Source organism: Variovorax sp. GW531-E2, from assembly GCF_059423125.1.
This window is the reverse complement of record NZ_JBWKXQ010000001.1, coordinates 220,594-334,296: the sequence shown is the minus strand read 5'-3', so window position 1 is coordinate 334,296 and position 113,703 is coordinate 220,594. Positions and strand designations below refer to the sequence as shown.

Here is a 113,703-nt window from a genome sequence, read left to right as displayed (position 1 = left end):
AGCATCGCACGGGCTCCAGCCGCGGTTCGTCCTATTGGTGGAGCTTCCCGGAGGCCGTGGCCGCGCAGTACCCGATGCTCACCTGGCTGCTCGAACTCAGGAGCCATGTCGTTGTGTGGAGCTGCCTGGCTGGGATGGTGATCGGGCCGGTGGTTGCGTGGATCATGAGCAGCCGCCTGGACCGCATGCGTCGCGGCATCCGTCTGTGAATGGGGACCAGCGAGCTTCGATGAACCCAACCCTGCGCGCCGCCCTCGACTCGGATGTCGAATTTGCGTTCGATGCCAAGCGGCAGGCACTCGGCCCCTACGTTGCAGCGCGGTGGGGATGGGACGACGATTTCCAGAGAAACCTGCACCAGAGCCGATGGCAGGAGCGCCCGTGGTCGGTCATCCTCAAGGGCGGCACACCGGTCGGCACGATCGCCACATGGGAGGTCGACGGTCACCGCCGGGTCGGCGAGTTCTACGTCTTGCCGGCTTTTCAGCGCGCCGGCATTGGTTCAGTGGTGCTTCGCCAGCTGCTGGCCCAAGCGGACCACGACAAACAGGCGGTGCGGCTGGAGCATCTGAAGTGGAACCCGGTCGGCGCGCTGTACGGGCGCCACGGGTTCGTCCACGAGAGCGCCAACGACACGCACTGCTTTCTGGTTCGCCATCCGATTGCCCTGCATCGATGAAGCAGGCCGAAAGGCGACATTCGGCTCACACATGACCCCTAACCCGAAGGCGATGACTTGATCTCGGTGCAACCAGCGAAACCCGATGAATGGAAGACCTATCGAGACCTGCGCCTGCGGGCGTTGCTCGACTCGCCGGACGCCTTCGGAAGCACGTACGAGGCGGAGGCCACGAGAAGCGATGCGATGTGGGCCGCGCGCCTTGCCGCGGCAACCTCGTCAGGAAAAGATCGTGTGCTTTTCGCGTTCAACCGCAACGACGCCTGCGGCCTGATCTGGTGCAAGGTGTCCGGCGATGAACCGGCTGTCGCCCATCTTTTCCAGATGTGGGTCGACCCCGCATCACGAGGCATGGGAGCCGGTCGCGCTTTGCTCGAAGCGGCGGTTTCCTGGGCCGCGCGCGCGGGGATGAAGCGCGTGGGCCTGGGAGTCACAGTCGCAGACACGCCCGCGATGCGCCTGTACATGGGGTGCGGCTTCCGCCCCGATGGCGCGTTGGAGCCGCTGCGGGAACACTCACCCCTGATGGTGCAGCCGATGAGCCTGGCACTCGGACCCGCCGGACCGACAGCCTGACTATCGCGATGCCCGCACGCGGCCTCGTCGTGCGGCAACACGCGCCAGCCTCCCGTGCTCGCCATGCATCGGCGAGCACACCTTCGTATAAGCTCGACCGACTCAACTCTCTGAGGTTTCGCCATGCTCCAAATGCGCCCCGGGTGTGAATGCTGCGACCGAGACTTGCCGCCGGATTCGGCCGATGCCCGTATCTGTTCTTTCGAGTGCACGTTCTGCAGTGATTGCGCGAATCAACGCCTTGCGGGTACGTGCCCGAACTGCGGCGGAGAGCTGGTCCCGCGCCCGTCGCGGCCAGCGGCCAAACTTGAAAAGTTTCCGGCTTCGACCACGCGAGTGTTCAAGCCTGAGGGGTGCGCGGCGGCATCGTAAAGAGCCCGTCACCAGATCCGTTCCATCGACGACTTCTAGTGACCAAGAAGAGCGGAAGTTGATGGCTACGTCGCGAGGCCCTGCGAAACTGTTCGGCCGGAATCCCTCCCTCCAAGTTCGATCAGAGGAAACCATGAAATGGTCGCCGATTTCTGCCAGAGAGCTTGAGGCCTTGGTAGAACTCCAACTCTCAGAGTGCACGCTGACGGAGCGGGAGATTTTTGCGAAGTACCGCATTCCGTTTCGTCTCGCGACTATCGAGCGCTCAGGTGCATGCGAGAGCGTTTTCGTTGTTGCGATGTACCGCGCCGTCGCCATGTACTTCGAGGATGTCGAAGAAGGCTTCAACCTTTCTCCCCTGGGCCCGGATGGCTCGATTGCACAGCCTGGGTGGCGGCAATGGAGTCTTCAAGAGGCACTCAATAATCTTGTCCTCCCGCAGCCTGAATAGGATGGGCTGCGGCCAACGGCGGACTTTCATCGAAGCTTCAGAATTTGGGTAGAAGCGCTCTATATTGCGGCATGCCTTATCGGATTCGATTGCCTGAAACGTACCTGTTGGTTCACTCAGCCAACACGCACAGCGGCCGCTGGACGGCAGAGGTTCTTCGCGCGTGTCACCAGGTTGGAATCGACTTGGAATCCATAGAGATCGTCGATGAGGAACAGGCCACAGCAGCAGGCGACCTTGCCAGCGTCGTCTTGAAGATCTGCGATCGGGTGTCTCCTGAAACCGGCCAGCGCCTGCTAGGTGAGGTGCAAGCGGGCTGTCCGCAGGGCGTATCGGCTCGGCTGATAAGGGCCGTCTCACCGGAAGATTTTTCCCTTGAACCAGGAGGCATCTCCACCGCATATTTCAGACGTGAGTTCGCAGTGAACAGCAGCCTGATCTTTCACACAACAAGCTGCGCAAGGCTCACACACCGTGCTACCGGTCGCAGTGTGCGCAGCACGGCGCATCGCTCTAGGGCTCTCAACTCCGAAGAGGCGCTCTTCCTCTTGGAGTCCCTTATGAGGAGCGGCGCCGAGGTGGCATAGTCGTCCGCTTTCGGCTAGGAGAAGACGTTGAGACCATGAACCCTCAAAACATTCCGCTTCGCCTCGTCGTGGTAGTCGCGCTCACCATCTCACATGTTGGATTAACCATGTCGCAGGCCCTCATTTTGAAAGTCGGAGACACCGGGTCGCATGCCGAACTGGCAGCAAGGCCGAATCCAGAAGGCTTGGTGTTGCTGCACAACCCCGGCATCTCTGCTTTGCTCGCTCGGGCCGAGTCGCTCAAGGGTTCTACTCTCACGGGCAGCGAGAAGAAGCGTATCGCGGACAGTGCCCCCGTGATCGCTACACCGAAGTCAGTTGCAGAGGCAACCATTCAGAAGCGCGGGTATGAATAGCACCAACGCGTTGAGCTCAAGCGATTCGTTGGGAAGCCCGCACGGCTGAAGACGGCCAAGCAGACACTAAATATCTACATGACAAAGCTGCTGACCATCAATCTTCGGCGCGGCATCCCTGCACCGGAAGCGGTTCCTCATCAAGCGGATCTGACTAGGCTATTTGACGACTTGAACGTTGGACTCAATGAGGGGCAGCTTTGCGAACCGAATTGGGGGCGGATGAGGGTCACCCTTCGAGATGATCGGGAAAGCCCTGCGGGGCTGACCGACTTCATCATGACGGTCCCCTTTTGGATCGTCTCACGGCGGTTTGCGCTCCTCTTGGAAGCGCATCAGTGCCAATGCGAGTTTCTTCCCCTAGAGATTACCTATCGCAAGAAGATTCTGATGGGTGAGTTTTTTGCTCTCAATGTCTTGACGGTGGAGGACGCGGCGATCGATTTGGCTCATTCAGAATTTGATCCGCGACTACTTAAGCATGGCTTGATGAGGGAGGTGACGAAGCTCGTTCTCAAACCCGATGCATTGACCTCTACGTCGCTCGCATACCTGCCGCAAATTGGCCAGATTGCGGTGCAAGATGAACTGTCGCAAGAATTTGAACGAGAACTCGTTGGCGTGAAATTCGTAGATCCCGCAGCCTTCACAAGTTGATGAGGCGTATCAGTGACTAACACTGATTTCTGCGCAAGCATCTGCTTTGCACCGGTTCAGCCTCCGTCTCAAGCGACCGTTATGGAGAATGCCCGCCGGCCGTTTTGGGCTCCTTTTGCGCAGATACCGCGTGCAAGTGGACAAGGGTCCAGCATGAACGACTTCTCACCTTACCGCCCCTGATTTCTCCGACCACACCCCATGCACCAATCACTCGGCCTCGTCTCCTTGGTGGTCCCCGACTACGACAAGGCGCTCGAATTCTTCGTCGGCACGCTGGGCTTCGAACCCGTCGAAGACACCCCCGTGCCCGGGCAAGGAAAGCGCTGGGTCGTGGTCAAGCCTCAGGGCGGACAAGGGGCCTGCCTTCTCCTGGCGCAAGCATCGGCGCCAGAACAGCAACGCGCCATCGGCGACCAGGCCGGCGGCCGCGTGTTCCTGTTCCTGTACACGGACGACTTCTGGCGCGACTACGAAAAGTACAAGGCCGCAGGCGTCGAGTTCGTTCGCCCGCCGGAGGAGCAGCCGCACGGGGTCGTGGCTGTCTTCAAGGACCTGTGCGGGAACATGTGGGACCTGATCCAGCCCAATGCCAGCAACAGGAGCTGGCAGCTGTAAGAATGCCCTCCCGCCGTTGCACGAACCTCACTCTCCACCCGCGAAAGAACCGCCCATGACCGAGACCGCCAAGGTAAAAGGACCCGCCTCGTACTTCCCCTCCATCGAGAAGACCTACGGCCAGCCGATCGCGCATTGGATGGACATTCTTCAGGCTGCGGGCCCCCTCAAACACATGGAGCTCGTGAGCCAGCTCAAGACCCAGCACCAGATGGGTCACGGGCATGCGAATGCCTTGGTGGCCGCGTTTCTTGCGAAGAAGTAGCGCACGCCGTCGGCGCTAAGAATGCAGAGCTTCGGGCTCACGGCCGTGCGAACGACGACGCGTTTCCTTTTCGCCGCGACGACTCGAGTCGACCTTTGACGCCGCCGACATGCGCCTCTTTCACTTCAGCGAAGACGGTCAGATCGACCAGTTCACGCCACGCTCTGTACGCCAGCCGGCACTTCGCAAACCCGGTCAGGAATGGCTCAACAGCCCGCTCGTGTGGGCCATCGATGCCGATCACCAGCGGCTGTATCTCTTTCCGCGAGAGTGCCCGCGCATCGTTGTCTGGGCGCACTCGGCATCGAGCCACGATGATCGAATGGCGTGGATGGGCGATCTTCCGTGCGGCGTACAGGCCGTTGCCTTCATAGAGCGCGCCTGGGTGGACCGCCATCGATCTGGCTCGATCTTCCGCTACGAGTTTCCCGTCCACTCGTTCGAGTGCATTGAGGACGCAGGCATGTTCGTCAGTCGAAGCGTGGTGCGTCCGCTGGGCTGCGAAAGAATCGCGAATCTTCCCCACGCCTTGAACGACAGCCACACCGAGTTGCGGGTTGTCGATTCGTTGCTCCCTTTGCGTGGTGTCTGGAACAGCACGCTGCATGCGAGTGGCATACGCTTGCGCAATGCGTCGGGTTGGGCCTGACCTCAATGCCCAACCGAGGGCAAGTGGTCATCTCGATCTGTTGCCCTTCGACAGTACACACCTCGTCCTCACCCAGGAGACACCATGCAGCTTCACACCGCCCGCATCTTCGTCCAGGACCTCGCCCTCGCCTCCCGCTTCTATGAAGAGATCCTCGGCCTGCCCCTGAAGGCCGACGGCCGCGACCAGGGCTTTTGCGTGTTCGGCGCAGGACCCATGAGCCTGGTGGTCGAAAGTGTCGAAGCAGATGCCCCTGCAGAAGACCAAGCCCTGGTAGGCCGCTTCACAGGCCTGTCTTTCGACGTGGACAACATCCAGTCGAAGTACACCGAACTCTCGTCACTCGGCGTCGCCTTCAGCGGCCTCCCCGAGGCGCAATCCTGGGGCGGCATCCTCGCCACGTTGCGCGACCCCGCCGGCAACGAGCTTCAACTGGTGCAGCAGCCCCGAACGTAGCCATTGGTGCACAGTCGTCATACAATGAGAATAATTCTTATTTGGATGGCCTGGCCACCGCACTACGTCCGCCATGGCCGCCGATCCCGCTCTGCACCCGCACATCCACACCCTCTATAGCGAGCACCACGGGTGGTTGCAGAGCTGGCTGCGCAGGAAGCTCGGCAACGCCTTCGATGCGGCAGACCTGGCGCAAGACACCTTCCTGCGCATCCTCACCGCGCCCGATCACACGCCCGAGAAGCAGTGCGACTGGCAATTGCGGGAGCCGCGCGCCTACCTGACGGTGCTCGCCAAGCGGCTGCTGGCCAACCTGTACCGGCGGCGTTCGCTGGAGCAGGCCTACCTCGAGGCTTTGAGCGCATTGCCCGAGCCGCTCGCGCCCTCGCCCGAGCAGCAGGCGATCATTCTCGAGACCCTGCAGGAGATCGACGCCATGCTCGACGGCCTGGCGCCGCCGGTGCGCCAGGCCTTCCTGATGGCGCAGCTCGAAGGGCTGGGCTATGCCGAGATCGCCGCGAAGCTGGGCGTGAGCGAGCGCACCGTCAAGCGCTATATGGCCGAGGCCATGGCCCGCTGCATCCTGCTGGTCGCGTGACGGTGCGACGCACGATGGCGGTCGGGGTCGACAAGGCCGTCGCCCTGCAGGCAGCGCAATGGTTCGTCCTGTTGCAGTCGGGCGAGGCCACGGCGGCCGATCGCACGCAATGGGCGCGCTGGCGAGCGGCCAACCCCGCGCACGAAGCGGCCTGGCAGCGCGCCGAGCAGGTCAGCGGCAAGTTCGGCAGGCTGCCGGGTGCGCTGTCGATGCCAGTGCTGGGCCGCGCGGTGCGCAGCGACCGCCGCACAGCCGTCAAGGCACTCGCCGTGCTGCTGACCGCGGCGCCCACCGGCTGGCTGGCCTGGCGTGCGTCGCCGGCACGCGAATGGCTGGCCGACCACCGCACCGCCACTGGCGAACGCCGCGAACTGCGACTGGCCGACGGCACGCGCCTGCAGCTCAACACCGCGACGGCCATCGACGTGGCCTATGGCGCGACGCAGCGCCTCGTGCGGCTGCATGCGGGCGAAATACTCATCGACACGGCACCCGATGCCGTGCCCTCTTCCGATCCCGCCTACCGCCCCTTCATCGTCGAGACCGCGCAGGGGCGCCTGCGTGCGCTGGGCACGCGCTTCGTGGTCCGGCAGCACGAAGGCGATCGCAGCCAGCTGACGGTGCTCGACGGCGCAGTCGAGGTTCGCCCCGACCACGCGCGCAGCCTGGCAGCGGTGGTGCGTGCCGGCGAGCAGGCCATGTTTTCTTCGGCGGCCATCGGCGAGATCACGGCGGCAGATGCCGATGCCGACGATTGGTCGCGGGGTGTCCTGCGCGCCAGGAACATGCGGCTGCACGACTTCCTCGCCGAGCTGGGCCGCTACCGGCCCGGCGTGCTGCGCTGCGATCCGGCGGTGGCCGACCTGCGCGTGTCGGGCGTGTTCCAGCTGCGCGACACGGGCCCGGTGCTCGACAGCCTGCCGCAGGCCTTGCCGGTGGACGTGCTCTTTCGCACGCGCTATTGGGTCACGGTGGTCGCGCCAGGCGGTTGAGGCATCGGGTGCTGGCGGCGATTCCGGCCGTGACGATTTTTTCTGTCGCGGCCTGTCCCCTTTTCTTTCCTCGCGTGTGAAGCCTTGAGGAACAGCAACTTCACACCCCTTGCAGGAGAGAGAGAAATCCATGGCCCGTCGCCGACCGTCCCCCCTTGATTCCGACGCCGTCTCGTTGCGTGCGCTGTCGCTCGCCGTGCATGGCGCGTTGTTCGCCATGGCATGCGCCGCCGCCGGGACGGTCGCCGCGCAGACGCCTGGCACGCCCAGCGCACCGGCCGCACAAGCCGAAGCACGCAAGGCCTACAACATCGCACCCGGTCCGCTCGACGAGGCACTGTCGAGCTTCGCCGCCTCTGCCGGCGTGAGCATCACGATTCCGCCGGCCCTCGCGCAGGGCAAGCGGTCGCCCGGCCTGCAGGGCCAGCACGCCGTGGCCGAAGGCTTCGCGCGGCTGCTGGCCGGCTCGGGCCTCGAAGCGGCGGGTGGTTCGGGCGGCGCGTATGCGCTGCGCCGCTCGAGCATCGGCGGCCCTGCAGACACCGGCGCCGATGGGAGCACCACGCTCGCACCGGTCACCGTCACGGCCGAGGCCGAACGCAGCGCCACCACCGAAGGCACGCGCTCGTACACGGCGCGCGCGCTGACGCTCGGCAAGGGCGAGCAGGCGCTCAAGGACATTCCGCAATCGGTCAGCGTGATCACGCGCCAGCGCATGGACGACCAGGGCCTCGTCGACCTGCGCGACGCGGTCAACAACGTCACGGGCGTGGTGGGCGTCAAGGGCGTGGGGCCGGGCATGGTCCTCACGTCGCGCGGCTTCCAGATCGACGCCTGGCAGTACGACGGCGTGCCCGTGCCGCGCAACATGTATTCGCTGGGCAACTGGGCCACCGAAGACACGGTGTTCTTCGACCGCGTGGAGGTGCTGCGCGGCGCCTCGGGCCTGTTGCAAGGCACGGGCAGCCCGGGCGGCGCGATCAACCTCGTGCGCAAGCGCGGCCAGCCCGAGAAGACGCTCACGCTCACTGGCAAGGCGGGCTCGTGGGACCACTACGGCGCGCAGCTCGACGCCGGCGGCCCGCTCAATGCCGAAGGCACGTTGCGCGGCCGCGTGGTGGTCGACGAAGACCGCAGCCACTCGTTCACCGACTACGTGTGGCGCAAGACGCGCTCGCTCTATGGCGCCATCGACTACGACATCTCGCCCGACACCACCGTCGGCTTCGGCGTGAGCCACTCGCACGGCAAGGGGCGCCCGATGCTGCGCGGCTTTCCGCGCTACCCGGACGGCACCGACATCGGCCTGCCGCGCTCCGTGTTCACGGGCGCCCTGTGGAACCACAGCGACGTCGAGCAGACCACGGTGTATGTCGACGCCGAGCACCGCTTCAACGACCAGTGGAAGCTGAAGTTCTCCGCGCTCGGCATGAACGAGAAGAACAGCGCGCAGCACCAGCGCATGCACGGCGACGTGCAAGCCGACGGCAGCGGGCTGAACTTCGCCGACTGGGACACCCGCTTCGATTCGCGCAAGCTCGGCTTCGACGTCTACCTGCGCGGACGCTTCGACGCGCTGTCGATGCAGCACGACCTGACCATTGGCGCCAACTACTCGAAGTTCGAGTCGACCGACCGGTATGCGCGCCGGTTCAGCGGCGGCGGCAACATCTTCGCCATCGACCACAACCGCCCCGCGCAGAACTACGACACCATCATGGCCGCCGGTGGCGGAAAGAGCCACACGCACTACGACGTGCGGCAAAAGGGCATCTACGGCAGCTGGCGGGCCCAACTGGCCGAGCCGCTCACGGCCATCGTCGGCGCGCGCCTGAGCTGGTACGACTACCTCTACTCGAGCCAGTCCGCGGGCTTCACGAGCACCGTCAGCACGTCGGGCGAAGTGACGCCCTACGTCGGCCTCGTGTTCGCGCTCAACAAGCAATGGTCGGCCTACGCGAGCTACACCGACGTGTTCGAGCCGCAGACCGAGCGCACCGTCTCGGGCGACGGGCTCAAGCCCATCATCGGCAGCAACTACGAGGTGGGCCTGAAGGGCGAGCTGATGGACGGCCGCCTGAACACCTCGCTGGCCGTGTTCCGCTACAACCACACCAACCGCGCCGTGACCGACCGCGACGGCGGCTTTGCCTGCGATGGCTGGTACTGCTCCAAGTCGTCGGGCAAGGTGCGCAGCCAGGGCTTCGAAGCCGAAGTCAGCGGCGAGGTCGCGCCGCGGCTGCAGCTCACGGCGGGCTATACCTACAACACCACCAAGTTCCTCGAAGACCCGGACAACAAGGGCAAGATCTTCAGCCAGTGGACGCCCAAGCACATGCTGCGCGTGTGGACCAACTACCAGTTGCCCGGCGACTGGAGCCGGCTCAGCGTGGGCGGCGGCTTCAGCATCCAGAGCCACACGCTGGGCTACGACCGCACGTACAAGGTGCCCGGCTTCGCCGTGTGGAGCGCGCGTCTGGCCTACCAGCTGACGCCGGAGGTGGCGCTGGCCGTCAACATCAACAACATCTTCGACAAGCGCTACTACATCCCGGCCTACAGCGAGGCCAATGGGAACAACAACTACGGCGATCCGCGTAATGTGCTGTTCACGGTGAAGTACACGCCCAGGCTGTGAGCCGCGTGGTTCTTCGGGTCTACCAGTTTCTTGGGATTTCCAGCGCCCGCCTCGCTGCATAGCATCTCGTCACCAAACGAGACGAGGTGGGCGAGTGATTCAATCGAGGGGTCTGCAGCGCCTTGCTGCGAGGCATGCGGCATGGATGGCCGCACTGGTGCTGGCGGCATGCGGGGGCGGAGGCAACGGCGGGGGTGGCGGCATCGGATGGGTGCCTGTGGTGCCTGTGCAGCCCGATGTGCCGGCCGCGAGCTACCCCATCGGCGGCAGCGTCTCGGGATTGAACGGCACGCTGGTGCTGCGCAACAACGGCAAGGACGACCTCACCCTCGAGGCCGACGGCGCCTTCCGCTTCGCCGAGCCGGTGACGGCCGGCAACCCCTACGCAGTGAGCATCACCCGGCAACCGCAGGGCCAGACCTGCGCGGTGAGCGCGGGCCAGGGCACGGCCTCTGCCGCTGTCACGGACGTGCGCGTGATCTGCGCGGCCATCACGCACACGGTGGGCGGCACGCTCTCGGGCCTGGCGGGCGGAACACTGGTGCTGCGCAACAACGGCGCGGACCCGTTGAGCCTCACGGCCGATGGCCACTTCGCGTTCGCGCAGGCCGTGCCCGAAGGCGCGACGTACGACGTGACCGTGCACACGCAACCGGCCGGGCTGCTGTGCACGCTCACCGGTGCCAGCGGCACGGTCAACGCGGCCGTCACCTCGGTGGTGGCCCAGTGCGCCGCCGACCCGTCGTTGCAGCCGCCGCCGATTCCCGCCGCGCCCAGCGTGGGCTATGCGCCCAAGTCGTTCCTGTTCAGCTGGCCGGCCGTCGCCAACGCCACCTACTACCGGCTGGGTGAAGACCCGGGCGCGACAGGCAGCTTCACGGTGGTGGCGGACAACCTCGGCAGCACCACCTACGCGCGGCAGGAACTGGCGCTGACCCAGCCACCGGCCGCATGGCGCCATGCGCTGCAGGCCTGCAATGCCAATGGCTGCAGCCCCTGGTCGCTGCCGGTCACGCCGGATGGCAACCGGGCGATCGGCTATTTCAAGTCGACGTCCACCGGCGCCCACGCCTTCGGCCGAGGCCTTGCCCTGTCCCCGGACGGCAGTGCCATGGCCGTGGGCGATGGGGCCACCCTGGAGCTGTTCACGCGCAGCGCGGGCCAGTGGCAGTGGGTGCAAACGCTGGGCTTCCAGGTGGGGAGCGTTCCCAACCCGGTCGTCTCGGACGACGGCACCTTGCTCGTGGGCATGCCTGGCCACGATGGGGCGTTTGGCGACCAGGGCCTGGTGAAGGTGTTCTCGAGAACCCCCTCGGGCTGGACGCAGGCCGACGAGTGGAACCCGCCAGCGCCGCGTTTCATAGGCAACTTCGGCGCGTTCCTCGGCATCTCGCGGGACGGCACGGTGGTCGTGGTCTCGGAGTACTTCAGCGCCAGGGGTGGAAGCTTTCACGTGTACCGCAAGACGGGCGGCACCTGGGCCCGGGAAGCCACCATCGAACCCGAGCATGCGCAGCCGGGTTCGCTGTTCGGCGTGCAAGCAAAGATCTCGGCCGATGGCAGCACGATCGTGGTGGGCGCGCAGTACGAGCCCAGCGGCTCGCTCACCGATGAAACCGACACCAGCGTGTCCAATGCCGGCGCGGCATTCGTCTATGGCTACGACACCGGCACGGGCATATGGACCAAGCGGGCCTACCTCAAGGCACCGGTGCCCACCCTCCACGATCTGTTCGGCGCCAGCACCGCCATCTCGGGCGATGGCAACACGGTGATCATCGGCACGCGCAATGCGTCGGTTGCGGGCGTGTCTCGCGCTGGCGTCGCCCATGTGTTCCGGCGCAACGCGGGCACCTACGCCCTCGCCCAGACGATCCCGGCGCCCCAGCTCACGCCGGACGCCATGTTCGGCGGGTTCGGCCTGGCGCTCACGCAGGACGGCACCGCCCTGGCGATCGCCGCGCGCGGTGATTCGAGCAGTGGAACGGGAGTCGATGCCGACACGACGCAAGGCGCGGCCCCGGGGTCCGGCGCGGTCCACGTGTATCGCCTGGCCGGCGCGCAGTTCGCCCATGCGAAGTATCTGAAGGCCTCCAACACGGGAAGCGGCGATCTGTTCGGCGAGGCCATCGACATCACGGCAGACGGCCGGACGATCGCGGTGGGGGCGCGAGGAGAAAGCAGCGCCGCAACCGGCATCGGTGGCGATCAGGCGGACAACAGCGCTGTCAATCGCGGGGCGGTTTACCTCTACTAGCGATTGCTTCGGGACGACGTACCGGGAGCGATCAGAACCTGATCCGCACCGAAGCCGCACTGCGATCGGCCTCGCCATGAAACACGGCCTCGATGTTGTTGCCGTCCGGGTCCAGCACGAACGCCGCGTAGTACCCGGGGTGGTAGGCGCGTTCACCTGGCGGGCCGTTGTCCCGGCCTCCGTGCGCCAATGCGGCCTGGTAGAAGGCGTCCACCATGGCCCGGTCCTGCGCCTGGAATGCGATGTGGTGGCGCCCGGTCAGTTCGCCCTGCACTTCCTCGCTGCCAGGCGCGGAGACGAACAGCTCGTCGGCCCAGAAGTTGCGCGCGTCGGAGCCGCCCATCGGGATCTTCAGCGCCTCGAAGACGGCGCTGTAGAAGGCCTTGCTGGCCGCCAGATCGCGAACGACCAGTCCGATGTGGTCGATCAGGCGGCCGCGATGCAATTCCTTTTGTGTACTCATGAAGCGCTCCTGTCAGTGGAGATCGGAGTGGCGGAATCTACCAAAGCCAACCTCGGATATCGAGCGACAGGGTTTGCATCTCAGGGCCGACTCAGCTGCAGCAATTTCTTCCATGCGGTCAGCGACGCGCCATGCGATGGCGGGCGCGCCTGCAGCCATGCCTGCGCCGATGCATGCGGCGGGTAGTGGCTTCGCAGCGCCGGATCGGCACCTGCCGCCACCAGCAGCCGCGCGATCTCGAGGTGGTTGCGCGCCACCGCGCGCATCAGGGCGTTGTCCGTCCAGAACCCCGCTGGCGGCAAGGTGCTTTCAGTGCCGGGCGCGGGTGCGAACGGCAACCGGCCGACAGGTAGCGCGGCCAGCGGCAACGTCGATGCACCTGCCTGCGGTGCGAGCGAAGCGTTGTCGCAAGGAGGCGGCAGCACATGGACCAGGCGGGGCAGCCCCGACGAGGTCTGCGGCTGCGGCACCAGCTCGCTGCGCAGCGGCGCGGGGGTCTGGTGGTTCACGTCGACGCCCAGGGCCAGCAAGGCGCGCACAGCCTCCACATTGCCGGCATCGACCGCCGACGCCAACGGCGTCATGCGTCCGCAAGCGACCGTCTCGAAGGCGCGGTAGGCGGCCAACGCTTCTTGCGGCCTCTTCTGCAGGATCAGCAGATAGACGCGCGCCTCGGCCGGCGCCCCTGCTTCGAGGGACGGCCACTGCGGCGGGTCCATGGCCCGGTGCAGCAGGCGGGCTGCCTGCAGATGCCCCTGCGTCGCCGCTGCACGCACGGCGCGCTCGGTCGCCGGCAGGCCCTGCGCCAGCAGCAGGCGAACGATCCTCGCATCGCCACCGCTGGCCGCCGCATCGAGCACGTTGTGCCCATCGGCATCGGCGCCCCGCACCGCGTCCAGCGACATGACCGCCAGGAGCTGCCGGACGCTTGCCGGGCTGCCCTTCTCCGCCGCCACTGCCAGTGCCGACACGCCCTGCGCATCGCGCACATCCGGCCGCGCGCCGGCGGCCAGCAGCAGCCGCACGCGCGCCGGGTCGTGCGCATGTTCGATCAACGGCGGGCGCGAGCTCGCGGCGTTGGGGTCGGCGCCCGCTGCCAGCAGCGCCTGGATGACCCAGGTCGTGGGCGCGAAGAACAACGGAAGGCTGCCGTTGCGATCGGGCGTGTCGGGGTTCGCGCCCGCCTTCAGCAGCAGCGACAGGGTCTGGCGGAAGTCGATGGCGTGCGTGTCGCTGATGCCGCCGGAGCCCGCGAACTTGGCTGCGCGCAGCAGCGCCGTCTCGCCGTCGTTGGCGTTGCGGTAGTTCACATCGGCATGGCGACGCAGCAGCAACTTCACCATCTGCGCGTTGCCTTGCTGCGCGGCCTTCATCAGTGGCGAGTCGCCAATATTGAAACCGTAGCCCTGCACATCGTTGGCACCGAAGCCCTGTGCAAGAAATGCCTCGACCTCGCGCAAGCGACCGCGCTCCACGGCATCGAAGAACGGGATCTGCGCTTGCGCGGACGTCGTGCCCCGTGCGGGCTCGGCCTTCGCCGGATGTGCGGCCATGTGGAGCGCGAGACCTGCAGCGAAGGCCATGCACCAGTGAAGAAAGGGGCGTCGTGCGAACACAGCGATCAGGCCCCGGCGGCTTGCTGATCGATGCTCGCCACCAGGCCTTGCAGCCACAGGCGGTGATCGCTGAAAGTGTTCAGTCGCTCCTCGGCCTCTTCCCGCGCGGTCAGGTGCCGATCCAGGTACCGGAACCCGACCCGCCGTGCGGCCTCGTGCAGGACGCTCTCGGGCACATCGTTTTCGTACAGCGCGTCGAACCGGGTCACCCAGAAGCCTTGCTCGGTCAACGCGATCCGCTCGAACGCGCGAGGGTCTTCCACGCTGAACTCGACGAACTCCAGCCCATCCGGGTGCGCGCGCAGGCCCATGACCCGGCTGCTGCGATCCCACAGCGGAACCCATGGCGGCCCATCGGGTGCGCGGGCACCGTGGTACGCAAGGAACGGCGGCCCCAGGCAGACCGTGCGGAACACTTCGTGAAGACACTCGCCCACCGCCAACTGCACCAAGGGCGCGGACGCCCCGAGCTGCTGCAGCGTCGCCATCCGCAAAGTCTCTGCCACCACCGTCATCCTGGGCCCTCCCTGATCTGCTGTCGGCCGATGTTAGCCATGCCCGCCCCCCGGCCGAAGGCGACCTCATGAAAGGATCACGCATCACCAAACAGGTTACCCACCGCACTGGCATCGCACCCGCCTCAGGCGTAAGCTGACCACCACCCGGCCAGCCAAAGCCATGCCGCCAAGCGGCACCCGCTGCGCCGACCTGCTCGAAAGGACCCACCATGCTGTCCGATTCGTCTGTCACGACCATGCTTCCCGTGAAGGACATGGACCGCGCGCGTGCCTTCTACGAGGGCTGCCTGGGCCTGAAGGCCGGTGGCTTGCGGCCCGACGGCAAGTTCGTCTACACGGTGGGCGGCAGCACGCTCGCGCTGTTCCCCAAACCCGAGGGGACCAAGGCCGACCACACGGCGATCAGCTTCCAGGTGCCGGACATCGCCGCCAGCATCGACAAGCTGAAGCGCGCCGGCGTGGTGTTCGAGGACTACGACTTTCCCGACCTGAAGACGGTCGACCATGTCTGCGTACTCGGTTCGGAAAAGGCGGCCTGGTTCAAGGACACGGAAGGCAACTTCCTTTGCATCCACGAGGACCTTGCACCGGCGTAGCCGGCTCGCCGTGAGCAGCTACGGCGCCAGAGATTGGCCGTCCGGCAACTTCCGTCCCGCGGCGCGACGCGTCGAGGCGAACACGCTGGTGCCCAGCCACCGCCACAGGTCTTGCGCGTCGCACCTCGCCCCATCGACACGGATCTCGCGCGACTGAAGCGCCTGCGCAGGCGTGCGATCGCCCGTCCACACTTCGGTCAAGGCGCGCACGGAGGCATCGACCACGAGCGTCAGCTCGCGCCCCGGGTCGTCGCGGCACAGATCGGCCACGCCGTCCTCCACCACGAGCCACCACGTGCGCTCGCGCGTTCGTGCGTCGCGCAGCTGGAAGTGGATGATCACGGGCCGAGGCGGGAACTCCTGAATGCACGCGAACCGGCGCATGTCCCACATGAGCAGGCCCGCATCCAGTTCGTCGTCGCGCAGGCGGCTGCCGATCCACTGCGCACCCCAATGGCCCAGCGCCATGACGATGGGTCGAAGTTCCTCGCCGGCCTCCGTGAGGCTGTATTCCCACACCTTGCCGACGGTGTTGCGGCGCACGACACCGAATTCCTCGAGGCGGTGAAGCCGCTGTGCCAGCAGGCTGGTGGACATTCGCGGGACGCCGCGATGCAGGTCGTTGAAGCGCTTGCTGCCGCACAGCAACTCGCGCACGACCAGCGGCGTCCATCGCTCGCACAACACCTCGGCCCCCCTGGCGACGGTGCAGAACTGACCGTAGGTGTTTTCCATCGCCTCGTCTCCAGAGCGGCAACGCTTCAGATTCTGGACTTGTTCGCTCGCCTGGTCACGCGCAAGCTGCCCCCGACTTCCTCACTCTTTTCGGAGACGACTCATGACGATCCAACTCACACGCATGGACGGCGGGACCGTGGACCTTTCGCCGGAGATCCTGCAGTCGTTCAAGGCCACGTTCAAAGGCCAGGTGCTGACCGCGGAGGACCCGGCCTACGAGGAGTCGCGCAAGGTCTGGAACGCGATGATCGATCGCCGCCCGGGCCTGGTGGCGCGCTGCACCGGCACGGTCGATGTCGTGCAGGCCGTCCGGTTCGCACGCCAGCACGGGCTTCTGAGTTCCGTGCGCGGCGGCGGCCACAACATCGCCGGGCTTGCGGTCTGCGAGGGCGGCCTCATGATCGACATGTCGCTGCTCCGAGGTGTCTGGGTCGATCCAGCGCGTCGCACGGCGCGCGCGCAAGCGGGCTGCACGCTGGGCGACGTCGACCGCGAGACACAGCTGCACGGGCTCGCCGCCGTGCTCGGTTTTGTGTCTGCCACCGGGATCGCGGGCCTCACCGTCGGCGGCGGATTCGGCTACCTCACGCGTCGCCACGGCTGGACCTGCGACAACGTGGTCTCGATGGAGGTCGTGACGGCCGGCGGCGAGGTCCTGCGTGCGTCTGCGGACGAGAACGAGGACCTGTTCTGGGCGCTGCGTGGTGGCAGCGGCAACTTCGGCATCGTCACCTCCTTCGAGTACCGCCTCTTTCCCGTCGGCCCCGAAATCCTGGGCGGTGCGATCGCATGGAGCGGCGACGACGCCCGGCAGGTTCTCGACGCCTACCGTGCGTTCAGCGCAGAGGCCCCGCGCGAACTGACCAGCGTGGCGGTTCTGCGGATCGCGCCGCCGGCCCCCTGGCTCCCGAAGGAGGTGCACGGCAAGCCGATCGTGGCCATCTTCGTCTGCTACACCGGCAAGGTCGAAGAGGGAGAAGCATTGATCGCACCGCTGCGCAGGCTCGGTCAGCCGGTGGCCGACATCGTGACGCGCCGGCCCTACACGCAGATGCAGAGCCTGCTCGACGCCACGCAGCCCAAGGGACGGCGCTACTACTGGAAGTCGCACTACCTGCCAGGCATCGATCAGCGGACCATCGACCTCGCCGTGACGCATGCGGGCCGGATTCAGTCGCCCCATTCGGCCATCCTCCTGTTCCAGATACAGGGTGCACTGGGCGAGTTGCCTGCCGGGCATTCGCCGGCGGGCAATCGGGACGCGGCCTATGTGCTGAACATCGCGGGCTCCTGGGAGCAGCCGGGCGACGACCACATCCACATCCAGTGGGCGCGGGACTGCTTCGAAGCGACGCGCGCCTGCTCGACAGGCGGGGCCTACATCAACTTCCTGACGGAGGAAGAGGGCCAGGACCGCATCGAAGCCGCGTACGGCCGGGCCAACCTGGACAAACTCGCGGCGCTCAAGCGCAGGTACGACCCCGAGAACTTCTTCCGTCACACAAAGAGCGTCTCCGGCTGAACCGATCGTCGGCGACTTGTTGGCGGCCCTTCAAAGGTGCATTCAGCGCGGGCACCCGGTGACCCTAGTCCCACGCAGGAAGCTGCAGCAAGGCATCGGTGGGACGGTCCAGGATGTCGACGCCAGCGAAAGCGGTCCCGCCCGGCAAGAGCCGGGCGTCGCAAATGACTTCCCAGCCGTGGCTTTCAGTGCGCCGGGCGAGGCACACCTCCTCGCCGGCCGCAAGGAGCTTCACGCATTCGCCGACACTGACTCGCTGTGCCGTGCCAAGGGCGAATTCCGTCGAACCGAACTCCTTCTCCACGACCGGGTGAATGGCGACGAGGTCCACCTTTCCGTCCTTGAAGTGAACCGCGGTAATTGCGTGCTGGGCCATCTTCGACCTCCATTCGTGCAGAGAGAGCCCCGACAGGCCCACGCTTCGACTGTACGCCCGCAGCGGCAAGCTCTGCGTCGTCATGGCGAAAAGCCGATGCCGGCGAAGGGGGCGGCAGACGCTACAAGCTGCGGGCGATCTGCTCGCGCAGCCACCGATGTCCCGGGTCGCGATGCCGCCGCTCGTGCCACAGCATCGCCATCTCGTAGCCCGGCACCTCCAGCGGCGCCTCCACCACGCGCAGCCCCGGTGCGCCGCGCGCCAGGCGCTCGGGCAGCATGGCAACCATGTCGGTGCTGGCGAGCACGGACATCATGAAAAGAAAGTGCGGCACCGACAGCGCCACGCGCCTTATGAGGCCCTGCGCCGCCAGCGCCTCGTCGGTCGGCCCGGCAAAGCCGCCGCCGCTGAGCGACACCACCACATGCTCCAGCGCGCAGAACTGCGCGAGCGTGGGGCGGCGCTTCAGGCGCGGGTGCCCTGCCCGTCCGGCCAGCACGTAGCGCTCGTGGAACAGCACGCGCCGGTGCAGGCCGGGCGGCGCGCCCACGCTGGTGTGGAAGAACAGGTCGATCTCCGCCTGCTCGAGCTGGCGCGCCATGCGCGTCGGCACGGCCTCGACCACGGCCAGCCGCGTGCTCGGCGCGGCCGCGCGCAGGCCGGCCAGCGCGGGCAGCAGGATGGCCGACTCGGCGTAGTCGGCCGCGGCCACGCGCCAGGTGGTGGTCGCCCGGGCCGGGTCGAAGGGCTGGCTGGGCGCCACCGCGCGGCCCAGCGATGCGAGCGCTTCGCGCAGCGGCTCGCGCAGTTCGTCGGCACGCGCGGTGGGCCGCATGCCCCGCTGCGCGGGCACGAGCAGCGGGTCGTCGAAGAGCTCGCGCAGCTTGGCGAGCTGCACGCTCACCGAGGGCTGCGAAAGGTTCAGGCGCTCGGCCGCGCGGGTCACGTTGCGCTCGGCCAGCAGGGTGTCGAGCGTGACCAGCAGGTTGAGGTCGATGCGGCTGAAATTGTTCATGGCGATACCTGGCATTCAAACTATTCATTTCCAATATAGCGCGGCGATCCCTAACCTGAGGGCATCTTCACTCGAACCCTTTGACACCGTGAACATCCTGCTGGTCCTTGCCCACCCCGAAGCCGCCTCGCTGAACGGCTCGCTTCATCGCTTCATGATCGAACGCCTCACGAGCGCCGGCCATTCCGTGCGCGTGTCCGACCTGTACGCGATGCGCTGGAAGCCCGCGCTCGACACCGACGACTTTCCCGCGCGCGACACCGTCGCGCCCTTCGACCCCGTGCTCGACTCGCTGCGCGCCTTCGAAGGCGGCACGCAGACCGCCGACATCGCCGCCGAGCAGGAGAAGCTGCTGTGGGCCGACGCGGTGATCCTGCAATTCCCGCTGTGGTGGTACTCGATGCCCGCCATCCTCAAGGGCTGGATCGAGCGCATCTACGCCTACGGCTTTGCCTACGGCGTTGGCGAACATTCCGATACACACTGGGGCGACCGCTTCGGCGAAGGCACGCTGGCCGGCAAGCGCGCGATGCTGGTGGTGACGACCGGCGGCTGGGCCTCGCACTACGCCCCGCGCGGCATCAACGGGCCGATGGACGACCTGCTGTTCCCCATTCACCACGGCATCCTCTACTACCCCGGCTTCGACGTGCTGCCGCCCTTCGTGGTGCACCGCACGGGCAAGGTCGATGCCGCAGCCTATGCGCGCATCACCGGTGAGCTGGGCGAGCGGCTCGACACGCTGTGGACCACCGACCCGATCGCGTTCCGCCGGCAGAACGGCGGCGACTACGAAATTCCGGCGCTCACGCTGCGCGAACACATCGCGCCGGGCCGCTCGGGCTTCGGTGTGCACCGCAAAAACAGCGAATCTGAAACTTTGGTTTTCGAGCCCGGCCGCCTTTAACCACGCCGGGAACAGGTGGATTCGCGGGAGACTTCAAATCGTCGCGACAACGCAGCAAGATGCGCATCCGCCGATTCGTCCGAAGGAGCTTGTCCATGTTCGCTACGCCAGAACGCACCGTCAAGATTCCGGGCCCCGACCATGCGATCACCATCACGCCGAATCCGTTGCGCGTGGTGGTGTCGGTGGGAGGCCATGTCATTGCCAGCTCGCGCGAGGCGCTGACCTTGCGCGAATCGCATTTCGGCACGGTGCATTACCTTCCGCGCAAGGACGTGCGCATGTCGCTGCTGGAGCGCACCACGCATGCGACCTATTGCCCGTACAAGGGCGAGTGCGCCTACTACAGCATTCCAGCCGGCGGCGAGCGCTCGGTGAATGCCGTGTGGACCTACGAGTCACCCTATGAATCGGTCGCGCCGATCAAGGATTACGTGGCCTTCTATCCGGACCGCGTGGGCACGATCGAAGAACGCTGCTTCTGACAACCACCCCACTCCGTTCGTGAAAAAACCGGCCCTTGCTTTCGCAAGGCCGGTTTTTCTTTCCCTGGCCCGCCGACACCCGCCCCGTGGGGCCGAGTGCGCGTGCCTGCCTGTCAGACCGATCGATTACAGCGGCAGTGCCTCGCCGCGTGCGGCGGCACGGGCTTCGGCGCGCACGCTGGCACGGTCCAGGCCGCTGGCCAGCACCGGAGCCACGCGAGAGGTCACGGCTTCGCTGTAGGGGTTCTCGCTGCGGGCGGCCACCACGGCCTGGGCGCGGACGGCGTCGCGGCTCACGGTCGACACGAACACCTGGGCGGGGCCTGCTTCGGCCCCGGTGGCATAGGGGTCGGCGCTGTGCGCGGCCACGACGGCTTGTGCGGCGACGTCGGCGCGGCTGGCGGCCGAGGTCAGGCGATGCACGCCTTCGTAGGTTTCAGCGTGGGCGGCACCGGCGACGGCCATCAGGGCAACAGCAACGGCGGAGAGGATCTTCGAGGCGTTCATGGCGGTTTCCTTCTTCAATTCAGTTCAGTAGTACAAGTGTTTGCTTGGATGGTTTGAACCGGTCTTGGGTGGGTCACCGTCCCTCTTTTTTGAAGGGCGGCCAACTCGCTCGGGGCCTGTTCATCCGGATCGGTTTTGGGAGCCGGTCCGTGAGATGAATTGTGCGGCGGGATCTAGGTAAAAACCCGCAGCAAAAAGAACCACGGCGTTCCCGAAAAGGAAACAATGCGGCGCGCCGGCGCCGCCATCAGCCCCAGGTCAGCGGGTCGAGCCGAAGATAGAACTCGAGCCGGCCGCCGTCGGGCGCGTCGATGCCCAGCTGCGCGAACAGCAGGGCATGCGCGGCGCGCGCGTCGGCCGCATCGCGCCAGCTCTCGCGCGCATTGCCCAGCAGCAGCGACAGGTCGACATACCGGTCCGCCGTGCCGAGCCGCCCCACGTCGATGAGGCCCGTGCATTGCAGCGTCTGCGGATCGACAAGGAAGTTCGGCAGGCAGGCATCGCCGTGGCACACGACGCGGTCTTGCGCTTCCTGTGCCAGCCGGTGCGGCAGGTCGGCTTGCAACCGCGCCAGCAGCAGCGGCGGCGGCACGTCCTGCTGGTCGGGATCGAGGAACTCCGGGTTCACCGCACCGCGCGCGACGACATCGGCGGCGCGGTCGAACATGGCCGACAGCGGGCGCGCAAACGGGCACTCGCCCGCCGGAATCTCGTGCAGCGCGCGCAGGCGCCGCGCCATCGACGGCCAGGCGCGCAGCAGCTCCGTGGCCGAGAGGTCGCTGGCCGGCACGCCCAGCACCGCCGTCGTGACCAGGCAGGCGCCTTCGGGTGTCACGCGCCAGTCGAGCACGCGCGCGGAGCCGACGCCGTACGGCGCAAGCCATTCGGTGCGACGACGCTCTTCGTCGAGCTGCGCGGCGCCCGCACCGAGCGACACCTTCGCGAAGGCCGCGCCGTCGCTGCGACGGAACACCGCATCGCCCGACTCGCCCTCGCTGGCCGGGGTCCATGTCGTGCCGGCGGGCAACCGGGGCAGCAGCTGTTCGATCGTGCCCATGCCTCAGTGGCCCACCGACTTCGAGAACACGTTGACCACCACCACGCCCGCGATGATCAGCCCGAGCCCGACGATGGCCGGCGCATCGAGCGTCTGGCCGAACCAGAGCCAGCTCACGACCGAGATCAGCACGATGCCCACGCCCGACCAGATCGCATAGGCGATGCCGGTGGGCAACACGCGCAGCGCGAGCGAGAGAAAGTAGAACGACACCGCATAGCCCACCACCGTGGCCACGCTGGGCCAGAGCCTGGTGAAGCTGTCCGAGGCCTTGAGGAAGCTGGTCGCGAGCACTTCGACGACGATCGCGACAGCGAGGTATGCATAGGTCAGGGTCATCGCCGGACTCTAATCGCGCGCAGTCCGTGCGGCCTCGGTGGCCTTGCGCGATCCGGGGCCGAAGGCGCGTGCGTTTGACGCTCTCTCGAAGCTGTGCGCACAGCACCGGAAGCTTCAGGGCGGCAGCAACAACGGTCCGCAGTTGGTATCGGTGACGAACACCGCCATCAGCTTCGCGGGCTTCACCGGGTCGGGGTTCTCCGCGAACATGTGCAGCGTGTTCGGCGGCTCGAAGAAGGTCTCGCCGCTCTTGAAGGTGCCCACAGGGCCGCCGCCCAGCTGCGAGCGGATGGTGCCCTCGACAATGATCGCGGTCACCGAGCCCGGGTGCCGGTGCGCGGGCGAATAGGCCAGCGGCGGAAAGTCGACCAGCACCGTCGTCACCGATTTGCCGGGCACGTGCGGCAGCGCCTCGCACGACAGCACCTTGACCTGCGTCGCGGGCCGCGCGGTGGCCTCCGAGCCCGCAGGCACCGGCGCGGACGCGAACATCGGCCGCGCCACCGAGCTGCACACATCGGCGAACCACTGCACGGCCTCCTGCTGTCCGGTGCGCGGCATCAGCGCCCAGCCGGCGGCGAGCACCAGCGACAGCCCTGCGAGGCCCGCGCCGATCGACGGCGTGCGATGCCAGCGTGCGGCCTTCATGACGCGACCTCCTGTGACGACCGAAATGCCGCGTGCCACCCAAGCTCACGCTTTGCCTTCTCGCTGCTGACCTCGGCGCTGTGCTCCGCGATGTTGAAGATGCCGCCGCGTGCATGCCGCATCGCGAGCAGCGCCGCCCAGGCCGCGGCCTCGACATGCACCGGGCTCGATCCCTTCGGTGCCGCGTTCGAGGTGCCCGGCCCATGCAGTTGCCCATAGCGCAGCACCGTGCCCGTGAGGCCGACAGCACCCAGCACGCAGCGCTCCAGCGCCGCCACGCCGTCGATGCTGATGCGGCGACCACCTTCGGCCCCGAGGTCGAGCGGATCGTCCTCGGTGTGCGGCGTCGGCCCGGGTGCGTAGGCCCAGGCGATGCTCTGCGCAATCAGCTGCTTCGCACCGGCCGCCAGCGCCGCCGCCACGAGGTGCCGCGTGCCCTCGATGCGCACGCGTGCATTGCGCACCACCGCCTCGGCCATCAGCGCCGGGTCGAGGTCCCGGGGCAGATCGGTGAGCTGGTGGATGACGACCGTGGGCGCGATGCGCACCAGCGCGTCGCGCAAGGCCTGCGCGTCGAACACATCGACGACGACCGGCGTGGCGCCGCGTGCCTCCAGTTCTGCCGCACGCTCGGCGCGGCGGGTGCCGCCGTACACCGTGTGGCCGGCCTCGAGCAGCAGCGGGATCAGCGCCGAGCCCACGGCCCCGGTCGCGCCCGCCACGAATACCTTCTCGCCCATTGCGTGTCCTTCTTTCCTGCTGGCTGTTCGAAGCCGCGAGCTTAGGATCGCGATGCACCAGATGAAAGAACCAAGAATCGTCAAAATGACTGGGCCATGATCGAACCACCAGACAACGCCCTCCCCGGCATCGACCGCTCGACCGCGACCCCGCTGCATCGCCAGGTCTACGAGCGCTTTCGCACCGCGATCGAGCACGGCGTGCTTCGCCCCGGCGACCGCGTGGCCTCGGCGCGCAGCCTGGCCAGCGAGCTGGGCGTGGCGCGCGGCACGGTGGAAGCGGCCTACAGCCAGCTCGCGGGCGAAGGCTACTTCTCTGCGCAGGGACAGGCGGGCACGGTGGTGTCGCCGTCGCTGCCGATGCAGCGACCGGTGCGCGCCGGCTCGCGCCCCGTCGCGGATGCGCGTGCACTGACCGGCCCCACCGCCCCGCCGCCGCTGCAACTGGGCATCCCCGCGCTCGACGCCTTTCCGCGCAAGCTCTGGGCGCGGCTGACGGCCTGCCGTGCGCGCGCCATGGGTGCGGCCGACCTGTTCTACGGCGACCCCGCGGGCCATGCACCGCTGCGCGAGGCCATCGCGGCCTACCTGCGGGTGTCGCGTGGCGTGGCCTGCCAGCCGGCGCAGGTCTTCGTCACCGGCGGCTACCGCGCGTCGCTGGCGCTGGTGGCGCGCACGCTGCTCGCCCGGGACGACCGCGTGTGGATCGAAGACCCGGGGTACGCGCCCACGCGCGACGTGCTGCACAGCGCCGGCCACCGCGTGGTGCCCGTGCCGGTGGACGACGAAGGCCTGGTGGTCGCGCGCGGCGTGCGCCGCTCGCCGAAGGCGCGCATGGCGGTCGTCACGCCCTCGCACCAGGCGCCGCTGGGGGTGTCGATGTCGCTGGCGCGCCGACTGCAGCTGCTCGACTGGGCCTCGCGTGCGAAGGCCTGGATCGTCGAGGACGACTACGACGGCGAGTACCGCTACGCCGGCGCACCGCTGCCCGCGCTCAAGAGCCTCGACGGACACGACCGCGTGCTGTACGCGGGCAGCTTCTCCAAGGTGCTCTACCCGGGCCTCGCGCTGGGCTACCTGGTGGTGCCCGAATCGCTGCGTGAACGCTTCGAGGACGCGGCGCGCATCGCGTCCAACGGCTGCCCGCAGATCACGCAGGCCACGGTGGCCGACTTCATGCGCGACGGCCATTTCTCGCGCCACCTGAAGAAGATGCGCCTGCTCTACGCGCGCCGCCGCGCCCTGCTGGTCGAGGCCTTGCACAAGGCCTTCGGCGACGGCGTGCGCATCGATCTGCAGGCCGGCGGCATGCACCTGATCGCACGCTTCGAAGGGCACCGCGACAGCGACGTGGTGCTGGCCCGCCGCGCGCAGGCGGCCGGCCTGAACTGCCAGCCGCTGTCGGCCCGGGGCACCACGGCCGTTGAAAGCCAGGGGCTGCTGATGGGCTTCACCAACGTCGCCTCGCCCACCCACGCGCGACAGCTCGCGACCCGGCTGCGCGCGGCGCTGGGCTGAAGCTCAGGCGCGCAGATCGACTTCAGGCCGCATCGACGACGCGCCGTTCCAGCGCACCTCGAAGCCCGCGCCGCGGAACTGGCCGACCACCAGTTCGCCGACGCGCTGCATGTCCGCATCGCCGCCCTCGGGCGCGCCCCAGAACGCGAGCGAGAGCTGGCTGGTGCGCTTGGCGCGGTTCTGGTCCTGCCGCGTGTAGAAGCAGAAGCCGTGCACGCCGGCCTTCTTGCCGCCGCGTTCGCGGAACGCTTCGGAGCAATCGGAGAAGCCGTCGGACTGCGTGTCGCCCGCGTCCTGCAGCGCGACCAGGCCCGCCTGCGTCAGCGCGGCGAACACGTCGGCGATGCGTGCCTCGGCGGCGCGCCATTGCGCGGCGCTCATCTTCACCGGGTCGGGCTCGGGCGGCGGCGGTTCGGGCAGCGCGTGGCCGGTGATGCGCGAGAGCAACTCGGCAACCTCTTCCTCCATCGCGTTCTCCGTGATGTGGTTGCCGTGGCTGTCGCGCACGTCGGGGTTGGCGCCTGCGTCGATGAGCAGTTGCACCGGCTCTGTGGTCGGCGAGAACTCGGCCGCGAGGTACAGCGCGGTGCGGCCGCCGGTGCCGGTGTATTCGAGCGGACTGCCGGCGTCGAGCAGCAGTTGCAGCACGGCGAGGATCGGTTCGAGCTCGGCTTCGTTCGTACCCGCCGCGGCACATTGCAGCGCGGTGAAGCCCTGCTTGTTCACGGCGGCCATGTCGGCACCGGCCGCGATGCAGGCACGCACCGTGTCGACATCGGCTTCGCCCGCCGCGTCGAAGATCTTCTTCGGATTCATGGCATCTCCCTGTTGGTTTTTGGATTCTGCCGCAGGCGCCTTGCACTTCACAGACCGCGCGAACCTCGCTACATTCGACGCCTCGATCAACAAACCGGACTGGAGGTGCGCGATGGAAGACACTGCTATTCACTCTCCCTCCCACGTACGGTTCGTCGGGTCGCATCCGAACTGCTGCTGAAGCGCTCCCCGCGCACCCGGTGCCGCTGAAGGCACCACCAGCCAGCCCGTTCGACCCTCGCGGTGTCCTGCCGCGACACGCCGTCCGATTCAGACAACGCCACGCCGGCACACGAGTGCCGCGCGCGGTCCGTTCCCTTTTCGAATCAAGGCTCACCATGCTTGAAACCCGTGCCGCCGATGCGCGGCAGTTCACGACTTCTTCTTTCGATCCGCAGCGGGCGTCCGCTGACGAATGGGCGCAGGCGCTGGCCTACTGGCGCCAGCGCCACGACGAAGACTTTCCGGGCGAGCCACAGCCCGACGACGCCCACACCCAGCAGGACGTGCGCCAGCACACGCCGCTGCATGTGGTGCACCGCGCCTTCGCGCGGGACGCACAGGGGCGCATCGTCGGCAGCCTCAACATGGGCGTGCGCCGCGAAGGCTCGCCCGACTATGCGACCTTCGCGCCTTTCATCGACGTGTGGGGCGGCGTGCTGCGATCGCACCAACGCCAGGGCGTGGCCAGCACCTTGCTGCACCGGCTTCTGGCGCTGATGGAAACGCGCGCCCCCACCACCGCGACCTTCAAGGCCCACTTGCCGGAAGGCCGGGCGTTCCTCGCGGCCATCGGCGCGACCGAAAAGCACCGCAGCATCGAGAACCGCATGGCCTTCGCCGGCCTCGACTGGGCGGCGCTCGCACGCTGGCGCGCCGACGCCCTCGCGCCCACGCACGGGCTGCGCCTGGAGATCCACGCAGGCCGCGTGCCCTTCGATCGGCTGGCCACGCTGATGGCGCCGCTGTCCGCGCTGCTCGAAGACGCACCCACCAGCGCGCTGGAACGCGCGCCCCTGCGCTTCGAGCTGGAAGGCTTCCACGCCTGGTACGCCGAAATCGACCGGCGCGGTGGCGAGCACTTTCTCGTGCTGCTGCGCGATGCCAATGACGAGGTGGCCGCCGTGTGCGACGCCAGCTGGAACCAGCTGTACCCCGACCGCATGTTCCAGCGCCTCACAGGCGTGGCCCGCCATTGGCGCGGCAAGGGACTGGCCAAGGGCGTGAAGGCGATCATGTTGCAGCTCGTGCGCGAACGGCATCCCGAGGTGGTGATGGCCGTCACGCAGAACGCGGAAGTCAATGCGCCCATGCTCGCCATCAACCGCCAGCTGGGCTTTGCCGCGCACAGGCATGATGGCGCCTACCAGATCGGCACGGAAAGCCTGAGGGCCTTCCTCTCGACCCGCCCCCTGGCTGTGCCGGAGGCGCGCGCATGAAGACACCCCCCAGACTGCAATCCCTCGTCGACGAGGGCCTGATCGACAGCGTCGTGCGCCAGCTCATGAGCGGCAAGGAAGCCATGGTCTACGTCGTGCGCTGCGGCGACGAAACGCGCTGCGCCAAGATCTACAAGGAAGCCGACAAGCGCAGTTTTCGCCAGGCCGTCGACTACACCGAGAACCGGCGCGTGAAGAACACGCGCGAGGCGCGCGCCATGGCCAAGGGCACGCGCTTCGGCCGCAAGGTGACCGAGGCCATCTGGCAAAGCGCCGAGGTCGACGCGCTCTACCGCCTGGCCGCGGCCGGCGTGCGCGTGCCCACGCCGCACAACTTCCTCGAAGGCGTGCTGCTCATGGACCTGGTGACCGACGCCAACGGCGACGCCGCGCCGCGCCTGAACGACGTGGCCTTCTCGCCTGAAGACGCGCTGCAGCACCACGCCAGCCTGTTGAAAGAAGTGATGCGCATGCTCTGTGCGGGCATCGTGCACGGTGACCTGTCGGAGTTCAACGTGCTGCTGGCCGAGGACGGTCCGGTGATCATCGACCTGCCGCAAGCGGTCGATGCGGCGGGCAACAACCACGCCAAGCGCATGCTGCTGCGCGACGTGGAGAACCTGCGCAACTTCTTCGGGCAGTACGCGCCCGCGCTGCTGCAGACGCACTACGGCGACGAGATCTGGCAGCTCTACGAGCGCGGCCTGCTGCGGCCCGAGACCGAGCTCACGGGCACCTTCGTGCGCGAGACCGGCCCGGTCGATCTCAGCAACGTGCTGCGCGAAGTGGACGACGCGCGGGCGGAAGAAGCGGCGCGCCAGCTGCGGATGCAAGCGCCGCGACAATAGCGGGCTGACTCCGCCCGCCCCGATGACTTCCAACGCCCTGCCCCAGCGCCCACCCTTTTCGACCGCCTTCCGCCACATCGCCCGGGCTGCGGCCTTCGTGGCACTGGGAATCGGCCCGGCCGCACACGCGGGTGCCATCCGGCTGGAAGACGACCGTGGCCGGGTGCTCGAACTGCAGGCGCCCGCCAAACGCATCGTGTCGCTGATGCCCTCGCTCACCGAGACGGTCTGCGCGCTCGACGCCTGCGACCGGCTCGTGGGCATCGACCGCCACGCCAACTGGCCGGCGGCGGTGAAGGGCCTGCCGCAGGTGGGCGGCATGGACGACGCGAACATCGAGCGCATCGTCGCGCTCAAGCCCGACCTCGTGCTGCTGCGCCCGCGCAGCCGCGCCGCCGAGGCGCTGGAGCGCCTGGGCATCAAGGTGCTGGCGCTCGACGCCAAGACCCATGCCGACATGCGCCGCGTGATGGAAACCGTGGCCCGCGCCACCGGCAAGCCGGGCGCAGGCGAGGTTTTCTGGCGCAGCCTCGATGCCCGGCTGAACGCGGCGCGCGCCCGCGTGCCTCTGAACTGGCAGGGGCGGCGCGTGTACTTCGAGGTGCACGGCGGCGTGGCGGCGGCGAGCGAAAGCTCCTTCATCGGCGAGACCCTGGCGCGCCTGGGCCTGGCCAATGCGGTGCCGGGCTCGCTCGGCCCCTTCCCCAGGATGAACCCCGAGTTCGTGGTGCGCGCCAACCCCGACGTGCTGATGGTCTCGGCCCTCGGCGAAATCTCGGCCATGGCGGGGCGCCCCGGCTGGTCGGCCATGTCGGCCATCCAGCGTGGGCGCGTCTGCAGCTTTGCCTCGGCGCGCTTCGACCTGATGATGCGGCCCGGCCCCCGGCTCGACGAGGCGGCCGATGCCATCGTGAATTGCCTTGCGTCGCTGGATGCGCCGCGCAACTGATCTTCGGCACGCCATGAACTTCAACATCGTTCCCGCCGCGAACTTCGGCACCGACGAACTCACCGCCCTGTGGAACCGCTCGTACGAAGACTACTTCGTGCCGATCGCGTTCGACCGCGCGATGTTCGAGCGGCACGTGCGGCGCGCCGAAGCCGACCTTGCGCTCTCGCGCGTGATCATCGTCGACGGCAACGCCTGTGGCCTCTCGCTCGTCGGTCGGCGCGGTTCGCGTGCCTACCTCGCGGGCTTCGGCATCGCGAGCGCGCAACGCCGCCGGGGGCTGGCCAAGCAGCTCATCGACGCACAGCTGCGCGACCTGTCGGCGGCCGGCATCGCGCAGGTGCAGCTCGAAGTCATCGAACAGAACCCGGCGCGGCAGCTGTACCAGCAGGCGGGTTTCGTCGAAACCCGCACGCTCGAGGTGCTCGAAGGCAGCTTCGAACCTCGTGCCGATGCAGCTTCGACAGCGCCCGATACCGACGCACTCGCCGACCTGCACGCGGCCTGCACCGCTGTCTCGCGCCCCACCTGGCGCCGCGAGTGGCCGACCGTGCAAGGCGCGCTCGCGCACGATGGCGCCGCAGCCCTCGGCACGGCAACGGGCGGCTACGCCATCCTCCTGCCGCCGGCCTTGCCGCTGCACATGCTGCTGGACGCCGCCGCGCCCGACGAAGCCTCGGCCCACGCCTTGCTCGACGCGCTCGCGCAGACACGCCCCGGCGCGCGCTGGCGGCTGGTCGACGAGCCCGAGGGCAGCCCGCTGCACCGCGCCCTGACCGCACGCGGCGCCACCGTTGTCATACGCCAGATCGAGATGACCGCGACACTCCAGCCCCAGCCCACCTTTTCTTCCGATTCCTCGCGCCCCGTCCGTTCATGAAGTCCCCCAAGCGAACCTCGTCCACCCCCTTCATCCGCGTGGGCCCCAGCGGCGTGCATGGCCTGGGCGCCTTCGCCACGCGCGACCTGCCGGCCGAAGCCTTCCTCGGCCTGTACGAAGGCCGCCGCTACACCAAGCAGGAAGTCGCCTCCAAGCTCTGGGACGACCAGCTCACCTACCTGTTCACGCTGACGACCGGCGAGACCATTGACGGTGCCAAGGGCGGCAACGCCACGCGCCACCTGAACCATTCCTGCGAGCCGAACTGCGAGGCGGTCGAGGAGTACGACGAGGCGGGCGAGATGGTGCTGCGCTTCCAGACGATGGAGGCGGTGGAGGCCGGCGACGAGCTCTTCATCGACTACTCGCTCACGGCCGACGACGGCTCGCCGCCGTCGAAGTACCCCTGCCATTGCGGCTCGCCGGGCTGCCGCGGGACGATGCTGGCGCCGGTGGACGCGGTGGCGGAGAAAGACGGCCCGGCCACAGCGGTCGACGCGGCGCCGGCTGCGTCAGACCCGCGCAGGCAACTCAGCGACCTGCCCTGGTGAGGTAGCTGCGAGCCGCCAAGGCTCAGGGCGACTCGCTCTTCACGCTGCGCAGTTGCGCCTCCGCGCGTTCGAGCTCGGTGCGCAGCGTGCGGATCTCGCGTTCCAGTTTCTCGATGCGCGCTTCGCGGCTCATCGGCGCCAGCGCCTGGCAGCGCTGCTGCAGTGCGCTCAGGGTGTCGGCCAGCTCGCGCCGGCGCAGCATCTGGCCCCGGGAACGGGCCAGGGCCATGTCGCGCTCCAGCACGGCTTCCTGCGCCTTGCACTCTTCGGCATTCAACGGCTGCGCGGAAGGCTCGGTTTGGGCAAAGGCGGCGGGCATGGCCAGGGTCAACGCAAGGGCCAGGAGACGAGGTTTCGGACGCATGCCATACGGTACCCGAACTGCCTGGCGGAACAGGCCTTCAGCCCTTCAGGCTGCAGCTGTTCTGGCGATGCACTTGATCTCGATCAGCCAATCGGGGCTGCCGAGCCGCGCTACCTGCACCAGCGTCTGCGAGACCTGCGGCTCGCCGCCGAACATCTCGGCGCGCAAGGCGAAGAGCGCGTCGGCCTGGCCGAGGAAGCCGTCGATGTCGGTGACGAACAGGGTTTCGTCCACCACGTCGGCCATCGAGGCGCCGAAGGATGCGAGCACGCTGCGCACGTTGGCATAGGCCTGCCGCACCTGCGCCGCGATGTCGCCGGCGCCGAGGGTGCGGCCCTCGCCGTCCACGCTCACCTGGCCCGAGAGATAGATCGTGTCGCCGACCTGCACACCGTCGGCAATGATGTGCTTGAACGCGCCTTCGCGCACCACGCGGCGGGGAGTGACGGACATGGGCTTCCTTTCGTTGAGAGCGCGGCAGTATCGAAGGCGCCGCGTGTACAGGCAGGCCGTGCTGCGGATGTCCCTTCTCGCCTCAAGTCGATCCACGAGCGCCGAGGCGCGCCCCGCGATCCTGTGATTCAGGCGCTCAGGTAGCGCGCGTCCCACTGCGCCGCCAGCTGCCGCGCCCGGTGCAGCGGCGTGCGGGCGCGTTCGAAGTCCATCACGCAGGCGACGTCCGCCGCGGCGGGGCGCGCGGGGCTTTCGTTGCTGCGGCCGTCCGTCAGCAGCCAGAGCCAGCGTTGGCGAGTTTCGTGCTTCGCCAGCAACTGCTGCGCGCGCAGCACGCCGAGTGCCAGCGGCGTGCCGCCACCGGCCGCGATGGGCGCAACCCAGTCGTCGTTCCAGGCGCTCGCGCGGCGCGGCGGCAGGCGCAGCTCGAGCACGTCGCCGGCAAAGCACAGCAGCGCCACATGGTCGCGCCGCTGGTAGGCCTCCTGCATCAGCGCGAGCAGCTGGCCCTTGGCGCGCGCGAGCTGGCCGTCGTGGCGCATCGAAGCCGAGCAGTCGAGCAGGAAGCAATGCAACGCACCGCTGCGCGCCTCCTGCGGGCGGTGGCGCAGGTGCGCGGCCTGCAGGCGGTCCGCGCCGCGGGCGACGAGCGTGCGCGGCCAGTCGAAAGCCGTGCCGGGCGCGGCGGCGCCGTGCCAGGCGTCCCGTTGCGTGCCCTGCCTCCGGTCACCCTGGCGTGCGCCAGCGGGTGCGGCGTCCCGGAGGCTCAGGCTTTTTTTGGGGTGGCCTGCTGGGCGGAGATCAGCGGGCGCAGCGGCTTCACGCGCTCGATGCCGACGGGCTCGGGCGGCATCGCGCCCCAATCGCCATCGCCGGCATCGCGTGCAGGCGTGTCACCCGGGTTGCGATGAGGTGCGGGTGACGCCATCGGAGGCGCCACGGCCGCGTCGGCCGCCGGATGGCGCCGATGCAGCAGCACCGCCTCGGCCACGCGCTGCACATGGTCGTCGGTGATCGACGCCGCGCCCTCCCACGCCGCGAGCGCACGCGCCGAGCGCAGCATCACGAGGTCGGCGCGCAGGCCGTCCACGCCGGCCGCGATGCACAGCGCGCCGACGGCTTCGTGCACCGCATCGCCATACGGCAGGGCCGCAGCGTCCGCCACCAGCGCGCGCGCACGCACCAGCGCCGCCGCGAGCTCGGCCTCTTCCTTCGCATGCGCCGCGCGAAAGCCATGCGGATCGGCATCGAAGGCCAGCCGCGCACGCACGATGGCCTGGCGCTCGGCCGCGTCCTGCAGGTTGCGCAGCCGCACGCACAGGCCGAAGCGGTCGAGCAGCTGAGGGCGCAGCGTGCCCTCCTCCGGGTTCATGGTGCCCACGAGCACGAAGCGCGCGGCATGCCGGTGCGAGATGCCGTCGCGCTCCACCACGTTGACGCCGCTGGCCGCCGCGTCGAGCAGCGAGTCGATGAGCGCGTCGGGCAGCAGGTTGATCTCGTCGACGTACAGCACGCCGCCGTGCGCGCGCGCCAGCAGACCGGGCGCAAACTTCAGTTCGTGGCCGGCCAGCGCCTGCCCGAGGTCGAGCGTGCCCACGAGGCTTTCGAGGCTCGCGCCCAGCGGCAGCGTGACGAAGGGCGCGCCGGGCAGCAATTCGGCGAGCGCGCGCGCAGCCGTGGTCTTGGCGGTGCCGCGCGGGCCTTCGATGAGCACGCCGCCCAGCGCGGGATCGACCGCGGCCAGCAGCAGCGCCTGGCGCAGCTGCGGCTGGCCGGCGATCGCGGCAAAGGGAAACGGCACCGGCATCGGGGCGGCTGTGGTCATCGGGGGCTTCCTTCCATCTGCTGCTCGTGGTCGAGCAGCAGGTTTTCCAATTGGTTCTTGTAGTCGCCGGGCGACTGCCAGAGGCCGCGCTGCATGGCTTCGAGCAGGCGGTTGAGCATGTCCTGCAGCGCGCGCGGATTGTGCGCGTTCACGAAGTCGCGGGTGGCGTCGTCGAGCACGTAGGCGTCGGCCACCATCGCGTACTGGTGGTCGCCCACCACGCGCGCGGTGGCGTCGAAGCCGAAGAGGTAGTCGACCGTGGCGGCCATCTCGAACGCACCCTTGTAGCCGTGGCGCTTCACGCCGTCGATCCACTTGGGGTTGACCACGCGCGAACGGATCACGCGGCTGATTTCTTCCTTCAGCGTGCGCACACGCGGCGCCTGCGGGTTGCCGTGGTCGCCGTGGTACATCGCGGGCTGCTGCCCGCTCAGGTGGCGCACGGCGGCGGCCATGCCGCCCTGGAACTGGTAGTAGTCGTTGGAGTCGAGCAGGTCGTGCTCGCGGCTGTCCTGGTTCTGCAGCACGACGTTCATGGCGCGCAGCCGGCGCACCAGCGCATCGCCCGCCGGCACGCCGTCACTGCCTTGGCCGTAGGCGTGGGCGCTGCCGCCGACGTAGGCCTTCGACAGGTCGTCGTCGCTCTGCCAGTCACCGTGATCGAACAGCGGCTGCAGGCCCGAGCCGTAGCTGCCGGGCGCGGAGCCAAACACACGCCAGCCGGCCTGCGTGCGCGCCTCGCCGGGCGCCACGCCCTGTGTTTCGAGCGCCGCGGCCTCGCGCAGGATGCGCGCGCGGATCGGGTTGCGCTCGGCGTCTTCGTCTTCCTGCGCGGCCACGGCCTGCACGGCCGCGTCGAACATCTGCACGGCGTTGGGAAAGGCATCGCGGAAGAAGCCCGAGATGCGCAGCGTGACATCGATGCGTGGACGCCCAATGCCGACCGTGGGCAGCACTTCGAAATCGACCACGCGCTGGCTGCCTGGTGCCCACTTGGGCCGCACGCCGATGAGCGCGAAGGCCTGCGCCAGGTCGTCGCCGCCGGTGCGCATGGTGGCCGTGCCCCAGACCGACAGGCCCAGCGCCACCGGGTAGTCGCCGTGTTCCTGCAGGTGGCGTTCGACCAATTGCGCGGCGGACTTGAGCCCGAGCATCCAGGCCGTGGGCGTGGGGATGGCGCGCGTGTCGACCGCGTAGAAGTTGCGCCCGGTCGGCAGCACGTCGGGCCGGCCGCGCGAAGGCGAGCCGCTCGGACCCGGCGGCACGAAGCGGCCTTGCAGTGCGCGCGACAGCTGACGCAATTCTTCCCCGCCACATGCATCGAGCGCGGGTGCGAGACGGTGCGCGATGCGGCCCATCACGGCGGCGGTGTGCGGCAGTCCGGCCGGGCAGGCGTCCGCTTCGAGCAGTTGCTGCGCGAGCAGCTCCAGCCGCTCGCGCGTGTCGCCCTGGTGGCGCCAGGCCTCGTCGCTCACGGCCGCCAACAATGCGGGCCGCGCGCCCTGCCAGGGCTTCGCCGCGTCGATGTCGAGCGGGTCGAAGGCGTCGCCGGGCAACAGGTCGGCTGCCAACGCGCCGAGCAACCCTGCGTTCTCGCCCGCGCCGTCACCGGCCGGAAAGCGCGCGAGCGCGAGCAGCGTGTCGCGCCGCAGCCGATCGCGCGGCGAATCGCCGAACACATGCAGGCCGTCGCGGATCTGGGTCTCTTTCAGCTCGCACAGGTACGCGTCGACGCGCGCCAGCACGACATCGTCTTCCGCGCCCGGCATGCCCAGTTCTTCGACCAGATGCTGGGCGCGCACGGTCGCGAGGATCTGCGCGCGCAGCACCTTGGCGCGGCGCGCATCGACCAGCAGCGCGTCGTAGTACTCGTCGACCTGCCGCTCCAGGTCCTGCAGCGGGCCGTGGTTCTCGGCGCGCGTGAGCGGCGGCATCAGGTGGTCGACGATCACGGCCTGCGTGCGGCGCTTGGCCTGCGCGCCCTCGCCGGGGTCGTTGACGATGAAGGGGTACACGTTGGGTAGCGGCCCGAGGATGGCGTCGGGCCAGCAGGTGGCCGCGAGCGCCAGGCTCTTGCCCGGCAGCCACTCGAGGTTGCCGTGCTTGCCGACATGGACGACTGCGTCGATGGCGAACACATCGCGCAGCCAGAAATAGAACGCGAGGTAGCTGTGCGGCGGCACCAGCTCGGCGTCGTGGTAACTCGCGTAGTCGGCCAGGCCCAGCGGTCCCAGCGCACGCGCGGGCTGGATGCCCACGAACACGCGGCCCAGCCGCAGCCCGGCGATCATGAAACGGCCCTGGCGCAGCATCGGGTCGTGCTCGGGCGGGCCCCATTGCGCATCGATGGCGGCGGCCATGCCCTCGGGCAGCGCCGCGAGGCGGGCGCGGTAGTCGGCGAGCGCGTAGCTCTGCCACGCGGGCCGCGCGGCCCATTGCGCGGAATCGTTGGCGATGCCTTCCTGCAACGTGCGCATCAGCGCGTCGCCGTCCGCGGGCAGCGCATCGAGCGTGTAGCCCTCGGCCTGCATCGTGCGCAGGATGGCCATCACGGAGGCCGGCGTGTCCAGCCCCACGCCGCTGCCGATGCGGCCTTCGCTGCCGGGATAGTTCGCGAGGATGAGCGCCACGCGCTTCTCGTCCGCGCGCAGGCGGCGCAGGCTGCACCAGCGGCGCGCGAGTTCGGCCACGAAGGCGATGCGGTCGGGCTCGGGCCGGTAGCCGACCACCTCGGTCTGCGTGAGTTCGCAGCGGTGCGACAGGCCCTTGAAGCTCACGGCGCGCGTGACGATGCGCCCGTCCATCTCGGGCAGGGCAATCTGCATCGCGATGTCGCGTGGGCGCAGGCCCTGGCTGTCGGCCAGCCAGTCTTCGCGGTTGCCGCCGCTCACGATCACCTGCAGCACGGGGGCGTCGCCCGCGAGTGCCAGAGGCTCACCGCTTTCATCCGAAACGCCCTGCCCCAGCGCGGCGAAGGCGGTGGTGTTGAGCACCAGCTGCACGTCGTGCTCGGTGCACAGCGCGCGCAACGCGGACAGGCACAGCGGGTCTTTCAGCGAGTCGAGCGCCACGGGCAGCGGGTTCAGCCCTTGCGCATGCAGCGCGGCGGCCAGCGCATCGAAGGCCTCGGTGTTGCCCGACAGCAGGTGCGAGCGGTAGAACACCAGCGCGACCACGGGTGCATCTGCATGCCAGCCCGCACGCAGGTCGTCGATGCCCGCGACCGTGTGCGTCGCGTCCATGCCGCCCGGCACATGCAGCGCCACCTGCGGCAGGCTGCGCGGCGGCAACGGTGCCTCGCCGTGGCCCAGGCCGTGGAAGGCCACCGCGCGCAGGAACTGCGCCGCGTTGCCCGCGCCGCCCGAGCGCAGGTACTGCCACAGCTGACGGCTCACGCCGCGCGCCGCGGTGCCGCGCGCGAGCAGGTCTTCGTCTTCCTGCAGGTCGCCCGAGAACATCGCGAGCTGCTGGCCCTGGCGCTTGGCGAGCTTTTCGAGCTGCTGCAGCCCGTAGGCCCAGGCCGATTCGGCCCCCAGGTGATCGACCACCACCACGCGCGCATGCCGCAGCACCTCGTCGACGTACAGGTCGAGCGACGCAGGCTGGCGCAGGTGCATGAGGTTGGCCAGCCGCAACGAGGGGTAGCCGGGGTCGGTGACCGCCAGCGCCGTGCGCGCGGCGGCAAGCAGCGCGAGCGTGGTGTCGGCCGAGCTGAGCACCACGATGTCGCCGGGCGTCTGGTCGAGCCGGGTGACGACGCTCGGGTCGTCCTCGACGAAGCGGCCGGGCTGGGTGCTCAGCAGGTGCATGCGGTCAGGCGGGAACGGCCGCCACGCCTTCCAGTGCCTTGCGCAGCGCGCCTTCGTCCAGGTCTTCACCGATGAACACGAGCCGCGTGCGCTGCGCCTCGCCATCGCGCCAGCGGCGGTCGAAGTGGTGGTCGAAGCGGCGGCCCACGCCCTGCACCAGCAGGCGCATCGGCTTGTGCGGCACGGCGACGAAGCCCTTCACGCGGTAGATGGTGTGCTGTTCGACCAGCGCGGTCAGCACGGCGATGAGACCGTCGCGGTCCACGGGAGGCAGCTCGATCACGAGCGAGTCGAACTCGTCGTGGTCGTGGTCTTCCTCGTGGTCGTGGTGGCTCTCGCGCAGGTGGATGGTGCTTTCGGCGGCGCGGCCCTGGCCCAGCAGCAGCGCGAGCGGCAGCTTGCCTTCGATGGCGCCGACGATCTTCACCTCGGGCGGCAGCTCTTCGCGCACCAGTGCCTCGACCTGCGCGCGCGCGGCGGCGTCCATGAGGTCGGTCTTGTTGAGCACCACGAGGTCGGCGGCCGAGAGCTGGTCTTCGAACAGCTCGTGCAGCGGCGATTCATGGTCCAGGTTGGGGTCGGCGCGGCGCTGCACGTCGACCTGCGCGGGGTTCGCCGCGAACTGGCCCGAGGCAGCAGCGGGGCCGTCGACCACGGTGACCACCGAATCGACGGTGAAGATGTTCGCGATGTCGGGCCACTGGAAGGCCTGCACCAGCGGCTTGGGCAGCGCCAGGCCCGAGGTCTCGATGAGCACGGCGTCGATCTGGTCGCGGCGCTCGGCCAGCTGCAGCATCACGGGCAGGAACTCTTCCTGCACGGTGCAGCAGACGCAGCCGTTGGCCAGTTCGTACAGCGCGCCTTCGCGCTCGTTGCCTTCGTCGTCGCAGCCGATGCCGCAACCGCGCAGGATGTCGCCGTCGATGCCGAGTTCGCCGAACTCGTTGACCACCACCGCGATGCGGCGGCCCTCGGCATTGCCGAGGATGTGGCGCAGCAGCGTGGTCTTGCCGCTGCCGAGGAAGCCCGTGACGATGGTGACGGGGATCTTGGCGTTGCTTTGTGTCATGGAATGGATGCTTTCAGGCGCGCAAGGCGCACGGGGAATCGGGCGCGCGGCGCGTGCGTGGCGCACGCGCCGGCGAACGGCACGCCCTCTTCAACGAGGGGCAGCCGGCGCGAATCAGACGGCGCTGTACAGGCGGCGCTCGACCAGGGCCGTGCCCTGCAGGCGGCGCCAGGCCTTGGCCGCGGCCAGCACGCCCAGGTCGACCAGCGGCTCGACCAGCACGACGGTCATGTAGGCCGCGCCGAAGCTGGCGATCTGGCCGAGGTTTTCCAGACCCGTGCCGCGACCGTAGAGCGCCCAGAAGCCGACCCACACCACGATGCCGCCCTGGTAGGCCACCGACAGCTTGAAGGCCTGCTGGTAGCTGATGTCCACGTAGGCCATGTTCGCGGGAATGATGCGGCGCGCCAGCGCGGCGGTCGCGAACAGCGGCACCAGCAAGGTCGTGACGTTCATGCCGTACTGCGGCAGGTCAGGCGGTGCGAAGAACAGGCTCTGGATGAGCAAGCCGCCGGCCAGGCCGATGGCCGCGGGCGCAAGCCCGAAGAGCAGCATCAGCGTGGTGCCCAGGATCAGGTGCACCTCGGACACGCCCACGGGATGGTGCGGGAACACCTCGAAGAAACAGAACACGAGCATGATCGTGAAGGCGGAGCGCAGCAACAGGCCCACGGGGCCGTCCTTCAGCAAGGTGTCGAAGGCGACCTTGCCTGTGTAAGCCAGTGCAGCCGCCCCCGTGGCATAGCTGAGAAAGATCTTGGATCCGTCGACGAGTCCGGGTTCGATGTGCATCGCGCACCTCCTGAAATGCACCGAAGTGCGAAAGTTGATTGTTGGGGGATGGACTGGCTTGCGCAAGTCCCCGTCATGAAACCCGGGAGCCTTGCAGCCCCCGCTGAACAGGCGAAGGCTGTGGCTTGCGCCGCAGCCGCCGCCAGCCGATCACCACGCCGCTCGCCGAAGCGACAACGCCGATGACCGACAGGAACCACATCACCAGGTCCCAGGCCGGCCGGTACTGGATGAGCCAGGGAAAGTCGAGGCTGTGCGCGGCGTTGAAGAGCCAGCGGCGCAACCGCGCGTTGCGGTCGTTGCTGCCGGCCACCTGGCCGCTCGTCGGGTCGATGTAGAGCCAGCTGCGCGCGGCGTCGTCGAACTCGAGCCGCCACACGGGCAGCACGCGCGTGCGGTGGTGGCCGTACCAGTGGAAGTCTTCGTGCGTCTGCAGCGTAGCCTGTGTGATGGTGGCGCCGAGGCGCAGGCGTGCGGCGGCGCGTTCGATGTCGTCGCGGGCGATGGAAGCCGGTGCGCCACTGGCCGCATCCACCACGCGCACGCGGGCCTGCGCGTCGCGCAGCTGCAGCAGCGGCTTGCCGTCGAACCCCATCAGCAGCGCCTCACGCGGTGCGGCAGCGCCCTCGCCTGCCGGCACCACGGCCGGTGGCCAGGGGAACGGCGATGCGCCGGTGCCCGTGTAGCGCGCCATCGCGGCCGCATCGGCCGGCGCGCGCTGGAACCAGCCGTTGGGGTTCATCGAGAGCCAGCCGCTCACGATCCAGGTCAGCACGAAGAAGCCGCCGATGAGGCCGGCGATGTGGTGCCAGGCCATCCAGCCGGTGTACGGCGTGACCGCGCCGCTGCGAAAACGCCGCCGCAGCCGGATGCGCAGGATGCCGATGACGATGCCCGTCACGGCCGAGACGATGCAGGCGGCCGACAGCCACACGACCACGTCGTGCCACAGCGGCGGGTCGGCGCGCAGCGGCGTGAAGTAGATCCAATGCGGCACGGCGCCCAGCCAGTTCCAGAAGCGCTCGGCGCGCGTGGTGTCGCGCACCACCTCGCCGGTGCGCGAGGACACGTACAGCTCGGTGCCCGCCGCGTCGCCGACTTCGATGCGGTGCAGCGGGCGCAGCGGGTTCAGGCCCTGCGGCACGGTCCACTGGTCGCGCTCCAGCGTCTCGGCCCAGCGTGCGCCGGGCTGTGCGGCAAAGTCGCGGGCGATGGCCTCGGCCTGCGCCGCATCGACCGGTCCGAGCACACGGCCATCGCGCGCGGACACGGCATGCCGCCCGCCGCGCGCATCGACGATGCGCCACACGGGCTGCGCGTCGGCGCCAGCCTGCATCTCCAGCGCCATGCGCCGGGGCGGCTGCGTGCGCACCGCTTGCGGCAGCGCGTCGAGCGCGGCAGACGGCGCGACCACCGCCTGTTCGAAGCGCACCGGGGCGAGCCCCGCGAGCCGCTCTTCGTCCGTGAGGTTCGGGTACCCCACGTACATCATGACCACGCCCGAGACGAACCACATGACGAACAGCAGGCAGCCGCCGATGCCCAGCCATCGGTGCGTCCAGTACAGCGCCCGCCGCAGCGGGGGCCATGTACGTTGCCATGCGGTGCTCATGCGGCCATGCTCAGAAGGTCACGAACGCCGACAGCTCGAACGAGCGCGGACGGCCCAGCAGCCACTGGTTACCGCCGTTCGAGAACGAGACCGGGTACCTGCGGTCGGCCAGGTTGTAGGCGCGCAGCGCGAGCTTGAGCGACGGGTTCGCCTGCCAGCTCACGCCCGCGTCGGCCACGGTGTAGGAGCCGATGCGGCGCGTGTTGGCCGCATCGACCTGCCGCGCGCCGACGTGGCGCACGCCCAACTCGGCCTCCCACTGCGGCAGGAAGCGCCAGTGCAGCCACAGGTTGGCCGCCACCTGGGGCACGCCGGCCGGCGTGTTGCCCGCGCGCGAGACCAGCGACTTGCCGACCGCCTCGTTGAAGTCGTCGTAGCGCGCACGCAGCCGCGCGGCGTTGGCTTCGAGGCGCAGCGTGGAGGTCAGCGCGAGGTCGAGCGTGGCCTCGATGCCTTCGGACGACTGCTTGCCGATCTGCTGCACGACGGTCGGGTCGTTCGCGTCGCGCGACAGCAGCTTGGTCTTCTCGATGCGGTAGGCGGCCACGCTCCACGCGCCACGGCCCTCGGCCAGCTGGCGCTTGTAGCCCACCTCGACCTGCTTGCCGACGCTGAGCTCGAACGGCACCTGCGTGGTCGAGGTGCTGATGAGCCCGGTGAGCGGATCGGCTGCGCGCGCCACCTGCGCATAGAACGACTGCGCGGCGTCGGGCGCGTAGACCACGCCCAGGCGGCCCGTGGCGTACTCGAAGGTCTTGTCCAGGCGCGGGGCGCGGTTCTGCGGATCGGTGCGCACGATCTTCGCGTGGTCCCAGCGCAGGCTGCCGACCACCGACCAGTGCTCGTTGAAGGCCAGCTTATCTTCGGCGAAGAAGGCGTAGGTGCGGGTCTTGGTCTTGTAGCGCGGCAGGTAGGGAGTGGGCGAAGCGTAGGTGCCGGGGTTGAAGACGAAGGCATCGACCACCGAGCGCCCGCCGTAGGGCGTGTCGCTCGAATTCAGGAAGTCGATGCGGTTCACATCGAAGCCCACCAGCACCTGGTTCTTCAGGCCGAACAGCGCGTGCTTGAAGGTGGCGTCGGTGCGGTTGCCGATCTGTTCCTGGTCGTGGCCGATCTCCAGGTAGTCGCCGCGCGTCACGCGGTTCGTGGTGGCGCTGTAGGTGTAGGTTTCGCTGTCGCGCCAGTGGCGCTTGCTGTCCAGGCGATAGAGCTGGTTGCGCACGGTGACGGCGTCGTTGGGCGTCCACTGCGCATCGAGGCGGGTCCAGCGGTCGCGGTACTTGACCTCGGCGTCGTCGAGGTTGTAGTTCTGTTCGCGGTTCAGGCTGCTCACGCGGCCGTTGATGAGCGGCACGCCGAAGTAGCGCTGCGGCGTCTGGCGGCCCTCGTCGTGCGAGAGCGTGAACTGCAGCCGCGGCGACACATCGAGCCGCACCGCGCCGCCCACCGCCAGGCTCTCGGCCTCGCCGCGCCGCATGAAGCCGTCGGTCCTGCGGTGGCTGATGTCGAAGCGGTACGACAGCATGTCGTTGATCGCCCCGCCGCTGCCGAAGGCGACCTGGCGCGTGGCGTCGGAGCCCCCGCTCACGAGCGCCTCGTTGCGGATCGGGCCGCGCGTGGGCTTCTTGGGCACCACGTTGATCGCGCCGCCGATGGCGCCCTCGCCGAACATCACCGAGGCGGCGCCGCGCAGCACCTCGATGCGGTCGGTCGACCAGGTGTCGAACGGGAAGGTGACGGTGCCCGCGCCCACATACAGGCGCGTGCCGTCGTACAACTGCATCACCGAGCCGTGGCCGTTGAAGCCGCGCGCCGACAGCGACGAGCCGCCATTGCCCGGCGCGGGCGAGCCCGTGATGCCGGTGGCGCGGCTCGCGGCCTCGACCACCGACACGTCGCCGCGCGCGCGGATCGCGTCGCCGGTGAGCACCTCGATGCTGGCCGGCGTTTCGAGTGGCGTGAGGCCCAGGCGGCTGCCGGTCTGCGTGGGTTCGTCCAGGGCCAGCGGCGTGTGGCGGCTGGCTTCGACCTGCACGGGCGTGAGGCTGGGGCGACCGGTTGTGTCGCCCGATTGGGCCAGGGCGGGCCCGCAAGCGAGGCCAAGCCCCAGCGAAAGACCTGAAAGACCCGAAAGGCGCGCCCGTTGCAGGGGCGGGCCCGAGCGATCGCGCGGCGGCGATGCAATGCGATTCATCCGACTTCTCCTCCAGCCTGCGTCCCCGCAGGCTCCTGACCGATCGCGGACGCCAAGGGAGAAGAGACGAGGGGCGGTGCCGTTTCGCGCGAGGGAAAAGCGGCAGGCCCGGACACGCACTCCCGCAGCATCCGAAGGCGGTTGCGAAGGCCGGTATCCGGGCTCGCGGAGTGCGTCGGGGTGCAATGCATGCACCTCGGCGCCGAAGCCCTCGCCTTCCCACGCCGAAGCGCAGTGGCTGCCCCAGCGAAAGATCGCCGGGGCCTGAGGGTGTCGATGTCCGCTGACCGTTGCGGGGGCAGCGCAGGAATGGAAGGGTCGTTCGAAAAAACGACGCCTCGCACCTGCTTCCCGTTTAACCCCGCCGCCAATCCTGTGACTGGTCGTGCAGGGCACCTTCGAACCGTGGGGTGTTGGACGACACCGGTGTGAACCAATGTTTCCAACCGCCGGGATTATAGGGAGCGCCCTGCGGCGGCGCCCTTGCGGGCCCCGTCAGACGGGTTTGCCGTCGGGCCCGAACAGCCGCCGCAGCACCGCCACGCCGGCCACCAGCGCGTTCGAATACGTGGCGTAGGGCTCGTGGGCGGCTTCGAGCGGCACGTACACATGGGTGGAGTCGCCGGGCGAGCCGTCCACGGCCTCCATCAGCACCCAGTAGAACTCCCCTTCTTCCAGTTCGTGGACGGTGAGTGCGATGTCTCTCGGCGAAGGCATGACGGTCAGAAATGAAACAGGGAATGAACCCGCCTTTGAACGGGCAAGGGGCTGGCGCGGTTGTCAGTACTAGGGCTTCTCCTACAGTGCATGGACGCCGCGCGGCCTAATGTTAGGGGTGGGGAGTTGCATCAGAACAAGGAGTCAGCATGAAACATTTCACGCTTGAACCCAACATGCGCGCCGCCTTCGGTGGCGCGTTCTACCCGACCGGTTACTCCCTGGTGATGTTTCCGAGCGTCGAAGACGCCAGCCGCATCGGCCACGGGCTGATCGCGAAAGGCATCGTGAGCGGCGACGAGGTCTACCTGATACCGGCCGAAACCGTCCTGGCGGAAATCGCGCCGACCGTGCATGCCTCGCACAGCCCCCTGCCCTCCGCCGGCACCGACGGCGACACGGTGCGCGCCTTCATCCAGCTGGCCCACGAAGGCCACACGGGCCTGCTGATCCGCACCAAGGACGGCGCCATCGCCGAGCGCGTGATGGAACTGGTGCGTACCGTGCCCTACTCGATCGCCGAGCGTTATCGCACGCTGGTGATCGAGGACCTTTGAGCGCTGGCCGAAGCGTCGGTCAAGGCGTCGGTGTCAGCCCGGCGCTGTGCCTCCATACCTCGGCAGCCGAGGTGGCAGGTGCCTGCGCCCAGCAAGGCGGGCAGCAGTAGATTCACCACCGGCACGAGCGCCAGCAGCAGGATCAGAACGCCGAACGCCACCATCGCACCGCGCTGGCGACGCACGACCTGCATGCGCTCCTCGCCGTTCGCGATGCCGGCGAGCGCGGGCGCCAGCAGGAAGCGCACGTTGAGGTAGGCGAGCAGCAGGAACAGCAGCACGCCGTTGATCACCGGCACCAGCAGGCACAGCAGCATCCCCAGGCTCGCGCCCAGCCAGGGCCCCAGCCATCCGCGCACGCCGACCAGCAAGCCCGAGGACTCGGGCCGTGACTGCAGCAGCGCCGGGTAACGCGCCTGCACGCGCTCGCGCACCGGGCCCAACACCACCCAGCGCAACGCCAGCCGGATGGTGGCGACGATGACGCCGACGTACATCACCACCAGCACCACGACCGTGAGCAGCGCCGCATAGAGCAGCAACATCGCCAGCGCAGGGGCGATGCCCGCCATGCCCGCGATGCTCCCCCCACTGCCTCCCGTGCCGGGCAGCAGGCCGAGCACCGCCCCGCCCATCACGATGAAGACCGACACCACCCCGGCCGCCATGCCGATCGGCTGAAAGTGACGGTAGAGCACCCAGCTCCACACCGTGAAGACCAGCAGGCACAGGCCCGCGGAACGCAGCGCGATGCCGGGGCGCAGGCTGGAGCGGAAGGCCAGCGCGAGGCAGACCAGGGACTCGCGCACCGCGCCGAGCAACGAATGCCATCGGGCTTTCAGTGACATGGGATCAGAAAAAGGAGAAATCGATGAAATATGCGGGCGCACGCCTTGGCCGAGGAACGGGCTCCTCGGCCGACGCGCGCTGCAACAGGAGGAATCGACCGGCCCTCAGGCCGGCACTGCCATCGCGGCGGCGCGCTGCACCACATCGCGGGCCATCGCCTGGGCGAGTTCCTGTTCGCCCAGGAACACCTTCGCGTCGGTTTCGGCGGCCAGCAGGCGGGCTTCCTGCTCGTTGTGGCTGCGCACCACGGTCTGGATGGTGGGGTTCAGCGTGCGCGCGGTTTCGATCATCTGGCGCACGTTCATGGCGTCGGGCGTGGCCACCACGAGCACGCGGGCGCGCGCCACGTGCGCCTGGATCAGCACCGCCGGATCGGCCGCGTCGCCCCACACGGCCGGGATTCCGGCCTCGCGCAGCTTCTCGACCAGCTCGCGGTTCTGCTCGGCCACCACGTAGGGGATGTCGTTGGTCTCGAGCTCGGCGGCGATGCGCCGGCCCACCCGGCCGTAGCCGACCAGCACCACCTGGCGCGACAGGTACTTGGCCTCGGTGGTCATCGGCAGCTCGGCCAGCGGGTCGCTGCGCGCGTCCAGCTCGCGCGCAAATTTCGAATGCGCGTGCAGCCATTTCTGCAGCGGCGCGATGAGGCTGAACCACAGCGGGTTGGTGGCGATGGAGATCAGCGCGCCCGCCAGCACCAGGCTCTGCCCTTCCACCGGCAGCAGGCCGAGCGACACGCCCAGCCCGGCCAGGATGAACGAGAACTCGCCGATCTGCGCCAGGCTCGCGCTCACGGTGAGCGCGGTGGCCAGCGGGTAGCGGAACACCAGCACCAGCGCGCAGGCCGCGAGCGACTTGCCCAGCACGATCACCAGCACCACAGCCAGCACCTGCAGCGGGCGCTCCAGCAGCACCGAGGGGTCGAACAGCATGCCGACCGACACGAAGAACAGCACGGCAAACGCATCGCGCAGCGGCAGCGACTCCTGCGCCGCGCGGTGGCTGAACTGCGACTCGCGCATGACCATGCCGGCGAAGAAGGCGCCCAGCGCGAACGACACGCCGAACAGCGCAGCCGAGGCGAAGGCGATGCTCACGGCCGCCGCCACCACGCACAGCGTGAACAGCTCGCGCGAGCCGGTGCGCGTGACCTGCCAGAGAATCCACGGGAACACGCGCCGCCCCACCACCAGCATCAGCACCACGAAGCCGCCGACCTGCAGCAAGGTGAGGCCCAGCGTCTGCCAGACGGGGTCGCCGCTGGTGTCGACCTTGGTGCTGCCCAGCGCACCCGCCAGCGGCGGCAGCAGCACGAGCACCAGCACCATCGCGAGGTCTTCAACCACCAGCCAGCCCACCGCGATGCGGCCGGTGAAGGAATCGAGGATGCCCAGGCTCTCGAGCGCGCGCAGCAGCACCACAGTGCTCGCCACCGACAGCGCCAGCCCGAACACCAGCGCCGTGCCCCAGCTCCAGCCCCACCACATGGCCAGCCCGCCGCCGAGCAGCGTGGCGACCGCGATCTGCGCGATGGCGCCGGGCAGCGCGATCTTGCGCACCGCAAGCAGGTCGGCCAGCGAAAAATGCAGGCCCACGCCGAACATCAGCAGCATCACGCCGATCTCGGCCAGTTGTGCGGCAATGCCCGCGTCGGCCACGAAGCCCGGCGTGAACGGGCCGATGATCACGCCCGCCAGGAGGTACCCCACCAGCGCCGGCAATCGCAGCCGCGCCGCGAGAAAGCCGAACACCAGCGCCAACCCCAGGCCGGCGGCAATCGTATTGATGAGGGAGACGCTGTGGGGCATCGGTCCATTTTGCAGGAACGGCCCCCAACCTTTGAAGCCCGCAGGCTTCTACGGGCCTGCGTCTACACCCCTACGGAAGCGACGCGAACTATCGTAGGCATAAAGCACTTCTATTCGCATCGACACCTTTCTCATCCAGAATTTGAGCGGTCCCCCCGTCCCCCCAACAACAGGAGCCTCCCCATGAGCAACGAGAAAACCGAAGCGAAGTGCCCGTTCAGCCAGGCCACCGGCGCCGGCACCACGAACCGCGACTGGTGGCCCGAGCAGCTGCGCCTGGACCTGCTGCACCAGCACTCCTCCAAATCCGATCCCCTGGGCGCCGGTTTCGACTACGCCAAGGCCTTCCAGAGCCTCGACCTGGCCGCGGTGAAGAAAGACCTCGCCGCGCTGATGACCGACTCGCAGGACTGGTGGCCCGCCGACTTCGGTCACTACGGCCCGCTCTTCATCCGCATGGCCTGGCACAGCGCCGGCACCTACCGCATCGGCGACGGCCGCGGCGGCGCCGGCCGCGGGCAGCAGCGCTTCGCGCCGCTCAACAGCTGGCCCGACAACGTGAGCCTGGACAAGGCGCGCCGCCTGCTGTGGCCGATCAAGCAGAAGTACGGCCAGAAGATTTCCTGGGCCGACCTGCTGATCCTCACCGGCAACGTCGCGCTCGAGACCATGGGCTTCAAGACCTTCGGCTTCGGCGGTGGCCGCCCCGACGTGTGGGAGCCCGACCAGGACGTGTACTGGGGCCGCGAGAAGACCTGGCTGGGCGGCGACGTGCGCTACGCACAGGGCTCGCCCGGCGTCGAGAAAGACCGCGGCGTGCTCGTGAAGGACGACGACAGCAAGGTGCCGCACAGCCGCAACCTCGAGAACCCGCTGGGCGCCGTGCAGATGGGCCTGATCTACGTGAACCCCGAAGGCCCGGACGGCAACCCCGACCCGATCGCCGCGGCCCACGACATCCGCGACACCTTCGCCCGCATGGCCATGAACGACGAGGAAACCGTGGCGCTCATCGCCGGCGGCCACACCTTCGGCAAGACGCACGGCGCGGGGCCGGCCTCGAACGTCGGCAAGGAACCCGAAGCCGCCGGCCTCGAAGACCAGGGCTTCGGCTGGAAGAACAGCTTCGGCACCGGCAAGGGCGGCGACACCATCACCAGCGGCCTCGAAGTGACGTGGACGACCACGCCCACGAAGTGGAGCAACAACTTCTTCGAGAACCTGTTCGGCTACGAATGGGAGCTGACCAAGAGCCCCGCCGGCGCGCACCAGTGGGTGGCCAAGGGCGGCGCCGGTGCCGGCACCATCCCCGACGCGCACGACGGCTCCAAGCGCCACGCGCCGACCATGCTCACGACCGACCTGTCGCTGCGCCTGGACCCGGCCTACGAAAAGATCTCGCGCCGCTTCCTGGCCAACCCCGACCAGCTCGCCGACGCCTTCGCGCGCGCCTGGTTCAAGCTCACGCACCGCGACATGGGCCCGCGCGCCCGCTACCTCGGACCCGAGGTGCCGGCCGAAGAGCTGATCTGGCAAGACCCGATCCCGGCCGTCGACCACCCGCTGGTCGACGCCAACGACGTCGCGGCGCTGACGAAGAAGGTGCTGGCCTCGGGCCTCACGCCCGCGCAGCTGGTGTCGACGGCGTGGGCCTCGGCCTCCACCTTCCGCGGCTCCGACATGCGCGGCGGTGCCAACGGCGCCCGCGTGCGGCTCGCACCGCAGAAGGACTGGGCCGTCAACCAGCCCGCGCAGCTGGCCCAGGTGCTGAAGGTGCTCGAAGGCATCCAGAGCGAGTTCAACGCGGCGCAGACCGGCGGCAAGAAGATCTCGCTGGCCGACCTGATCGTGCTGGCCGGCGGTGCGGGCGTGGAACAGGCCGCGCGCAATGGCGGCCGTGAAGTGAAGGTGCCCTTCTCGCCGGGCCGCGCCGACGCCTCGCAGGAACAGACCGACGTGCCCTCGTTCGAGCCGCTGGAGCCCGCAGCCGACGGCTTCCGCAACTACCTGAAGGGCCGCTACAGCGTGCCCGGCGAAGCGCTGCTGATCGACAAGGCGCAGCTGCTCACGCTCACGGCGCCCGAGATGACGGTGCTGGTCGGTGGCCTGCGCGTGCTCGACACCAACGTCGGCCAGACGCGCCACGGCGTCTTCACGAAGACGCCCGGCACGCTGAGCAACGACTACTTCGTGAACCTGCTCGACATGGGCACGGAGTGGAAGGCGGTGTCGGACGCCAAGGAAGAGTACGAAGGCCGCGACCGCAAGACCGGCGCCCTCAAGTGGACCGGCACGCGCGTCGACCTGGTGTTCGGCTCCAACGCGCAGCTGCGGGCCATCGCCGAGGTCTACGGCGCGTCCGACAGCCAGCAGAAGTTCATCGACGACTTCGTGGCCGCCTGGACCAAGGTGATGAACCTGGACCGCTTCGATCTCGCCTGAGGCGGGGCGCCAGCGCCGTCCGCGCCCCGGGGCCCTGCCCCGCGGGCGCGGACTCCCATGAACGAGGTATTCGTTTTTCGGGCCGGGCCACTAGATTCGGCCCCATGAAATTCGCGAAGGCATGGCTTGCCGCCGGCGTCATCCTGGCGGCCTCGCAGTTCGGCGCGCTGTACGCGCAGGACGGCAACCCCGAATGGCGCGCGCTGCGCCAGGAACTCGTGCAACGCATCAACGCCAACTGCTACGACGTCGGCACGCTCGAGCTGGCGCAGCTGGTGCTGCAGACGGCGCAACGCACGGGCGGGGCCGAGTCCGCCGACGCGGCCCTCAGCCTCGTGCTGCTGGCCCACGTCCACCAGCGGCAGGGGCAGCTGACGCGGGCCGCGCAGTCGTACTCGGCCGCGCTCGCCATCCAGGAAAAGACCGCCGGGCCGGACAGCCCGCGGGTGGCGTTCACGCTGAGCGCGCTGGCCGGCCTGCACTATCGCCGCGAGGCCTTCGACCAGGCCATTGCGCTGTACGAACGCGCCCTGGCGATCCACGAGAAGCAGCGGCGCCCCGACGCACACGCGGTGCTGGTCAGCCGGCAAAACCTGGCCGCGGCCCATCGCGCCCAGGGCGCCTACGCCAAGGGCGCCCCGCTGTACGAACGCGAGCTCGACGCCAGGGCGCAGCCGCTGCTCGCGGTGGCCCTGGTGCACTGACGCGCACTGAAGCGCACCGAAACGCGCCGCACCGCACCGAAACGCGCGGGCCGGCGCCCTGCTCCCGCTACTGCGCCATCTTCGATTCGCGCGCGTTCACCAGCTCCTCGGGCTCCTGCGACTCGACCCAGCTCTCGTTGTTGAGCCCGGCCTGCAGCCGCTCGGTGTCCAGTTCATTCGTCCACTTGGCGACCACGATGGTGGCCACGCCGTTGCCGATCAGGTTGGTGAGCGCGCGGGCTTCCGACATGAAGCGGTCGATGCCCAGGATGAGCGCCAGCCCCGCCACCGGCACATGCCCCACCGCCGACAGCGTGGCCGCCAGCACGATGAAGCCGCTGCCCGTGACGCCAGCCGCCCCCTTCGAGGTGAGCAGCAGCACGGCCAGCAGCGTGATCTCCTGCGTGAGCGTCATCGGCGTGTTGGTGGCCTGCGCGATGAACACCGCCGCCATCGTCAGGTAGATCGAGGTGCCGTCCAGGTTGAACGAGTAGCCCGTGGGAATCACCAGCCCCACGCAGGTCTTGTGGGCGCCCAGGTTCTCCATCTTCTCCATCATGCGCGGCAGCACCGATTCGCTGGACGAGGTGCCCAGCACGATCAGCAGCTCTTCCTTGATGTACTTGATGAACTTCCAGATGCTGAAGCCGTGAAAGCGCGCAATGAGCCCCAGCACCACGAAGATGAACAGCAGGCAGGTCAGGTAGAAGGTGCCCATGAGCTTGCCCAGCGACAGCAGGCTGCCCAGCCCGTACTTGCCGATGGTGAAGGCCATGGCGCCGAAGGCGCCGATGGGCGCGAGCTTCATGATGTAGTTGACGATCACGAACAGCACGTGCGAGCCCTTCTCGATCACGTCGAACACCAGCGTGCCGCGCCCGCCGAAGCGGTGCAGCGCAAAGCCGAACAGCACCGCGATGAGCAGCACCTGCAGGATCTCGCCCTTGGCGAAGGCATCGACCACGGTGGAGGGAATCACGTTGAGCAGGAAGTCGACCGTGCCGGTCATCTTGCCAGGGCCGGTGTAGGCCGCGATGGCCTTGGTGTCGAGCGTGGACGCATCGATGTTCATGCCCGCGCCGGGCTTGAGCACGTTGACCAGCACGAGGCCGACCACCAGCGCGATGCTGCTCACGATCTCGAAGTACAAGAGCGCCAGGCCGCCGGTCTTGCCGACCTTCTTCATGTCTTCCATGCCGGCGATGCCGACCACCACCGTGCAGAAGATGATCGGCGCGATGATCATCTTGATGAGCTTGATGAAGCCGTCGCCCAAGGGCTTCATCGACTCACCGAGCGAGGGGTAGAAGTACCCCAGGAGCACGCCGACGATCACCGCGGTGATCACCTGCGCGTACAGGGAACGGTAAAGGGGGAGCTTCCTGGGTACTGTGCTTGTTGTATGTGCCATGACTGCCTCCTGAAAAGATGAAGGAAAAACGCTGAAAAAAGGGTTCGTGCCGGGTTGCTTTCGATGGTTGAAGTCGTGTGTCCTGTGGGAGTGGTTCCGGCCCAAATGAAAAAACCCGCCGAAGCGGGTTTTTGTTTTCAGGGCGTGGCGCGCATGCTCAGTGCATGTGGAGGCCGCCGTTGACCGAGAAGTCGGCCCCGGTGCTGTAGCCGCCTTCGTCGGTGGCGAGCCACGCGATGATGGAAGCGATTTCGCTCGGCTCGCCCAGGCGCTTGACCGGGATCGTGGCCACGATCTTGTCGAGCACTTCCTGGCGGATGGCCTTGACCATGTCGGTGCCGATGTAGCCCGGGCTCACCGTGTTCACGGTGACGCCCTTGTTGGCCAGCTCCTGCGCCAGCGCCATCGTGAAGCCGTGCATGCCGGCCTTGGCCGCCGAGTAGTTGGTCTGGCCGGCCTGGCCCTTGGCGCCGTTGACCGAGCTGATGTTGATGATGCGGCCCCAGCCCTTTTCGACCATGTCGCCCACCACCTGCTTGGTGACGTTGAACATGCTGTTGAGGTTGGTTTCGATCACCGCGCTCCAGTCCTCGGGGGTCATCTTGAGGAACATGCGGTCCCGCGTGATGCCGGCGTTGTTGACGAGCACGTCAATCGCCCCGTGGGCCGCCTTGGCGGCGGAGAAGGCCTCGACGGTGGATTGCCAGTCGCCGACATTGCCGACCGACGCGTGGAACTCGAAGCCTTCGGCTTTCTGTTCGGCCAGCCACTTGGCGTAGTCCCGCGTGGGGCCGCAACCTGCGACCACGGTGAACCCGTCCTTGTACAGACGCTGGCAGATGGCTGTTCCGATGCCACCCATGCCTCCGGTGACATATGCAACTTTCTTGCTCATGAGATTTCCTTGATTGAAGCTAGCAAAAAGCCTGAACGGCCGCCTTCACTCTAGCCATTTTCAGGCCACACAACTCTGAGGGAGAACACTGAGCCAAGCTTGCAACCAGCTGTCACGGACATCACCTCGGCGGCACTCTATATGCTTGCGGCTTCGCGCCCGTGACACGGCCCCTGCCGGCCACCCCACCAGGAGTTCGCACGCATGAATTTCGCAATCGTCGTCTTCCCCGAGGTCGAGGAGCTCGATTTCGTCGGTCCCTGGGAAATGCTCACCATGTGGAGCAAGCTGGCTGGCGGCCCCGCCAACTGCCTCGTGGTGGCGCAAACGCATGGCCCGGTCGTCTGCGCCAAGGGGCTGTCGATCAACCCGCATGTCTCGTTTGCCGACTGCCCGCCGCTCGATTTCGTGCTCGTGCCCGGCGGCATGGGCACGCGGCGCGAGGTCGACAACCCCGCCATGGTGCAGTTCCTGGCCGCGCAGGCGCCCGGCTGCAAGGCGCTGCTGTCGGTGTGCACCGGCGCCTTCGTGCTGCATGCGGCCGGCCTGCTCTCGGGCCGCACCGCGACCACGCACTGGGGATCACTCGACCGCCTGCGCGCGCTCGGCGACGTGAAGGTGGTGGAGCAGCGCTTCGTGCAGGACGGCCATGTCTGGACCTCGGCCGGCGTCTCGGCCGGCACCGACCTGATGCTCGCCTTCATTGCCCATGTGTCGGGCGAGGAAGCCGCGGCCAAGGTGCAGCTGCAGGCCGAGTACTACCCGGCCGACACGGTGTACGGCCACACCTCGAGCCACGAGCGCGCGCCGTCGTATGTGCGGCGGCCGGGCTCGCGCGCGGGCCTCGCCTGACCGTTCGTTCATCCGTTCACCCGTTCCCTTGATCGATCGAACGGTCGGTCATTTCTTCCTTCTTACTTCTTTCGACCTCCATGTCCACGCCCGACCTCACCGACCTCGAACCGCTTTCCGTGCTCGCCGCCCGCGTGGGGGCGGCGCTGCGCGAGCGGCGCCAGACGGTGGCGGTGGCCGAATCGTCGGCCGGCGGCCTGGTCTCGGCCGCCCTGCTCGCGTTGCCGGGCGCCTCGGCCTACTTCCTGGGCGGCGCGGTCATCTACTCGCGGCGCGCCGGCAAGGCCCTGCTCGGCCTCACGCCCGAGGACATGGGCGACATGCGCGGCGAGACCGAGCCCTATGCGCGCTTCATCTCGGGCCGCATCCGTGATGCCCATCGTTCGAAGTGGGGCATCTGCGAGAGCGGCGCGGCGGGACCGTCGGGCAGTCCGTACGGCGATGCGCCCGGGCATGTCTGCATCGCCGTGACCGGCGCGGACGGCCTCGTGGTCAGCCGCACGATCGAGACCGGCGCGACCGACCGGCCATGGAACATGGATGTGTTCGCTCGGCTGTTGCTGAAGTTGTTCGAGGAGACCTTGCTGGCGAACGGCGACGCATGACCGAGACAGTGATTTCGACCGCCTCCGAAGAAGAGGTCCGCTCCGGCGTCCTGGGCCGCCGGTTGCGCGAGTTCAACTACGGCTTCGTCGGCGAGTACCCCGATACGCAACCCGTGTGGCTGAACGCGAAGGATGCGCAGGGCCGCCTGATGGGCGGGCTGCGTGGCTTCGTGTTCCTCGAATGGCTGCGCATCGACGTGCTGTTCGTCGAGGAGGAAGCCCGGGGCACCGGCCTGGGCCGCTGCCTGCTCGCGGAGGCGGAAGCGCGCGGCAAGGCGCTGGGCGCCGGGAATGCCGCGCTCGAAACCTTCCAGTGGCAGGCGCGAGGCTTCTACCTGAAGCAAGGCTACGAAGAGTTCGCCCGCATCGACAACTACGCGCGCGGCAACTACCTCGCCTACATGAAGAAGAAGCTCTGAGCCCAGGGCATTGCGGCCCCGACCCCGAACCTCTCAAGCTGTCGCTCTCAATCCGCCTGCACCCCCGCAGCCCGGATCACCTTCCCCCACTTCTCGATCTCCGCCGCCAGGTGGCTGCGCAGCGCCTCGGGCGTGACCTTGTCCATCGGCACGGCCTCGGTGCTCAGTTCGGCGAAGCGCTTCTTCACGTTGTCGTCCTGCAGCGCGGCGCGCAGGGCCACGTTGAGCTTCTCGATCACGGCCGGCGGCGTGCCCTTGGGCGCGTACACGCCGTGCCACACCTTCACGTCGAAGCCCTTGAGGCCCTGCTCGTCGAGCGTGGGGATGTCGGGCATGCTCGACAGGCGCTTGGGCGTGGTCACGCCGAAGACCTTCACGCGCTGGCCGTCCTTGATGACGGGCGCGGTCTGCGTGGTCTGGTCGCACAGCAGGTCGACCTGCCCGCCCATGAGGTCGTTGAGCGCCGGGCCTGCGCCCTTGTAGGGCACGGTCGTCAGCTGCACGCCGATCTGGTGCGCGAAGAGCATGCCGCACAGCTGCGACACCGCGCCGATGCCGGCGTTGGCAAGCGAGACCTTGTCCTTGTTGGCCTTCACGTAGGCCAGCAGCTCCTTGAAGTTGTTGGACGGGAAGTCCTTGCGCGACAGCAGGGTCATCGGCACGTCCATGACCTGGCCGACGTACTCGAAGTCTTTCAGCGGGTCGTAGTTGAGCTTCTTGTACAGCGCGGGCGCGGTGGCCATGCCCATGTGGTGGATGAGGATGGTGTAGCCGTTGGGCGCCGCCTTGGCCACGCGGGTCGGCGCGATGGTGCCGCCCGCGCCCACGGTGTTCTCGACCACCACGGTCTGCCCGAGCGACTTGCCCATGGGCACGGCGAGCATGCGCGCCACCACGTCGGTAGGGCCGCCGGCCGAGTACGGCACGACCATCACGATGGGCTTGTCGGGCCACGCAGCCTGCGCGGCGGCGGGCGATGCGGCGGCGAGCAGGCAGGCGCCCGCCGATGCGGCGATGAGGGCTTTCAGTTTCCAGGTCTTCGTTGCGTTCACTTCTTTGTCTCCTTGTGGTTTGTCTGTGGATCAGTGCGTCACGGATGAATCGCCCGGGCCGTGAGATGCGGCCAGCGCCAGCCAGCGCTCGGCCAGCCGCACCACGGGCCCGTCGACCATGCGGCCGTCGAGGCTCACGACGCCGCCGCCGGCCGCGCGCACGGCCTCGGTGACGCGGTGCGCCCAGGCCACCTCGCCGGCCGTGGGCCCGAGCGCGGCCTGCACGGGCGCAACCTGCTCGGGATGGATGCACAGCTTGGCGCCGAAGCCGCCGCGCCGCGCGCGCGCGGTGTCGGCGGCGAGCCGCTGCGCGTCGCGCCAGTCGGGCGAGACGCCGTCGATGGGCGTGGCCAGCCCGGCGCGGCGCGAGGCCAGCACGAGCGCGAGGCGCACGGGCACCAGCTCGGCCTCGTCGGCGTCGCAGGCCATGCCGAGGTCGGCCTGGAAATCGAGATGGCCGAAGGCCAGCCGCAGCACCTGCGGCGCACCCGCGATGGCATCGAGCGCCGCGAGCCCCGCGGCCGATTCGATGAGCGGCACCAGCACGGCCTTCGGTCCGGCCGTGGCGGCCAGCCGATGCAGTTCGTCGGCATGCTCGGCCTTGGGGAGCACGACGCCAGCGATCAGGCCCTCGGCGATCCAGCCGGCCGCGCGCGCGCAGTCGTCGTCATGCCACGGCGTGCCGCTGGCGTTCACGCGCACGAGCAGCCGCCCTCGCCCTTCGGCAGGCAGCGCCGACAGCGAGGCACCGAGTGCGTCGCGCGACTCGGCCTTGCGCGCGGGCGCCACGGCGTCTTCGAGGTCGATGATCACGCCGCCCGCGCCCGTCGCCAGTGCGCGCGCATGGCGCTCGGGCCGGTCGGCCGGCACGAAGAGAAAGGCGCGCGCAAGAGCGAGCGCGGTGTTCGCGGGCCCGCTCATACCGCGCCGGCCGCGCGCAGCGCTGCGATCGCGTCGTCGCCGCTGCCCAGGCTGCGCAGGATGGCATCGGTGTGCTGGCCGACTGCGGGCACCGGGTCCATGCGGTAGTCGAACGCGCTCTGACGACCGGCCGGCAGCAGCGCCGGAATGTCGCCGGCCGGCGAGCCCACCTGGCGCCAGCGCTCGCGCGCCTGCAGCTGCGGGTGCGCCCACAGCCCGGCCATGTCGTTCATGCGCGCATTGGCGATCTGCGCGGTGTCGAGCCGTTCGAGCACCTGCGCCGCACTGAGCGCGCCGAAGGTGTCGACGATGAGCGTGCGCAGCGCCTCGCGGTGTTCGTTGCGCCGCGCGTTGCTGTCGAAGCGCGGGTCGCTCGCGAGCTCGGGGCGCAGCAGCACCTTGTCGCAGAAGGCGCGCCACTCGCGCTCGTTCTGCAGGCCCAGCATCACGGTGCCGCCGTCGCCCGCGGGGAACGGACCGTAGGGATAGATGGTCGCGTGCGAGGCGGCGCTGCGCGGCGGCGGCGGCGCGCCGTCGTAGGCGTAGTACATGGGGTAGCCCATCCACTCGGCAAGCGATTCGAGCATCGACACGTCGATGTGCGAGCCCTTGCCCGTCTTGCCGCGCTGCATCAGCGCCGCGAGGATGCCGGTGTAGGCGTACATGCCCGCCGCGATGTCGGCGATGGAGTTGCCCGACTTGCACGGGTCGTCGGGCGTGCCCGTCACCGAGAGAAAACCGGCCTCGCTCTGAATGAGCAGGTCGTAGGCCTTCTTGTCGCGGTACGGGCCGTCTTCGCCGTAGCCCGAAATGTCGCAGACGATGAGCGCAGGGTGCTTCTCCTGCAGCACCTGCGCGCCCAGGCCCATGCGCGCGGCGGCGCCGGGCGCGAGGTTCTGCACCAGCACGTCGGCACCGGCCACCAGCTCCTGCAGCACGGCGAGCGCGGCGGGTTGCTTGAGGTCGAGCGTGAGGCTTTCCTTCGAGCGGTTGACCCACACGAAGTGCGAGGCCTCGCCGTTCACGCGCTCGTCGTAGGCGCGCGCAAAGTCGCCGCCGCCGGGGCGCTCGACCTTGATGACGCGCGCGCCGAGGTCGGCGAGCTGGCGGGTGCAGAACGGCGCCGCGATGGCGTGTTCGAGCGAGATGACGGTGATGCCGTCCAGGGGTCTGGTCATGGGCTTCTTCTTTCTTTCCTTGCGTCAGGCGAGCACGGCCGTGGCCTGCATCGTGAGCCAGCCGTCGGCGTCTTCGCCCCACAGGCTGAAGGTCTTGCCGTCGGTGCTGCCTTCGGCGGGCTTGCCGTGCACGCGGAACGGCGCGATGTCGAAGGTCGGGCGCACGGCGCGGAACTCGAAGCGCGCCAGCTGCGCATCGGCCGGCGCGTTGCGGCGCAGCAGGTCGACCAGCAGCGTCGCGATCAGCGGCCCGTGCACGATGAGGCCCGGGTAGCCCTCGACCTGCGTGACGTAGCGGCGGTCGTAGTGGATGCGGTGGCCGTTGAAGGTCAGCGCCGAGTAACGGAACAGCAGCACGTCGTCGGGCACGAGGTCGCGGCTGAAGGTGGCGTCCTTCGGTGCGGGCGTAGGCGGCGGCGCGGGCTCGCCGGGCGCGGCGGCGGCGCGGTAGACGATGTCGTGCTCTTCGGTGAGCGCCAGCCCGCGCGCGTTGCGCACTTCATGGCGCACCAGCACGAACACCAGCTCGCCCGTGCGGCCGGCCTTGTGCGTGACCGAGGCGATGGTCGACGTGCGCTCGACCGCATCGCCCACCTGCAGCGGATTGCCCGGCTCCCACGTCAGCCGGCCGCCGGCCCACATGCGGCGCGGCAGCGGCACGGGCGGCAGGAAACCGCCGCGCTTGGCATGGCCGTCTTCGCCGATCTCCGACTGGCGGTGGTGCGGCAGGAAGTAGAGCCAGTGCCACAGCGCAGGCAGGCGCGTGCCCGCCTCGGGCAGCGGGTCGTCGCGGTCGAGCGTGGCGGACAGGCCGCGCACGGGCGCGGCCGTGAGGTCGTCGCGCAGCGTTTCGGTGCGGCCCTGCCAGGCCTGCAGGCGCGCGAGGGCTTCGACGTCGATCAGGGGAGAAGTCATGTCGTGTGTGTCGGGAAGAAGGATGAGTGGCGAGGTCAGTCGACCGCGGCGCCCGAGGCCTTGACGATGCGCGCCCACTTGGCGAGGTCGGCATGCAGCAGCGCCGAGAACTGCTCGGGCGAGGTGGGCGCGGCGATCTCCACGCCCTGCTGGTCGAGCTTGTCGCGCAGGTCCTTGGCCGCGAGCGCCTTGCGCGTGGCGTCCTGCAGGGTGGCGAGCACGTCGGCGGGCACGCCCGCGGGGGCGAACAGGCCGATCCACAGCGTGCCGTTGTAGCCCGGCACCTGCTCGGCGATGGCGGGCACGTCAGGCAGCACGGGCGAGCGTTTTTCGCCGCTCACGGCCAGCGCGCGCAGCTTGCCGGCCTTGATGTGCGCCAGCGCCGAAGGCAGGCTCGCGAACACGATCGGCAACTGCCCGCCCAGCACGTCGTTGATGGCAGGCGCCACGCCCTTGTAGGGCACGTGCTGCAGCGAGATGCCGCCCATGCTGTTGAGCATTTCGCCCAGCAGGTGGTTGAGCGTGCCGTTGCCGGCCGAGGCGTACTGGTAGCTGGCGCCCTTCTCGCGCGCCAGCTTCAAAAATTCGGCGAAGTTCTTCGCGGGAAACGACGGGTTCACCAGCAGCACGTTGGGCACCGCGCCGATCAGGCCGACGGGCTTGAAGTCTTTCTCGGGGTCGAAGCCCGGGTTCTTGTAGAGCGCGGGGTTGATGGCCTGGCTGCTGCTGATCGTCATGAGCAGCGTGTAGCCGTCCTTCGGACCCTTGGCGACCAGCTGCGTGCCGATGTTGCCGCCCGCGCCGGGGCGGTTGTCGACCACGACGCTGGCGTTGTTCAACACCTCGCCGAGCTTCTGGCCCACGAGACGGCCGACGATGTCGTTGGTGCCGCCCGCGGCCTGGGGCACGACGAGCGTGATGGGGCGCGAGGGGTAGGTCTGGGCGGTGGCCGGGTTGGTGGCCAGCAAGGCGGTGGCGATGAGTCCGAAAGCGAACAGCGCGCGGGCGCGGAATCTCATCGGGGCAGAGCAACGGACTTTTAATCCGCTGGTGGTTGGCTTGTGTTGTGTCTCCATCGCCGCATGGTCTTCTGCCTACCCCGCCGGCGCAATCTGCGATTTCGGAAGCCAGGCTTCTGAAATTCCGAAGGCTTGACTACCATCGCCCCATGCTCTTCGACCTCACCGACCTGCGCCTGTTCGTGGCCACGGCCGAACTCGGCAACCTCACGCGGGCGGCCGAGCGCCAGCACCTGTCGCTGGCCGCGGCCAGCGCGCGCATCAAGGCGCTCGAGACCCAGGCCGGCCTGCAGCTGCTGCAGCGCGAGGCCCGCGGCGTGCGCCTGCTGCCGCCGGGCGAAGCCTTCCTGCACCATGCCCGGCTGGTGCTGCACCAGGCCGACCAGCTGCGCGCCGACCTGCTCGAGTACGGCGGCGGCCTGCGCGGCCACCTGCGCGTGTTCGCCAACACCACGGCGGTGACCGATTTCCTGCCCGAGATCCTGCCCGGCTTCCTGGCCGCCAACCCGCGCATCAACGTCGACCTTCAGGAAAAACCGAATGCTCAGATCCCGCGCGGCGTGCGCGACGGGCGCGCCGACATCGGCATCGTCGCGGGCCAGATGGACACGCTGGGCCTGGACACCATCCACTTCAGCACCGACCGGCTGGTGCTCGTCACCTCGCGCCAGCACCGCTTTGCGCGGCGGCGCCGCATCTCGTTCGCCGAGACGCTCGACGAAGACGCCATCGGCATGCAACAGGGCAGCACGCTGCAGGCCTTCCTGGGGCAGATCACCGACCACCTGGGCAAGCGCCAGAAGCTGCGCATCCAGCTCGGCAGCTTCGATGCCATGTGCCGGATGATCGGCAGCGGCGTGGGCATCGGCGTGGTGCCCGAGTCGGCCGCGCGGCGCAACCAGGAGAGCATGGGGCTCGCGCTGGTCGAGCTCAGCGACCCGTGGTGCGTGCGCAAGCGCTACCTGCTCGTGCGCGACCGCGCCGCCCTGCCCGTCTACGCCCAGGCGTTGGTCGAGACCTTGTGCAAGCACTACGCCGAGGCGCAGGCCGAAGCCGGCTGACGGCCCGATTTCCGGCCAAAAACAGGCACTTGCAGGCGGCTTGTGAGAAACCCGATGTCTTCCCCATTTTCTGTGCACAACTTTGGGGGTAAGTCAGGGGCAGCGTTGTAAAGCGATTGCAAGTTGTTGTTTTATAAGGGGAATAGTTAGTCTGCTTAAAATTTTTGCAGTGCACAAGTCTGGCGACCGATGGGTCCCAAAATGGCTCTAAAACAGGAAAGTCAAGCGAAAAAACAGGGGGTTGCCTGTGCTAGGCCGCCCTTTGAAACCAACGACTTGCCGCCGGTTGTGAAGAAGTCCGCTTCAATCCCCACTTTCTGTGGGCAACTTTGGGGGTAACTGGGGTGGAGCTTTGTAAAACGAATGCAAGTTGTTGTTTTACAAAGGGATTCCACACATTGCTCAATTTTTGAGCGGTGAACAAGAGCGTCAGCCAGTTGGGGGACCGCCGCTCAAATGAATCCAAAGGTTCTCAGCACACCGAATCGGGTCGATGCGAGGCGCGAAAGAGGGCCGCTACAGTCGCCCTGACATGCTCGAAGCCCTCAGCTCCCCTTGGTCCTGCCTCGGCGCCGTTGCCGGGCTGCTGATCGCCCTGCTGGTTCACTGGCTGGCACCCGTCGGCATCGACACGGTGCACGCCGGCGCGTGGCTGGTGGGCATCGGCTGGCTCGCAGGCCTGGCCTGGGACCTCGTGGATTCGGACCGCTCGAAGTAAGCCGCAGGCGAGCGCCCCGACAGCGCGCACAAAAAAGGGAGGGGAGGCATCGGCCCTTGCGAGCCCCTGCCTCCCCTCCCCGTACCGGTTCACCCGGTGATCAGGCTCAGCGCTCGATCGTCAGCGCCACGCCCATGCCGCCGCCGATGCACAGCGAGGCGATGCCCTTCTTGGCGTTCTGGCGTTGCATTTCGTGCAGCAGCGTCACCAGGATGCGGCAGCCCGACGCGCCGATGGGGTGGCCGATGGCGATGGCGCCGCCGTTCACGTTCACCTTGTTCACGTCCCAGCCCATTTCGCGGTTCACGGCGCACGCTTGCGCAGCGAAGGCTTCGTTGATCTCGAGCAGGTCGAGGTCGGCGGCCTTCCAGCCGGCGCGCTGCAGCGCCTTCTGCGACGCCGGCACGGGGCCCATGCCCATGATGGTCGGATCGAGGCCGGCAGTGGCGTAGCTGGCGATGCGGCCCAGCGGCTTCAGGCCCAGGGCCGCGGCCTTCTTGGCCGTCATGACCATCACGGCGGCGGCGCCGTCGTTCAGGCCCGAGGCATTGCCCGCGGTCACGCCGCCGGCCTTGTCGAAGGCGGGGCGCAGGCCGGCCAGCACGTCGGCGTTGGTCTTGCGGTTGATGAACTCGTCCTGGTTGAAGACGAGCGGGTCGCCCTTCTTCTGCGGAATGCTCACGCCGACGATTTCGTCCTTGAACTTGCCGGCGTCCTGCGCGGCGGCGGCCTTGGTCTGGCTGGCCAGGGCCAGTTCGTCCTGCGAGGCGCGGTCGATGTTGTACTTCTTGGCCACGTTCTCGGCCGTGATGCCCATGTGGTACTGGTTGTACACGTCCCACAGGCCGTCGACGATCATGGTGTCGACCAGCTTCCAGTCGCCCATGCGCTGGCCGTTGCGCGAGTTGGGCAGCACGTGCGGCGCCATGCTCATGTTTTCCTGGCCGCCGGCGATCACGATTTCGCTGTCGCCCGTGGCCACGGCCTGCGCCGCCAGCATCACGGCCTTCAGGCCCGAGCCGCACACGGCGTTGATGGTGAGCGCCGGCGTTTCCTTGGTGCCGCCGCCCTTGAGCCAGGCCTGGCGCGCGGGGTTCTGGCCGGCGCCGGCCGCGAGCACCTGGCCCATGATGGCCTCGCCCACCTGGTCGGCCGTGAGGTTGGCGCGCGCGATCACTTCCTTGATCACGAGGGCGCCCAGCTCGGTGGCGGGAATGCCGGCGAGCGAGCCGCCGAATTTGCCGACCGCCGTACGCGCAGCCGAAACGATGACGATGTCTTCCATGAGGTTCTCTCCGTTGAGGTGATTTGAAATCGGTTGCGATCTTGCGGGAGCTGGCGCCCGTTCAGGCCTTGGCCTTCACGTAGCGTCCCGGCGCCGGTTCGATGGCCTTGTAGGCCTTGCCGTTGCCGTAGCCCTTGGGCGCGGGGATCTGCTTGCCCGCGTGGCCCTTGAGCCATTGTGCCCAGTCGGTCCACCAGCTGCCCGGCTGCTCCTGCGCGCCGGCCAGCCATTCGGGCTGGGTCTTGGGAAACTTGCCGTCCTCGCGCAGCCAGTGGCTGCGCTTGTTCTTGGCCGGCGGGTTGATCACACCGGCGATGTGGCCCGAAGCGCCCATCACGAAGCGCTTCTTGCCCGTGAGCAACTGCGTGGAGGTGTAGGCCCCGCCGATGGGCACGATGTGGTCTTCGCGCGAGCCGTAGATGTAGGCCGGGATGTCGATCTTGCCCAGGTCGATCTTCTCGCCGCAGACGGTGAGCGCGCCGGGCTTGGCCAGCTTGTTCTCGTGGTACGTGTTGCGCAGGTACCAGGCGTAGAACGGGCCCGGCAGGTTGGTGGCGTCGCTGTTCCAGTACAGCAGGTCGAAGGCCGGCGGCGTCTCGCCCTTGAGGTAGTTGCCGACCACGTAGTTCCACACCAGGTCGTTCGGGCGCAGGAAGCTGAAGGTCGAGGCCAGGTCGCCGCCGGGCAGCAGGCCGCCCTTGCCCAGCTGCATCTCGCGGTACTGCACCATGGGCTCGTCCACGAAGATGTCCAGGATGCCGGTGTCGCTGAAATCGAGGAAGGTGGTCAGCAGCGTGACCGACGCGGCCGGCTTTTCGCCGCGCGCCGCCAGCACGGCCAGCGCGGTGCTCAGGATGGTGCCGCCCACGCAGAAACCCAGCGTGTTGATCTGCTTGCTGCCGCTGATCTCCTGCACGGTATGGATGGCCTTGATGGCGGCGTTCTCGATGTAGTCGTCCCAGGTGGCCTGGGCCAGCGACTCGTCGGGGTTGCGCCAGCTCACCACGAACACGCGGTGGCCCTGCTCGTTCGCATAGCGGATGAGCGAGTTGTCGGGCTGCAGGTCGAGGATGTAGAACTTGTTGATGCACGGCGGCACCAGCAGGAACGGCCGTTCGTACACCTTGGCGGTGAGCGGCTTGTATTCGAGCAGCTGGAAATAGTCGTTCTCGAACACCACGGCGCCTTCGGTGGTGGCCACGTTGCGCCCCACTTCGAAGGCGCTCTCGTCGGTCATGCTGACGTGGCCCTGCTTCATGTCGTGCAGCAGGTTCTGGATGCCCTTGGCGATGCTTTCGCCCTGCGTGTCGATGGCCTTTTTCTGCGCCTCGGCATTGAAGGCGAGCGAGTTGCTGGGCGAGGCCGCGGCCATCCACTGCTCGACCGCGAAGCGCAGGCGCGCCTTGGTCTTGTCGTCGGCGTCGATGGCCTCGGCCATGCGCATCATGGTGCGGCCGTTGAGCAGGTACACGGCGGCCGAGAAGGCCGCCAGCGGGTTGCTGCCCCAGGCCTCGGCGGCAAAGCGCTTGTCGCCCTCTGGGCGGGCACCGAAGCCGCGGCGCCACAGGTCGGTGGCGTCGCTCAGGTACTGCTGCTGGATGGACTGCAGCTGCTCGGGATCGATGGAGAACTTGGGCAGCTCGGGCATGGCGGCTGCGCCCGGGAATTGCGCCATTTGTGGCAATTGCCATAGCGGCGTGCCGCCGACGTCGAAAGCGGCGGAACCTCCTGGACCTGCAGCTTTCTGGAAAGCCTCCATGGCCTGGGTCCAGCCCTGCGTGAGGGCTTTTTGAAAGGGCGCGAACGCATCGGCCCCCGTGTCTTGTTGCTTCATCATGTCTCCTGGCCGTGGCCTGGGTCGATACGAACGGATGGCTTGCGTGTTTTGAGTATGCTGCATTCGCAAGGCACTCACAACGCCGCGCTTTCACTAATCCCTTGAAACAAAACGTCTGCGCCTGTGTTCATCCATTTGATCGTGATCGGCTGGCTCTACGTGGCCGTGATGATGGCGGTGGCCGAGGCCACCAACACCACGGGCACGGTGCTGGGCGCCATCTTCACATTTCTTCTTTACGGCCTCGCGCCGGTGGCGCTGGTGATCTACCTGATGGCCACGCCGGCGCGCCGGCGGGCGATCAAGGAACGCGAGGCGCAGGCCCAGGAGGCAGCACGTCGCGCCGCCGCAGAGGCCGCAGCTTCAGACCTTCCAGACCAGCGCAGCGAACCGCCCGCTGACGCCGTCGCGCCGGTGCGAAAAGAACCGTGACGGCTGTGCGACGGTGCACCACGCATCGCCGCTGTCGTTGCCGTGAAGCGACGCGACACCCACTGCACGCAGCCGCTGCCGCGCAAGCGCAGGCAGGTCGGCCAGCCACTTGCCTTCGGCCGCCGCAGGCGTGAAGCACGCCGCCGCCTCGGGCGACTGCGCCTCGAAGGCGGCCTTGACCTCCGCCCCCACCTCGAAGGCCTTCGGGCCGATGCAGGGGCCGAGCCAGGCCATGAGGCGCGGCGCGCCTTCATCCTGCGCGAAGGCGCGCACGGTCTGTTCGAGCACGCCGCCGGCCAGCCCGCGCCAGCCCGCATGCGCGGCGGCCACGCGGTGGCCGCGTTCGTCGGTGAAGAGCACGGGCAGGCAGTCGGCCACCATGACGGTGCAGGCGCACGCGGCGGTCGTGGCCGTGCAGGCATCGGCGACAGTGCCGTCGTGCACGGCATCGTCGAGCGACACGAGCCCCGTGCCATGCACCTGCTGCAGGAACACCGGCCGCGTGCCGATCGCCTGCTGCAGCCGCCGGCGGTTCTCGGCGACGTGCGCGGCGTCGTCGGCCACGTGGTCGCCGAGGTTCAGGCTCTCATAGCGTCCGGTCGACACCCCGCCGTCGCGCGTGGTGCACAGCGCGCGCACGTTCAGCGGCGCGGGCCACTCGGGCACCAGCCATTGCGGATTCATCGCGACGTGCCGGCTCAGGGTTCCGCGTCGGGCGACTGCGAAGGCTGCGCGCGCTGGAAGGCGTCGAGCTTCATGCAGGCGTCGAAGGCGGCCATGGTGCGCGGCAGGCCGCTGAAGTCGCAGTCGAAGCGGCGGCCGTTGAAGATCTGCGGCACGAGGCAGCAGTCGGCGATGGTGGGCGTGTCGCCCCAGCAGTAGGTGCCGCCCGGGTGCTGCGCGAGTTGGCGCTCGAACGAGAGCAGGCCGTCGCGCACCCAGTGGCGGTACCAGGTGTTCTTGGCTTCGTCGTCGACCTTCAGTTCCTTCACGAGGTACTTGAGCACGCGCAGGTTGTTCAGCGGGTGGATCTCGCAGGCGATCGACTGCGCCAGCGCGCGCACGTGGGCGCGGCCCACCGGGTCGCTGGGCAGCAGGGCCGGCTCGGGGTGCGTTTCGTCCAGGTACTCGATGATGGCCATCGACTGCGAGAAGCGCTCGCCCTCGTCCTCGAGCAGCGGCACGAGCATGTCGGCCGAGATCGCCGAGTACGGGCCGGTGCGGTGTTCGCCGCGTGCGATGTGCACGGGCATGTAGTCGTAGTCCAAGCCCTTGAGGTTCAGGGCGATGCGGACACGGAACGAGGCGGAGGAGCGGAAATAGTTATGCAGCTTCATGATTTCTCGAGGATAGCGCCCTCTCAGGAGCGTGGTGTGGCCGGGAGCGCGCAACGGAAATCGCGCAGCCGGGCGTCGGGGTGTTCTTGTTGCCACGCATCGAGCAGCGCGCGCGCCGCGGCTTCTTCGCGCGCGGCGATGCCCAGGTGCCACGGCCCTTCGGCCGCGGGTGGTTCGCCGGGCGCGTGGTTGTGCTGGTCGTCGGGGCGACCTTCGGAGCAGGCCTTGCACAGCACCTGCATGCTCGAGGTCCAGTTCTCGGCGCTGAGGCCCGCGTCCTCGAAGCGGCGCACCAGCGCATCGATCGCCTCGGCCTGCACCTCTTCGACGAAGACTTCGTAGGTCGCATGGTCCGACGGTGCGATCAGCGCGAGCGCGTCGAACACCGGCACCTCGCGCTCGCCGCGGCGGCGGTAGCCGTTGGCGGCGCCGTCGTGCAGCACCAGGTCGCCGTAGCGGTGGCCGCTGGCGGGCGTCGGCACGTTGCGCAGGATGGCGCGCGCCGGGTCGATGCGGTCGGCCCAGACCACCTCGCTGGCCTCGTCGCCGTGCACGCGGATGGGCGTGAGACCAACGAAATAGTCGACCGGCCCTTCGCCGTCCGGGATGCCGATGCCGTACTGGCGCCATGCGCGCCGCGCCGTGGGCCAGTCGCCCAGCGCGGTGGCCGCGATGCCCAGGTTCCACAGCGCGCCTTCGTTGCCCGGCTCGCACTGCACGGCGCGGGCGTTGGCCTGCAACGACGCGGCCCAGTCGCCGCGGTACTTGTGGATGAGCCCGGCGTTGTACCAGGGCGCCGACCAGTACGGATGGATGGCGCTGGCCTGCGCATAGGCGGCCAGGGCGCCGTCCTGGTCGCCGGCCTCGTCGCGTTCGCGGCCGAGTTCGTTGAAGGCGGTGGCCTTGCCGGCTTTGCCGAGTCGGATGGGCATGGTGGAGCGAGAGAGAGAAGAGGTCGGGAAAGGAGTCGGGGAAACGCGCAGAAGCGCCTATTGTGGGCCGCCGCAAAATCCCGAGTCCGGCGTGCCGGCAAGCCCGTGCCGCCTCTGGCACACTGCCGGTCTCCCCTCCCGCTTCGCTGAAAAAGGACACCTTCCCATGGCTTCCGAGTTTGTTTTCGCCCCGCCGGCCACCGTTTCGGTGCCGGTGGCCGGTCAGCCCGCACGCTTCCCGGTGCACCGCATCTACTGCGTGGGCCGCAACTACGAAGATCACGCCAAGGAAATGGGTTTCACCGGCCGCGAGCCGCCCTTCTTCTTCATGAAGCCGGCCGATGCGCTGGTGACGGTCGATGCGGGCCAGACCGGCACCATGGCCTACCCCACGCTCACGAAGAACCTGCACCACGAGATCGAGCTCGTGGTGGCCATCGGCACCGGCGGCAAGAACATCAAAGCCGCCGACGCGCACAAGCACATCTACGGCTACGCCGTGGGCCTGGACATGACGCGCCGCGACCTGCAGAACGACATGAAGAAGCAGGGCCGCCCCTGGGACATCGGCAAGAGCTTCGAGCAGAGCGCGCCCATCGGCCCGATCGTGCCCGTGGCGCAGGCCGGCAACGCCGAACAGGCCGAGATCTCGCTGCAGGTGAACGGCGAAGACCGCCAGCGCAGCACCGTGAGCAAGCTGATCTGGAACGTGGCCGAGACCATCGAGCACCTGTCGGCGGCCTGGGAGCTGCAGCCCGGCGACCTGATCTTCACGGGCACGCCCGAAGGCGTCGCGGCCGTGGTGGCCGGCGACACGCTGGTGGGCCAGGTCGCAGGCCTGCCCGCGCTGACCGTCAAGATCGTCTGACGCCCGCGCGGTCCCGCTTCATGTTTCTTCGCGTACCCATCAAGCATTGCAAGAACTGCGGCACGACGGTGGTCTACCGCGTGCCGGACGACGGCGACACCAAAGAGCGCGCCGTCTGTCCGGCCTGCCACACGATCCACTACGAGAACCCGCTGAACGTGGTGGGCACCATCCCCGTGCTGGGCGACAAGGTGTTGCTGTGCAAACGCAACATCGAGCCGCGCTGGGGCAAGTGGACGCTGCCCGCGGGCTTCATGGAGCTCGAGGAAACCACCGCCGAGGGCGCGGCCCGCGAGACCAATGAAGAGGCCGGCGCAAACTTCGAGATCGAGGGCCTGTTCGCCGTGATCAGCGTGGTGCGCGTGGGCCAGGTCCATATGTTCTACCGCGCGCGCCTGCTCGACGACCGCTTCGACCCGGGCCACGAGACGATCGAAGCGCGCCTGTTCACTGAGGAAGAAATTCCCTGGGACGAGATCGCCTTTCGCACCGTGCGCCAGGCGCTCGAACATTACTTCGAAGACCGCAAGCGCGGCAGCTTCGACCGCGTCCACGAACTCAGCATCGTTTGAAAAATTTCCCCATGCTCAAGACCCTGCGCGCCACCCTCCTCTGTGGCGCCAGCCTCGGCTTCGCACTCGCCGCTTCGGCGGCCAAGGCCGACACGGTCGGCGAGGTCGACACGGCATTCAAGCTCATCGGCCCCGACCACAAGATCGTGGTCGAAGCCTACGATGACCCGAAGGTCAGCGGCGTCACCTGCTATGTCTCGCGCGCGCGAACCGGCGGCATCGCCGGCGCCTTCGGCGTGGCCGAGGACAAGGCCGAGGCCTCCATCGCCTGCCGCCAGGTCGGCCCGGTCAGCATCACGCAGCCGCTGCCCAAGCGCGAAGAGGTCTACAGCGAACGCCTGTCGGTGCTCTTCAAGCGCCTGCGCGTGGTGCGCATGGTCGATCCCAAGCGCAACACGCTGGTCTACCTGACCTACTCCGACCTGCTGATCGACGGCTCGCCCAAGAACAGCGTGACGGCCGTGCCGGTCGATCGCGGCACGCCGATTCCGCTCAAGTGAAGGGGCTGCTGAAGGGCTCGGCGATGCGAGTTTGCTAGCATCGTCCGAGCGGCCGACACCGAGATGTCGGCCTTCGACGGAACCCTCCGCAACGAATCCGTTCCAACAGCGTCATGCACCTTCAGACTTTTGTTTTCCGAACCGCCGCCACGTTGCTCGTGGCTGGGGGCATTGCCGCCTGCACCACGCCCGGCCCCACGCCGCCGCAGCAGCCTGTTCCAGGCGCCACGCCGCCGCCACCGCGCCAGGCGCTCTTCATCCGCCCCGCCGCCGGCACCACCGTGGGCCGCTTCGACGGCGTGCGCAACAAGGGCCTGGACATCGCGGGCAACCTGGGCGACCCCATCGTGGCCTCGGCCGACGGCCGCGTGGTGTACGTGGGCGGCGAGTTGCGCTCCTACGGCAACATGGTCATCGTGAAACACAACGAAACCTTCCTCACGGCCTACGCCCACGCGAAGACCATCCTCGTGAAGGAAGGCGCCGTGGTGCGCCAGGGCCAGAAGATCGCCGAAATGGGCAACAGCGAATCCGACCGCGTGAAGCTGCATTTCGAGATCCGCAAGAACGGCACCGCCGTCGATCCCGAGCCGTACCTCAACGGCCGTTTGCAGCAGTAAACGTAAAAGCCGTTACAGCAGGCTTTCGGGGACCAGGGGCGCCAGCAGCTCCAGCCGCCAGCGGGCCCAGAAATGGGTCTCGGGCTCGGTGTGCAGGATGGTGTCCGCCCCGTCGCCCGACGCCGGGTTCACCCACTCGATGCCGCCGCGCGGCCCCAGCTGCAGCTGGTAGGCGCCGTCCAGCCGCATGAAACCGATCAGGCTGGTCAGCTGCTGAGCGATCTGCGGGCTGAAGATGAACAGGCCGATCTCGGTGTTGTGCAGCGCCGAGCGCGGGTCGAAGTTCATCGAGCCGACGAACACCACCTGCCCGTCGATCACGGCCGACTTGCCGTGCAGCCGCCCGCTGGCCGAGCCGTAGATGCCGAAGCGCTTCGTCTGCTCCACGCGCTTGGGGCTCAGTTCGTACAACTCCACGCCCAGGCGCAGCATCTGCGCGCGGTAGCGCCGGTAGCCGATGTGCACCAGCGACTCGTCGGTGGCCGCCAGCGAGTTGGTGACGATGGTATAGCCCACGCCGTTGCCGCGCACGATCTGCATCGTCTCCATGCCGCCCCGCCCGGGGATCAGGTACGGCGTGGTCAGCAGCACCCCGTGCTGCGCGCCGCGCAGGTAGCGCTGCACGTTGTAGAGCACGCTGTCGGCGGCCTGGTCGGCCGGCAGCCCGCGCCCTTCGTCGGTGGGCGCCAGCGCCTTGGCGGGCGCGTCGGCATACGCCTCGGCGCGCGCCCAGCTCAGCGCGAGCTTGCCGGCATTGAGGTCCTTGGCCAGCGGGTTGTGGCCCAGCAGGTCGGTCGATTCGGGCTCTTCGGGGTGCAGCGTCTCGGGCCCCGTGGTGAGCCGGTCGAAGCGCTCGCGCAGCGCCTGCACCGACTCGTTGCCGCGCGGCACCAGCGACTCGATGGGATAGACGTATTGGCTGTTCCAGTACATGTCGAACAGCGAGGACAGCCGGGGCACCACGGCGCCGGCCACCAGCGTGTCGATGTCGATGAAGTTGGAGCCGCCGTCGCGCAGGAAGTACTCGTTGGCGATGTTGCGTCCGCCCATGACCGCCATCGTGTTGTCGACCACGAACAGCTTGTTGTGCATGCGGCGGTGCACGCGGTCGAAGTCCAGGATCGACCACGCCCAGCGCGTGCCGAAGCGCGAGCGCCCAGCCGGGAACGGGTTGAACAGGCGCACCTCGACGTTCGGGTGCGAGGCAAAGCTGGTGAACAGCGGGTCGGCGCCCGCGGTGTACAGGTCGTCCACCAGCAGCCGCACGCGCACGCCGCGGTCGGCCGCGTCGCGCAGCGTGCGCAGCAGGTAGCGGCCGGTCTCGTCGTTCTGCACGAGGTAGTACTGCACGTCGATGGAGCGCTGCGCGCGGCGCGCCAGCTCGATGCGCGCGTGCAGCGAGAACTGCGGCATCGGCAGCAGGCGAAAGCCGCTGAGCGGCTCGCCCGGCGGCGCGGCGGCCTGCACGAGGCGGCCCAGCGCGGTGTCCGCGCCGTCGGTGATGGCACTCGAGGGCTTGCGCACCACCTCGGTCGGCAGGCCGGCGCAACCGGCGAGCACGAGCATCGCCAGGCTGCACAGCAGCCAGGCGAACCACCGGGCGCGCGGCACGTCAGCCCGGGGGAACAGGTTGCGCATGAACGACAGGATTTGGGAAGGACAAGGGCACGGAGCGAAGGTGAAAAAACGCCGCTGCCGCGCGGCGCGGTGCACGACCGCGCCCACGGGTGGCGGTTTCTACCACGCGCGGCGCGAGCGCGCAGCCAATGCCTGCGTCAGTGCGCGCGCTCGGACCACTGCCGCACGAAGTGCTCCGCGCGCACGTTCGCGCGCGCCACGGCTGAGTCCCACGACAGCTGCTGGGTGATGACCAGCGCGCAGCGCGGAATGCCGTCCAGGCTCAGCGCCGCGATGCCGGCGTAGGTGCCCTTCGGGGTGCGCGTGAGTTCGAACCATCCCGTCCAGCCACCTGGCACGTGAAGGTCGAGTCGGGCGGAGTCCATGATGAATTCATCATAGGCCTTTAGTTTTCATTTGCAAACATTGCATACAAAAGCAACGGCTCAGGCATGCATGTCCGAGCGGCGACCGGTCGGCAGGCGCTGCAGCGCCTGGCGCAGCGTGGAATCCACCCGCCGCAGCGACAGCCCGTGCCGCACCGCCACCTCGTGCCGCGTCAGCTCGTGCACGCGCAGGGCGACGAAGATGTCCTGGTGGCGGTGCGGCAGGCCCTGCATCGCGCGTTCGACCGCCTTCAGGTCGGAGCGCGCCTCGGCGATCAGCTCGGGCCCCGGTGCGTGATCGGCCACCTGGGCCAGCGTGTCGTCCGCCTCGCCGGTGTACTGCCAGGGACGCTCGGCGCGCAGGCGGTCCATGGCGGCATTGCAGGCCACGCGGAAGATGTAGGCCACGGGGTTGTGCAAGGCATCCGTGAAGGCGGCCTCGGCCAGGCGCAGCCAGGCGTCGTGCAGGCTTTCGGTGGCGGCGTCCGCACACCCCAGGTGCAGCGACAGCCGCCGGTGCAGCTGCGCGTAGTGCGCCACCAGCAGTTGCTGGACGTCCGGCGGCGCAGGGGCGGTCCCCGCGGCATCGCCGCGGGGCAGCAGGCAGGCGTGCGACATGGTGCGTCGCCGCCTAGCGGCCGCGCGGCAGGCCGCGCCGTTCGGGCTCGTTCAGGCGCTTCAGCTGCGCGTCGGTGAGCGCACCGTGCCCCACCATCTGGACGAAGCCCGACGGGTCGTAGCTCGCCTGCTCCGCCGGCCTGCGCCGCACCTCGGGGGCCTCGGGCGCGCCGGACGCGGGCTCGTTGCCGAAACCCAGCACGCGCACCGAGAACACCGACGGCAACGCCTGCCGAGCCGCCGCGCGTTCGCGCTGCATCACGTCCTGCGCCGCCGCCGTGGCCTGCGACGCCGCGGCGCTGGCATTGGTCAGCGCGCCAACGTTCACCGACGCCACCACCGGCAGCCCGGCGCTCTTGCCCTGCACCTGCACGTTGGCCGCATTCACGATCTGCAGCGCCGCCAGGTTCACGTTGCCCGACACGCGGATGCCCGCCTCGCCCGCATCGATGGTGCCCAACGGCGCGATCAGGTCGATGTCGCCGGCCGGCACCTCCGGAATCGGGTTCAGCGTGGCGATGCCCGCGCCCGTGCTCGGCACGTCCGACGACAACACCACGTTGCCCCAACGGTCGTACACGCGCTTGGGCGGCGTGTAGACCACCGTCGTCTTCGAGCCGCGACCGGCGTTGATGTCGCCTTCGGCCGACCAGCCCAGCACGCTGCCGCCGAAGGTGGTCATGATCCGGCTCTGGCCCAGCAGGATGCTGCCCAGCGCGTACAGAGAAATGTCGCCCGCACCCTGCGTGATGACGCCCGGAATCAGCGTGCCCACGGCCTGGGGCGCCGCGCCCTCGATGCCGAACACCTGGCGTCCGCCCGGCGTGAGCAGCGCGATGTCGCCGCCGAACAGCGTGTTGATGCCGGCCGCGCCGAACATCGTGATGTCGCCCCTGTAGCTCGTTCCCGGGAACAGCGACGCGATGGCGTTGCGCCCGCGCAGGTAGCTGCCGTAGCGCACGCCGGCCTCGTCGTTGTATTCGCGGCCGCCCTCCTTCAGTTCCGCGAAGTACACGCCGCGCAGGTAGCTGCGCTGCTGTTCCGGCGGCAGTGCGTTGAAGAAGGCCAGCGCCTCCTGTGCGCCTCCCTTGCCGCTGTAGCCCTGCGAGGCTTCGAGCCAGTTCACCAGGTACAGCTGGCTTGTCTGCCGGTAGTCGTTGGCGAGCACGCGGCGCGGCGTGCCGGTGTCCGCGTCGAGGCGGGCTTGCCGCTGCGCCATCCAGGCCGCCGCGCCGTTGTCGTCGCCGCTGTAGCCATGCTCGGCGCGCAGCCAGTCGCCCAGCGTGAGCTGGCGGTTGTAGTTCTTCACCACCTTGCCGGCCTGGTCGGCCAGCGGCTGGCCGCTCTGCATGAGGTGGGTCGGATCGAGGTAGCGCTGCGCGAAGCCCGCGTAGTCGGGCCCGTGGGCGCCCACGCCGACCAACATCGCGATGCCCGCACCGGGCCGGCTGTCGCCCGGCACCACCGCGCCGAGGCTGCTGACCGAGGCCCTGTTCTCCATGCGAATGTCGCGCCCGGCCGTGATCTCCAGCGTGCCGGGGCCGGCCACGTTGAAGGTGCTGAACAGGATGTCGCGGCCCGCCGAGACCACCGAGATGTCGCCCGGCTTCTGGTGCGCGAACAGGTTGCCGCTGCTCTCGAAGTAGGTCTGCGCCACGCCGCTCGAAGCCTCGGTCTGCCCGACGGGCGTGCCGCTCGCGACGATGTCGCGCCCGGCCCGCATCCACACCGGCTGCGCGCCCTCGTACCAGGTCTGGCCGGCACGCGTCGCGTCGTCCGGCGCGAAGCGCAGGATGCGCCCGCTGCTCACGCCGACCAGGTCGCCATGCACGGCGTAGAACCGCGCCGGCTGCGTGCCCACCGCTTCACCCGACACCGTGTTGGGGCCGAAGGCGAACAGCGGACGCACGCCGCCGCCGGCCAGGTTGTTGCCACCCGACAGGTTGCCTAGCACCGTGCCGTCGCTGGTGGTGCCCTGGAACGCCGGACGCCGCGGCGTCGCCAGCGCAGAGGCCGCCGCGCCCGACTGGCTCACGGTGTTGCCTCCCGCATAGATCGAGTCACTGGCCAGGAACTCCAGCGTGCCGTGGGCCGAGGGTGCCAGTACCAGCGGCGTGCCCGTGCCGGTGTTGTCGAAGGTCGCCGCGTCGCCATAGAACAGGCTGCCGCTGGCGGCCACCGCACTCAGGATCGAGGGGTAGACGAACGCCGAGTCGGTCACGGGAATGCCCGCGCCGCCCGTCACCGGCACCAGGTCGCCGCCCGCCCCGAAGAGGCGAATGGCGGTGTGCGGCGTCCACAGGGTGAACCAGCTCTGGCCTTGTCCCGCCAAGCCGTTGGCGCTGAACGGCGTGGCATTGGCGAGGTCCACGCGCGTGGGGTCGATCACGCCCTTGACCACCAGGTCGCCACGCGTGGCGAGCGTGTAGTTCGCATCGCCCGGCGCCAGCACGATGCCGCCTTGCGCCATGCCGCGGGTCGCGGTGTAGGGGTCATAGGCGCGGGTCTCGCGCGGCGACTGCGTCCGTTCGGTGAGGCCGTAGACCAGGGGCAGGCTGCCGAGGGTGCCGGCCTGCAGCTGCACGTCGCCCCGGAGGTTGACGATGGCCCCGTTGAGCCCGGCGTCGGTGTCGCCACCGGCACCCTCGACGTAGGGCCTGTGGAGCGGATTGAAGGCACCGCCCACGCGCACGAGCACGTCGCCGCCGCCCGTCAGGCTCAGGCTGCCGTCGGCCAGCACACGGCCGGTGCCGCCCACCGCCAGCACCAGGCCCTGGCTGCGCCGGCTGTCGGCGTACGAATCTGTCTTGGCGCCGCGCCGTCCCTGCAGGCCCGCGTTGCCGCCCACGTCCACGCGCAGGTCGCCGCCGCCCAGCGTGCCGAAGCCGGTGAAGCCGAGCAACTTGTCGGCCGCCCCGGTCGTGCCGACATACGAGCCGAAGTTGATCCACCACGCCGTGGGCTGGTCCTGCGCGCCGCCGAAGCTGTCGCCCGTGCCCTGGCGCCACAGCCAGTTGCCGATGGCGCCGCTGCTGAAGCCCTTGTCCGCGGGATTCGGCCGCCCCGCACCGCTGCCCCCGGCGACCAGCATCGTGTCGCCGGTCAGGTCGCCGCCGGCCTTCAGCGTCAGGTTGCCGCCGGAGGCGGGGTACCAGGCGCGTGCCAGGTTCTGCGTGCCGCCATCGACGAACTTCTCGTAGCCACCGCTCGCGTCGTTGAGCACCGTGCCCTTGGCGCCCACCGCGCGCGGCAGGTTGTAAGGGTCGCCGGCCCGCGTGGCCTGCGACGAGGCGCCGGCGGTGTACACGCCGAACAGCGAATCCATGCGCAGGTTGCCGGCGGCCAGCAGGTCGAGATCGGCCGCGCCGGTGCGCACCACGCTGAAGCGCGTGCTGCCCGGCAGGTAGCTGTACTCCGGGGCGGCGATGACGCAATAGCTGGGAAGGTCCACGCAAAGCTCCGGGTACTGGATGTCCGCGAAATCGATGGGCTTGCCAGCCATGCTCTCGTCGCCCACGAAGTTGATGGACCCTTCCACGCTCCACAACTCGCCGCCGGGCTTCAGCTTGCCGAACATCCCGTAGTGGCTGTCCGCCAGCCGCAGGTTGCCCCGGCCCGCCGCCGGATGCACCTGCACGATGCGGTTGTCCGCCGCGTTCAGGTCTGCACCCGCGGCCAGCCGCACCGACCACGACTGCGAACCTTCGGGCAGCATCGCCGCCGCGGCCCACAGCCTGCCGGCGCCGTCCGGGCGCAGGTTCACCGAAGTCACCCCGCCGGGCAGCTTGATGTTGGTCGCGGCCGGGAGCAACGCGCCCAGCGGCAGCGTGAGGGCGCCGTTGAGCACGAACTTCTTGCCGTCGCCGGGCAGCGGCACGCCCTTGGGCCACACCACGCCCGACAGCGTGGCCGCCGACGGCAGGCGCATGCCGGCCCCCAGCCGCGTGCCCACCGGCAGCGTCACGTTGGCGCCGCTCACGATGCTGCCCGCCGCGAACAGCAGCGCGCCCGCGGCGTTGCGCACGTCGGCGCTCAGCACCGTGCCCACCTTCAGTTCGAGCGCCTTGGCCAGCACGCTGGCCACCGGCATCAGTTGCCCGGCCACGAAGAGCGTCGACTTGATCGGCAGGTCGTAGTTGAGCGTGCCGGCACCCCCCTCGAAGGTCGTGCCGTCGGCCAGCACCACGCCGCCGCGCGGCAGCACGGTGTCGCCGCGCAGCAGGTTGACGCCAGGCAGCAGCAGCCAGCCGCCGTCGTCCGGCGTGGCGGGCGGCGGCGCAAAGCCGTCGTTGAGGCTGCCGAAGATGTCGAGGTTGCCGCCCGCGCGCAGGGCCAACGTGCCCACCTCGCCCGAGCCGTACACGCCGGTCTTTGGTGTGTGCGGGTTGGCGCTCGCATAGCGGTAGCCCGACAGGTCGATGTCGCCCTGCACCACCAGGTCGCCGCCGGGGGTCTTGCTGACGATCTGCACGCCGGGGCGCAGGTGGAAGGCGTCGGCATAGCGCGCGTTGTTCAGGCCCGCGAGCTTGCCGTTCATCAGCGCGCCGTTGGCCAGCGCGTGGTCGATGAAGGCCGTGCTCTGCAGGTGTTTGGCGTCGAGGTACGCCTGGTCGATGACCTGGTAGGGCCGGCCGGTGGCCGCCGCATCGGTGCCGAAGCGGGCATCGTCGTAGCGCCACATGCCGTTCACGGCGATGGAGCGCGCGCCCTCGATGGCGATGCTGCCGCTGGCATCGATGCGCAGGTCGCCGACGGTCTCGCCGGTGCGGCCCGCGTTGAGCTCCAGCGTGCCGCGTGCCCTGCCATCGTTCTGGCCCGGTTCGCCGCCCACCCGGGCGTCGGTGCCGTGGCGCAGGTCGATGCGCGAACCCGAGGCCAGCGTGAGCTGCCCGTCGTTCGACGTGAGCTCCACCATCGCGCGGTTCGGCGAATCGATGATCTGGCCGTGGCTGTCCACGCGCAGCGTGCGGCCGTGCGCGTCGAGCACCGCGCTGCCGGCCAGCGTGAGGTTGTGTTTCGCGGCCAGGCTGATGCGGCCCACGCGCTCGCCGCTCGCGTCGATGGTGCCGGTGACGGTGAGGCTGCCGTTGTCGAGCGACACGTTCACCTCGCCGGCCTTCAGGCCGTCGCCGATGACGAGGTCGCCCTGACGCAGCTGGAAGCTGCGCACGCCAAACACACCGCCGTCGTTCAGCCGCTGGTTGAGCGCCGCGAATTCGGCATCGCCGAGCTGCCGCGCGCGCACGTCCACGCTGCCCACCGCGAACGGCACCCGCGTGCCGCCCGCGTCGTAATGGCCGCTGCTCGCGCCGAGGATGCGGCCCTGCAAGTCGACTGCCCCGGCGGCATCGTCGAGCGCCATCGCCTTCAGCGTTCCGGCGCGGTTGTTCTTCGCCGAGATGTCGATCACCGAGCCCGCCGCCTGCCGCAGGTTGCCGTGCAGGCTTTCGAGCACCACGTCGCCACCGGCGCTGTACCTGCTCAGGTCGTTGAACACCACCTCGCGGCCCGACAGGTCGAGCACCGCGCGGTCGGTCAGCGTGAGGTCGCGTTCGGCGCTCAGCGTGAGCTTGCCGCTGGGCAGCGCGACAGTGGTGTCGAGCGTCACGTCGTGTCCGCGCAGGCTCAGCTCGGCGCCCAATGCGGCATCGCCGGTGGCCGCCGCCGGCGCGCCCGCAGGTGCGGCCACGCGCAGCGTGCCGCCCGCCGTGATGCGGTTCACCGAGCCCGCCTCGCCCGTCAGCAGCGGCGAGACGATGTTCAGGTTGCCGCCGCTGTACGCGTAGCCCTTGCCCGCTTCGTACGCGCCCTGCGACTGGTAGACCGAGAGACTGCCCTTGTGGTTGGCGCTCACGCGCTCGGACGCCTTGAGGTTCACGTCGGCAAAGCCCAGCACCAGGCGACCCGCGTCTTCCAGGCCGCTCGGCTGGCTGTGGGGGCCGTAGCCGAACTCGATGTGCTCGGCCTCGATGTTCAGCGTGCCGCTGCCGGTGCCCGCGCCGTCGCGCACCACGGCGGAAGGCGCCGTGGTCGCGCCCTGCCACACCAGGCGGCCGGTGCGGATGGTGGCCACGTCGCCCGCGCCGCCCTGACCGTAGATGGCAGGCGTGGCCAGCACCAGCTGCGCCATCGTCGCCTTGCCGGTGGCGGGGTCGATGGTGTCCAGCGCCGCGGTGCCGAAGAAGTTGACGCCGCCGCTGGCGCTCAACTCCAGCGTTTCGAGCGCGGGCGCGCCGTACTGCCGGTCGCCGCGCAGCAGGCGGTCGAGCAGGGCCTGGCTCATGGCCAGTCCCGGCGGCAGCGTGTGGTTCTGCGCGGCGGCGGCCAGCGCGGCGCTGTCGCCCACGTTGATGCCGCGCACCGCCAGCGTGAGGTGACGCGTGCCGTAGCGCACCGCCTCGTTCATCTCGAAGCGGTCGGGCGTCACCATCGCGATGGTGCCTTCGGAATACAGCTCGGTCTGCCCGCTGCACGACGCGCTGGCACACACGCCGATCTGCAGGCTGCGGTTGTCCGAGGTGGCCTGGGTCTGCGGCACCGGCAGCGTGCTCACCCGGCCGTTGGAGACCATCAGCATCTGGCCGGTCGCGGCGTAGACGAAGCCGTCGCCGGCATCGTAGGCGGCCTTGCCACGGCCCAGGGTGTGGATGCGCGCGCCCTGCTCGACGACCACGCCGAGCGGCGTGCCCTCGGTCGCGCCCACCGCGGCCAGGAACACCTCGGGTGCGGACAGCACCGCCCCCTGGCGCAGCACCACGCTCTGCCCACCGTCGCCGGTCTGGATGACGTTGCCGCTCTGCCCGTAGTCGGCGCCCTGCAACCCGCCGATGACCAGGCGCGACGCGCCCATGCCACTGAGCGCGCCCGCATCGAGCGTGACGCCCTGGAAGCCCGCCGTCGCCGGCGCGCCGGCCGCGACGATCTCGAGACCGAGCTGCTCCTCGCTGCTCGTGGCCACCACGGAACCGCCCCGCCCGCCCTCGCCCACCTGGAAGCGCGCCGTGCCGTCGAAGCGCAAGGCCTCGGCGCCCGCACCGGGCGCGAGCTTCAGGTGCAGGTTGCGCGCGTCCGCCGGCAGCATGGCGCGCGGCACGCCCACGCGCAGCGCGTCGGCGCGCACGAAGTCGCCGTAGCCCATCTCGTTGTATTGCGAGTAGCTGCGCAGCACCTCGCCCGACGTCACGATCGCCTGACGGAACAGCGTGTCGCCGATGCCGGTGCGGCCCACGCCCAGCTGCGCGGCCGTGAGCCACGAGCCGTTGCGCATCGCCAGCGTGCCGGTGGGCGCGCCCAGGCCGGCCGCGCCGTTCAGCTCCACGCGGAAGGCGCCTTGCTGCAGCGCATAGGTCGAGGGCATCAGCGTGTAGGTGCCCGCGGGCAGGCCCGGCACGCCGGCGCCGATGGTGATGTGCTGACCCACGAGCGGATCGACCGCGCCCTTCTCCGCGCCGGTGGGTGCCACTGCCGGCTGCACGCCGGGCACGATGGCATACACCGGGTTCGTCGCGAGCCCCGGCAGCGTGAAGCCGCCGCGGGCGCCGACCTGCATCAGCGGGCTGAAGCGCGCGTCGGTCGAGCCGCCGCGTCCGCTCACGAAGCCCGCGCCCCGGAGGTTGCCGCCGCCCGACAGGTCGAGCGTGGCGCCTTCCTGGCCTTGCACGCTGGCCCCCATGAACGTGAGGCCGATCGTCTGGTTGCGCTTGTAGGTGTCGCCCGCGCCCACGCCGGTGAGCTTGACCTGCTTGCCGTCGTACAGGTAGTTGATGCCGTCGACCGTGCCGCCATAGGGCATGTCCAGCCCCTCGCCGCTCACGGACGTGAGGCTGCCGGGCAGCAGCCTGACCTGCGTGGTGAGCGCATCGCCGAGCGTCAGCTGCCCGAGCGGCACCCGCACCACGCCGCCCTGCTCGATGACGCCGGCACGCAGCGACAGGTCGCCGAAGGCCGAGTACGGCACCTGCGGGATCGCGCCCGTGCCCTCGATGCGCAGCACCGTGTCGGGCCGGTAGGTGCCGTCCGGCGCCAGGCCCGCGGACACCAGCGCCACCACGCCCGTGGCCGGGTAGATCTGCGCGGCGCGCAGGGTCAGGCTGCCGGGCACGACCAGGCTCGTGGAAACGCCGACGTCCTGCCGGCCTTGCAGAAAGCGCAGGTCGCCGCTGCTGGCCAGCGTGACATGGCCGAAGGCGGCCAGGTCGACCGTGGGCGCTTCGCTCGCGCTGTCGAGCACGGGGACCTTGCCGTTGACGCCGAAGCCCATGCCGTCGCGGATGTCGATCAGGTCGCCGGCCACATCGAGGCGGGTGCCGGACGGCACGCGCACCACACCGCCTTCGGCGACGGGCGCCCTCAGGACTTCACGCGTGAACGACGGCATCGCGCCGGCCAGCCGCACGTGCGCGGCGGACAGCGCCACGTGCGCGTCGTCGGGCGCGTTCGTGCCGAGCGCAAGGCCGCCGGCATAGATCTGCAGGCCCTGCCGCATGCGCAGGTCGACGCCGTCTTCGAAGGCGAGCGTGGAGCCGGCAAACAGCGAGAGGGTGTCGAAGCCGCCGCGCCGGACCGTGTCGGTGCCCAGCCGGCCCTGACCGTATGCGAGGGCGCCGTCGTCGACGCCGGCCTGCAGGGTGTCGGGCGCGAGCGGTGCGCCTTGTTCCACACCCAGCACCAGCACGCGGTGCCGGCGCACGCGGTCTTCCGCCTGCTGCAGCGGGTCCAGGTGCAGGCGCAGGCCCGGCGTGCCGAGCACCACGGCCAGCGTGCCACCGGCCGCGCGCTCGCCGCCCGCGACGGCGCGCAGGGTGCCGTCCAGCTGCAGCCCGTTGTACGACGCGAGCGAGATGCTGCCGCCATTGCTGCTCACATCGGTCGCGCCCATGCCGGGCACGTCGAGCATCGCATGCGTGCCCGAGGCATCGAGCAACGCGCCCGGGCGCACGACGACGAAGTTCTGCGACGCGGTGGCCTTGCTCCCCACCGGATCGATCTCGCCGCCGACCACGATGCTGCCGCCGTCGCGCACCAAGCCGTAGCGCTTGCCGGTGGTGTCGGTCGCAGTGGCCGCGTGCGCCGACGCATCGAGCACCGCCTGCCCACCGATCCAGATCGAGCGGGCATGGGCCTGTGCATTGGCAATGTCCGATTCGAGGTCGGTGATGTCCACCGTCTTCAGCACGATGCGCCCGCCGTTCGCGCGCAGCGTGCCGTCCACCGTGAGCTGGCCGGCGCTGCGCACCTCGATGGCCTGGCCCGGGTCGACGTGGATCGCGGCGCCCTTGCCCACCACGGCCTGCACCGTCGGCAGTTCCTGGGCGAGCGTGGTCGTCGTGCCGGCCTGCAGCGACAGGCTCGCGCCCTTGCGCTGCGTGAGCACGGCCTGGGTCGCGTCTTCCTGGTAGAGCGGCGGCGTCCACACCTCGAGCGCGTCGGCCGGACGGCTGCCGGTGGCGATGTCCTGCGCGTGGGCGCCGAAGCGGTACACCGGCATCGTCACGTCGATCTGCGCACCGTCGGCCACCGTGAGGCCGTGGTTGCCGATGAGCGCATAGCGGCTGAAGCCCTTGTCGAAGAAACCGGCGTCGAGCATCAGCGTGTCGGCCTGCGCCGTGCCCGAGGTGTCGCCGATGGCGACGCGCATCGTCTGCACGCTCAGCGTGCCGCCGCCGTCCACGCCGTGGCCGCGCAGCACCGCGCCGTCGAGCGCGACATGGCCACTGCCCGTGTTGAAGCCGTCCGCCTCGAGCGTGACGCTGCCGCCCTTGCCTCCTTGCTGCTTGGCCTTCGACAACAGCGCCGCGCCGGACGACACGTCGATGACGCTGCCCGTGCCCAGCACCACGTCGCCGGTGCTGCGCACGGACACGCTGCCGCCGTTGCGGTACGCCACGCCGCCCGCGTCGGCCGGGTTCGTCAGCAGGTGGGTCCACAGGCCACGGGTGTCGAGCGTCGCACCGCCTGCGAGCACCACCGAGGTCGTGCCGCCGTCGGGCGCGTTGAGCGTGCTGGTGTCCTTCAGGTAGTTGAGGCTGACCTGTTCGAGCACGTTGCCCAGCTGGATGCCGCCGCCGCGCGCGACGAGGTCGGCATTGACCTTCACGTTCGGGCTGTACAGCACGAGGTGGCCGCCGTCGCCGACCTGCAGCGCCTTGTCGACCGCGATGCTGTCGGTGGCCGCGATGCGCACCGCGCCCAGTCGGAAGCCGCTGAGCTGCGCCGCATCGAGCACCAGCGTGCCGCGGCGCTCGGCGGGCAACACCGTCGAGAGGTCGAGCCCCGCCGCAATGCCTTCGGCCGTGTCGCCGAGCACCACGTTCTTGATGCCCGCAGCATCGAGCCGCCGGTGGATCGCACCGCCCGTCTTGTCGTAGTAGGCGTCGTAGCGGCCCACGACGAGCTGCCCGCGCTGCGCCACCGCGCCGGTCGACTGCTGGTAGCCATCGAGCCCGGCCTGCCGCGCCTGCGTCTGGCGCTCGCCCTGGAAGGTCTCGCCGACGATCGCGCCTTCGAGCACCGCGGCCTGGGTGCCGACGATGAGCAGGCCGGCGTCGCGGCCCACGGTGTAGCCGCTTTCCAGCCGCGTCTGCGGGCCGATCAGCGGGTTGTAGAAGAAGCCCGTCGTCTTCTTGCCCCAGCGCGCGTGTTCGTCTTCGAAGCCCTTGTAGACGCCCGTGTAGCGCAGGTCGCCCGGCGCCTTCGACACTTCGTAGAGCCGCCCGTCGGCGCCCTTGAGCCAGCTCTGGTTGAGCCTGCCCGTGAGCACGTCGAGCGTGCCGCCCGAGATGTTGATGCTCGCGCCGCGCTGCGTGACCAGCTCGCCGCCGCTGAAGCCCACCACGCCGCCCTGCGCCATCCACTCGCCCACGCCGTGCGCCTGCGTGCCGAGGTAGCCGCCCACCTCGAGCAGGCCGCCGCCGGTGTACCAGCGTTCGCCCTGGTAGCCGCCGGTACCGCCGGGCACGAAGACCAGCGAGCGCCGGTCGATCCACAGGTCGTTGTTGTTGAGGTTCTTGCTGTCGCGGTTGAGCGGCGCATCGCGCTGCTCGTTGCCCTGCACGTTGATCTTGATGTTGTTGGATTCCATCGCGAGCTTCACGCCCACCGCGCCCGACACGTCGATGCGCGCACCCTCGCGCACGAGGCTGCGCTGCTTCGCGTCGACCACCACCTGGCCGCCGGTGGCCAGCGTGAGCGAGCCAGCCTGGAACTCGACCGTGCCGCCGCTGGCGACTTCGACGCGCGACAGGTCGCGGCGGTCGTTGCCCGCCAGCACGATGGTGCCAGTGCCCAGCAGGACCGCCGGCGCCATGAGCCCGGCGCGCTGGCTGTCGAGCGCGGTCGCGCCGCCGGTGTCGAGCACGATGGCCGTGGTGCTGCCTTCGCCGAACCGGACCTGGCCCGTGGCGCCGGTCGCGTTCAGGTGCACCGTGCCGCGTGTGTTGACCGAGGTGCTGGAAAGGATGACGCCGCCCTGCACCACTTCGCGCCCGGCCAGCGTGACGTCGCCGGTGGTCGCCTGGATCAGCCCGGTGTTGCGCACCGTGCCCGCCGGGCTGTTCGTGTCCAGCGTGACCGCGACTTCGTTGCCGCGCGTGGTCGAGCCCAGGTTGCCGTCGGTGCCCACGCCCTTGCGGATGGTGAAGTGGTCGCCTGCCGCGAGCATCGTCTGCCCGCCGGGCGTGGCGATCTCGCCGGCGTTGTGCACCTCGGCGCCCAGCAGCAGCACATAGCCGCCGCCCTGCGTGGCCGAAGCGGGTGCGGGCGTGGAAAGCCTGGCACCAGCCTGCACCTCGACGCGGCCTTGCGCGTTTTTGAAGTTGGGCGCGCTGCCGTTGGCGTACACGCCGTGGGCCTGGAACTGCGCGTCGTCGATCTGCGCCGCCGCGGCCACGAGGTTGCGCGTGTCGACCTGGCTGCTGCCGCTGAACACGATGCCGTTGCGGTTGACGACCATCACCGTGCCGTCGGCCTTGATCTGCCCCTGGATCTGCGAAGGCCGCGCCTGCGGGTCGTTCACCTTGTTGAGCACCGCCCAGTCCTTGCGCTGCGCGAAGGCCACGGTGGTGTTGCGCCCGACGTTGAAGGTCTCCCAGTTGAGGATCGCCTTGTCGGCCGTCTGCTCGACGGTGACGACCGTGCGGCCGTCGACCTGCCGCTGCGAATCACCGGTCAGTGCGCGGGCATTCGACCAGCCCGCGGTCAGCGAATTCGTGTCGACCTTCAGGCCGCCTTCGGCCAGGCCGTCGGGCACCGAGGGGTCGTTCTGCGCGGCGCGCCGCGCGGCCGCCTGTGCCGCCTGCTGCGCCGCGATGCCGCGTGCCGCCAGGTTCAGGTTGCCGATCGACTGCTGCAACTGCTCGCTGGCGCGCTGCTGCTGCGCGAGCGGACTCGTGAGGTGCGCCGCCGGCAGCCCGTTGGGCATCAGGCCGGTGGCCGTGGCCGTGGCCTGCGCCGCGCCCTTGGCGTTGAACCAGGTCGGGCTGAAGGCGCGCTGCGCATGGGCCGGCGCGGCGGCCGCACCGGCGGCCAGCGCCAGCGCCATGGCCTGTGCCAGCGGCGAAATCCGGAAGCTCCTCGCCTGCACGGCAGCGCCCTGGCGGCGGCTGCGGTGTCCCTCGTGTGTGTTCATCTGACGCCCAGTAAAGAATGAAATGCACCGGCACGGAATCCGTGCCCCTTACTGGACAGACCGACAGACGCAAACAAAACCGCTAAGTTTCTGGACCAATCCTGAGCGCACGCGAGGGCCAATCAGGCTGTCACATTCATCAGCTAAGCAGCAGCACGCCGCCCGGCAGTGCGCGCGCCTCGAGGTCGTACGAGCGCTGGATCTGCACCAGCACCGTGTCGAGCGAAGCGATGGCGAAACGCCCGCTGACTTCGCGCCCGGCCAGGCGCTGCGCCAGCAGCACCACGCGGCCCGGCCGGTAGCGGTTGATCTCCTCGATCACGTGCGCCAGCGGCGTCTGCCGGAACACCAGCACGCCGCTGCGCCAGGCCGAGGCCTCGCGGGTGGCCACAGCCGCTACCGGCCCGAGCGAACCCGCGTCGTACAGCACCTGCTCGCCGGCCTGCAACTCGCGCGTGCCCCTCGCATGCGTGACGCGCACGCGCCCTTCGAGGCAGGTCACGCAGCCCCGGCCCGCGAGGTAGCGCACCTCGAAGCGGCCGGCCTGCGCCTCGCTGCGGGCCGCGCCCGCCACCACACCGAAGGGCTGCGGCCCGGCCACCAGGTCGACCGCCGCCTCGCCCGCGATCAGGTCGATGCCGACGACGCGACCTTCGACGCTGCGGCGCTGCACGCTGGTCTGCGTGTTGAGCACCAGGTCGACGCCCTCGGCCACCTGCACCGCGCGCTGCTCGCCGGTGGCCGTGCGGTAGTCGGCGTTCCACTCGCCGAGCGACGGCCACAGGCCCAGCGGCGGAGAGACCACCGCCACGCCCGCGGCGCCAGCCGCACCCACCGCCGCACCGAGGAACGCGCGGCGCGCGGCCACCGGCCGCGCCGACAGGATGGGAGCTCGCTGGACCTCGGCCGGCATGCCGCCGATGGCCGGGTCGAGCGCTTGCCACAGGCGTCGGGCCTGCGCCAGCGCGGGCTGGTGCTGGGGGTTGCCATCGCGCCAGCGGCGAAAGCCCTCGACGTCGTGCTGGGTGGCCGCGCCGGACGACAGCCGGCGCAGCCAGGCCTGCGCTTCGCGCAAGGCCTGTGCCTGTGCATCGGACGGGGTCATCGGGGCTTCAACCCGCGCGCGCTGAAAGATGTCGCATACCCATGAGACGGCTCTCGACGCGGTGAACCGCACTTTATTTTTCATGCGGCTCCCTCGCGTCGGGTGCGCGGTCCGCGCGGCCCATGCGGGCGGCGATGTGGTCATGCGCCTCCTTGAGTTCCTTCTCCACCGTGCGCAGCGAGATGCCCAGCCGCGCCGCCACCTCGCGCTGCGGCAGGTGCTGCCAGCGCACCATCACCAGCACCTGCCGGCGCCGTGGCGGCAGCCGCTCGATGAGCGCGCGCAGCGTGGCCAGCTCCGCGCGGTCCTGCGCGATCTGCGCGGGCCCCGGCGCGGGATCGGGCGTTTCGTCGAGCAGCGCCTCGATCTCGTCGGACGTGGCCAGGCGCCCCTGCTTCGCGACCTGGTCGTAGGCCAGGTTGACGGCCACGCGCAGCAGGTAGGCGGCGGGGTCGTTCACGCCGTCGATGTCGTCGCGGCTTTCCAGGCGCAGCCAGGTGTCCTGCAGCGCATCGCCGGCGCGCTCGGCATTACCCAGCCGCCGCGCGAGCCGCTGCTTGAGCTCGTCGTAGCGCGCGACCAGGAAGTCGCGCAACGCGGGCAGCGCGTTCTCGGGCATGGCGGTGGCGTCAGTGGCGCACCGGGCACTCGAGCCCGGGCGTCTGCGAGCGCGGCAGGATCAGCATCGTGAGCGGCTGCGCCATGTCCGGCGGCGGCGCGCGATCGATGCGCAGCTGCCGCAGGGTGTCGAGGATGGCGTCGTCGCGTGCGCGCTCGCCGCTGGTGTGCAGCAGGAAGGCATGGGCGATGCGGCCGGTGCCGTCGATCACGAAACGCATCGCCGCGCGGTAGCCGCCCGGCGCTGCGCGCGGGTGGGCGCACAGGGCTTCCCAGACGCGGGTCTGGACCAGCCCGTCGTAGCCGCGGTGCGCGGTGGCGGGCGCGGCCTGCACCGCATCAGCTGGGCGTGCCGGCGCGGGCACAGCCGGCGCGAGCCGGAGCACGAAGGCGGTCGCGCCCCCCACGCCGGCGTCGTCGGCGACCAGGCCCGTGCCCGCGAGCAGCACATCGAGGGCGGCCTGCGCATCGAACAGACCGTGCACGGGCGCGGCGTGACGTCCGGCCACGCGTTCGGCATCGAAGAACACCGGCAGGCCGGTGGCGCGGCCGTACTGCTCCAGCGCCGCAGCCAGCGGCTGGGCCTCGATGTCGAAGGCGATGCGCGCGGCCTGCGGCCGAAGCGGCGCCGCGTCGGACTGCGCGCGGGCGCTCGTCCACGGCCCGGTCATGCAGGCGACCAGCGCGATGCTGGCCAGGGAGACGAGAGGAAAGGAAGGAGGTGCATGCCGCATGAGTTCGATACGCCCGGCGAAAGCCGCCGCCCGGGGGGCATGTCGAAGCGGATGCTAGGTTCGCTTCGTGACGCTCGAATGACGCGGCCGGTCAGCGCGACGCCCTGCTCAGCACTTCGGCGACCCGGCCTGCGCGCAGATCGGCACGAAGATCCGCGCCCCCGCACGCTGCACCAGCAGCGCCGCCGTGCCGTCGGCCCCCTCCAGCGCCTGGGCCAGGGCTTCGGCGCTGTCGATCGGCTGGCCGTTGAGCGCCAGGATGACGTCGCCCGGCTGCACGCCGGCGCGCGACGCCGCCACGTTCACGCGCTGCACCAGCAGCCCGCCCTCCACGCGCAGAAACTGCCGCTCGGCCGGCGCCAGCGGGCGCACCGCGAAGCCCAGGCGCGAGGGCACCGAGGCCGCTGCCGCCGCGTCGCCCTGCAGGCGCGGCGTGTCGTAGCCCTCCACCTTCACCTCGACCACGTGCTCGGCGCGGTCGCGCCACACCATGAGGCGTGCACGCTGCCCCGGCACCTGCTCGGCGATGAAGCCCAGCGCGTCGGCCGCCTGCACCACCTCGCGGCCCTGCACCGACAGGATCACGTCGCCGGTCTTCAGCCCGCCCCGTGCCGCCGCGCCGCGCGGCTCCACGTCGGTCACCAGCGCGCCGGCCGGGCGCGGCAGGCGGAAGGTGTCGGCCAGCGCCTGCCCCACCTCCTGCACGGCCACGCCGATGCGCCCGCGCGTGACGGTGCCGGTGGCCAGCAATTGGTCCTTGATGCGCATGGCGGCGTCGATGGGAATGGCGAACGACAGCCCCTGGTAACCGCCGCTGCGGCTGTAGATGCGCGAGTTGATGCCGATCACCTCGCCGCGCAGGTTGAACAGCGGCCCTCCCGAATTGCCGGGGTTGATCGGCACGTCGGTCTGCAAAAACTGCATCGACTCGGCGCCCGGCAGCAGCCGCCCCTTGGCGCTGACGATGCCGGCCGTCACCGAGTTGCCGAAGCCGTAGGGCGAGCCGATGGCCGCCACGCCGTCGCCGGGCTCCACGTCCGCCGGGTCGCCGATGCGCACCGTGGGCAAGCCGGTCGCGTCGATCTTCAGCAAGGCCACGTCGGCCAGTGCGTCGAGGCCGATGAGCCGCGCCCGGAACTCGCGCCGGTCGGGCAGCTTCACGCGGATCTGCGTGCCGTGCGCGACCACGTGCGCGTTGGTGAGGATGAGCCCGTCGGCGCTCACGAGGAAGCCGCTGCCCAGGCTGCTTTCATCGGCCTCGGCCGGCGGTGCGCGCAGCAGCCAGCGGTCGCTGAAGCGGCGCGCCGGCACCGACGGCCGCTCCACGCCGATGTGGACCACGGCCGGCCCGAAGGCCTTCACCAGTGCCGCGAGCCCCGGCACGGGCCACGGCATGGCGGCGTGCAGCGGTATTGCAGCCGCAAGGCCCAGCAGCGCCACGCAAAGGCGCCGTGATCGGTCAGGTGCGCGCGACAAAGCTGAGCGTGAGTTGCAGCACCATCGGCTGGCGCATGTCGCGCGGCGGCGGCTCGGCCAGCGGCTGCGCGGTGAGCAGCGCGCGCAGGTCGGTGTCGGCCTGCGCGTCGCCCAGCGAATCGAAGGCCACGCGCTCGACCTTGCCGCTGCCCGCGACCCACACGCGCACCACCACCGGCGCGGGCGGCACGGGCTGGCCTTCTTTCAGCATGCGTTCCTGCATCCACGTGTGCAGCCGCACCACGGTGTCGCTGGCCGGGTCGCTGAGCGAGGACTGCAGCTGGTTGCTGGCGAGGTTGGCGTAGCTGATCCAGTGCTGCGGCACCTGCGGCTGGGCCTGCGCCGATGCGGCCAGGGGCGCGGCGGCGGCGGACAGCCCGAGGCCGAGCCCGCCGAGCGCCAGGCGCAGGCGGCGCCAGCCGAGGGTTTTGCCGAAAGAAAAGGTCATGGGAGTTCCAATGAAAAGTCGAAGAAGGACGCTCAGCCGCACAGCACGCCGACCGACAGGGTCGAGGCCCGCGCGGCGGGCGATTGCTGCGGGCCGAGCTGCGGTTCGCGGCTGTGCGTGTAGGCGATGCCGTGGGCGTCCAGGAAGTCGCGCAGGCGCGCCGCCGGCACCGCGCGCACCCGCGTCACGCCGCCCGCCACGCCCGCGGCCGAGGCCGCGCGGCTGAGCACCATGCCCGACGCATGCGGCGCGGCGGCGACACGCTCGACCACCACACCGAGCAACAGGCCGTCGGCGCCCAGCACCGCGCTGCCGCTGGCGCCGGGTTGCACGCCCGACAGCAGCTGCAGGCCTTCCACGCCAGGCACGGTCATGGCGTTGCTGAGCAACGCCGCGCGATCGGGCATGCGCTGCAGCACCGCGTAGGCCTCGGTGAACACGCCCACGCTGCCCGGGGCCGGCGCGCGCGCGTCCGCCGCGAGCGTGGCGTGCAGGTACGGCGTGAGGGTGGTGCGCAGCACGGCGACGTCGAGCTCGGTGCTCTCGGCGATCACCCGGGCCTGCGCCACCAGCGCGTCCTTGAGGGCGAACAGCGAACGGCAGTCCGCCACCGCATGGCGCGCGGTCAGCACGTCGCCGGCGGCGTTGAGGAACACGCCGCTGGCGTTGGCCTCGGGCGGCGCGCCATGCGCCGCGCCGGCCAGGACGGCGAACGCCGTGACCAGCAGGAACGACGCCCACCGGGACGGGCGGGGGCCGGCAGAAGACAACAGCAGAGGGGGCATCGGACAGTCACGAAAGCTCTGAGACAAAGACGGAACTGCGCGCCCCGGAATGTCGTTTGTCACAAAAATTTCATCTGCCGCCCTTCCCTCTCACTGCCCCAGCAGACGCCGCTCCTGCGCCGTGAGCTTCGTCTTCTGCGCGTCGCCCAGCGGCCCGCGCCCCAGCACCTGCACCGGGCTGTGCGCGTCGTAGCCCACCGGGCGCGCCGCGGCGCGGCCCGCATCGGCCGGCGCGGCGGCGCCGTCGGCGGCCTCGTTGCCGAAGCCCAGCACGCGCACCGAGAACACCGACGGCAGCGCCTGGCGCGCCGCCGCGCGTTCGCGCTGCATCGCCTCCTGCGCCGCGCCCACGGCCTGCGAGGCCGCCGCGCTGGCGTTGGTGAGCGCGCCTACGTTCACCGAAGCCACCACCGGCAGGCCGGCCGACTCGCCCTTGACCTGGATGTTGGCCGCGTTCACCACCTGCAGGGCCGCGAGGTTCACGTTGCCCGACACGCGGATGCCCGCCTCGCCCGCGTCGATGGTGCCCAGCGGCGCGATCAGGTCCATGTCGCCCGCCGGCACTTCGGCGATGGGCGCCAGCGTGGCCAGGCCGGCGCCCGAGCTGGGCACCTGCGACGACAGTTTCACGTTGCCGATGTTGTCGTACACGCGCTTGGGCGGCGTGTAGACCAGCGTGGTCTTGGAACCCCGGCCCGCGTTGATGTCGCCCTGCTCCGACCAGGCCAGCACGTCGCCGCCGAAGGTGGTCATCACGCGCGACAGGCCCAGCAGCAGGCTGCCTTCGCTGAACAACTGGATGTGGCCCATGCCCTGCGTGATCACGCCCGCGCTGCCCGGCGGCACCGCGCCCTGCACGCCCACCACGATCTGCCCGCCCGGCGCCATCATCTGGATGTCGCCGCCGAAGTCGGTGTGCACGCCCGAGGGGCCGTACAGGATGATGTCGCCGGTGCGCACGATCTCCTGGCCCGCCGCGTCGAGGTCGGGGAACAGCGTGGCGATCATGCCGCGCCCGCGCAGGTAGCTGCCGTAGCGCGGGCCGTCCACGTCGTTGTACTCGCGGCCCCCGGCGCGCAGCTCGGCGAAGTACACGCCGCGCAGGAACACGCGCTGCTGCTCGGGCGCCAGCGCCTTGAAGTACGCGAGCGCGCTGCCCGGGTCCTTCGCGTCGGCGCTGGTGGCGACGAAGCCGTAGCGTTCCTTGAGCCATGCGGCCAACTCGGCGTCGTAGGTCTTCACCACGCGGCCCGGCTGGCTCGCCAGCGACTGGCCGGGGCCCGACTCGGCGCGCTTCGCGGGGTCGAGGTAGCGATCGGCGATGGCCGAAAAATCCGGGCCTGCGGCGCCCATGCCGGCCATCATCGCGATGCTCGCGCCGGGGCGCGTGTCGCCCTCGGCCAGCGCACCGCGGCTGACCACGCTGGCGCGGTCGTCCTGCGTGATGTGGCGGCCGGCCGACACCTCCAGCGTGCCGGGGCCCGCCACCTGCAGGTTCGCGTACAGGATGTCGCGCCCGGCCTGCACCAGCGACACGTCGCGCGGGTCGTTGTTCACGATCAGCGCCTCGGTGCCGACGATGTCGCGCCCGGCGCGGATGCGTGCCGGCGCGGCCGAGCGGTACCAGGTCTCGGGCGCGGGTTCGCCGCTGGCCTGCACCTTGCGCGCCGTGCCACTGGCCAGGCCCAGGATGTCGCCGCGCACGGCGTAGAACAGCGAGGGCGGCGCATCGGCCGGGTGCAGCGCGCGGGCGCCCAGCGTGTCCGGTCCGAAGGCGAACAGAGGGTGGTTGTCGACCACCCCGTAGTTCGGCACGCCGGGCGATCCGACCATCGAGCCCTCCGGGCTGGTGTTGTAGACCACCGGCTGCTGGCGCGAGTTGTAGCCCACGAAGGCGGGCGCCCAGGGCGTGGGCAGCGGCGTGACCGCGCCCGACATCCCCACCGGATAGCCGCCGCCGAACAGCGAGTTGCCCGCTAGGAACTCGAGCGCGCCCGAGGGCGACGGCGCGAGCACCAGCGCACGGCCAGTCGCCTGCGTGGCGGGCGTGGCCGAGAAGCCGTAGTACAGGCTGCCCGAGGCCGCCGTCGCGCGCAGGATCGACGGATAGACCGTGACGTTGTCGCTCATGTTGATGCTGCCCAGGTACCGGCCGGCGGCCTCCCGGTTCGCCAGGTCGGTGCCGGGCGTGAGGTTGCCGCCCGCGCTGAACAGGTTGATCGCGGTGCGGTCGGTCCACAGCGTGAACCAGCCCTGGCCGATGCCGTACTCGGTGCCGCCCAGCCTGAATGCCGAGCTGTTCGGCACGCGCGCGCGGCCCGCGTCGGCCACGCTGGTGAGCACCAGGTCGCCCGGCGTGTCCAGGTACATCGCCGAGTCGCCCGGCACGAGCACGATGCCGGCATTGCCGACGCCGATGGTCGGGGTGAAGGGGTCGATGGGGCGCGTGTCCTTCACATCGCCCTCCTGGCCCGGCAGCGAGAACGCGTACTTGCGGTAGCGCACCTCGACGCCGCCGATGGCGGAGGCCGACACGGTGGCCGCGCCGCGCAGGTTGACCAGGGCGCCGTTGAGGTCCTGGTACTGCGTATTGGTGCCAGAGCTGCCGTACTGCGCCGCGGCCAGGTTCGGATTGACCACGCCGCCGATGCGCAGCTGCAGGTCGCCGCCGCCGGTGAGCGTCAGTTGCCCGTTCGCGTCGACGCGGCCCGTGCTGCCGACCGCCGCCACGATGGCCTCGCTGCGCTGCCAGACCTGGCCGTTGCCCAGCCGCGTGGTGAGGCCCGCGTCGCCGCCCGCGCGCAGCGTGAGATTGCCGCCGCCCAGCGTGCCCATGCCGGTGAAGCCCACCAGGAAGGGCTCGGGGCTGCTGTCGGTGCTGACCTGCGCACCGGCCGGCAGTGCGTAGGTGCCGAAGTTGATCCACCACGACGTCGCGATGCGGTCGCTGCCGGCCAGGGCCGTGCCCGAGCCCTGGCGCCACAGCCAGCTGCCCACCGCGGCGCTCGGCGCCTGTCCGCGCTCGCCCCCGAAATGACCCCAGACGTCGCCGACGACGTTGCCGCCCACCGTGATGTCGAGGTTGCCGCCCTGCTCGGGGTACCAGGCCTGGTAGGCCGCGAGCGCGGCGCTGTAGTCCGCCGTCTGCGGGCCGATCACCGAGCCGCCGACGGCCTTGCCGCGTGCGAGGTTGAAGGGGTCGAGCCCGTTGGCGTCGAGCAGCGGCGCCGAGCGCGTGCCGGCCGTGTAGACGCCGAACGGCGACTCCATGACGAAGTTGCCCGCCGCCGCCAGGCCCAGGTCGCCCGTGCCGGTGCGCAGCACGCTGAACATCGGCGACAGCGGCGTGTACTTGGTGACGTCCTTGACGGGGTTGATGACCGTCGTGCAGATGCCCGGCCCCCACTCGCAGATCGTGACGTATTCGGGCAGCACCGGCGTGCCCTCGACGAAGCTCGGGTCCCAATCGTCGCCGTTGGGGCCCCAGAAGTAGGAAAGGCGCGCCGGGTCGACCACGCAGGTGCCCTCACCGCCCCAGTCGCAGTAGCCCGCCTCGAAATCCAGCGGGTCCATCGGCGTTCCCTCGTCGTGGCCCCACATGGGCCCGTTCGGACCCCACAGGAAGCCGCTGCCGCCCGGCGTGAGCTTGACGTTGTACATCGCGTGGCTGTCGGCCAGGATGAGCGCGCCGTGCTTGGCCGGGTCGAGCGCGCGGCGGTCGGCCGAGTCCAGGTCGGCGCCGGCCGTGAGCTGCAGGCTCCAGCTCGTCGCGCCCTGCCCCAGCATCGGCGCCACGGCCCAGTTGCGGCCCTGCACGCCGTCGACTTCGGGCCGCAGGTTGACGGCCGCGTCGTTCGGCAGCTGCACATCGGTCAGCGACGGAATCACCGCACCGCGCGCCAGCGCGATGGTGCCGTCGGCCTTCATCGCGACCGGCAGGCGCACGCCCTTGGGCCACACCATCGCCTGCACGCTGGCCTCGGCGCGCAGCGCGGTGCCCGCGCCCAGCTTCATGCCGCTGTCCAGCACCACGGCCTCGCCCAGCACCGTGCCGGCCTTCAGGCGCACGCTGCCGTCGGCGTTGTAGACGTTGGCGCGCAGCACCGTGCCGGCGGGCAGCGTGTAGGCCGCGCCCAAGGTCACGGTCACGGGCAGCACCGTGCCGGCCGGCAGCGCCATGGCTTCGGCGGGCACGTCGTAGTTCAGCAGCGCGTCCTTCGGGAACACGGTGCCCTTGTCGAGCACCACGCCGTCGATCGGCACGACGATGTCGCCGCCGTCGGGCGTGAACGGCGTGCCGAACTTCGTGCGCTGCTCGGTGAGGTACCAGCCCTTGTCGTCGGGCGTGGCCGGCGGCGGCGCGAAGCCGTCGTTGATGCTGCCGTACACGTTGAGGTTGCCGCCCGCGCGGATCACCAGCACGCCGGGCTCGCCGAAGCCGCGCCGCGCCGGATCGTTGCGGTCGGCACCGGGGCCATAGCGGTAGCCCGAGAGGTCGATGTCGCCGACCACGCTGAGGTCGCCCTCGCCGGTGCTGCTGACGATCTCCACGCCGGGGCGCAGGTGGTAGCTGCCCAGGCCTGCCAGGCGCGCCGACAGCGAGGTGTTGGCCAGCGCCTTGTCGATGAAGGCGCTGCTGTGGCCGTCGATCTCGTCGAGGTACTTCTGCGTGATGAGCTGCGGCACATGGCCCGTGACGTCGGGCGCGCTCGCCAGCGGTGCGTCGCTGTAGGTGCGGAAGGCGTTGACCGCGATGGTCTTCGCGCCCTGGATGGCGGGCGTGCCGGCGACGTTCACCGCCACGTCGTTGTCGCCGCGCCGCGGCGCGTTCAGCGCAAGCGTGCCGCGCGATGCGCCGTCGTTGCCCTGTGCCGCGCTCACGGCCGTGCCCGCACGCAGGTCGATGGCCGCGCCGCCGCCCAGCGTCAGCGTGCCGTGCGTGCTCGTGAGGTCGACGATGGCGCGGTTCGGGCTGTCGATGATCTTGCCGTAGCTGTCCACGCGCAGGCCGGTGGCGTGCGCGTCGAGCGTGCCGTTCACGGTGAGGTCGCCCTTGGCCGCGAGGCGGATCGCGCCCACCTGGAAGCCGCTCGCGTCGATGCGGCCGTTCACCGTGAGGCTGCCGCCGTCGAGCGTGACCTCGACCACGCGCGCCTTCACTTCGTCGCCGATGGCGAGGTCGCCCTGCTTGATCTGGAAGCGGCGCGCGCCGGTCACGCCGCCTTCGTTGAGGCGCGTATTCAGGCCCGCGAAGTCGGCCACGGTCTGGCCGCGCACGCTGATCTCGGCCGCGTCGTAGGGCACGATGGTGCCGCCCGCGTCGTACGTGCCGCTCGCGGTGCCGAGGATGCGTCCGCCCAGGTCGATGCGGCCCGCGCCGGCGCCCAGCGCCGTCGCCTGCAGCGTGCCGCCGCGGTTGTGCGTGGCCGACAGGTCGATCACCGAACCCGCCGCCTGCACGATGTTGCCGGCCGTGCTCGTCACCTCCAGGTCGCCGCCGCGGCTGTAGCGCGTCTGCTCGAAGAACTTCACGGCGCGGCCCGCGAGGTCGATGCGCGAATTGGCGCCCAGCGTCACATCGCCGCTGGCCGTGAGCTGCAGCTTGCCCGAGGGCAGGCCGACCGTGCCGTCGATGGTGATGTTGCGGCCGGTGAGCGCCAGCTGCGCGCCCAGCGCCGCGTCACCGGCGGGCTGCGCGCCTGCCGGTGCGCTCACCACGATGTCGCCGCCCGCCGTGATGCGGTTGTTCGAGCCGGCCTCGCCGGTGAGCAGCGGGGTGCGCAGGTTCAGCTGGCCGCCCGTGTGGTCGTAGCCCTTGCCCGTCACGTACGCGCCCTGCTGGTGGTACACGCCCAGCGTGCCCTTGCCGTTGGCGGTGATGCGCTCGCTCGCGTTCAGGTTGACCGTGCCGAAGCCCAGCGCGAGCCGGTCCGCCGAGTAGCCCGCGTCGGGTTGCGTGCTGGGCGCGTGGCCCAGCACGATGCGCGCGGCCGATACGTCGAGCGTGCCGTGGCCCAGCAGGCTGCCGATGGCGCCGCCCGGTGCGTTCCCACCGGGAAAGATCTCGTCGTTGCCGGGCGGGCGCGGCGTGAGGCCGGTCCAGATGAATTCGCCGGTCGTGATCTTCGCGGTGTCGCCCGCGCCGCCGTAGCCGTAGATGGCGGGCGTGCCCAGCACCAGCCGCTCGATCGACGACACGCCGGTGGCGGGGTCGAGCGTGTCCAGCGACACCGCGCCGTAGATGTTCACCGACTCGCGCGCGTTCAGCACCAGCGTCTCGACCGCGGGCACGCCTTCGCCCTTGTTGCCGGCCAGCAGGTTCGCCAGGATGCCCTGGTTCATCGACAGGCCCGACGGCAGCTGGCCGTTGGCGGCCGCCTGCTGCAGCGCCGCGTCGCTGCCCAGGTTGACCGCGGACACCGCCAGCAGCAGGTTCTTCGCGCCGTAGCGCACGTTGTCGGCCATCGTGAACGAGCGGTTGGTGGCCACGGCCAGTGTGCCCTCGCCGTACAGCGTGGTGTGGCCGGTGCAGGCGCCGCTGGGGCACGCGCCGATCTGGACCGTGGCGGGTATCCCCCCGGCGACGGGCGGCAGCAGGTTGATCCAGCCGTTCGACAGGCCCAGCACCCCGCCCAAGCCCGCCGAGAACACCACGCCGTCGGTGGAATCGTAGGCCGGCGCACCAGCGCCCAGCGTGTTCAGCGACGCGCCCTGCTCCACCTGGATGCCGTCGCCGTAGCCGCCGGCCACGAGGAAGATTTCCGCGCCGCGCAAGGTCGCGCCGCTGCGCACGACGACATGGCCGGTGTTCGACTTGAAGGTTGCGTAGTTGTCGGCATACGGCAGGTCGATCTGGCCACCCAGGATCATCCGTGGCGCGCCGAAGGCGTTGAGCTGGTCGGCCTGCAGCGACGCGCCCGTGAACCCGGCCGTGCGCTGCGCGCCCGGCGCCGTCACCTCGATGGCGATGCCCTTCGCCGACAACGTGCCGCCGAAGCCCGCGCTGCCGGCCGCCGGGTTGAACAGCGCCGTCCCGTCGAACTGCAGCATCGACACGCCGTCCTTCGGCTTGGAATAGAAGTAGTCCAGCAGCAGGTTGCGGGCGTCGGCCGCGATCTCGCCGCGCACGCCGCCGCGACGTGCCGCGTCGGCCACCACGAAGGCGTCGTAGCCCATCTCGTTGTAGCTGGCGTGCTGCTTCACCAGCGCCGCCGGCGTGACGACCAGCTGGCTGGCCAGCGACGACTTCACCGCCGTGTTCGCCACGCCGAGGTAGCCGCTCGCCACGTACGAGCCGTAGCCGGCCGGCAGCGGCGTCGCGGGCAGCGCGCCTTGCGCCCCCACTTCCACGCGGAAGGCACCGGGCAGCAGCGCGTAGGTCGAAGGCAGCAGCGTGTAGGTGCCGGCCTTGAGCCCGCCCACATCGTGATCGAGCGTGACCTGCCGGCCCATGGCCGGCTCGCCCGCGCCCGCGTCCGGCGACACCGGCGCGTAGCCGCCCTGGAAACCCGGCACGATGGCGTACACGCCGTTGCCCGCCTTGCTGAAGGTGTTGGCCGGATTGGCATTGGCCAACGGCGTGCGCAGCACGTCCACCGAGCCGCCGCGACCGCTGACGAAGCCCGCGCCCGTGAGCTCGCCGCCGCCCGACAGGTCGAGCAGCGCGCCCTGGTGCCCGACCACGCTGTCGCCCGTGAGCAGGATGCCGCTGCTGCCGATGGCGCGCTTGTCGATGGACGCGCCGGCCACGCTGTAGCCGATGCCGTCGGTCGTGCCGCCGTAGGGCATGAGCAGGCCGGCGCCGCTGACCGAGGTGATGCTGCCCGGCAGCAGGTCGACCACGGTGGCGCGCGCCTCGAAGGTGCTGCGCCCGTCCTGCCCCACGATGAGGTTGCCCAGCGGCGCGCGCACGATGCCGCCCTGGCGCACCGTGCCGCCGCCGAGCGCCAGGGTGCCGAATGCCGACTGCGGCATCGCCACGTCGCCCTCGACCTGGCGGCGGATGTCGAGCACGCGGCCCTCGTCGTAGCCCGCGCGGATCTGCGCGTTGGCGCCGGTGGCGGGGTAGATCTGCGCGGCGGTGAGCGTGAGGTCGCCCAGCGTCGCCAGCTCGGTCGTGGTCGCGCCGAGCAGGCCGAGCGTGGGCGTGCCGCCCAGCAGGCGCAGGTCGCCGCGGCTGGTCATGCTCACGGCGTCGAAGCCGCGGCGGTCCACCACCTGCGCGGGGCCGGTCTTCATGGCGATCTCGCCGTGCGCGCCGAAGCCCACGCGGTCGCGGATGTCGATCAGGTCAGCCTCGGCCGTGAAGGTGGCCTCGCTCGCGCGGGTCGATGCGCCGTGGCGCCAGGTGGTGGTGTAGATCACCTCGTTGTCCTGCTTGGGCGCACCGGTCACGCCGGCCAGCCGCAGGTAGGACGAGGCAAGCCGCACGCTCGAATCGGTGGCCGCGCTGTCGGCCAGCGCGAAGCTGCCGGCGTACAGGCGCAGGCTCTGCGCGGTCGTGAGGTCGACGTGGCCGTCGAAGCTCAGCAGGCCGTTGACCAGCAGCGACAGGTTGCCGAAGCCGCCGTCCCGCACCTGGTCCGCGCTCAGGCGCCCCTTGCCGTAGGCCAGTGCCGCATCGGCATGGCCCGGCTTGAGGGTGGCCGGCAATCCGCTGGGCTGCTGGGTCTGCGAGATCACCAGCTCGCGCGCCTGCCGCACGGCGTCGTCGACGGTGTAGATCTTCGAGAACACCGGCGCTTCGAGCGCCACCGCGAGCGTGCCGCCCGCCGCATTCGCGCCGCCCGCGTGGGCACGCAGCGTGCCGTCCAGGTACAGGCTGTGCGCCGACTTGAGCACGATGCTGCCGCCGTCGCTGGCCACGTCGAGTTCGCGCCACAGGCCGCCCACGGCCGGCACGTCGATGCGCGCATGGCTGCCGGAGGCATCGAGCAGCGCGCCGGGGCGGATGACGATCGCGAGGTCGGGTGCGTTGGCCGCGCCCTTGGCTTCCCAGTCGAGCGCGCCGCCGATGGAGATGGTGCCGCCGTTGCGCACGCTGCCGTAGCGGCGGCCGTCGTCGTCGACGCCGGTCTGCGCGCGCGCCGCCACGTCGAGCACCGCGCCCTCGCCGATCCACACCGAGCGGTTGTGCGGCTGCAGCGAGGTGCTCAGCGGCGAGTTGAACGCCGGCGCCTCGATGTCGATGGCGATGCGCCCGCCCCAGGCGTTGAGCCGGCCATCGACCACGAAGCTGCTCAGGCCGCCGCCGAGCAGCTGGATCGAGCGGCCCGGATCGACCGTCACCACCGCCCCCGCGCCGATGGCGACGTTGCCGCCTTCGGTAATGCGGCGCTGCGAACGCAGCACGAGGTCGGCGCCCTGGCGCTGCACGGTCTGGCGGTTCACCGTGTCCTGTTGCAGCAGCGGCGGCGTCCACAGTGGCAATGCGATGCCGCCTTCATGGTCGGCACCGGCCCCGGGCTCGATGCGGTAGACCGGCATGAGCACGTCGAGCTGCGCGCCCGGCGCGACCGTGAGGCCCGCGTGGCCGTTGAAGTCGTAGGTGGAAAAGCCCGACTGCAGGCGCGACGCGTCGAGCACGAGCTGCGTCGCGTCCGACAGCGCCGGGTCGGGACCGATGAGCAGCGCGTGGCCCGTTTCGATCTTCAGCGTGCCGCCGCCGGTCACGCCATGGCCGCGGATCTCGCCGCCGAGCGACAGGCGCCCCTTCGCATCGGTGGGCGACGCGGCCGAGTCGGCCACCAGCGTCACGTTGCCGCCCTTGCCGCCCTTCTGCTTGCCCTTGGCCAGCAGCGCGGCACCCGACGACACGTCGATCAGGCTGCCCTGCCCGACCGTCACGCCGTGCGTCGATTCGAGGCGCACCGTGCCGCCGTCGATGACCGCGAGCGTGGCCGAGTCTTCAGGCGCCGTGCCGATGTCGACCCGGCGTCCGCGCAGGTCGAGCGTGACGCCGTCGCGCACGGTGAGCGACGAATCGGCGTCCTTCACCAGCACGCGCGGCTGGGCCCCCGCCACCGGCGACGTGAAGACATTGCCGGCCTCCAGCGCGCCGCCGCGCACCGTGACGTCGGCGCCGATGTCGATGAACGCGCCGAGCAGGGCCATGCGTCCGCCGTCGGCCAGCGTGAGCGCCTTCTCGACGTTGATGCTGCCGCGCGTGCCGATGTCCAGCACCGACAGGCGCTGCGCATTCAGGTGCGCCGCGTCGAGCCACAGCGTGCCGATGCGCTCGTCGGCCAGTGCGTCGGCCGCGGCCATCTGCTGCGTGACCGGTGCCACGTCGCCGAAGCGCACGTCGGTGTCGAACAGGTCGATGCGACCGAGCGCGCCGTAGCGCCCCACCGCCAGCACGCCGCCGCGCGCCACCGCGCTCTGCGACTGGCGGTAGCCGTCGTCCAGCGCGGCGTCGCGTGCGCGCGTCTGTTGCGCGCCGTTGAACACCTCGGCCACGATGTCGCCTTCGAGCACCGCCGTGGGCGCGCTCACCACCAGCCGGCCGGCGTCGCGCCCGACGGTATAGCCGTTCTCCAGCTTGCGCTGCGGCCCGATCAGCGGGTTGTAGAAATAGTCGGTGTTCGCCTTGCCCCAGCGCACGTGCTCGGCCTCGAAGCCCTTGTAGACGCCGTCGTACAGCAGGTCCGACGGCGCGCTGTTCAGGTTGTACAGCCGCCCGTCGCTGCCCTTGAGCCAGGTCTGGTAGATCTTGCCGGTCTGCACGTTGAGCGAACCACCCGACAGGTTGACCGTCGAGCCCGCCTGCGTGACCACCTCGCTGCCGCCCAGCACCACCGTGCCGCCCTGCGCGGCCCATTCGCCGATGCCGTGGCCCTGGTTGCCCAGGTAGCCGCCGACCTCCAGCAGGCCGCCCGCCGCGTACCAGCGCTCGCCCTCGTAGCCGCCCACGCCGGGCGCCACGCGCACGAGCTTGCGCCGGTCGATCCACACGTCATTGTTGAAGAGCTTGCCGCTCTCGCGGTTGCGCGGGGCGTCGCGCATCTCGTTGCCCTGCACGTTGACCTTGACGTTGTTCGATTCCATCGTCACGTTCACGCCCACCGCACCCGACACATCGAGGCGCGCCTTGTCGGCCACGAAGCTGCGGCGCGTGGCGCTGGCCGCGATCTGCCCGCCGGTGGCCAGCGTGAGCGACTCGCCCTCGAAGCGGATGTCGCCGCCCGAGACGATCTCGATGCGCGACTGGTCGCGCCGGTCCGACAGCCGCGAGAGGTTGTCGAAGAGCGCGGGCGGCACGAGCGCGCGCGCGGCGTCCTGCGCGGCCGACTCCTTGATGAGCGCCTCGCGCTGGCTGTCGAGCGCGCTGGCCTTGCCGTCGTCCTCGATCAGCACGGCCGTGACCGCGCCCTTGCCCAGCGCCACGTTGCCGCGCGTGTCGGCGGCCGAGTTCAGCAGGTGCACCGTGCCGCGCACGGCGACGGTGGAGGTGGCGAGCGCCACGCCGTCCTGGCGCACGTCGCGGCCGGCGAGCGTGATGTCGCCTTCGCGCGCCACGATGAGGCCGGTGTTGCGCACCGTGCCCGCCGTGCTGTCGGCCACGAACTGCGGCGTGATCTCGTTGCCGCGCGTGGTCGAGAAGGCGTTGGCCTCGGTGCCCATGCCTTTGCGGATCACGAAGCTGTCGCCCGCGGCGAGCTGTGCCTGGCCCTTGCGCGCGGCGATCTCGCCGGCATTGGCCACCTCCTTGCCCAGCAACAGCACGTAGCCGCCGCCCTGCGTGACGGAGCCGGGCTCCTTGGTGGTCAGCCGTGCGCCGGCCTGCACCTCGACCTTGCCCTGGTCTTCCTTGCGCGTGGTGAAGCTCGGCGCGGTGTCGTTCGAGTAGATGCCGCGCGCCTTGAACTGGTCGTCGCCGATGTGGGCAGCGGCCGCCACAAGGTTGCGCGTGTCGGTCTGGCTGGTGCCGCTGAACACGATGCCGTTGCGGTTGGCGATGAGCACCGTGCCGTCGGCCTTGATCTGACCCTGGATCTGCGACGGCCGCGCCTTCGGGTCGTTCACGCGGTTGAGCACGGCCCAGTCGGCCTGCTGCTTGAAATCGACCGTGGTGTTGCGCCCGACGTTGAAGGTCTCCCAGTTCAGGATGGCTTTGTCTGCCGTCTGTTCCACGGTGACGACGGTGCGGCCGTCGACCTGCTTCTGCGAATCGCGGTTCAGCGCGCGGGCGTTGAGCCAGCCGGCGCTGAGCGAATTCGTGTCGACCTTCAGGCCGCCGTCGGCCAGGCCGTCGGGCACCGAGGGATCGTTCAGCGCCGCGGCGCGTGCGGCGGCCTGTGCGGCCTGCTGCGCGGCAATCGCCTGCGCCGCGAGGCCCAGGTTGCCGAGCGACTGGCGCAGCTGCTCGTTGGCCTTCTGCTGCTGCGCCAGCGGGTTCGTCAGCATCGAGGCCGGCGTGCCGTTGGGCAGGTAGCCCGTGACCACGGCGGTGCCCTGCGCCACGTTCTTCTGCGCCATCCACGCGGCGCTGAAGGCGCGCTGCGCCTGTGCATTGCCCGCCAGGCCCGCCATGGCCAGCGCGAGGGCGGCCGCGTGCGCGACCGGCGCGCGGCGGAATGTCTTGTTGCTCATGTCATACCCCAGAGAAAAACCGTTCTGGAGAAGAGACCGGGCTCACCGGATGCGACCGACACGCGCGCTGCAAAAGTTCGGGAGAATTTGCGAACGCGGACGCAGCACTGTTTTTTTCACAGCCGCGTCACACAGCGCGGCTACCCGAGCAGCACGATGCCGGCAGGCAGGCTCGTGAGCTTCGCGCCGTAGCTCACGGCGATCAGCGTCTCGACATGCGGCAGCTCGTCCAGCCGCAGCCGCGCCTGCACCTTGCGGCGGCCGAGTTCGGCGCGCGTGACGATGAGGCGGCCCGGGCGGTAGCGGTTGATCTCGTCGACCACGGCCGCCAGCGGCGTGTCGTCGAACACCAGCACGCGCTCGCGCCAGGCCGCCACCGCCGCGAGGTCGGGCGCGCGCGCCACCTCGGCCTCGCGCCGGCCGCCGTAGCGGATCTGCTGCGCCTCGCCCGCCACCAGCACGCGCTCGCCGTCGCGCAGCTCGACCGAGCCCGCGAAGCAGGTCACGCACACTTCGCCGCCCGTGGCGCGCACGTTGAAGCGGCTGGCCGCCGCAGCCACGAGGCGCGCGCCGCCCACCGTCATGGTGAAGGGCGCGCGGCGCGCCGCGTCGAGCTGCACCTGTGCCTCGCCGCCGAGCATGTCGAGCACGGGCGGCCCGCCCTCGGCGCCGCGCGCGAGGTTGAGGCTGGTCTGCGTGTTCATCTCGACCACCGCCGCCGCATCGGCCAGCACCACGCGGCGCTGCTCGCCGGTGCCGGTGCGGTAGTCGGCCGTCATGTCGGACAGCGCGGGCCACAGGCCGGCCGGCGGGCGCACCACCACGAAGGCGGCGGCACCGGCTGCGAGCGCGGCGCCGAGGAACTGGCGGCGGCCGAACATCGGCGGGCGCGACACGGCGATAGCCGTGGCCGCGCGCGGCGGTGTGTCCATCGCGGGCATGCGCCGTGCCACCGCTTCGGCGGCGGGCCGGGTCAGGTCCCACAGGCGCGTCGCGTCGGCCATGGCCTGCGCATGCTGCGGGCTGCGGGCGCACCAGCGACGGAAATCCTGCGCGTCGCCGGTGGTGGCGCGCCCGGAGGTCAGGCGCACGAGCCAGTCGTGCGCCTGCGTTTCCAGCGCGGCGCGTTCGCGGTCGATTGGAGTGGGGGCGGCCATCATGTCTTTAGAAGGTGTGAACGGATCCGCCGTGGCCGAGCAGCCCGTCCAGGCACGTCCCATCAAGGCGCAAAGCGCAGCCATAGCCAGGGCTATGGCGAGCATTTGCAACGCGGAGGGGGCGTGTCTCGGCGGGATGAGCGGGCATGGCGGGTTCGTTCACACCTTCTCTGACTGTTTTCCCGCGCCGGGACCGAACCGCTGGATCACATCGCGCCCCAAACGGCCGGCGCAATGCACCAGCGCGGCCTTCACTTCACGCTCGACGATGCGCACCGACACGCCGTAGCGCCGCGCCAGGTCGGCATGCGGCGTCTCGTCCACGCGCGAGGCGATGAAGATGTCGCGGCGGCGGCGCGGCAGTTCCTCGAGCGCGCGCTCCAGCGCCTGCACCTCGCTGCGTGCCTCCGAGACGCGGGCCGGGTCGTGGCTGTCGTCCGAAAAATGCAGCAGCTCCTCGACCTCCACGAAGTCGAGCAGGCGCCCGTGGGAGATGCGCCGGTCTTCCGCCACGTTCGACGCGATGCGCAGCAGGTAGGCCATGGGGCTTTGCACCGGGCCGGGGTCGCTCATGCGCTGCACGCGCAGCCAGGTCTCGTGCAGCACGTCGTCGGCCTGCTCTTCCGAGCCCAGGCGGCGGCGCAGGCGGTTGCGGAAGTCGATGTAGCGGCTGGTCAGCAGGCTGCGCAGAAAGCCGGGGGTGTCCTGTTCCACGGCCTGCTCAGGGAGAAACCGCTGCGTCGCAGACGTCGGGGCGGTCGCCGGTGCGCGGCAGCAGCAGCACCGTGAGCGGCTGGTCGGCCTCGCCTTCGGGCGGGCGCTCGAGCACCAGCGTGTTCATCGCGGCTTCGAGCGCGGCGTCGCGCTGCGCCAGGCCGGTGGAGCTGAGCAGCCGCGTGCGCCGCACATGGCCGCCGGGCCCGACCCACAGCTGCACGAGCGCGCGGTAGGTGCCCGGGCGCGCATGCGGCCAACGGCACAGCGTGCGCTCCAGCGCCTGCTGCACCACGCGCGCGTCGCGCGGGGACATGGCGGGAGCGGCGGGCGCGGCCGGTGTCGTCGCAACTGCGGGCGGCGGCGCCTCGGCCTCGACCAGCGTGAAGGTGCGCGCGTCGGTGTGGCGCGCGGCCAGCCGCGTGCCGGCCAGCAGGCGCTGCAGCGCCTCGCGCGGGGTGAACAGGCCGTGCAACGCGGCGGATTCGAAGCCGGCGGTGAGCTGCCCGTCGAAGAACACGGACTGCCCCGTCGCCTGCGCGTAGACCTGCACGGCGGTGGCCAGCGGCTGGGCCGGCAGGTCGAAGGCGATGCGCCCCGCCGCATCCGGCGAAGGCGCAGGTTCGCCGGCATGCGACACGGCCGCGAGGGACAGAATTCCGAGGATCAGGGTCAAGACACACACCCACCGTGACCGAGCAACGCGAGACATGCCGGGTCCTGTGACGAAGGAGGAATCGCAGGCGCCGGGCCGGTGCCGCGTACTGCTTTGGTGCTCGGAATGCTAGTGACGCTTTGTGACAGCTTGAATGCATCGCAGCCACGGCCACGGTCCGAGCCGCCCCTGTCGATGGCGACAATGCCCTCATGACGTTCGACCTCTTCGACGCCCCGCCGCGCGCCGCGCGCGAGCCGATCGGCCCGGCCGCCTTCGTGCTGCCAGGCTTTGCATTGCCGCGCGCCGAGGCGCTGCTCGACGCCATCGACGGCGTGGCGGCACGCGCGCCGTTCCGCCACCTGGTCACGCCGGGCGGCTTCACGATGTCGGTCGCGCTCACCAACTGCGGCGCGCTCGGCTGGACCAGCGACCGGCGCGGCTACCGCTACAGCGCGGTCGACCCCGACAGCGGCGCGCCCTGGCCCGCGATGCCCGAGGCCTTTGCACTGCTCGCGCGCGACGCGGCGGCACTGGCCGGCTTCGACGGCTTTGCGCCCGACGCCTGCCTGGTCAACCGCTACCAGCCGGGCAGCCGGCTCTCGCTGCACCAGGACCGCGACGAGCGCGACCACGGCGCGCCGATCGTGTCGGTGTCGCTGGGCATGCCGGCGGTGTTCCAGTTCGGCGGGCTCGCGCGCGCCGACAAGACCACCCGCATTCCGCTGGTGCACGGCGACGTGGTGGTGTGGGGCGGCGTGGACCGGCTGCGCTTTCATGGCGTGCTGCCGCTCAAGGACGCACCGCATCCGCTGCAGGCACGGCTCGGCGCGCAGCGCATCAACCTCACCTTCCGCAAGGCGGGTTGATGTACGCATGACGAGTTCGACCACCTCCTCCACCGAATCTCCCGGCCGCGCGATCCGTGCGCTCTACGCCGCGTTGTGGCACTTCGCGGCCGGTGCGCGTGCACAGCTGCTGGCCGCCACTGCGTTGCTCGCGAGCTCGCAGCTGATCCGCCTCACGCTGCCCTACCTCGCCGGCCAGGCCATCAACGCGCTGCAGCGCGGCGACCTGCCCGCGGCGGGCCGCTGGATCGCCACGCTCGCGGCCGTGTATGTCGGCGCGTGGGCGCTGCACGGACCGGGCCGCATCCTCGAGCGCAACGTGGGCCTGAAGGTGCGCGAGACGCTGGCCGACCAGCTCTATGCGCGCATCGCCGCCGCGCCGCTCGCCTGGCACGACAGCCACCACTCGGGCGAGCTGCAGCACCGCGTGCACCAGGCCAGCCGCGCGCTCGCCGACTTCGCGCAGAACCAGTTCATCTGGCTCACCAACGCCGTGAACTTCGTCGGGCCGCTGGTGGCACTGGCGCTGCTGTCGCGCACCAGCGGCGTGACGGCGCTCGCGGGCTATGTGCTGATCGGCGTGGTGATCGTGCGCATCGACCGCGCCCTGATGAAGCTCGCGCGCGCCGAGAACGACGCCGACCGGCGCTACGTGGCCGCGCTGCTCGACTTCCTGGGCAACGCCTCTACGGTGATCGGCTTGCGGCTGCAGGGCGCGTCGCGCCTGTTGCTGCGCCGTCGCATGGCGGCCGTGTCGCTGCCGCTGAAGCGCACCGTGGTGCTCAACGAGGGCAAGTGGTTCGCGGTCGACCTGATGGGGCTGGCGCTGACCTGGGGCCTGGTCGTCATCTATGTGTGGCAGGCGCGCGCGCCGGGCCAGACCGTGATGCTGGGCGCGGTGTTCATGATCTACCAGTACGCGCAGCAGGCGGCGGGCGTGGTCACCTCGGTGGCGGCCAACTTCAGTTTCTTTGCGCGCATGCACACCGACTACAGCAGCGCCGAACCGATCTGGCATGCGCCGACGAGCCCCACGCTCGAGGCCCCGCCCGAAGCCGTGCCGGCGCACGAACGCATCGACGCGCAGGCGCCTTGGACGCAGCTGCAGGTCGCGCAGCTGCAATGGCGCTACGCCCCGCGCGGCGCCGTCGCCAACGACCCGGCCGCGCCCGCGCGCAGCGGCCTGCACGACGTGGCGCTCTCACTGCGCCGGGGCCAGCGCGTGGCGCTGGTCGGCCCGAGCGGCGGCGGCAAGAGCACGCTGCTGCGCGTGCTGGCCGGCCTGTATGCACCGCACGGCGGCACGCTCTCGCTCGACGGCGAGCGGACCGACTGGGCCCGGCTGCGCCAGCTCGCCACGCTGATCCCGCAGGAGACCGAGCTGTTCGAAGCCAGTGTGCGCGAGAACCTGGCCTTCGGGCGTCCCTGCGACGACGAGCGCCTGCGCGCCGCGCTGCACACGAGCACCTTCGACGAGGTGCTGAAGGCCACGCACGGCGACCTGGACAGCGCGATCTCGGAACGCGGTTTCAACCTGTCGGGCGGCCAGCGCCAGCGGCTGTGCCTGGCGCGCGGCGTGCTCGCCGCCGAAGGCAGTTCGCTGCTGCTGCTCGACGAGCCGACCAGCGCGCTCGACGCCGCCACCGAGGCGCGCGTGCTGGGGCGCATCGCGGCGGCGTTTCCGCAGGCCTGCGTGATCGCCTCGGTGCACCGGCTGAGCCTGCTCGAGCGCTTCGACACGGTGATCCTCATGGAAGCCGGCCATGTGCGCGACCACGGCCCGCGCGACGAGGTGATGGCGCGCCAGCCGATGCTTCGGGAGGCAGCGTCCGGTCACAAGCAGTAGGAACCCTCCTGCGCCAGAACGCGGCGTTCACACCCGCCACGCTGGCATGCCTTCTGCAACAGTATCGGCATCCATTTGTTCACGCTTGGTCCTGTGCGGTCCCTTTTTGCGCCCCGGCTGCGTTCCAATCACATGGTTCTTCATTCCGCGAGCGTTTCCCGTCCCATGCGTTCTTCCCGCGCCACCCTTCCGCTCGCCCTGCTCGGTGCCCTGCTGGGCCTGTCCGCCTGCACCACCGGCACCACGGCCGAACAGCGCCAGGCCGCCGCCAGCAAGCCGCCGCCCACCGACTGCATGGCCTGGGTCGGCGCCGACCGCAACGCGCGGGTGGGCGGCTACCTGCTGCCGCAGGCCGGCACCGCGGTGAACGCCGGCGGCCCGCGCGTGTGCGTGCCCGTGCTCATGAGCGCCTACCCCGTGCCCACCAACTATGCGGGCGGCGACTACCACGTCGGCGCGTTCACCGACGACCAGCTCAAGGCGCGCTGGCGCACCTGCAAGGCCGAGCCGGCCTGCTTCGAGCGCGTGAACGCACAGATGCAGCGCTGGCTGCCGCCCAACAAGGCGCGCGCCACGCGCGTGACGGGCGCGGTCGATCCGGCCGGGCGCATCGATGCCGACAGCCCGAACGTCGACCTGAAACAGATCCGCCGCCCCGCCTTCTTCGCCAAGGCACCCTACCGCGAAGGCATTGCCGAGGCCGACGCGCGCACCCACATCGTCGAGTTCACCGTACCGCGCGACACCTTCGAACGGCTCGACCTGAAGCTCACCGACCCGATCAAGCTGCGCGGCTGGTACCTCGAAGGCGCGGGCGTGGACGACGGGCGCGGCCGCAAGGTGCGCGCCCTCGCCGTCATGGCGGCGGGCGGTGGCGGGCAGCTCACGGCCCTCCAGCACCCGGACGAAGTGGCCTACCGCATCGAGGGCGCCAGCGGCAAGGCCGTGCCGGTGTCCTTCCCCAACGGCACCACCGAGGCCATGGGCCAGCGCTGGTGGCGCGAGAACCTGCATGCGCTGAACCAGGCCGGCTTCGACGTGCTGGCCTACGACCGGCGCGGCGAAGGCCTGTCGGGCGGCGTGAGCGACACCAACACGCTGGAGCAAGGCGAGGACGTGTTCCGCGTGCTCGCGCAGCTCGAGCACGGCCAGGGCCTGCGGGTGCTCACGCCGGCGGGCCAATTGCTCGAAGGCAACGCCGCGCGCGGCCGGCTGCTGGCCGGCCAGAAGGCCAGCGAGATTCCGCTGGTGCTGGGCGGCTACTCGCGCGGCTCGATGTCGACCGCCTGGGCCCTGACGCGCAACTACGTGGCCGCCTGCAGCTTCGACATGCCCGTGCCCAACTGCACGCCGGCGCGCGGCTGGCGCAACATCCGCGGAGCCATCCTGCTGTCGTCGTTCGCCAGCGGCGCGGGCTACCTGCCCGACGCGCCCGACCTGGCCGACCGCAACCTGTTTCTGGGCGGCATGGCGGCGGACCACCACATCCTTTTCTATCCGAACTCCGCCACGCTCGCGGGCATGGACCGCTGGCCCGCCGCCTTCTTCGGCAAGGGCCTGTGGGACCGCGCCGAATCGCTCGAAGGCACCGTGGCCGCCTACAACCGCATCCGCGGCGTGAAGGAGATCGTGCTGTCGCGCGGACCGCACGCCATCGAGACCTGGCCCGAGTCCGAGCGCCGCTACCTGCGTGAGCGCATGGTGGCCTACGCGAAGGTGGTGATCGTCGGCGGGCGCACGGTGCCGGGCGCGCGGCCTTGGAAAGACTTCAAGTCGCTGGTCGCCACCACGCCCGATGTGTGGGAGCCTTCGTCGCGGCCCGGCACAGGCCCCGGACGACAGCCCTGAGATCGACAGGCCACCGCCACAATGGCGGCCATGGACCTGCTCAAGACCCTCGGCCTCTTCGTCGCGACCGCGCTCGCGGAAATCGTCGGCTGCTACCTGCCCTACCTGTGGCTCAAGCAGGGCCAGTCGGCCTGGCTGCTGCTGCCTGCCGCGCTGAGCCTGGCGCTCTTCGCGTGGCTGCTCTCGCTGCACCCGACCGCCGCGGGCCGCGTGTATGCGGCCTACGGCGGGGTCTACATCGGCGTGGCGATCCTGTGGCTGTGGGCCGTGGACAAGGTGACGCCCTCGGCCAGCGACTGGGTCGGCGTGGCCGTGTGCTTCGTCGGCATGGGCATCATCATGTTCGGGCCGCGCAGCGCGGCTTGAGGGCACGGCCGCGATGAACCTGCGCGACTGGGCGCGCCGCATCAAGCGCGACGCCGTCACCCTCTGGTTCGCCTGCCGCGACCCGGCCACGCCATGGCTGCCGAAGGCGCTGTGCTGGTTCACCGTGGCCTATGCGCTGAGCCCCATCGACCTCATTCCCGATTTCATTCCCGTGCTCGGCTACCTCGACGACGTGCTGCTGCTGCCCGCGCTGATCTGGCTCGCGGTGCGCCTGCTGCCGCCCGAGGTCATCGTGCGCAGCCGCGTGCGGGCCGAGGAATGGATGGCGCGCACGGGCAGCAAGCCGACGAGCAAGGCCGGCATGGCGCTGGTCATCGGCATCTGGGTGTTGGTGGCGGCCGGATTGGCCTGGTGGCTCTGGCCGCGCTGACGACAATCCGCTGGAAGTTCATCCTCTTCACAAGGAGCCGATGTGTTTTCCCATGTCTTCTTCAGCGTCTCCGATTTCGACCGCGCGCTGGCCTTCTACGACGCGGTGATGGACGGCCTCGGCCTGGAGCGCCGCTTCTGCGAGCCGGAAAAGCCCTGGGCAGGCTGGCACAGCGCGGGGCGCGCACGGCCCTTTTTCGTGATCTGCCAGCCCCACGACGGCCGGCCGCACGACGCGGGCAACGGCCAGATGGCGGCGTTCACCGCCGGCACGCGGGCGATGGTCGACGCGGTGCACCGCATCGCGCTCGCGCACGGCGGCACCTGCGAAGGCCCGCCGGGGCTGCGCACGCACTACCACCCCGACTACTACGGCGCGTACTTCCGCGACCCGGACGGCAACAAGCTGTGCGTCGTGTGCCACGACGCGGCGGGCTGAGCTTTTAGCTCGCGCGGCTGCGCGAACTCTTGCGCGGGCTCTCGGTGCGCGCCACGCGCGCGGCCTCGGCGGCGGCGTTCACCTGCTCGATCCACAACAGCGCGTCGACGTGCGCCATGAAGCGCTGCAGGTACTGCGGCGACAGGTCGCGCATCAGCGTGAGCGCGCGCTGCACCAGGTGATGCGTGTTGAGCGGGCCGGCGTTCTTCGGCACCTTGGCAAGCGACTGCGTCACGCGCTGGTCGGCGGCGAGCCTGGACCAGGTGCCGCGGAAGTAGCTCAGCGTCTTGAGCTCGGGCGCCGTGGACAGGCTGGGCACGGTGTCACCGTCGGTCGCCTCCGCGTCGGGCGGGGGCGGCAGCGGCGCAAGCTGGGCGATGTGGTTCATCAGCTCGGCGAGCGCGGTGTGCAGCGGCGCCTCGGCCGGCGCTTCGGCCTCGGGTTCGACCTTCTCCAGATCGGCGCGGTAGGTTGCCATGAGGCTGGCCAGCCGCGCATCGAGCAGGCGCCGTGCCTCGCCCTCGTGCGCCGCCGCGCGCTGCGCCATCGCCGCGATGAAGCGGAAGCGCACCGGGTCGAAGCGGTCATCGCCGCGCGCGCGCCAGGCGTCGAGCGCTGCGACGGGGTCGACCTGATCGTCCGGTGCGGCGTCGTTACTCACGGGGCTTCGCAGCGTCGGGTGCGTTCTTGGGCCGGGGCGTCGGCGCCATCTCCACGCGCCGGTTCTTCGCGCGGCCCTCGGCATCGCCGTTTGAGGCCACGGCCTGCTCCGCACCGAACGCGGCGGCGAACACAGACGACGAGGGCACGCCCTCTTCGATCAGCGCGCGCGTCACGGTGAGCGCGCGCTGGGCCGACAGCTCCCAGTTGTCGGCGAACAGGCGCGCGCCCTCGCGCATCTGCCGGTCGTCGGTGAAGCCGCTCACCATCAGGATCTCGTCGCGCGCCTTCAGGTAGGCGCCCAGCGGGCCCGCCAGGCTTTTCAGCAGTTGCCGGCCGCCGGGTTGCAGGTCGGCGGAGTTGAAGGCGAACAGCACGCTGCCGCTGATGCCGATGCGGCCGTTGTTGAGCGTCACGCGGCCCGCCGCAAGCGGGCCGGCCAGCGCCTGCTCGAGCGCCTCGCGGCGCTGCGATTCGGCGCGGCGCTGCTGCACCTCGGTTTCGAGGCGGCTCGCCAGGTCCAGCTGCATGCCGAGCACGCACACCAGGATCAGCACGAACGCACCCAGCATGCCCGCCATCAGGTCGCCGAACACCGCCCACACGGGGACGGTCGGCTCCAGGCCGGCGTCGAGGTCGATCTCGTCGCGCACCATCTCAGGCCTCGCTGCCTGCGGTCTGGCGGCTGGCGAACTGCTGCAGGTCTTCGACGATCTGCTTTTGCGACATGATGCTCAGGTCGATCACCTCGCGCGCCTGCGCCACGTAGTAGGCCAGCTGCTCGTCGCTGCGTGCGAGCGACTTGCCCAGCGCGCCTTCGATGCGCTGCAGGTGCGCCACCAGCTTGTCGTTCGATTCGCCGAAGCGCTGCACGGCAAAGCCGAAGGCCTCGCCCAGGCTCGCCACCTCGACCGCACCGCCGGTGATCTGCGCGGCGATGCCGGCCATCTTCTCGGTCTCGCTCTCGACCTTCTCGGTGAAGCGGCTGCCCACGCGTTCCATCATGTCGGCCGAGGCCGTGACGAGCGCGTCGATGGCGCTGCGCTGTTCGGTCGAGGCGTGGTTCACCGCGCCCAGCAGGGTTTCGAGCGTGCCGAGGATGCGGCTGCGCTCTTCGAGCATGTCGTTGTCGCGCGCCATGCCGTCCGACAGTTTCTGGCGCAGCTCGGCGATCACGTCGGCCGCGGCCTTCGGTGCCTCGGCCGCCACCTGCAGCAGCTGCGCGACTTCGGCCACGGTCTGCTTCGCGTTGGCCTCGGCCTGCGCCGACATGTCGCGCACGGTCTGCGCCAGCGTCTCGCTCATCTGCTGCTGCTGGCTCAGGCTGTGCGCGCCGGCCTGCTGCCATTCCTTCTGCAGCGACGCGGCCATGGTCTCGAGCGAGCCGCTCCAGGCCGCGAGGCGCTGCGCGTCACGCGTGGCGAGTTCGGTCTGCAGGTTGGCATGCGCCTCGCGCACGGTGTCGAGCAGCGAGGCCGCGGCGCGGGGCGCGTCCGACGCGGCCTGCAGCAGCTGCGCGACTTCGGCGACGGTCTGCTTCGCATGCGCCTCGGCCTGCGCCGACACGTCGCGCGCGGCCTGCGCCAGCGTGTCGCTCAGCTGCTGTTGCTGGCTCAGCGTGTGCGCGCCGGCCAGTTGCCATTCCTTCTGCAACGACGCAGCCATGGCTTCGAGCGACTGGCTCCAGGCCGACAGGCGCTGCGCATCGCGCGCCGCCAGTTCGGTCTGCAGGCTGGTGTGGGCTTCGCCCACGGTGCGCAGCAGCGACACCGAATGCTGTTCGAAGGTGGCGGCCGCGGCGGCGAGCGCCTGGTGCGAATCGCCCGACAGTTTTTCGCTCACGCGCTGGTGCTGCGCGAGCGCGCTGCCCCAGGTGTCGGACACGCTGCCCACGGTGCTTTCGAGGCGGGCCGACACGCCATCGACCAGCGCGGCCGAACGCTGCTCGAAGGTTTCGGCAAAGCGTTCGAGCGTGCCGCGCAGGTCGCTCGACAGCGCCCCGCTCGCGCGCTCGTGCTCGGCCAGCGCGGCCTTCCAGGTGTCGGCCACGCCGGCGGTCGAGGCCTCGAAACGGCCCGTGAGGCCTTCGAGCTGCCGTTCGACGGCCTGCGCCATGCCGCCCTGCAGCGACGCCGCTTCGCGCGCGATGCCGAGCATGGCCGCCTCGACCACCGGCTGGATCGTCGCGCCGGCGATGCGGGCGGTGTCGGTGAGGCTGTCCTTCAGCGAGCGATCGACCGACGCGGCCAGGCCGCTGTAGGCGGCTTCGGCCTTCTGGTGGAAGCTGTCCTGGCTGGCGACGAGGCGCTCGTTCTGTGCCTGGCCCTGGCGCTCCAGCGCGGCCATCATCGTCTGCAGCTGGCCGACCAGCTCGGGCATCACCTTCGCCACCGGCTGGATGGTTTCACCCGCAATGCGGGCGCTGTCGGCCAGGCTGTCTTTCAGCGAGCGATCGACCGAGGCGGCGAGCCCCG

The 113,703-nt window shown here is 69.9% G+C and carries 97 protein-coding genes and 1 riboswitch (1 of these 98 only partly in view); of the genes, 44 read left to right on the top strand and 53 right to left on the bottom strand.

Features of this window, described 5'->3' with window-relative positions; all coding sequences use genetic code 11:
- From AC07XP_RS01395 to AC07XP_RS01325, 15 genes are all read left to right on the top strand, one after another.
- On the top strand, positions 1–209 hold the 3' portion of the coding sequence (locus AC07XP_RS01395; protein ID WP_495263569.1) for a hypothetical protein. It extends 115 nt beyond the left edge of the window; 209 of the gene's 324 nt are visible here — the last part of the coding sequence; the start codon falls outside the window, past its left edge; it ends in the stop codon at positions 207–209.
- Positions 210–229: 20 nt separating this feature from the next.
- Entirely contained in the window at positions 230–679 is a 450-nt protein-coding gene (locus tag AC07XP_RS01390) for a GNAT family N-acetyltransferase (protein WP_495263568.1), read from the top strand.
- Positions 680–745: 66 nt separating this feature from the next.
- A complete protein-coding gene (locus AC07XP_RS01385) occupies positions 746–1,255 on the top strand; it encodes a GNAT family N-acetyltransferase (protein WP_495263581.1) in 510 nt (169 codons plus the stop codon).
- A 123-nt stretch (positions 1,256–1,378) separates the two neighbouring features.
- Complete coding sequence (locus AC07XP_RS01380; RefSeq protein WP_082818251.1) at positions 1,379–1,627, top strand: DUF1272 domain-containing protein; 249 nt, start codon at positions 1,379–1,381, stop codon at positions 1,625–1,627.
- Between the two features lie 133 nt (positions 1,628–1,760).
- On the top strand, positions 1,761–2,078 hold the full coding sequence (locus tag AC07XP_RS01375; RefSeq protein ID WP_495263567.1) for a hypothetical protein: 318 nt from the start codon (positions 1,761–1,763) through the stop codon (positions 2,076–2,078).
- 622 nt (positions 2,079–2,700) lie between these two features.
- Positions 2,701–3,021 (top strand): hypothetical protein, encoded by a 321-nt coding sequence (locus AC07XP_RS01370; RefSeq protein WP_369629192.1) that lies wholly within the window; start codon positions 2,701–2,703, stop codon positions 3,019–3,021.
- Between the two features lie 78 nt (positions 3,022–3,099).
- The gene (locus AC07XP_RS01365) at positions 3,100–3,678 is read left to right on the top strand and encodes an imm11 family protein (protein ID WP_369629193.1); all 579 of its coding nucleotides are present in this window, start codon (positions 3,100–3,102) and stop codon (positions 3,676–3,678) included.
- A 201-nt stretch (positions 3,679–3,879) separates the two neighbouring features.
- A complete protein-coding gene (locus tag AC07XP_RS01360) occupies positions 3,880–4,296 on the top strand; it encodes a VOC family protein (RefSeq protein WP_492740826.1) in 417 nt (138 codons plus the stop codon).
- A 55-nt stretch (positions 4,297–4,351) separates the two neighbouring features.
- Positions 4,352–4,561, top strand: coding sequence for a DUF4287 domain-containing protein (locus AC07XP_RS01355; RefSeq protein WP_070061083.1), 210 nt, complete (start codon positions 4,352–4,354; stop codon positions 4,559–4,561).
- A 109-nt stretch (positions 4,562–4,670) separates the two neighbouring features.
- Positions 4,671–5,210, top strand: a complete 540-nt coding sequence (locus tag AC07XP_RS01350; protein WP_495263566.1) for a DUF6886 family protein — start codon at positions 4,671–4,673, stop codon at positions 5,208–5,210.
- Positions 5,211–5,294: 84 nt separating this feature from the next.
- The gene (locus tag AC07XP_RS01345; RefSeq protein ID WP_495263565.1) at positions 5,295–5,666 is read left to right on the top strand and encodes a VOC family protein; all 372 of its coding nucleotides are present in this window, start codon (positions 5,295–5,297) and stop codon (positions 5,664–5,666) included.
- Positions 5,667–5,739: 73 nt separating this feature from the next.
- Positions 5,740–6,264, top strand: a complete 525-nt coding sequence (locus AC07XP_RS01340; protein ID WP_495263564.1) for a sigma-70 family RNA polymerase sigma factor — start codon at positions 5,740–5,742, stop codon at positions 6,262–6,264.
- Positions 6,261–7,256: a FecR domain-containing protein gene (locus AC07XP_RS01335; RefSeq protein WP_495263563.1), complete on the top strand. Its 996-nt coding sequence runs from the start codon at positions 6,261–6,263 to the stop codon at positions 7,254–7,256. Before AC07XP_RS01340 ends, AC07XP_RS01335 begins: the two co-directional genes overlap by 4 nt.
- 130 nt (positions 7,257–7,386) lie before the next feature.
- Complete coding sequence (locus AC07XP_RS01330; RefSeq protein WP_495263562.1) at positions 7,387–9,894, top strand: TonB-dependent siderophore receptor; 2,508 nt, start codon at positions 7,387–7,389, stop codon at positions 9,892–9,894.
- A 220-nt stretch (positions 9,895–10,114) separates the two neighbouring features.
- Positions 10,115–12,151 (top strand): hypothetical protein, encoded by a 2,037-nt coding sequence (locus tag AC07XP_RS01325; protein WP_495263561.1) that lies wholly within the window; start codon positions 10,115–10,117, stop codon positions 12,149–12,151.
- Between the two features lie 31 nt (positions 12,152–12,182).
- Here AC07XP_RS01325 and AC07XP_RS01320 read toward each other — a convergent pair whose 3' ends face one another.
- The 3 genes from AC07XP_RS01320 to AC07XP_RS01310 all read right to left on the bottom strand — a co-directional run bounded on the left by AC07XP_RS01320 (position 12,183) and on the right by AC07XP_RS01310 (position 14,745).
- Positions 12,183–12,614, bottom strand: a complete 432-nt coding sequence (locus tag AC07XP_RS01320) for a VOC family protein (RefSeq protein WP_492696842.1) — start codon at positions 12,612–12,614, stop codon at positions 12,183–12,185.
- A gap of 80 nt (positions 12,615–12,694) precedes the next feature.
- Positions 12,695–14,167, bottom strand: a complete 1,473-nt coding sequence (locus AC07XP_RS01315; protein ID WP_495263560.1) for an ankyrin repeat domain-containing protein — start codon at positions 14,165–14,167, stop codon at positions 12,695–12,697.
- Between the two features lie 68 nt (positions 14,168–14,235).
- Entirely contained in the window at positions 14,236–14,745 is a 510-nt protein-coding gene (locus AC07XP_RS01310; protein ID WP_495263559.1) for a hypothetical protein, read from the bottom strand.
- 212 nt (positions 14,746–14,957) lie between these two features.
- Here AC07XP_RS01310 and AC07XP_RS01305 point away from each other — a divergent pair, with 212 nt between their 5' ends.
- Positions 14,958–15,344, top strand: a complete 387-nt coding sequence (locus AC07XP_RS01305; protein WP_095745770.1) for a VOC family protein — start codon at positions 14,958–14,960, stop codon at positions 15,342–15,344.
- An 18-nt stretch (positions 15,345–15,362) separates the two neighbouring features.
- Here AC07XP_RS01305 and AC07XP_RS01300 read toward each other — a convergent pair whose 3' ends face one another.
- Complete coding sequence (locus tag AC07XP_RS01300; protein WP_095745771.1) at positions 15,363–16,079, bottom strand: winged helix-turn-helix transcriptional regulator; 717 nt, start codon at positions 16,077–16,079, stop codon at positions 15,363–15,365.
- Positions 16,080–16,182: 103 nt separating this feature from the next.
- Here AC07XP_RS01300 and AC07XP_RS01295 point away from each other — a divergent pair, with 103 nt between their 5' ends.
- Positions 16,183–17,604 (top strand): FAD-binding oxidoreductase, encoded by a 1,422-nt coding sequence (locus AC07XP_RS01295; RefSeq protein WP_495263558.1) that lies wholly within the window; start codon positions 16,183–16,185, stop codon positions 17,602–17,604.
- A 64-nt stretch (positions 17,605–17,668) separates the two neighbouring features.
- Here the strand turns inward: AC07XP_RS01295 and AC07XP_RS01290 are convergent, their stop codons facing one another.
- Complete coding sequence (locus AC07XP_RS01290) at positions 17,669–17,980, bottom strand: hypothetical protein (RefSeq protein ID WP_369646643.1); 312 nt, start codon at positions 17,978–17,980, stop codon at positions 17,669–17,671.
- 121 nt (positions 17,981–18,101) lie between these two features.
- Positions 18,102–18,995 carry a LysR family transcriptional regulator gene (locus AC07XP_RS01285; protein ID WP_495263557.1) on the bottom strand — a complete coding sequence of 298 codons (894 nt, stop codon included), beginning with the start codon at positions 18,993–18,995 and terminating at the stop codon, positions 18,102–18,104.
- 88 nt (positions 18,996–19,083) lie between these two features.
- Here AC07XP_RS01285 and AC07XP_RS01280 point away from each other — a divergent pair, with 88 nt between their 5' ends.
- Together AC07XP_RS01280 and AC07XP_RS01275 are read left to right on the top strand one after the other, a co-directional pair.
- Positions 19,084–19,902: an NAD(P)H-dependent oxidoreductase gene (locus AC07XP_RS01280; protein ID WP_495263556.1), complete on the top strand. Its 819-nt coding sequence runs from the start codon at positions 19,084–19,086 to the stop codon at positions 19,900–19,902.
- Positions 19,903–19,997: 95 nt separating this feature from the next.
- On the top strand, positions 19,998–20,387 hold the full coding sequence (locus tag AC07XP_RS01275) for a DUF427 domain-containing protein (RefSeq protein WP_062481469.1): 390 nt from the start codon (positions 19,998–20,000) through the stop codon (positions 20,385–20,387).
- 126 nt (positions 20,388–20,513) lie between these two features.
- Here the strand turns inward: AC07XP_RS01275 and AC07XP_RS01270 are convergent, their stop codons facing one another.
- The 5 genes from AC07XP_RS01270 to AC07XP_RS01250 all read right to left on the bottom strand — a co-directional run bounded on the left by AC07XP_RS01270 (position 20,514) and on the right by AC07XP_RS01250 (position 23,678).
- Positions 20,514–20,894, bottom strand: a complete 381-nt coding sequence (locus AC07XP_RS01270) for a helicase SNF2 (RefSeq protein ID WP_095947133.1) — start codon at positions 20,892–20,894, stop codon at positions 20,514–20,516.
- A gap of 247 nt (positions 20,895–21,141) precedes the next feature.
- Positions 21,142–21,951, bottom strand: coding sequence for an APH(3'') family aminoglycoside O-phosphotransferase (locus AC07XP_RS01265; RefSeq protein WP_495263555.1), 810 nt, complete (start codon positions 21,949–21,951; stop codon positions 21,142–21,144).
- Between the two features lie 3 nt (positions 21,952–21,954).
- Entirely contained in the window at positions 21,955–22,290 is a 336-nt protein-coding gene (locus AC07XP_RS01260; RefSeq protein ID WP_095947131.1) for an SMR family transporter, read from the bottom strand.
- A gap of 114 nt (positions 22,291–22,404) precedes the next feature.
- Positions 22,405–22,938: a cupin domain-containing protein gene (locus AC07XP_RS01255; RefSeq protein ID WP_369646638.1), complete on the bottom strand. Its 534-nt coding sequence runs from the start codon at positions 22,936–22,938 to the stop codon at positions 22,405–22,407.
- Positions 22,935–23,678: an NAD-dependent epimerase/dehydratase family protein gene (locus AC07XP_RS01250; RefSeq protein WP_495263554.1), complete on the bottom strand. Its 744-nt coding sequence runs from the start codon at positions 23,676–23,678 to the stop codon at positions 22,935–22,937. Before AC07XP_RS01250 ends, AC07XP_RS01255 begins: the two co-directional genes overlap by 4 nt.
- A gap of 96 nt (positions 23,679–23,774) precedes the next feature.
- On the opposite strand from AC07XP_RS01250, the gene pdxR reads away from it, so the two are divergent.
- Complete coding sequence (gene pdxR, locus AC07XP_RS01245) at positions 23,775–25,196, top strand: MocR-like pyridoxine biosynthesis transcription factor PdxR (RefSeq protein WP_495263553.1); 1,422 nt, start codon at positions 23,775–23,777, stop codon at positions 25,194–25,196.
- Positions 25,197–25,199: 3 nt separating this feature from the next.
- Here the strand turns inward: pdxR and AC07XP_RS01240 are convergent, their stop codons facing one another.
- Complete coding sequence (locus AC07XP_RS01240; protein WP_095947127.1) at positions 25,200–26,012, bottom strand: ankyrin repeat domain-containing protein; 813 nt, start codon at positions 26,010–26,012, stop codon at positions 25,200–25,202.
- Between the two features lie 338 nt (positions 26,013–26,350).
- Between AC07XP_RS01240 and AC07XP_RS01235 the strand changes: the two genes are divergently transcribed.
- The 5 genes from AC07XP_RS01235 to AC07XP_RS01215 are packed head-to-tail and all read left to right on the top strand — an operon-like array spanning position 26,351 to position 30,679.
- Complete coding sequence (locus AC07XP_RS01235; RefSeq protein ID WP_495263552.1) at positions 26,351–27,451, top strand: GNAT family N-acetyltransferase; 1,101 nt, start codon at positions 26,351–26,353, stop codon at positions 27,449–27,451.
- The gene (locus AC07XP_RS01230; RefSeq protein ID WP_495263551.1) at positions 27,448–28,299 is read left to right on the top strand and encodes a PA4780 family RIO1-like protein kinase; all 852 of its coding nucleotides are present in this window, start codon (positions 27,448–27,450) and stop codon (positions 28,297–28,299) included. The genes AC07XP_RS01235 and AC07XP_RS01230 overlap by 4 nt, the downstream gene beginning before the upstream one ends.
- Before the next feature lie 22 nt (positions 28,300–28,321).
- Entirely contained in the window at positions 28,322–29,248 is a 927-nt protein-coding gene (locus AC07XP_RS01225; RefSeq protein ID WP_082818321.1) for an ABC transporter substrate-binding protein, read from the top strand.
- Between the two features lie 13 nt (positions 29,249–29,261).
- On the top strand, positions 29,262–30,128 hold the full coding sequence (locus tag AC07XP_RS01220) for a GNAT family N-acetyltransferase (protein WP_495263550.1): 867 nt from the start codon (positions 29,262–29,264) through the stop codon (positions 30,126–30,128).
- Complete coding sequence (locus AC07XP_RS01215; protein ID WP_495263549.1) at positions 30,125–30,679, top strand: SET domain-containing protein; 555 nt, start codon at positions 30,125–30,127, stop codon at positions 30,677–30,679. The genes AC07XP_RS01220 and AC07XP_RS01215 overlap by 4 nt, the downstream gene beginning before the upstream one ends.
- Before the next feature lie 22 nt (positions 30,680–30,701).
- Here the strand turns inward: AC07XP_RS01215 and AC07XP_RS01210 are convergent, their stop codons facing one another.
- The 10 genes from AC07XP_RS01210 to AC07XP_RS01165 form a co-directional block, all read right to left on the bottom strand.
- Positions 30,702–30,998 carry a DUF1090 family protein gene (locus tag AC07XP_RS01210; RefSeq protein WP_495263548.1) on the bottom strand — a complete coding sequence of 99 codons (297 nt, stop codon included), beginning with the start codon at positions 30,996–30,998 and terminating at the stop codon, positions 30,702–30,704.
- A 90-nt stretch (positions 30,999–31,088) separates the two neighbouring features.
- Positions 31,089–31,496, bottom strand: a complete 408-nt coding sequence (locus AC07XP_RS01205; RefSeq protein ID WP_492684118.1) for a RidA family protein — start codon at positions 31,494–31,496, stop codon at positions 31,089–31,091.
- A gap of 128 nt (positions 31,497–31,624) precedes the next feature.
- Entirely contained in the window at positions 31,625–32,071 is a 447-nt protein-coding gene (locus AC07XP_RS01200; protein WP_495263547.1) for a vWA domain-containing protein, read from the bottom strand.
- 191 nt (positions 32,072–32,262) lie between these two features.
- Entirely contained in the window at positions 32,263–33,321 is a 1,059-nt protein-coding gene (locus AC07XP_RS01195) for a magnesium chelatase ATPase subunit I (RefSeq protein ID WP_495263546.1), read from the bottom strand.
- The gene (gene cobN, locus AC07XP_RS01190; protein WP_495263545.1) at positions 33,318–37,130 is read right to left on the bottom strand and encodes a cobaltochelatase subunit CobN; all 3,813 of its coding nucleotides are present in this window, start codon (positions 37,128–37,130) and stop codon (positions 33,318–33,320) included. Before cobN ends, AC07XP_RS01195 begins: the two co-directional genes overlap by 4 nt.
- Before the next feature lie 4 nt (positions 37,131–37,134).
- Positions 37,135–38,199 carry a cobalamin biosynthesis protein CobW gene (gene cobW, locus AC07XP_RS01185; protein WP_495263544.1) on the bottom strand — a complete coding sequence of 355 codons (1,065 nt, stop codon included), beginning with the start codon at positions 38,197–38,199 and terminating at the stop codon, positions 37,135–37,137.
- A gap of 114 nt (positions 38,200–38,313) precedes the next feature.
- Complete coding sequence (locus tag AC07XP_RS01180) at positions 38,314–38,991, bottom strand: energy-coupling factor ABC transporter permease (RefSeq protein ID WP_070061112.1); 678 nt, start codon at positions 38,989–38,991, stop codon at positions 38,314–38,316.
- Positions 38,992–39,064: 73 nt separating this feature from the next.
- Entirely contained in the window at positions 39,065–40,603 is a 1,539-nt protein-coding gene (locus AC07XP_RS01175) for a PepSY domain-containing protein (RefSeq protein ID WP_495263543.1), read from the bottom strand.
- 10 nt (positions 40,604–40,613) lie between these two features.
- Entirely contained in the window at positions 40,614–42,638 is a 2,025-nt protein-coding gene (locus AC07XP_RS01170; RefSeq protein WP_495263542.1) for a TonB-dependent receptor, read from the bottom strand.
- 290 nt (positions 42,639–42,928) lie between these two features.
- A riboswitch (cobalamin riboswitch) is annotated at positions 42,929–43,211 on the bottom strand.
- An 81-nt stretch (positions 43,212–43,292) separates the two neighbouring features.
- Positions 43,293–43,514 (bottom strand): hypothetical protein, encoded by a 222-nt coding sequence (locus tag AC07XP_RS01165; protein WP_062480886.1) that lies wholly within the window; start codon positions 43,512–43,514, stop codon positions 43,293–43,295.
- Between the two features lie 149 nt (positions 43,515–43,663).
- Between AC07XP_RS01165 and AC07XP_RS01160 the strand changes: the two genes are divergently transcribed.
- Positions 43,664–44,071, top strand: a complete 408-nt coding sequence (locus tag AC07XP_RS01160; RefSeq protein WP_070061115.1) for a hypothetical protein — start codon at positions 43,664–43,666, stop codon at positions 44,069–44,071.
- Here the strand turns inward: AC07XP_RS01160 and AC07XP_RS01155 are convergent.
- Positions 44,041–44,919, bottom strand: coding sequence for an EI24 domain-containing protein (locus AC07XP_RS01155; RefSeq protein ID WP_495263541.1), 879 nt, complete (start codon positions 44,917–44,919; stop codon positions 44,041–44,043). The genes AC07XP_RS01160 and AC07XP_RS01155 overlap by 31 nt on opposite strands.
- 105 nt (positions 44,920–45,024) lie before the next feature.
- Positions 45,025–46,728, bottom strand: coding sequence for a cation:proton antiporter domain-containing protein (locus AC07XP_RS01150; RefSeq protein ID WP_095745794.1), 1,704 nt, complete (start codon positions 46,726–46,728; stop codon positions 45,025–45,027).
- A 183-nt stretch (positions 46,729–46,911) separates the two neighbouring features.
- Here AC07XP_RS01150 and katG point away from each other — a divergent pair, with 183 nt between their 5' ends.
- Positions 46,912–49,170 carry a catalase/peroxidase HPI gene (gene katG / locus AC07XP_RS01145; RefSeq protein WP_495263540.1) on the top strand — a complete coding sequence of 753 codons (2,259 nt, stop codon included), beginning with the start codon at positions 46,912–46,914 and terminating at the stop codon, positions 49,168–49,170.
- Between the two features lie 104 nt (positions 49,171–49,274).
- A complete protein-coding gene (locus AC07XP_RS01140; protein ID WP_495263539.1) occupies positions 49,275–49,874 on the top strand; it encodes a tetratricopeptide repeat protein in 600 nt (199 codons plus the stop codon).
- Between the two features lie 67 nt (positions 49,875–49,941).
- Here the strand turns inward: AC07XP_RS01140 and AC07XP_RS01135 are convergent, their stop codons facing one another.
- Positions 49,942–51,285, bottom strand: a complete 1,344-nt coding sequence (locus tag AC07XP_RS01135; protein WP_495263538.1) for a dicarboxylate/amino acid:cation symporter — start codon at positions 51,283–51,285, stop codon at positions 49,942–49,944.
- A 157-nt stretch (positions 51,286–51,442) separates the two neighbouring features.
- Positions 51,443–52,180 (bottom strand): acetoacetyl-CoA reductase, encoded by a 738-nt coding sequence (gene phbB, locus AC07XP_RS01130; protein WP_062480872.1) that lies wholly within the window; start codon positions 52,178–52,180, stop codon positions 51,443–51,445.
- Between the two features lie 204 nt (positions 52,181–52,384).
- Between phbB and AC07XP_RS01125 the strand changes: the two genes are divergently transcribed.
- The 3 genes from AC07XP_RS01125 to AC07XP_RS01115 all read left to right on the top strand — a co-directional run bounded on the left by AC07XP_RS01125 (position 52,385) and on the right by AC07XP_RS01115 (position 54,056).
- Positions 52,385–53,032, top strand: a complete 648-nt coding sequence (locus tag AC07XP_RS01125) for a DJ-1/PfpI family protein (RefSeq protein WP_390343221.1) — start codon at positions 52,385–52,387, stop codon at positions 53,030–53,032.
- Between the two features lie 80 nt (positions 53,033–53,112).
- Positions 53,113–53,637, top strand: a complete 525-nt coding sequence (locus AC07XP_RS01120; protein WP_495263537.1) for a CinA family protein — start codon at positions 53,113–53,115, stop codon at positions 53,635–53,637.
- Positions 53,634–54,056 (top strand): GNAT family N-acetyltransferase, encoded by a 423-nt coding sequence (locus tag AC07XP_RS01115; protein ID WP_495263536.1) that lies wholly within the window; start codon positions 53,634–53,636, stop codon positions 54,054–54,056. Before AC07XP_RS01120 ends, AC07XP_RS01115 begins: the two co-directional genes overlap by 4 nt.
- A 47-nt stretch (positions 54,057–54,103) precedes the next feature.
- On the opposite strand, the gene AC07XP_RS01110 is transcribed toward AC07XP_RS01115, so the two are convergent.
- From AC07XP_RS01110 to AC07XP_RS01090, 5 genes are read right to left on the bottom strand one after another with little or no spacing between them, the layout of a single operon-like run.
- The gene (locus tag AC07XP_RS01110) at positions 54,104–55,108 is read right to left on the bottom strand and encodes a tripartite tricarboxylate transporter substrate binding protein BugD (RefSeq protein WP_495263535.1); all 1,005 of its coding nucleotides are present in this window, start codon (positions 55,106–55,108) and stop codon (positions 54,104–54,106) included.
- 30 nt (positions 55,109–55,138) lie between these two features.
- The gene (locus tag AC07XP_RS01105) at positions 55,139–56,029 is read right to left on the bottom strand and encodes an HpcH/HpaI aldolase/citrate lyase family protein (protein ID WP_495263534.1); all 891 of its coding nucleotides are present in this window, start codon (positions 56,027–56,029) and stop codon (positions 55,139–55,141) included.
- Positions 56,026–57,207 carry a CaiB/BaiF CoA transferase family protein gene (locus tag AC07XP_RS01100; RefSeq protein ID WP_495263533.1) on the bottom strand — a complete coding sequence of 394 codons (1,182 nt, stop codon included), beginning with the start codon at positions 57,205–57,207 and terminating at the stop codon, positions 56,026–56,028. The genes AC07XP_RS01105 and AC07XP_RS01100 overlap by 4 nt, the downstream gene beginning before the upstream one ends.
- A gap of 24 nt (positions 57,208–57,231) precedes the next feature.
- Complete coding sequence (locus tag AC07XP_RS01095) at positions 57,232–58,122, bottom strand: HTD2 family dehydratase (RefSeq protein ID WP_495263532.1); 891 nt, start codon at positions 58,120–58,122, stop codon at positions 57,232–57,234.
- Positions 58,123–58,157: 35 nt separating this feature from the next.
- Positions 58,158–59,141: a Bug family tripartite tricarboxylate transporter substrate binding protein gene (locus AC07XP_RS01090; RefSeq protein WP_495263531.1), complete on the bottom strand. Its 984-nt coding sequence runs from the start codon at positions 59,139–59,141 to the stop codon at positions 58,158–58,160.
- A 149-nt stretch (positions 59,142–59,290) separates the two neighbouring features.
- On the opposite strand from AC07XP_RS01090, the gene AC07XP_RS01085 reads away from it, so the two are divergent.
- Both AC07XP_RS01085 and AC07XP_RS01080 read left to right on the top strand, forming a co-directional pair.
- On the top strand, positions 59,291–60,202 hold the full coding sequence (locus AC07XP_RS01085; protein ID WP_495263530.1) for a LysR family transcriptional regulator: 912 nt from the start codon (positions 59,291–59,293) through the stop codon (positions 60,200–60,202).
- Positions 60,203–60,734: 532 nt separating this feature from the next.
- Positions 60,735–60,920 carry a hypothetical protein gene (locus AC07XP_RS01080; protein ID WP_495263529.1) on the top strand — a complete coding sequence of 62 codons (186 nt, stop codon included), beginning with the start codon at positions 60,735–60,737 and terminating at the stop codon, positions 60,918–60,920.
- 106 nt (positions 60,921–61,026) lie between these two features.
- Here AC07XP_RS01080 and AC07XP_RS01075 read toward each other — a convergent pair whose 3' ends face one another.
- Together AC07XP_RS01075 and phaC are read right to left on the bottom strand one after the other, a co-directional pair.
- Positions 61,027–62,205, bottom strand: coding sequence for an acetyl-CoA C-acetyltransferase (locus AC07XP_RS01075; protein ID WP_495263528.1), 1,179 nt, complete (start codon positions 62,203–62,205; stop codon positions 61,027–61,029).
- Between the two features lie 61 nt (positions 62,206–62,266).
- Entirely contained in the window at positions 62,267–64,039 is a 1,773-nt protein-coding gene (phaC, locus tag AC07XP_RS01070; protein WP_495263527.1) for a class I poly(R)-hydroxyalkanoic acid synthase, read from the bottom strand.
- Between the two features lie 126 nt (positions 64,040–64,165).
- Here phaC and AC07XP_RS01065 point away from each other — a divergent pair, with 126 nt between their 5' ends.
- Positions 64,166–64,474: a hypothetical protein gene (locus AC07XP_RS01065; RefSeq protein ID WP_307693228.1), complete on the top strand. Its 309-nt coding sequence runs from the start codon at positions 64,166–64,168 to the stop codon at positions 64,472–64,474.
- Here AC07XP_RS01065 and pgeF read toward each other — a convergent pair.
- Genes pgeF through AC07XP_RS01050 form a run of 3 tightly spaced genes read right to left on the bottom strand, consistent with a single transcriptional unit; the run spans position 64,406 to position 66,743 of the window.
- Complete coding sequence (gene pgeF / locus AC07XP_RS01060) at positions 64,406–65,158, bottom strand: peptidoglycan editing factor PgeF (RefSeq protein ID WP_495263526.1); 753 nt, start codon at positions 65,156–65,158, stop codon at positions 64,406–64,408. The genes AC07XP_RS01065 and pgeF overlap by 69 nt on opposite strands.
- 14 nt (positions 65,159–65,172) lie before the next feature.
- Positions 65,173–65,811: a maleylacetoacetate isomerase gene (maiA, locus tag AC07XP_RS01055; RefSeq protein WP_495263525.1), complete on the bottom strand. Its 639-nt coding sequence runs from the start codon at positions 65,809–65,811 to the stop codon at positions 65,173–65,175.
- 23 nt (positions 65,812–65,834) lie between these two features.
- Entirely contained in the window at positions 65,835–66,743 is a 909-nt protein-coding gene (locus tag AC07XP_RS01050; protein WP_495263524.1) for a tetratricopeptide repeat protein, read from the bottom strand.
- 166 nt (positions 66,744–66,909) lie between these two features.
- Between AC07XP_RS01050 and AC07XP_RS01045 the strand changes: the two genes are divergently transcribed.
- The 4 genes from AC07XP_RS01045 (at position 66,910) to AC07XP_RS01030 (ending at position 69,303) form a co-directional block, all read left to right on the top strand.
- Positions 66,910–67,611, top strand: coding sequence for a fumarylacetoacetate hydrolase family protein (locus AC07XP_RS01045; RefSeq protein ID WP_070061132.1), 702 nt, complete (start codon positions 66,910–66,912; stop codon positions 67,609–67,611).
- 20 nt (positions 67,612–67,631) lie between these two features.
- Positions 67,632–68,183 (top strand): NUDIX hydrolase, encoded by a 552-nt coding sequence (locus AC07XP_RS01040; protein WP_495263523.1) that lies wholly within the window; start codon positions 67,632–67,634, stop codon positions 68,181–68,183.
- An 11-nt stretch (positions 68,184–68,194) separates the two neighbouring features.
- Positions 68,195–68,683, top strand: coding sequence for a CreA family protein (locus AC07XP_RS01035; protein WP_062480278.1), 489 nt, complete (start codon positions 68,195–68,197; stop codon positions 68,681–68,683).
- A gap of 113 nt (positions 68,684–68,796) precedes the next feature.
- Entirely contained in the window at positions 68,797–69,303 is a 507-nt protein-coding gene (locus AC07XP_RS01030) for a murein hydrolase activator EnvC family protein (protein ID WP_062480281.1), read from the top strand.
- 12 nt (positions 69,304–69,315) lie between these two features.
- Here AC07XP_RS01030 and AC07XP_RS01025 read toward each other — a convergent pair whose 3' ends face one another.
- The 14 genes from AC07XP_RS01025 to AC07XP_RS00960 form a co-directional block, all read right to left on the bottom strand.
- A complete protein-coding gene (locus AC07XP_RS01025) occupies positions 69,316–70,941 on the bottom strand; it encodes a phospholipase D family protein (protein WP_495263522.1) in 1,626 nt (541 codons plus the stop codon).
- A 137-nt stretch (positions 70,942–71,078) separates the two neighbouring features.
- Positions 71,079–71,306, bottom strand: coding sequence for a hypothetical protein (locus AC07XP_RS01020; protein ID WP_070061133.1), 228 nt, complete (start codon positions 71,304–71,306; stop codon positions 71,079–71,081).
- A gap of 60 nt (positions 71,307–71,366) precedes the next feature.
- Entirely contained in the window at positions 71,367–71,924 is a 558-nt protein-coding gene (locus AC07XP_RS01015) for an RNA polymerase sigma factor (protein WP_095745813.1), read from the bottom strand.
- Positions 71,925–71,937: 13 nt separating this feature from the next.
- Positions 71,938–84,549, bottom strand: coding sequence for a filamentous hemagglutinin family protein (locus tag AC07XP_RS01010; protein ID WP_495263521.1), 12,612 nt, complete (start codon positions 84,547–84,549; stop codon positions 71,938–71,940).
- Between the two features lie 139 nt (positions 84,550–84,688).
- Positions 84,689–85,654 carry a FecR family protein gene (locus AC07XP_RS01005; RefSeq protein ID WP_495263520.1) on the bottom strand — a complete coding sequence of 322 codons (966 nt, stop codon included), beginning with the start codon at positions 85,652–85,654 and terminating at the stop codon, positions 84,689–84,691.
- A 73-nt stretch (positions 85,655–85,727) separates the two neighbouring features.
- Positions 85,728–86,273: an RNA polymerase sigma factor gene (locus AC07XP_RS01000; protein WP_495263519.1), complete on the bottom strand. Its 546-nt coding sequence runs from the start codon at positions 86,271–86,273 to the stop codon at positions 85,728–85,730.
- A 10-nt stretch (positions 86,274–86,283) separates the two neighbouring features.
- On the bottom strand, positions 86,284–87,006 hold the full coding sequence (locus tag AC07XP_RS00995; protein WP_495263518.1) for a TonB C-terminal domain-containing protein: 723 nt from the start codon (positions 87,004–87,006) through the stop codon (positions 86,284–86,286).
- Positions 87,007–87,114: 108 nt separating this feature from the next.
- Positions 87,115–88,401 carry a trypsin-like peptidase domain-containing protein gene (locus tag AC07XP_RS00990; RefSeq protein ID WP_095947270.1) on the bottom strand — a complete coding sequence of 429 codons (1,287 nt, stop codon included), beginning with the start codon at positions 88,399–88,401 and terminating at the stop codon, positions 87,115–87,117.
- A gap of 64 nt (positions 88,402–88,465) precedes the next feature.
- Complete coding sequence (locus AC07XP_RS00985) at positions 88,466–88,930, bottom strand: hypothetical protein (protein ID WP_095947094.1); 465 nt, start codon at positions 88,928–88,930, stop codon at positions 88,466–88,468.
- A gap of 32 nt (positions 88,931–88,962) precedes the next feature.
- The gene (locus AC07XP_RS00980) at positions 88,963–89,715 is read right to left on the bottom strand and encodes a S1 family peptidase (protein ID WP_495263517.1); all 753 of its coding nucleotides are present in this window, start codon (positions 89,713–89,715) and stop codon (positions 88,963–88,965) included.
- A 90-nt stretch (positions 89,716–89,805) separates the two neighbouring features.
- On the bottom strand, positions 89,806–102,306 hold the full coding sequence (locus tag AC07XP_RS00975) for a filamentous hemagglutinin family protein (protein ID WP_495263516.1): 12,501 nt from the start codon (positions 102,304–102,306) through the stop codon (positions 89,806–89,808).
- Between the two features lie 140 nt (positions 102,307–102,446).
- A complete protein-coding gene (locus tag AC07XP_RS00970; protein WP_495263515.1) occupies positions 102,447–103,463 on the bottom strand; it encodes a FecR family protein in 1,017 nt (338 codons plus the stop codon).
- A gap of 159 nt (positions 103,464–103,622) precedes the next feature.
- On the bottom strand, positions 103,623–104,177 hold the full coding sequence (locus tag AC07XP_RS00965; protein ID WP_062482809.1) for an RNA polymerase sigma factor: 555 nt from the start codon (positions 104,175–104,177) through the stop codon (positions 103,623–103,625).
- 7 nt (positions 104,178–104,184) lie between these two features.
- The gene (locus tag AC07XP_RS00960) at positions 104,185–104,853 is read right to left on the bottom strand and encodes an STN domain-containing protein (protein ID WP_495263514.1); all 669 of its coding nucleotides are present in this window, start codon (positions 104,851–104,853) and stop codon (positions 104,185–104,187) included.
- 191 nt (positions 104,854–105,044) lie between these two features.
- On the opposite strand from AC07XP_RS00960, the gene alkB reads away from it, so the two are divergent.
- From alkB to AC07XP_RS00930, 6 genes are all read left to right on the top strand, one after another.
- Positions 105,045–105,701 (top strand): DNA oxidative demethylase AlkB, encoded by a 657-nt coding sequence (gene alkB, locus AC07XP_RS00955; RefSeq protein WP_495263513.1) that lies wholly within the window; start codon positions 105,045–105,047, stop codon positions 105,699–105,701.
- 7 nt (positions 105,702–105,708) lie between these two features.
- A complete protein-coding gene (locus tag AC07XP_RS00950) occupies positions 105,709–107,526 on the top strand; it encodes an ABC transporter ATP-binding protein (protein WP_495263512.1) in 1,818 nt (605 codons plus the stop codon).
- Between the two features lie 165 nt (positions 107,527–107,691).
- Positions 107,692–109,374, top strand: a complete 1,683-nt coding sequence (locus AC07XP_RS00945) for an alpha/beta fold hydrolase (protein WP_495263511.1) — start codon at positions 107,692–107,694, stop codon at positions 109,372–109,374.
- Between the two features lie 30 nt (positions 109,375–109,404).
- Positions 109,405–109,740, top strand: a complete 336-nt coding sequence (locus AC07XP_RS00940; RefSeq protein ID WP_095947269.1) for a YnfA family protein — start codon at positions 109,405–109,407, stop codon at positions 109,738–109,740.
- A 13-nt stretch (positions 109,741–109,753) separates the two neighbouring features.
- Complete coding sequence (locus AC07XP_RS00935; protein ID WP_070061148.1) at positions 109,754–110,131, top strand: YkvA family protein; 378 nt, start codon at positions 109,754–109,756, stop codon at positions 110,129–110,131.
- A 42-nt stretch (positions 110,132–110,173) separates the two neighbouring features.
- Positions 110,174–110,569 carry a VOC family protein gene (locus AC07XP_RS00930; protein WP_495263510.1) on the top strand — a complete coding sequence of 132 codons (396 nt, stop codon included), beginning with the start codon at positions 110,174–110,176 and terminating at the stop codon, positions 110,567–110,569.
- 4 nt (positions 110,570–110,573) lie between these two features.
- On the opposite strand, the gene AC07XP_RS00925 is transcribed toward AC07XP_RS00930, so the two are convergent.
- From AC07XP_RS00925 to AC07XP_RS00915, 3 genes are all read right to left on the bottom strand, one after another.
- On the bottom strand, positions 110,574–111,230 hold the full coding sequence (locus AC07XP_RS00925; protein WP_495263509.1) for a DUF2894 domain-containing protein: 657 nt from the start codon (positions 111,228–111,230) through the stop codon (positions 110,574–110,576).
- Positions 111,223–111,885, bottom strand: coding sequence for an OmpA family protein (locus AC07XP_RS00920; RefSeq protein ID WP_495263508.1), 663 nt, complete (start codon positions 111,883–111,885; stop codon positions 111,223–111,225). The genes AC07XP_RS00925 and AC07XP_RS00920 overlap by 8 nt, the downstream gene beginning before the upstream one ends.
- Before the next feature lies 1 nt (position 111,886).
- Positions 111,887–113,703: DUF802 domain-containing protein (locus tag AC07XP_RS00915; RefSeq protein WP_495263507.1), on the bottom strand; the 1,817-nt coding region annotated here is incomplete at its 5' end.

Excerpts from the sequence above, each read along its gene's own strand:
- AC07XP_RS01365 (WP_369629193.1), top strand. The coding sequence starts at position 3,100 with ATGACAAAGCTGCTGACCATCAATCTTCGGCGCGGCATCCCTGCACCG.
- cobN (WP_495263545.1), bottom strand. The coding sequence starts at position 37,130 with ATGCACCTGCTGAGCACCCAGCCCGGCCGCTTCGTCGAGGACGACCCG.
- AC07XP_RS01095 (WP_495263532.1), bottom strand. The coding sequence starts at position 58,122 with ATGACTTCTCCCCTGATCGACGTCGAAGCCCTCGCGCGCCTGCAGGCC.
- pdxR (WP_495263553.1), top strand. The coding sequence starts at position 23,775 with ATGATCGAACCACCAGACAACGCCCTCCCCGGCATCGACCGCTCGACC.
- AC07XP_RS01085 (WP_495263530.1), top strand. The coding sequence starts at position 59,291 with ATGCTCTTCGACCTCACCGACCTGCGCCTGTTCGTGGCCACGGCCGAA.
- AC07XP_RS01345 (WP_495263565.1), top strand. The coding sequence starts at position 5,295 with ATGCAGCTTCACACCGCCCGCATCTTCGTCCAGGACCTCGCCCTCGCC.
- AC07XP_RS01015 (WP_095745813.1), bottom strand. The coding sequence starts at position 71,924 with ATGTCGCACGCCTGCCTGCTGCCCCGCGGCGATGCCGCGGGGACCGCC.
- AC07XP_RS01260 (WP_095947131.1), bottom strand. The coding sequence starts at position 22,290 with ATGACCCTGACCTATGCATACCTCGCTGTCGCGATCGTCGTCGAAGTG.
- AC07XP_RS01075 (WP_495263528.1), bottom strand. The coding sequence starts at position 62,205 with ATGGAAGACATCGTCATCGTTTCGGCTGCGCGTACGGCGGTCGGCAAA.
- AC07XP_RS01165 (WP_062480886.1), bottom strand. The coding sequence starts at position 43,514 with ATGCCTTCGCCGAGAGACATCGCACTCACCGTCCACGAACTGGAAGAA.
- pgeF (WP_495263526.1), bottom strand. The coding sequence starts at position 65,158 with ATGAATCCGCAATGGCTGGTGCCCGAGTGGCCCGCGCCGCTGAACGTG.
- AC07XP_RS01255 (WP_369646638.1), bottom strand. The coding sequence starts at position 22,938 with ATGAAGGCCGCACGCTGGCATCGCACGCCGTCGATCGGCGCGGGCCTC.
- AC07XP_RS01030 (WP_062480281.1), top strand. The coding sequence starts at position 68,797 with ATGCACCTTCAGACTTTTGTTTTCCGAACCGCCGCCACGTTGCTCGTG.
- AC07XP_RS00950 (WP_495263512.1), top strand. The coding sequence starts at position 105,709 with ATGACGAGTTCGACCACCTCCTCCACCGAATCTCCCGGCCGCGCGATC.
- AC07XP_RS01270 (WP_095947133.1), bottom strand. The coding sequence starts at position 20,894 with ATGAACGCCTCGAAGATCCTCTCCGCCGTTGCTGTTGCCCTGATGGCC.
- AC07XP_RS01300 (WP_095745771.1), bottom strand. The coding sequence starts at position 16,079 with ATGGAAAACACCTACGGTCAGTTCTGCACCGTCGCCAGGGGGGCCGAG.
- AC07XP_RS01155 (WP_495263541.1), bottom strand. The coding sequence starts at position 44,919 with ATGTCACTGAAAGCCCGATGGCATTCGTTGCTCGGCGCGGTGCGCGAG.
- phbB (WP_062480872.1), bottom strand. The coding sequence starts at position 52,180 with ATGAGCAAGAAAGTTGCATATGTCACCGGAGGCATGGGTGGCATCGGA.
- AC07XP_RS01315 (WP_495263560.1), bottom strand. The coding sequence starts at position 14,167 with ATGGCCGCACATCCGGCGAAGGCCGAGCCCGCACGGGGCACGACGTCC.
- AC07XP_RS01090 (WP_495263531.1), bottom strand. The coding sequence starts at position 59,141 with ATGAGATTCCGCGCCCGCGCGCTGTTCGCTTTCGGACTCATCGCCACC.
- AC07XP_RS01295 (WP_495263558.1), top strand. The coding sequence starts at position 16,183 with ATGACGATCCAACTCACACGCATGGACGGCGGGACCGTGGACCTTTCG.
- AC07XP_RS01100 (WP_495263533.1), bottom strand. The coding sequence starts at position 57,207 with ATGACCAGACCCCTGGACGGCATCACCGTCATCTCGCTCGAACACGCC.
- AC07XP_RS01390 (WP_495263568.1), top strand. The coding sequence starts at position 230 with ATGAACCCAACCCTGCGCGCCGCCCTCGACTCGGATGTCGAATTTGCG.
- AC07XP_RS01020 (WP_070061133.1), bottom strand. The coding sequence starts at position 71,306 with ATGGACTCCGCCCGACTCGACCTTCACGTGCCAGGTGGCTGGACGGGA.
- AC07XP_RS00945 (WP_495263511.1), top strand. The coding sequence starts at position 107,692 with ATGCGTTCTTCCCGCGCCACCCTTCCGCTCGCCCTGCTCGGTGCCCTG.
- AC07XP_RS01225 (WP_082818321.1), top strand. The coding sequence starts at position 28,322 with ATGACTTCCAACGCCCTGCCCCAGCGCCCACCCTTTTCGACCGCCTTC.
- AC07XP_RS01230 (WP_495263551.1), top strand. The coding sequence starts at position 27,448 with ATGAAGACACCCCCCAGACTGCAATCCCTCGTCGACGAGGGCCTGATC.
- AC07XP_RS01380 (WP_082818251.1), top strand. The coding sequence starts at position 1,379 with ATGCTCCAAATGCGCCCCGGGTGTGAATGCTGCGACCGAGACTTGCCG.
- AC07XP_RS01205 (WP_492684118.1), bottom strand. The coding sequence starts at position 31,496 with ATGTCCGTCACTCCCCGCCGCGTGGTGCGCGAAGGCGCGTTCAAGCAC.
- AC07XP_RS01275 (WP_062481469.1), top strand. The coding sequence starts at position 19,998 with ATGTTCGCTACGCCAGAACGCACCGTCAAGATTCCGGGCCCCGACCAT.
- AC07XP_RS01210 (WP_495263548.1), bottom strand. The coding sequence starts at position 30,998 with ATGCCCGCCGCCTTTGCCCAAACCGAGCCTTCCGCGCAGCCGTTGAAT.
- cobW (WP_495263544.1), bottom strand. The coding sequence starts at position 38,199 with ATGACACAAAGCAACGCCAAGATCCCCGTCACCATCGTCACGGGCTTC.
- AC07XP_RS00985 (WP_095947094.1), bottom strand. The coding sequence starts at position 88,930 with ATGACCTTTTCTTTCGGCAAAACCCTCGGCTGGCGCCGCCTGCGCCTG.
- AC07XP_RS00975 (WP_495263516.1), bottom strand. The coding sequence starts at position 102,306 with ATGAGCAACAAGACATTCCGCCGCGCGCCGGTCGCGCACGCGGCCGCC.
- AC07XP_RS00920 (WP_495263508.1), bottom strand. The coding sequence starts at position 111,885 with ATGGTGCGCGACGAGATCGACCTCGACGCCGGCCTGGAGCCGACCGTC.
- AC07XP_RS01050 (WP_495263524.1), bottom strand. The coding sequence starts at position 66,743 with ATGCCCATCCGACTCGGCAAAGCCGGCAAGGCCACCGCCTTCAACGAA.
- AC07XP_RS01150 (WP_095745794.1), bottom strand. The coding sequence starts at position 46,728 with ATGCCCCACAGCGTCTCCCTCATCAATACGATTGCCGCCGGCCTGGGG.
- AC07XP_RS01000 (WP_495263519.1), bottom strand. The coding sequence starts at position 86,273 with ATGCCCGAGAACGCGCTGCCCGCGTTGCGCGACTTCCTGGTCGCGCGC.
- AC07XP_RS01195 (WP_495263546.1), bottom strand. The coding sequence starts at position 33,321 with ATGACCACAGCCGCCCCGATGCCGGTGCCGTTTCCCTTTGCCGCGATC.
- AC07XP_RS01360 (WP_492740826.1), top strand. The coding sequence starts at position 3,880 with ATGCACCAATCACTCGGCCTCGTCTCCTTGGTGGTCCCCGACTACGAC.
- AC07XP_RS01290 (WP_369646643.1), bottom strand. The coding sequence starts at position 17,980 with ATGGCCCAGCACGCAATTACCGCGGTTCACTTCAAGGACGGAAAGGTG.
- AC07XP_RS01115 (WP_495263536.1), top strand. The coding sequence starts at position 53,634 with ATGACCGAGACAGTGATTTCGACCGCCTCCGAAGAAGAGGTCCGCTCC.
- AC07XP_RS00990 (WP_095947270.1), bottom strand. The coding sequence starts at position 88,401 with ATGCCGTGGCCCGTGCCGGGGCTCGCGGCACTGGTGAAGGCCTTCGGG.
- AC07XP_RS01220 (WP_495263550.1), top strand. The coding sequence starts at position 29,262 with ATGAACTTCAACATCGTTCCCGCCGCGAACTTCGGCACCGACGAACTC.
- AC07XP_RS00995 (WP_495263518.1), bottom strand. The coding sequence starts at position 87,006 with ATGCGGCATGCACCTCCTTCCTTTCCTCTCGTCTCCCTGGCCAGCATC.
- AC07XP_RS01355 (WP_070061083.1), top strand. The coding sequence starts at position 4,352 with ATGACCGAGACCGCCAAGGTAAAAGGACCCGCCTCGTACTTCCCCTCC.
- AC07XP_RS01350 (WP_495263566.1), top strand. The coding sequence starts at position 4,671 with ATGCGCCTCTTTCACTTCAGCGAAGACGGTCAGATCGACCAGTTCACG.
- AC07XP_RS01330 (WP_495263562.1), top strand. The coding sequence starts at position 7,387 with ATGGCCCGTCGCCGACCGTCCCCCCTTGATTCCGACGCCGTCTCGTTG.
- AC07XP_RS01105 (WP_495263534.1), bottom strand. The coding sequence starts at position 56,029 with ATGAGCGGGCCCGCGAACACCGCGCTCGCTCTTGCGCGCGCCTTTCTC.
- AC07XP_RS01305 (WP_095745770.1), top strand. The coding sequence starts at position 14,958 with ATGCTGTCCGATTCGTCTGTCACGACCATGCTTCCCGTGAAGGACATG.
- AC07XP_RS01035 (WP_062480278.1), top strand. The coding sequence starts at position 68,195 with ATGCTCAAGACCCTGCGCGCCACCCTCCTCTGTGGCGCCAGCCTCGGC.
- AC07XP_RS01310 (WP_495263559.1), bottom strand. The coding sequence starts at position 14,745 with ATGACGGTGGTGGCAGAGACTTTGCGGATGGCGACGCTGCAGCAGCTC.
- AC07XP_RS00935 (WP_070061148.1), top strand. The coding sequence starts at position 109,754 with ATGAACCTGCGCGACTGGGCGCGCCGCATCAAGCGCGACGCCGTCACC.
- AC07XP_RS01175 (WP_495263543.1), bottom strand. The coding sequence starts at position 40,603 with ATGAGCACCGCATGGCAACGTACATGGCCCCCGCTGCGGCGGGCGCTG.
- AC07XP_RS01370 (WP_369629192.1), top strand. The coding sequence starts at position 2,701 with ATGAACCCTCAAAACATTCCGCTTCGCCTCGTCGTGGTAGTCGCGCTC.
- AC07XP_RS01250 (WP_495263554.1), bottom strand. The coding sequence starts at position 23,678 with ATGGGCGAGAAGGTATTCGTGGCGGGCGCGACCGGGGCCGTGGGCTCG.
- AC07XP_RS01320 (WP_492696842.1), bottom strand. The coding sequence starts at position 12,614 with ATGAGTACACAAAAGGAATTGCATCGCGGCCGCCTGATCGACCACATC.
- AC07XP_RS01265 (WP_495263555.1), bottom strand. The coding sequence starts at position 21,951 with ATGGGCACGATCGAACAGCTGCTGCCCCGGTTGCCCGCCGGCACGACA.
- AC07XP_RS01135 (WP_495263538.1), bottom strand. The coding sequence starts at position 51,285 with ATGGCACATACAACAAGCACAGTACCCAGGAAGCTCCCCCTTTACCGT.
- AC07XP_RS01045 (WP_070061132.1), top strand. The coding sequence starts at position 66,910 with ATGGCTTCCGAGTTTGTTTTCGCCCCGCCGGCCACCGTTTCGGTGCCG.
- AC07XP_RS01025 (WP_495263522.1), bottom strand. The coding sequence starts at position 70,941 with ATGCGCAACCTGTTCCCCCGGGCTGACGTGCCGCGCGCCCGGTGGTTC.
- phaC (WP_495263527.1), bottom strand. The coding sequence starts at position 64,039 with ATGAAGCAACAAGACACGGGGGCCGATGCGTTCGCGCCCTTTCAAAAA.
- AC07XP_RS01375 (WP_495263567.1), top strand. The coding sequence starts at position 1,761 with ATGAAATGGTCGCCGATTTCTGCCAGAGAGCTTGAGGCCTTGGTAGAA.
- AC07XP_RS01215 (WP_495263549.1), top strand. The coding sequence starts at position 30,125 with ATGAAGTCCCCCAAGCGAACCTCGTCCACCCCCTTCATCCGCGTGGGC.
- AC07XP_RS01010 (WP_495263521.1), bottom strand. The coding sequence starts at position 84,549 with ATGAACACACACGAGGGACACCGCAGCCGCCGCCAGGGCGCTGCCGTG.
- AC07XP_RS01180 (WP_070061112.1), bottom strand. The coding sequence starts at position 38,991 with ATGCACATCGAACCCGGACTCGTCGACGGATCCAAGATCTTTCTCAGC.
- katG (WP_495263540.1), top strand. The coding sequence starts at position 46,912 with ATGAGCAACGAGAAAACCGAAGCGAAGTGCCCGTTCAGCCAGGCCACC.
- AC07XP_RS01240 (WP_095947127.1), bottom strand. The coding sequence starts at position 26,012 with ATGAATCCGAAGAAGATCTTCGACGCGGCGGGCGAAGCCGATGTCGAC.
- AC07XP_RS01080 (WP_495263529.1), top strand. The coding sequence starts at position 60,735 with ATGCTCGAAGCCCTCAGCTCCCCTTGGTCCTGCCTCGGCGCCGTTGCC.
- AC07XP_RS00940 (WP_095947269.1), top strand. The coding sequence starts at position 109,405 with ATGGACCTGCTCAAGACCCTCGGCCTCTTCGTCGCGACCGCGCTCGCG.
- AC07XP_RS01340 (WP_495263564.1), top strand. The coding sequence starts at position 5,740 with ATGGCCGCCGATCCCGCTCTGCACCCGCACATCCACACCCTCTATAGC.
- maiA (WP_495263525.1), bottom strand. The coding sequence starts at position 65,811 with ATGAAGCTGCATAACTATTTCCGCTCCTCCGCCTCGTTCCGTGTCCGC.
- alkB (WP_495263513.1), top strand. The coding sequence starts at position 105,045 with ATGACGTTCGACCTCTTCGACGCCCCGCCGCGCGCCGCGCGCGAGCCG.
- AC07XP_RS01285 (WP_495263557.1), bottom strand. The coding sequence starts at position 18,995 with ATGAACAATTTCAGCCGCATCGACCTCAACCTGCTGGTCACGCTCGAC.
- AC07XP_RS01005 (WP_495263520.1), bottom strand. The coding sequence starts at position 85,654 with ATGACCCCGTCCGATGCACAGGCACAGGCCTTGCGCGAAGCGCAGGCC.
- AC07XP_RS01140 (WP_495263539.1), top strand. The coding sequence starts at position 49,275 with ATGAAATTCGCGAAGGCATGGCTTGCCGCCGGCGTCATCCTGGCGGCC.
- AC07XP_RS01125 (WP_390343221.1), top strand. The coding sequence starts at position 52,385 with ATGAATTTCGCAATCGTCGTCTTCCCCGAGGTCGAGGAGCTCGATTTC.
- AC07XP_RS00970 (WP_495263515.1), bottom strand. The coding sequence starts at position 103,463 with ATGGCCGCCCCCACTCCAATCGACCGCGAACGCGCCGCGCTGGAAACG.
- AC07XP_RS01235 (WP_495263552.1), top strand. The coding sequence starts at position 26,351 with ATGCTTGAAACCCGTGCCGCCGATGCGCGGCAGTTCACGACTTCTTCT.
- AC07XP_RS01160 (WP_070061115.1), top strand. The coding sequence starts at position 43,664 with ATGAAACATTTCACGCTTGAACCCAACATGCGCGCCGCCTTCGGTGGC.
- AC07XP_RS01040 (WP_495263523.1), top strand. The coding sequence starts at position 67,632 with ATGTTTCTTCGCGTACCCATCAAGCATTGCAAGAACTGCGGCACGACG.
- AC07XP_RS00980 (WP_495263517.1), bottom strand. The coding sequence starts at position 89,715 with ATGCCCCCTCTGCTGTTGTCTTCTGCCGGCCCCCGCCCGTCCCGGTGG.
- AC07XP_RS01120 (WP_495263537.1), top strand. The coding sequence starts at position 53,113 with ATGTCCACGCCCGACCTCACCGACCTCGAACCGCTTTCCGTGCTCGCC.